The 115,343-nt window shown below is 64.9% G+C and carries 98 protein-coding genes, 1 tRNA gene and 2 pseudogenes (1 of these 101 running past the window's edge); 53 read left to right on the top strand and 48 right to left on the bottom strand.

The genetic code is table 11. From position 1 onward, the window contains the following. Window positions 1-103 carry the 5' end (the start) of a uracil-DNA glycosylase gene (gene ung / locus DMX06_RS12540; protein ID WP_110737486.1) on the bottom strand. Its footprint begins 590 nt before the window's first position, so only the first 103 of its 693 coding nucleotides appear in the window; it begins with the start codon at window positions 101-103; the stop codon falls past the left edge of the window. Window positions 104-231: 128 nt separating this feature from the next. Here ung and DMX06_RS12535 point away from each other — a divergent pair, with 128 nt between their 5' ends. Then, window positions 232-1,338, top strand: coding sequence for an enoyl-CoA hydratase/isomerase family protein (locus DMX06_RS12535; RefSeq protein WP_110737483.1), 1,107 nt, complete (start codon window positions 232-234; stop codon window positions 1,336-1,338). A gap of 13 nt (window positions 1,339-1,351) precedes the next feature. Here DMX06_RS12535 and DMX06_RS12530 read toward each other — a convergent pair whose 3' ends face one another. Continuing rightward, window positions 1,352-1,789 (bottom strand): hypothetical protein, encoded by a 438-nt coding sequence (locus tag DMX06_RS12530; RefSeq protein ID WP_110737481.1) that lies wholly within the window; start codon window positions 1,787-1,789, stop codon window positions 1,352-1,354. Between the two features lie 212 nt (window positions 1,790-2,001). Between DMX06_RS12530 and DMX06_RS12525 the strand changes: the two genes are divergently transcribed. From DMX06_RS12525 to DMX06_RS12495, 7 genes and pseudogenes are all read left to right on the top strand, one after another. After that, complete coding sequence (locus DMX06_RS12525; RefSeq protein WP_110737479.1) at window positions 2,002-3,492, top strand: sensor domain-containing diguanylate cyclase; 1,491 nt, start codon at window positions 2,002-2,004, stop codon at window positions 3,490-3,492. Further along, window positions 3,485-3,706: a cysteine-rich CWC family protein gene (locus DMX06_RS12520; RefSeq protein WP_110737478.1), complete on the top strand. Its 222-nt coding sequence runs from the start codon at window positions 3,485-3,487 to the stop codon at window positions 3,704-3,706. The genes DMX06_RS12525 and DMX06_RS12520 overlap by 8 nt, the downstream gene beginning before the upstream one ends. A gap of 34 nt (window positions 3,707-3,740) precedes the next feature. Continuing rightward, complete coding sequence (locus DMX06_RS12515; RefSeq protein ID WP_110737476.1) at window positions 3,741-4,433, top strand: pseudouridine synthase; 693 nt, start codon at window positions 3,741-3,743, stop codon at window positions 4,431-4,433. A gap of 379 nt (window positions 4,434-4,812) precedes the next feature. Beyond that, the gene (locus DMX06_RS12510) at window positions 4,813-5,697 is read left to right on the top strand and encodes an alpha/beta fold hydrolase (protein WP_110737474.1); all 885 of its coding nucleotides are present in this window, start codon (window positions 4,813-4,815) and stop codon (window positions 5,695-5,697) included. A 115-nt stretch (window positions 5,698-5,812) separates the two neighbouring features. Then, a tRNA-Gly gene (locus tag DMX06_RS12505) sits at window positions 5,813-5,886 on the top strand. Between the two features lie 188 nt (window positions 5,887-6,074). Beyond that, complete coding sequence (locus DMX06_RS12500; protein WP_110737473.1) at window positions 6,075-7,775, top strand: SulP family inorganic anion transporter; 1,701 nt, start codon at window positions 6,075-6,077, stop codon at window positions 7,773-7,775. 108 nt (window positions 7,776-7,883) lie between these two features. Continuing rightward, a pseudogene (locus tag DMX06_RS12495) lies at window positions 7,884-8,081 on the top strand (helix-turn-helix domain-containing protein); the annotation flags it as partial. A 355-nt stretch (window positions 8,082-8,436) separates the two neighbouring features. On the opposite strand, the gene DMX06_RS12490 reads toward DMX06_RS12495, so the two are convergent. The 5 genes from DMX06_RS12490 to DMX06_RS12470 all read right to left on the bottom strand — a co-directional run bounded on the left by DMX06_RS12490 (window position 8,437) and on the right by DMX06_RS12470 (window position 15,294). Continuing rightward, the gene (locus DMX06_RS12490; protein WP_110737472.1) at window positions 8,437-10,032 is read right to left on the bottom strand and encodes an alpha/beta hydrolase; all 1,596 of its coding nucleotides are present in this window, start codon (window positions 10,030-10,032) and stop codon (window positions 8,437-8,439) included. 7 nt (window positions 10,033-10,039) lie between these two features. Further along, window positions 10,040-12,403: a TonB-dependent receptor gene (locus DMX06_RS12485; RefSeq protein WP_110737470.1), complete on the bottom strand. Its 2,364-nt coding sequence runs from the start codon at window positions 12,401-12,403 to the stop codon at window positions 10,040-10,042. An 80-nt stretch (window positions 12,404-12,483) separates the two neighbouring features. Further along, window positions 12,484-13,446, bottom strand: a complete 963-nt coding sequence (locus DMX06_RS12480; protein WP_110737468.1) for a FecR family protein — start codon at window positions 13,444-13,446, stop codon at window positions 12,484-12,486. Next, complete coding sequence (locus tag DMX06_RS12475; protein WP_110737466.1) at window positions 13,439-13,975, bottom strand: RNA polymerase sigma factor; 537 nt, start codon at window positions 13,973-13,975, stop codon at window positions 13,439-13,441. Before DMX06_RS12475 ends, DMX06_RS12480 begins: the two co-directional genes overlap by 8 nt. A 245-nt stretch (window positions 13,976-14,220) precedes the next feature. Further along, complete coding sequence (locus DMX06_RS12470; protein ID WP_110737464.1) at window positions 14,221-15,294, bottom strand: glycerophosphodiester phosphodiesterase family protein; 1,074 nt, start codon at window positions 15,292-15,294, stop codon at window positions 14,221-14,223. Window positions 15,295-15,433: 139 nt separating this feature from the next. Between DMX06_RS12470 and DMX06_RS12465 the strand changes: the two genes are divergently transcribed. From DMX06_RS12465 to DMX06_RS12450, 4 genes are all read left to right on the top strand, one after another. Beyond that, window positions 15,434-16,450, top strand: a complete 1,017-nt coding sequence (locus DMX06_RS12465; RefSeq protein ID WP_110737462.1) for a DUF4917 family protein — start codon at window positions 15,434-15,436, stop codon at window positions 16,448-16,450. A 76-nt stretch (window positions 16,451-16,526) separates the two neighbouring features. Beyond that, window positions 16,527-17,048, top strand: a complete 522-nt coding sequence (locus DMX06_RS12460) for an RNA polymerase sigma factor (RefSeq protein ID WP_110737460.1) — start codon at window positions 16,527-16,529, stop codon at window positions 17,046-17,048. Beyond that, window positions 17,045-17,992, top strand: a complete 948-nt coding sequence (locus tag DMX06_RS12455) for a FecR family protein (protein ID WP_110737458.1) — start codon at window positions 17,045-17,047, stop codon at window positions 17,990-17,992. The genes DMX06_RS12460 and DMX06_RS12455 overlap by 4 nt, the downstream gene beginning before the upstream one ends. 120 nt (window positions 17,993-18,112) lie before the next feature. Next, window positions 18,113-20,665 (top strand): TonB-dependent receptor, encoded by a 2,553-nt coding sequence (locus DMX06_RS12450; RefSeq protein WP_110737455.1) that lies wholly within the window; start codon window positions 18,113-18,115, stop codon window positions 20,663-20,665. A gap of 33 nt (window positions 20,666-20,698) precedes the next feature. Here DMX06_RS12450 and DMX06_RS12445 read toward each other — a convergent pair whose 3' ends face one another. The 4 genes from DMX06_RS12445 to DMX06_RS12430 all read right to left on the bottom strand — a co-directional run bounded on the left by DMX06_RS12445 (window position 20,699) and on the right by DMX06_RS12430 (window position 23,608). Next, a complete protein-coding gene (locus DMX06_RS12445; protein ID WP_110737453.1) occupies window positions 20,699-21,193 on the bottom strand; it encodes a helix-turn-helix transcriptional regulator in 495 nt (164 codons plus the stop codon). After that, window positions 21,193-21,465, bottom strand: a complete 273-nt coding sequence (locus tag DMX06_RS26565; RefSeq protein ID WP_110737450.1) for a hypothetical protein — start codon at window positions 21,463-21,465, stop codon at window positions 21,193-21,195. Before DMX06_RS26565 ends, DMX06_RS12445 begins: the two co-directional genes overlap by 1 nt. Window positions 21,466-21,642: 177 nt before the next feature. After that, on the bottom strand, window positions 21,643-22,863 hold the full coding sequence (locus tag DMX06_RS12435; protein WP_110737448.1) for a class I SAM-dependent methyltransferase: 1,221 nt from the start codon (window positions 22,861-22,863) through the stop codon (window positions 21,643-21,645). Window positions 22,864-22,999: 136 nt separating this feature from the next. Then, a complete protein-coding gene (locus DMX06_RS12430) occupies window positions 23,000-23,608 on the bottom strand; it encodes a TPM domain-containing protein (protein ID WP_110737446.1) in 609 nt (202 codons plus the stop codon). 203 nt (window positions 23,609-23,811) lie between these two features. Here DMX06_RS12430 and bglX point away from each other — a divergent pair, with 203 nt between their 5' ends. From bglX to DMX06_RS12395, 7 genes are all read left to right on the top strand, one after another. Beyond that, window positions 23,812-26,103, top strand: a complete 2,292-nt coding sequence (gene bglX, locus DMX06_RS12425; RefSeq protein ID WP_110737443.1) for a beta-glucosidase BglX — start codon at window positions 23,812-23,814, stop codon at window positions 26,101-26,103. 118 nt (window positions 26,104-26,221) lie between these two features. Beyond that, window positions 26,222-27,979: an ATP-binding protein gene (locus tag DMX06_RS12420; protein WP_110737441.1), complete on the top strand. Its 1,758-nt coding sequence runs from the start codon at window positions 26,222-26,224 to the stop codon at window positions 27,977-27,979. After that, window positions 27,973-29,307, top strand: a complete 1,335-nt coding sequence (locus tag DMX06_RS12415) for a sigma-54-dependent transcriptional regulator (protein WP_110737438.1) — start codon at window positions 27,973-27,975, stop codon at window positions 29,305-29,307. The genes DMX06_RS12420 and DMX06_RS12415 overlap by 7 nt, the downstream gene beginning before the upstream one ends. Window positions 29,308-29,586: 279 nt before the next feature. Continuing rightward, entirely contained in the window at window positions 29,587-30,906 is a 1,320-nt protein-coding gene (locus tag DMX06_RS12410) for an MFS transporter (protein ID WP_110737436.1), read from the top strand. A gap of 125 nt (window positions 30,907-31,031) precedes the next feature. Beyond that, window positions 31,032-32,183 (top strand): Fic family protein, encoded by a 1,152-nt coding sequence (locus DMX06_RS12405; RefSeq protein WP_110737434.1) that lies wholly within the window; start codon window positions 31,032-31,034, stop codon window positions 32,181-32,183. Window positions 32,184-32,531: 348 nt separating this feature from the next. Then, window positions 32,532-32,858 (top strand): hypothetical protein, encoded by a 327-nt coding sequence (locus DMX06_RS12400; RefSeq protein ID WP_110737431.1) that lies wholly within the window; start codon window positions 32,532-32,534, stop codon window positions 32,856-32,858. Between the two features lie 118 nt (window positions 32,859-32,976). Further along, window positions 32,977-33,582 carry a flavin reductase family protein gene (locus tag DMX06_RS12395; RefSeq protein ID WP_110737429.1) on the top strand — a complete coding sequence of 202 codons (606 nt, stop codon included), beginning with the start codon at window positions 32,977-32,979 and terminating at the stop codon, window positions 33,580-33,582. Here the strand turns inward: DMX06_RS12395 and DMX06_RS12390 are convergent, their stop codons facing one another. Both DMX06_RS12390 and DMX06_RS12385 read right to left on the bottom strand, forming a co-directional pair. Further along, a complete protein-coding gene (locus DMX06_RS12390; protein ID WP_110737426.1) occupies window positions 33,583-33,816 on the bottom strand; it encodes a hypothetical protein in 234 nt (77 codons plus the stop codon). It abuts the gene before it with no gap. Window positions 33,817-33,858: 42 nt separating this feature from the next. Then, window positions 33,859-34,152: a putative quinol monooxygenase gene (locus DMX06_RS12385; protein WP_050703928.1), complete on the bottom strand. Its 294-nt coding sequence runs from the start codon at window positions 34,150-34,152 to the stop codon at window positions 33,859-33,861. A 202-nt stretch (window positions 34,153-34,354) separates the two neighbouring features. Here DMX06_RS12385 and DMX06_RS12380 point away from each other — a divergent pair, with 202 nt between their 5' ends. Next, the gene (locus DMX06_RS12380; protein WP_110737424.1) at window positions 34,355-35,275 is read left to right on the top strand and encodes an AraC family transcriptional regulator; all 921 of its coding nucleotides are present in this window, start codon (window positions 34,355-34,357) and stop codon (window positions 35,273-35,275) included. 72 nt (window positions 35,276-35,347) lie between these two features. Here DMX06_RS12380 and DMX06_RS12375 read toward each other — a convergent pair whose 3' ends face one another. Continuing rightward, entirely contained in the window at window positions 35,348-36,985 is a 1,638-nt protein-coding gene (locus tag DMX06_RS12375) for a 5-guanidino-2-oxopentanoate decarboxylase (protein WP_110737544.1), read from the bottom strand. Window positions 36,986-37,097: 112 nt separating this feature from the next. Here DMX06_RS12375 and DMX06_RS12370 point away from each other — a divergent pair, with 112 nt between their 5' ends. Next, the gene (locus DMX06_RS12370) at window positions 37,098-37,979 is read left to right on the top strand and encodes a LysR substrate-binding domain-containing protein (RefSeq protein WP_110737422.1); all 882 of its coding nucleotides are present in this window, start codon (window positions 37,098-37,100) and stop codon (window positions 37,977-37,979) included. 223 nt (window positions 37,980-38,202) lie between these two features. On the opposite strand, the gene DMX06_RS12365 is transcribed toward DMX06_RS12370, so the two are convergent. Next, the gene (locus DMX06_RS12365; protein ID WP_110737419.1) at window positions 38,203-38,817 is read right to left on the bottom strand and encodes an NAD(P)-dependent oxidoreductase; all 615 of its coding nucleotides are present in this window, start codon (window positions 38,815-38,817) and stop codon (window positions 38,203-38,205) included. Between the two features lie 28 nt (window positions 38,818-38,845). Further along, a complete protein-coding gene (locus DMX06_RS12360; RefSeq protein WP_110737417.1) occupies window positions 38,846-39,721 on the bottom strand; it encodes an MBL fold metallo-hydrolase in 876 nt (291 codons plus the stop codon). A gap of 103 nt (window positions 39,722-39,824) precedes the next feature. Between DMX06_RS12360 and DMX06_RS12355 the strand changes: the two genes are divergently transcribed. Both DMX06_RS12355 and DMX06_RS26310 read left to right on the top strand, forming a co-directional pair. Then, window positions 39,825-40,733, top strand: coding sequence for a LysR family transcriptional regulator (locus DMX06_RS12355; protein WP_110737414.1), 909 nt, complete (start codon window positions 39,825-39,827; stop codon window positions 40,731-40,733). A gap of 76 nt (window positions 40,734-40,809) precedes the next feature. After that, window positions 40,810-40,983 carry a hypothetical protein gene (locus tag DMX06_RS26310; protein WP_177330819.1) on the top strand — a complete coding sequence of 58 codons (174 nt, stop codon included), beginning with the start codon at window positions 40,810-40,812 and terminating at the stop codon, window positions 40,981-40,983. A gap of 6 nt (window positions 40,984-40,989) precedes the next feature. On the opposite strand, the gene DMX06_RS12350 is transcribed toward DMX06_RS26310, so the two are convergent. Further along, window positions 40,990-41,859 carry an isocitrate lyase/PEP mutase family protein gene (locus DMX06_RS12350; RefSeq protein ID WP_110737412.1) on the bottom strand — a complete coding sequence of 290 codons (870 nt, stop codon included), beginning with the start codon at window positions 41,857-41,859 and terminating at the stop codon, window positions 40,990-40,992. Window positions 41,860-42,260: 401 nt separating this feature from the next. Here DMX06_RS12350 and DMX06_RS12345 point away from each other — a divergent pair, with 401 nt between their 5' ends. Beyond that, window positions 42,261-43,712, top strand: a complete 1,452-nt coding sequence (locus DMX06_RS12345) for an MDR family MFS transporter (protein WP_110737542.1) — start codon at window positions 42,261-42,263, stop codon at window positions 43,710-43,712. A gap of 78 nt (window positions 43,713-43,790) precedes the next feature. Here the strand turns inward: DMX06_RS12345 and ttgR are convergent, their stop codons facing one another. Then, window positions 43,791-44,423 carry an efflux transport transcriptional regulator TtgR gene (ttgR, locus tag DMX06_RS12340; RefSeq protein ID WP_028690203.1) on the bottom strand — a complete coding sequence of 211 codons (633 nt, stop codon included), beginning with the start codon at window positions 44,421-44,423 and terminating at the stop codon, window positions 43,791-43,793. Between the two features lie 247 nt (window positions 44,424-44,670). Between ttgR and ttgA the strand changes: the two genes are divergently transcribed. The 5 genes from ttgA to DMX06_RS12315 all read left to right on the top strand — a co-directional run bounded on the left by ttgA (window position 44,671) and on the right by DMX06_RS12315 (window position 53,216). Continuing rightward, window positions 44,671-45,825 (top strand): toluene efflux RND transporter periplasmic adaptor subunit TtgA, encoded by a 1,155-nt coding sequence (gene ttgA / locus DMX06_RS12335; RefSeq protein WP_110737409.1) that lies wholly within the window; start codon window positions 44,671-44,673, stop codon window positions 45,823-45,825. A 3-nt stretch (window positions 45,826-45,828) separates the two neighbouring features. Continuing rightward, complete coding sequence (gene ttgB, locus DMX06_RS12330) at window positions 45,829-48,981, top strand: multidrug efflux RND transporter permease subunit TtgB (RefSeq protein ID WP_110737407.1); 3,153 nt, start codon at window positions 45,829-45,831, stop codon at window positions 48,979-48,981. Then, a complete protein-coding gene (locus tag DMX06_RS12325) occupies window positions 48,978-50,423 on the top strand; it encodes an AdeC/AdeK/OprM family multidrug efflux complex outer membrane factor (RefSeq protein ID WP_110737405.1) in 1,446 nt (481 codons plus the stop codon). The genes ttgB and DMX06_RS12325 overlap by 4 nt, the downstream gene beginning before the upstream one ends. Before the next feature lie 343 nt (window positions 50,424-50,766). After that, the gene (locus tag DMX06_RS12320; RefSeq protein WP_110737402.1) at window positions 50,767-52,020 is read left to right on the top strand and encodes an OprD family porin; all 1,254 of its coding nucleotides are present in this window, start codon (window positions 50,767-50,769) and stop codon (window positions 52,018-52,020) included. A gap of 212 nt (window positions 52,021-52,232) precedes the next feature. Next, on the top strand, window positions 52,233-53,216 hold the full coding sequence (locus tag DMX06_RS12315; protein WP_110737400.1) for a LysR family transcriptional regulator: 984 nt from the start codon (window positions 52,233-52,235) through the stop codon (window positions 53,214-53,216). Here DMX06_RS12315 and DMX06_RS12310 read toward each other — a convergent pair. Continuing rightward, window positions 53,116-53,802: a Crp/Fnr family transcriptional regulator gene (locus DMX06_RS12310; RefSeq protein ID WP_110737397.1), complete on the bottom strand. Its 687-nt coding sequence runs from the start codon at window positions 53,800-53,802 to the stop codon at window positions 53,116-53,118. The two genes, DMX06_RS12315 and DMX06_RS12310, sit on opposite strands and share 101 nt — an antisense overlap. 92 nt (window positions 53,803-53,894) lie before the next feature. Between DMX06_RS12310 and DMX06_RS12305 the strand changes: the two genes are divergently transcribed. Next, window positions 53,895-54,419: an Mpo1 family 2-hydroxy fatty acid dioxygenase gene (locus DMX06_RS12305; protein ID WP_110737395.1), complete on the top strand. Its 525-nt coding sequence runs from the start codon at window positions 53,895-53,897 to the stop codon at window positions 54,417-54,419. A 196-nt stretch (window positions 54,420-54,615) separates the two neighbouring features. On the opposite strand, the gene pcaC is transcribed toward DMX06_RS12305, so the two are convergent. The 9 genes from pcaC to pcaR all read right to left on the bottom strand — a co-directional run bounded on the left by pcaC (window position 54,616) and on the right by pcaR (window position 64,302). After that, entirely contained in the window at window positions 54,616-55,017 is a 402-nt protein-coding gene (pcaC, locus tag DMX06_RS12300) for a 4-carboxymuconolactone decarboxylase (protein ID WP_062572960.1), read from the bottom strand. A 10-nt stretch (window positions 55,018-55,027) separates the two neighbouring features. Then, the gene (gene pcaD / locus DMX06_RS12295) at window positions 55,028-55,819 is read right to left on the bottom strand and encodes a 3-oxoadipate enol-lactonase (RefSeq protein ID WP_110737392.1); all 792 of its coding nucleotides are present in this window, start codon (window positions 55,817-55,819) and stop codon (window positions 55,028-55,030) included. Window positions 55,820-55,831: 12 nt separating this feature from the next. Further along, window positions 55,832-57,184 carry a 3-carboxy-cis,cis-muconate cycloisomerase gene (locus tag DMX06_RS12290; RefSeq protein WP_110737390.1) on the bottom strand — a complete coding sequence of 451 codons (1,353 nt, stop codon included), beginning with the start codon at window positions 57,182-57,184 and terminating at the stop codon, window positions 55,832-55,834. A gap of 9 nt (window positions 57,185-57,193) precedes the next feature. After that, window positions 57,194-58,483 (bottom strand): MFS family transporter, encoded by a 1,290-nt coding sequence (locus DMX06_RS12285; protein ID WP_110737388.1) that lies wholly within the window; start codon window positions 58,481-58,483, stop codon window positions 57,194-57,196. A gap of 186 nt (window positions 58,484-58,669) precedes the next feature. Next, window positions 58,670-59,875, bottom strand: a complete 1,206-nt coding sequence (pcaF, locus tag DMX06_RS12280) for a 3-oxoadipyl-CoA thiolase (RefSeq protein WP_181427817.1) — start codon at window positions 59,873-59,875, stop codon at window positions 58,670-58,672. Further along, entirely contained in the window at window positions 59,872-60,651 is a 780-nt protein-coding gene (locus tag DMX06_RS12275; protein ID WP_110737384.1) for a CoA-transferase subunit beta, read from the bottom strand. Before DMX06_RS12275 ends, pcaF begins: the two co-directional genes overlap by 4 nt. After that, window positions 60,648-61,508, bottom strand: coding sequence for a CoA transferase subunit A (locus DMX06_RS12270; RefSeq protein WP_110737382.1), 861 nt, complete (start codon window positions 61,506-61,508; stop codon window positions 60,648-60,650). The genes DMX06_RS12275 and DMX06_RS12270 overlap by 4 nt, the downstream gene beginning before the upstream one ends. A 168-nt stretch (window positions 61,509-61,676) precedes the next feature. After that, on the bottom strand, window positions 61,677-63,023 hold the full coding sequence (locus DMX06_RS12265) for an MFS transporter (RefSeq protein WP_110737379.1): 1,347 nt from the start codon (window positions 63,021-63,023) through the stop codon (window positions 61,677-61,679). A gap of 409 nt (window positions 63,024-63,432) precedes the next feature. Continuing rightward, window positions 63,433-64,302, bottom strand: a complete 870-nt coding sequence (gene pcaR / locus DMX06_RS12260) for a pca regulon transcriptional regulator PcaR (RefSeq protein WP_110737377.1) — start codon at window positions 64,300-64,302, stop codon at window positions 63,433-63,435. Between the two features lie 565 nt (window positions 64,303-64,867). On the opposite strand from pcaR, the gene DMX06_RS12255 reads away from it, so the two are divergent. Together DMX06_RS12255 and DMX06_RS12250 are read left to right on the top strand one after the other, a co-directional pair. After that, entirely contained in the window at window positions 64,868-65,068 is a 201-nt protein-coding gene (locus DMX06_RS12255) for a hypothetical protein (RefSeq protein ID WP_050703906.1), read from the top strand. A 312-nt stretch (window positions 65,069-65,380) separates the two neighbouring features. Further along, a complete protein-coding gene (locus DMX06_RS12250) occupies window positions 65,381-66,853 on the top strand; it encodes an inorganic phosphate transporter (protein WP_028690222.1) in 1,473 nt (490 codons plus the stop codon). Window positions 66,854-66,938: 85 nt separating this feature from the next. Here DMX06_RS12250 and DMX06_RS12245 read toward each other — a convergent pair whose 3' ends face one another. Continuing rightward, on the bottom strand, window positions 66,939-68,414 hold the full coding sequence (locus DMX06_RS12245; protein WP_110737375.1) for a helicase HerA-like domain-containing protein: 1,476 nt from the start codon (window positions 68,412-68,414) through the stop codon (window positions 66,939-66,941). A gap of 172 nt (window positions 68,415-68,586) precedes the next feature. Between DMX06_RS12245 and DMX06_RS26820 the strand changes: the two are divergent. The 5 genes and pseudogenes from DMX06_RS26820 to DMX06_RS12225 form a co-directional block, all read left to right on the top strand. After that, window positions 68,587-69,603, top strand: a pseudogene (locus DMX06_RS26820) (HAMP domain-containing protein); the annotation flags it as partial. Window positions 69,604-69,696: 93 nt separating this feature from the next. Further along, a complete protein-coding gene (locus tag DMX06_RS26815; protein ID WP_371263123.1) occupies window positions 69,697-70,461 on the top strand; it encodes a methyl-accepting chemotaxis protein in 765 nt (254 codons plus the stop codon). A gap of 158 nt (window positions 70,462-70,619) precedes the next feature. After that, a complete protein-coding gene (locus DMX06_RS12235) occupies window positions 70,620-71,741 on the top strand; it encodes a glycosyltransferase family 4 protein (protein WP_110737370.1) in 1,122 nt (373 codons plus the stop codon). Beyond that, on the top strand, window positions 71,734-72,498 hold the full coding sequence (locus DMX06_RS12230) for a DUF2334 domain-containing protein (RefSeq protein WP_110737367.1): 765 nt from the start codon (window positions 71,734-71,736) through the stop codon (window positions 72,496-72,498). The genes DMX06_RS12235 and DMX06_RS12230 overlap by 8 nt, the downstream gene beginning before the upstream one ends. Beyond that, on the top strand, window positions 72,495-73,484 hold the full coding sequence (locus tag DMX06_RS12225) for a lysylphosphatidylglycerol synthase transmembrane domain-containing protein (RefSeq protein WP_110737364.1): 990 nt from the start codon (window positions 72,495-72,497) through the stop codon (window positions 73,482-73,484). Before DMX06_RS12230 ends, DMX06_RS12225 begins: the two co-directional genes overlap by 4 nt. Before the next feature lie 154 nt (window positions 73,485-73,638). Here DMX06_RS12225 and purU read toward each other — a convergent pair whose 3' ends face one another. Next, the gene (gene purU, locus DMX06_RS12215; RefSeq protein ID WP_028690228.1) at window positions 73,639-74,490 is read right to left on the bottom strand and encodes a formyltetrahydrofolate deformylase; all 852 of its coding nucleotides are present in this window, start codon (window positions 74,488-74,490) and stop codon (window positions 73,639-73,641) included. Between the two features lie 301 nt (window positions 74,491-74,791). Between purU and mvaT the strand changes: the two genes are divergently transcribed. After that, entirely contained in the window at window positions 74,792-75,169 is a 378-nt protein-coding gene (gene mvaT, locus DMX06_RS12210) for a histone-like nucleoid-structuring protein MvaT (protein WP_028690229.1), read from the top strand. Window positions 75,170-75,244: 75 nt separating this feature from the next. On the opposite strand, the gene sbcB is transcribed toward mvaT, so the two are convergent. The 3 genes from sbcB to DMX06_RS12195 form a co-directional block, all read right to left on the bottom strand. Next, complete coding sequence (gene sbcB / locus DMX06_RS12205; RefSeq protein ID WP_110737359.1) at window positions 75,245-76,675, bottom strand: exodeoxyribonuclease I; 1,431 nt, start codon at window positions 76,673-76,675, stop codon at window positions 75,245-75,247. Between the two features lie 61 nt (window positions 76,676-76,736). Continuing rightward, window positions 76,737-77,096 (bottom strand): PilZ domain-containing protein, encoded by a 360-nt coding sequence (locus tag DMX06_RS12200; RefSeq protein WP_023631126.1) that lies wholly within the window; start codon window positions 77,094-77,096, stop codon window positions 76,737-76,739. A 123-nt stretch (window positions 77,097-77,219) separates the two neighbouring features. Beyond that, a complete protein-coding gene (locus DMX06_RS12195; protein ID WP_110737356.1) occupies window positions 77,220-77,606 on the bottom strand; it encodes a tetratricopeptide repeat protein in 387 nt (128 codons plus the stop codon). Window positions 77,607-77,787: 181 nt separating this feature from the next. Here DMX06_RS12195 and pyk point away from each other — a divergent pair, with 181 nt between their 5' ends. Continuing rightward, window positions 77,788-79,242, top strand: a complete 1,455-nt coding sequence (gene pyk / locus DMX06_RS12190) for a pyruvate kinase (protein ID WP_050703896.1) — start codon at window positions 77,788-77,790, stop codon at window positions 79,240-79,242. Window positions 79,243-79,382: 140 nt separating this feature from the next. On the opposite strand, the gene DMX06_RS12185 is transcribed toward pyk, so the two are convergent. Next, complete coding sequence (locus DMX06_RS12185; protein WP_110737354.1) at window positions 79,383-80,300, bottom strand: iron-sulfur-binding ferredoxin reductase; 918 nt, start codon at window positions 80,298-80,300, stop codon at window positions 79,383-79,385. 273 nt (window positions 80,301-80,573) lie between these two features. Between DMX06_RS12185 and DMX06_RS12180 the strand changes: the two genes are divergently transcribed. After that, window positions 80,574-82,097: a fumarate hydratase gene (locus DMX06_RS12180; protein WP_110737351.1), complete on the top strand. Its 1,524-nt coding sequence runs from the start codon at window positions 80,574-80,576 to the stop codon at window positions 82,095-82,097. A gap of 63 nt (window positions 82,098-82,160) precedes the next feature. Here DMX06_RS12180 and DMX06_RS12175 read toward each other — a convergent pair whose 3' ends face one another. From DMX06_RS12175 to DMX06_RS12145, 7 genes are all read right to left on the bottom strand, one after another. Further along, window positions 82,161-82,751 carry a GNAT family acetyltransferase gene (locus tag DMX06_RS12175; protein WP_110737348.1) on the bottom strand — a complete coding sequence of 197 codons (591 nt, stop codon included), beginning with the start codon at window positions 82,749-82,751 and terminating at the stop codon, window positions 82,161-82,163. A gap of 248 nt (window positions 82,752-82,999) precedes the next feature. Next, window positions 83,000-83,578 carry a DJ-1/PfpI family protein gene (locus tag DMX06_RS12170; RefSeq protein ID WP_062572944.1) on the bottom strand — a complete coding sequence of 193 codons (579 nt, stop codon included), beginning with the start codon at window positions 83,576-83,578 and terminating at the stop codon, window positions 83,000-83,002. Between the two features lie 74 nt (window positions 83,579-83,652). Then, window positions 83,653-84,810, bottom strand: coding sequence for a phospholipase D-like domain-containing protein (locus tag DMX06_RS12165; protein ID WP_110737345.1), 1,158 nt, complete (start codon window positions 84,808-84,810; stop codon window positions 83,653-83,655). Window position 84,811: 1 nt separating this feature from the next. After that, complete coding sequence (locus DMX06_RS12160; protein WP_050703892.1) at window positions 84,812-85,393, bottom strand: YceI family protein; 582 nt, start codon at window positions 85,391-85,393, stop codon at window positions 84,812-84,814. Between the two features lie 44 nt (window positions 85,394-85,437). Beyond that, window positions 85,438-85,734 (bottom strand): amidase, encoded by a 297-nt coding sequence (locus tag DMX06_RS12155; protein ID WP_110737343.1) that lies wholly within the window; start codon window positions 85,732-85,734, stop codon window positions 85,438-85,440. Continuing rightward, complete coding sequence (locus DMX06_RS12150) at window positions 85,731-86,807, bottom strand: serine hydrolase domain-containing protein (protein WP_110737341.1); 1,077 nt, start codon at window positions 86,805-86,807, stop codon at window positions 85,731-85,733. The genes DMX06_RS12155 and DMX06_RS12150 overlap by 4 nt, the downstream gene beginning before the upstream one ends. Window positions 86,808-86,847: 40 nt before the next feature. Beyond that, a complete protein-coding gene (locus DMX06_RS12145) occupies window positions 86,848-87,735 on the bottom strand; it encodes an acyl-CoA dehydrogenase (RefSeq protein WP_110737338.1) in 888 nt (295 codons plus the stop codon). A 133-nt stretch (window positions 87,736-87,868) separates the two neighbouring features. Between DMX06_RS12145 and olsB the strand changes: the two genes are divergently transcribed. Next, entirely contained in the window at window positions 87,869-88,624 is a 756-nt protein-coding gene (gene olsB, locus DMX06_RS12140) for an L-ornithine N(alpha)-acyltransferase (RefSeq protein ID WP_110737336.1), read from the top strand. Then, window positions 88,624-89,406 carry a lysophospholipid acyltransferase family protein gene (locus DMX06_RS12135; protein ID WP_110737335.1) on the top strand — a complete coding sequence of 261 codons (783 nt, stop codon included), beginning with the start codon at window positions 88,624-88,626 and terminating at the stop codon, window positions 89,404-89,406. Before olsB ends, DMX06_RS12135 begins: the two co-directional genes overlap by 1 nt. Window positions 89,407-89,416: 10 nt before the next feature. Here DMX06_RS12135 and DMX06_RS12130 read toward each other — a convergent pair whose 3' ends face one another. After that, on the bottom strand, window positions 89,417-90,001 hold the full coding sequence (locus tag DMX06_RS12130) for an acyl carrier protein phosphodiesterase (RefSeq protein ID WP_110737333.1): 585 nt from the start codon (window positions 89,999-90,001) through the stop codon (window positions 89,417-89,419). Between the two features lie 151 nt (window positions 90,002-90,152). On the opposite strand from DMX06_RS12130, the gene DMX06_RS12125 reads away from it, so the two are divergent. Both DMX06_RS12125 and DMX06_RS12120 read left to right on the top strand, forming a co-directional pair. Beyond that, window positions 90,153-90,455 (top strand): ArsR/SmtB family transcription factor, encoded by a 303-nt coding sequence (locus tag DMX06_RS12125; RefSeq protein WP_110737331.1) that lies wholly within the window; start codon window positions 90,153-90,155, stop codon window positions 90,453-90,455. A 19-nt stretch (window positions 90,456-90,474) separates the two neighbouring features. Continuing rightward, window positions 90,475-91,524: an alkene reductase gene (locus tag DMX06_RS12120; protein ID WP_110737329.1), complete on the top strand. Its 1,050-nt coding sequence runs from the start codon at window positions 90,475-90,477 to the stop codon at window positions 91,522-91,524. Window positions 91,525-91,553: 29 nt separating this feature from the next. On the opposite strand, the gene DMX06_RS12115 is transcribed toward DMX06_RS12120, so the two are convergent. From DMX06_RS12115 to DMX06_RS12090, 6 genes are all read right to left on the bottom strand, one after another. Further along, entirely contained in the window at window positions 91,554-93,758 is a 2,205-nt protein-coding gene (locus tag DMX06_RS12115) for an autotransporter outer membrane beta-barrel domain-containing protein (protein WP_110737328.1), read from the bottom strand. Between the two features lie 189 nt (window positions 93,759-93,947). Continuing rightward, a complete protein-coding gene (locus tag DMX06_RS12110; RefSeq protein ID WP_110737326.1) occupies window positions 93,948-96,026 on the bottom strand; it encodes a hypothetical protein in 2,079 nt (692 codons plus the stop codon). Window positions 96,027-96,114: 88 nt separating this feature from the next. Further along, window positions 96,115-98,136 (bottom strand): hypothetical protein, encoded by a 2,022-nt coding sequence (locus DMX06_RS12105; protein ID WP_110737324.1) that lies wholly within the window; start codon window positions 98,134-98,136, stop codon window positions 96,115-96,117. Between the two features lie 345 nt (window positions 98,137-98,481). Next, window positions 98,482-99,306, bottom strand: a complete 825-nt coding sequence (locus DMX06_RS12100; RefSeq protein WP_110737323.1) for an ATPase — start codon at window positions 99,304-99,306, stop codon at window positions 98,482-98,484. An 87-nt stretch (window positions 99,307-99,393) separates the two neighbouring features. After that, entirely contained in the window at window positions 99,394-100,389 is a 996-nt protein-coding gene (locus DMX06_RS12095) for an NAD-dependent epimerase/dehydratase family protein (protein ID WP_110737321.1), read from the bottom strand. A 49-nt stretch (window positions 100,390-100,438) separates the two neighbouring features. Further along, entirely contained in the window at window positions 100,439-101,329 is an 891-nt protein-coding gene (locus DMX06_RS12090; RefSeq protein ID WP_110737318.1) for a LysR family transcriptional regulator ArgP, read from the bottom strand. Between the two features lie 125 nt (window positions 101,330-101,454). Between DMX06_RS12090 and DMX06_RS12085 the strand changes: the two genes are divergently transcribed. The 9 genes from DMX06_RS12085 (at window position 101,455) to DMX06_RS12040 (ending at window position 115,132) form a co-directional block, all read left to right on the top strand. Beyond that, the gene (locus DMX06_RS12085; RefSeq protein ID WP_110737317.1) at window positions 101,455-102,054 is read left to right on the top strand and encodes a LysE/ArgO family amino acid transporter; all 600 of its coding nucleotides are present in this window, start codon (window positions 101,455-101,457) and stop codon (window positions 102,052-102,054) included. Between the two features lie 261 nt (window positions 102,055-102,315). Continuing rightward, window positions 102,316-102,912, top strand: coding sequence for a superoxide dismutase (locus DMX06_RS12080; RefSeq protein WP_102682810.1), 597 nt, complete (start codon window positions 102,316-102,318; stop codon window positions 102,910-102,912). A gap of 333 nt (window positions 102,913-103,245) precedes the next feature. Further along, entirely contained in the window at window positions 103,246-105,297 is a 2,052-nt protein-coding gene (locus tag DMX06_RS12075; RefSeq protein WP_110737315.1) for a putative bifunctional diguanylate cyclase/phosphodiesterase, read from the top strand. A gap of 159 nt (window positions 105,298-105,456) precedes the next feature. After that, entirely contained in the window at window positions 105,457-106,794 is a 1,338-nt protein-coding gene (locus DMX06_RS12070) for an imelysin family protein (protein WP_110737314.1), read from the top strand. Between the two features lie 311 nt (window positions 106,795-107,105). Further along, window positions 107,106-108,527: a di-heme oxidoreductase family protein gene (locus DMX06_RS12060; protein ID WP_110737310.1), complete on the top strand. Its 1,422-nt coding sequence runs from the start codon at window positions 107,106-107,108 to the stop codon at window positions 108,525-108,527. Between the two features lie 19 nt (window positions 108,528-108,546). Then, the gene (locus DMX06_RS12055; protein ID WP_110737308.1) at window positions 108,547-109,611 is read left to right on the top strand and encodes an imelysin family protein; all 1,065 of its coding nucleotides are present in this window, start codon (window positions 108,547-108,549) and stop codon (window positions 109,609-109,611) included. Between the two features lie 2 nt (window positions 109,612-109,613). Next, complete coding sequence (locus tag DMX06_RS12050; RefSeq protein ID WP_110737306.1) at window positions 109,614-110,711, top strand: DUF1513 domain-containing protein; 1,098 nt, start codon at window positions 109,614-109,616, stop codon at window positions 110,709-110,711. A 226-nt stretch (window positions 110,712-110,937) separates the two neighbouring features. Continuing rightward, entirely contained in the window at window positions 110,938-112,080 is a 1,143-nt protein-coding gene (locus DMX06_RS12045; protein WP_110737304.1) for an efflux RND transporter periplasmic adaptor subunit, read from the top strand. 13 nt (window positions 112,081-112,093) lie between these two features. Next, the gene (locus DMX06_RS12040) at window positions 112,094-115,132 is read left to right on the top strand and encodes a multidrug efflux RND transporter permease subunit (RefSeq protein ID WP_110737302.1); all 3,039 of its coding nucleotides are present in this window, start codon (window positions 112,094-112,096) and stop codon (window positions 115,130-115,132) included. Window positions 115,133-115,343: the final 211 nt, after the last annotated feature.

The following is a 115,343-nucleotide window of genomic DNA, read 5'->3' as shown; positions in this document are numbered from 1 at the left end:
TACGCAGGAACTCGCGCAACTGATGCATGTAAGGCTGGTCGAACTCGGCGCGCAGCGCGGCCTTCCAGCTGGGTTCGAGTTTGATGCGATCGTCGTCGGTCATGGGGGCATCCAAAAGCAAAGTGCCGCGACACTAGGAAAGCCGGGCCGGCTTGTCAATCGATCCGACCGACGACCGGCAGCTTCGCCGCGGCAGGCCATACTGAGGGGATGACCTGCGCGAGGTAGTCCATGTCCATTCAATGCGAGGTACTGACCGGCGTCGACGGCGCCCGTATCGGCATCGCCACCCTGGATGCGCCCAAGGCGCTCAACGCCCTGACGCTGCCCATGATCGAAATGCTCGACGAACGGCTGCGCGCCTGGGCCAGCGACCCCGGGATCGTCTGCGTGCTGCTGCGCGGCAACGGGCCGAAAGCCTTCTGCGCCGGTGGCGATGTCCGTGCCCTGGTCGAGGCCTGCCGCGAACACCCCGGTAGCGTACCGCCGCTGGCCGCTACCTTCTTCGCCAGCGAATATCGCCTCGACCATCGCCTGCACACCTACCCCAAACCCTTGTTGTGCTGGGGCCATGGCCATGTGCTGGGCGGCGGCATGGGCCTGCTGCAAGGTGCCGCGGTACGCATCGTCACCCCCAGCAGCCGGTTGGCCATGCCGGAAATCAGCATCGGCCTGTATCCGGATGTGGGCGCCAGCTGGTTCCTCGCCCGCCTGCCGGGCAAGCTCGGCCTGTTCCTGGGGCTCACCGGCGCCACGATCAATGCCCGCGACGCACTCGACCTGGGCCTGGCCGACCGTTTCTTCGGCGAACATCAACAGGAGGCGCTGGTCGAGGAACTGCTGCAATTGAACTGGCAAGAACAGACCGCGCTGCAACTCAACAGCCTGCTGAAGGCCGAGCAGCACCGCGCGTGCGCCGAGCTGCCACAAGGCCAGTGGCTGGCACGCCGCGCCGTGATCGACGAAGTGCTCGACGTGGCCGATCCGGTGGCGGCCTGGCGTGCCCTGGCCGGCCTGGCCCGGCATGCCGACCCCTTGCTGGCGGCGGCCGGCCAGCGCCTGCACGAAGGCTGTCCGCTGACCGCGCACCTGGTCTGGGAGCAGATCCGTCGGGCACGCCACCTGTCACTGGCCCAGGTGTTCCAGATGGAATACACCCTGAGCCTGAACTGCTGCCGTCACCCGGAGTTCAGTGAAGGGGTCCGGGCCAGGTTGCTGGACAAGGACAACACCCCGCGCTGGCACTGGCCGGATGTGGCGCAGGTACCGGTGGCGGTGGTGGAGGCGCATTTCAGCAAGGCCTGGGAGGGGCGCCATCCGTTGGCGGAACTGGGATGACGTCAGTGCCCTGTCACCGCGACCAGCCCCGCTCGCCACCCCGGCCCCCATCGGGTCGACGGTCACGGTTGCCCTGCCCGTTGGAGTGCCAGCGATCGCCCCGGCGGTCGTCATTGCGGTAGTCGTGGCGGTCGCGATCGCGCCCGTAGTCGTAGCGCTGGCGGTTGCCGTAGTCGTAACGCGGATTCCCCTGCCAGCGCGGCTGCATGCCGGGCGCCGGATAAGGGCGGTACTGCGGCACCGGCGCCGGCCTGTAGTAACGCGGTGCGGGCTGATAGTAGTAGCGGGTCTGCGGCACCACGTAATAGCGGTCCTGGCGGTAGTAGCCTGGGTAAACGTAGCGATCGCTGGTGTAGTAGTCGCTGCGGTAATAGCCGCCGCTCCCGTAATAAGGCGCGCAGCCGGAAATCAGCAGTCCAAGCAGGACGACGAGCAGGATTCGTGGGTACATGGCGGCCTCCTGGACCGCAGGGGTGCCCGGCACAGCGGCGCTGGCGAGCGTCGACGACAAGCTGTTGGTCGACACTGGATAAGACCATCGCGACAGGGTTCAGTGCCATTTGCGCAACAAATTGAAACAGGTCCTATACCCCTGAAAAACATGCAGTCATTTTTCAGTCATCTCACTAGAATGTGGCCACCGGCACACTTCACGGGAAGATCATGCCCTCGCCTTCCGCCCTGTTCTCGCAACGCTCTCTGATCTTCGCCCTGCTGCTGTTGCTGGCCGGCGGCTTCCTGGCCACCTCGCTGCTCGGCTACTATGCCTCGCGGGGGGCGATCCGCGACGGCATCGTCAATACCGAGCTGCCACTGACCTCCGACAGCGTCTACTCGGAGATCCAGAAGGACCTGATCCGCCCGGTGCTGATCGCCTCGATGATGGCCCAGGACACCTTCCTGCGCGACTGGGTGCTGGCCGGCGAGCAGGACACCGGGCGCATCACCCGCTACCTGGGCGAGGTGATGGGCAGCCAGGCCACTTGCACCAGTTTCTTCGTCTCCGACCGCAGCCTCACCTACTACCAGGCCAAGGGCGTGCTCAAGCAGGTCCAGGCCGACGCCTGGCGCGACGCCTGGTACTTTCGCCTGCGCCAATCGAGCAAGCCCTACGAGATCAACGTCGATCTGGACATGGCCAACCAGGACAAGCCGACCGTGTTCATCAACCACCGCGTGCTCGACTACCAGCAACGCTTCATCGGAGCCGCCGGCGTGGGCCTGAGCGTGGAGTCAGTGGTCCGCCTGATCGACGACTACCAGCGGCGCTACCAACGCGCCGTTCTGTTCTCCGATGCCCAGGGCAAGGTGCTGCTGACCAGCTCCGACGGCGGCCCCCATGGCCTGCGCGCCGGACAGCAACTGGCCGACAGCAGCCAGTGGCAGGACCTGCTGGCACGCATGCCGACGCCCGCCACCGGCAGCCACGAATACACCGACAACGACGGCCACAGCCACTTCCTCAATGTGCGCCTGCTGCCGGAACTGGGCTGGTACCTGCTGGTGGACAAACGCGAGACCGGCGCCCTGGACCGCATCCGCCAGTCGCTGTACCTGAACCTGGCGATCTGCGCCATGATCACCCTGGTGGTCCTGTCGCTGCTCAACGCCATGGTCAAGCGTCACCAGGACAACGCCGAGGCGCTGGCCACCCTCGACAGCCTCACCGGCCTGCCCAATCGCCGCAGCTTCGACCTGCTGGCCGGCCAGGCGCTGGTCGAGGCCCAGCGCGACAGCGCGCCGCTGGTCGCCCTGCTGATCGACCTCGACCACTTCAAGACCCTCAACGACACCCATGGCCACCTGGCCGGCGACGAAGTGCTGCGCCAGTTCGCCAATGTGCTGCAGGGCAGCCTGCGCCAGTCCGATATACTCTGCCGCTGGGGCGGCGAGGAGTTCGTCGTGCTGCTGCGCGAAGCCGAAGGCCGCCAGGCCATCGAAGTTGCGGAAAAGATCCGCCGGCGCACCGAGCAACTGACCTTCAGCCATGCCGACCAGCCAATACGCCTGACCGTGAGCATCGGCCTGTCCGCCCTGCAGCGCGACGACAGCCTGCACAGCCTGCTGACCCGCGCCGACCACGCGCTCTATCGTGCCAAACAAGGCGGACGCAACCGTGTCTGCAGCGAAATGCCCGGAACCGACCATGCCTGATCCTCGACACTGTCCCGCCTGCGGCGCCCTCAACCGGTGCGGCCTGGCCGACCCGCGCAACGCCACGCAAGGCTGCTGGTGCTTCGAAGTGGCCATCGACCCAACGGTGATCGAGGCATTGCCCGCCGAGCTGCGTGACAAGGCCTGCCTGTGCCCGCGCTGCGCACAGGTGGACGAGCAGCTCAAGGCAGCACCAGCACGCACGATCCGCTAGACTGCGCGCCGATTTCCCGCAAGCGACCCGCCCCATGCGCCTCGACCGATTCCTCGGCAACCTGCCCTGTTACAACCGCCAGCAAGTACGCTTGCTGCTGGCGCAGCGGCGCGTGCGCGTGGATGGCCTGCCGACCGCCGACCCGTTGCTGGAGGTGCGTGAATTCAGCCGCGTCGAGGTCGATGAGCAGGTGCTCCAGGCCGGTCGTCCGGCGCGCTACCTGATGCTGCACAAGCCCACCGGTTGCGTCAGCGCCACCCAGGACCCGCAGCACCGTACCGTGCTAGACCTGCTGCCGGCAGAGCTGCGCGATGACCTGCACATCGCAGGACGCCTGGACTACAACACCACCGGGCTGATGATCCTGACCAACGATGGCCAGTGGTCGCGGCGCCTGACCCAACCACGGACCAAGCAACCCAAGACCTACCTGGTGCACACCGAGGACGAAATCGGTGCACATTACATCGAACGGTTCCGCGAAGGGTTCTACTTCGCCTTCGAAGACCTCACCACCCTGCCCGCGCAGCTGGACATCCTCGGACCGCGCAGCGCGCGCCTGGTCATCGTCGAGGGCCGCTATCACCAGGTGAAACGGATGTTCGGACACTTCCAGAACAAGGTGGTGGGGCTGCATCGGGAAAGCATGGGGGCGATCACACTGGACCCGATATTGCATCCGGGAGCGTTCAGGGCGCTGACCGCCGAGGAAATCGCCTCGGTCTGAGCGGACTCGCCATTCGGCGGTTTCCCACGAAAGATTGCTCCAACGACACTTGCGCGATCCCGCCCGCGCTGCTTGACTGCTAACTCGTCGGTCTGCATGTGACTCAACGGTCACAACCGCAGTCCAAGACGCCCTTTACCGGCCACCCGGGGTCTCGATGCCCTGGGGCACGGTAATCGCCCGCACAACAATACCGTCGACTACACGCGTCAAGGATCGACACAAGGGCCCACCGGTTTCAGTTCCAGGCGAATGCCTACCTGTCATAAAGCACGTGCACCCTGATGGCCTGTCCGGTCGATTCGGCGCCCAGCCCGCCTGCCGATCGCACACGCCACAAGGTGACGCGAATACCCTTTTTGCGCCAGGAGTCGATGACATGAGGCCAGAAATCGCTGTACTTGATATCCAAGGGCAGTACCGGGTTTACACGGAGTTCCATCGCGCGCAAGGCGCCGAAAAGACGATCATCCTGATCAATGGCTCGTTGGCGACCACGGCGTCCTTTGCACAGACAGTGCGCAACCTGCACCCGCAGTTCAACGTGGTGCTGTACGACCAGCCGTATGCCGGCAAGTCCAAACCGCACAACCGCCATGAACGGCTGCTGACCAAGGAGACCGAGGCGCACATCCTGCTCGAACTGATCGAGCATTTCCGTGCCGACCATGTCCTGTCGTTCTCCTGGGGCGGTGCCTGCACCCTGCTGGCGCTGGCGCACCAGCCGCGGCTGGTGAAGAAGGCCATCGTCAGTTCGTTCTCGCCGGTGATCAACGAACCGATGCGCGACTACCTGGACCGCGGTTGCCAGTACCTGGCCGCCTGCGACCGCTACCAGGTGGGCAACCTGGTCAACGACACCATCGGCAAGTACCTGCCGTCGCTGTTCAAGCGTTTCAACTATCGCCACGTCAGCAGCCTGGACAGCCATGAATACGCGCAGATGCACTTCCACATCAACCAGGTGCTCGACCACGACCTGGAACGGGCGCTGAAGGCTGCGCGCAACATCGACATTCCGGTGCTGTTCATCAACGGCGACCGCGACGAGTACACCACCGTCGAGGATGCCCGCCAGTTCAGCCGGCATGTGGGGCGTAGCCAGTTCAGCGTGATCCAGGGCGCCGGCCACTTCCTGGACATGGAGCACAAGACCGCTTGCGAGGATACTCGCAGCGCGATGCTCGGTTTCCTCAAGCCGGCGCTGCGCGAATCCCGCCCCCGCTTCACACAGGAAACCGGGCAGCATGCACTGGCCATCTGAGCGCATCGGCGTCCTGTAGCCCTCGATACCCGCAGGCTACGGGCCGCCGACAGGCTTTTTTACAGCCGTGGGCTTCTCATTCGGGGAGGGTTCTGGTAAAAAGTCGTGCTTCGAAGCGGGTATAGTTTATTGGTAAAACTATAGCTTCCCAAGCTATTGAGGAGGGTTCGATTCCCTCTACCCGCTCCAACTCGCATTCCCCGCACGACGTTCCGGTAACGTCGTCGCTGTCAAAAGGAGCCTCGGCTCCTTTTTTCGTTTCCAGCGTTCCTTTCTTGATCTGGCCCATGGCCAGCGCCGCGCCGATTGGCTTGAATGCCCAGTGATTCGCGGCGCATAACCGCTAAGCTTTCTGAAACATTTCCAAAGGATTGCGCATGTTTCTCTCCCGCTGGCTACCGGGCCTGGCCAACCTGTTGCACTACCGCCGCGAGTGGTTCCACGCTGACCTGCAGGCCGGCCTGTCGGTGGCCGCCATTCAGATACCCATTGCCATCGCCTATGCGCAGATCGTCGGCCTGCCACCGCAGTACGGCTTGTACGCCTGCGTGCTGCCGATGATGGTCTATGCCCTGATCGGCAGTTCACGGCAACTGATGGTCGGCCCGGATGCCGCCACCTGCGCCATGATCGGCGGGGCCGTGGCACCGCTGGCCATGGGCGATGCGCACCGCATCGCCGAGCTGTCGGTGATCGTCACCGTGCTGGTGGGCGTGATGCTGATCGCCGCCGGGGTGGCGCGGGCCGGTTTCATCGCCAGCTTCTTCTCGCGGCCGATCCTCATCGGCTACCTCAACGGCATCGGCCTGAGCCTGCTCGCCGGGCAGTTGTCGAAGGTGGTGGGTTTCAAGATCGAAGGCGATGGGTTCATCCTCAGCCTGATCAACTTCCTCCAGCGCCTGGGCGAGATCCACTGGTTGACCCTGGCCATCGGCCTGGCCGGGCTGGGCCTGCTGATCTGGCTGCCGCGACGCTACCCGCGACTGCCGGCGGCACTGGTGACCGTGGTAGTGTTCACCGCCCTGGCCGGGCTGTTCGGCCTTGACCGTTATGGGGTAGCGATCCTAGGCCCGGTGCCGGCGGGCATCCCGGAACTGGCCTGGCCGCAGAGCAGCCTGGCGGAAACCAAGAGCCTGCTGCGCGACGCCCTGGGTATCGCCACCATCAGTTTCTGCAGCGCCATGCTCACTGCCCGCAGCTTTGCCGCCCGCCACGGCTACGCGATCAACGCCAACCACGAGTTCCTCGCCCTGGGCGTGAGCAACCTGGCCGCCGGCATATCCCAGGGCTTCGCCATCAGCGGCGCCGATTCGCGCACCGCGGTCAACGACATGGTCGGTGGCAAGAGCCAGCTGGTGGGCATCATCGCCGCGCTGGTGATCGCCCTGATCCTGCTGTTCTTCACCGCGCCCATGGCCTGGATTCCCCAGGCTGCGCTGGGCGCAGTGCTGCTGATGGCCGGCTGGGGGCTGATCGACGTGAAGTCGCTCAAGACCATCCGCAAGCTCAGCCGCTTCGAGTTCTGGCTGTGCCTGCTGACCACGGTCGGCGTGCTCGGCCTGGGCGTGTTGCCGGGCATCGTGTTCGCCGTGACCCTGGCCATCCTGCGCCTGCTCTACAGCATCTACCAGCCCACCGACGCCGTGCTGGGCTGGGTGCCGGGCATCGAGGGCCAGGTGGACGTGCGCCAGCACAAGGACGCCCGCACCGTACCGGGCCTGGTGGTGTACCGCTTCGACGATGCGATCCTGTTCTTCAATGCCGACTACTTCAAGATGCGCCTGCTCGAAGCCGTGCAGGGCGTGGAAAAGCCGCAGGTGGTGCTGTTCGACGCCGAAGCTGTGACCAGTATCGACGTCAGCGGCGTGGCGGCCCTGCGCGAGGTACGCGACACCCTCGCCGCCCAGGGCATCCACTTCGCCATCGCCCGCGCCCGCGGCACCTTCCTGCGCATGCTGGTGCGTTCCGGGATGGCGCGGGAAATGGAAGAGAAGCTGCTGTTCGGCTCGGTACGGGCGGGGATTCGGGCGTATCGGGTTTGGCGCAACAGGGCTCGGCGAGAGGGAGAGGCGGATTGAGGGAGAGGGACTACATCACTAACTGAAGGGAATGACATAACCGCGCTCGTAATGATCAGTACGCTTCGAGGATCACCATCAATCTCAGAAAAGGAGCACGGTAGCCATATGAGCCACCACTTCGAAGAGCTTATGGAAAGCGTTGAACAGATGGATGAGATCATCCATGGCAAACGCCTCCCCTCCCGCCAGTTCGAAATCGACGCCCTTCAGTTCAGGAACATCCGCAAGGCGACCGGGCTATCCTTGGTACGCTTTGCCAAGATGATCGACGTGCAGGTGGCCACCCTGCGCAAATGGGAACAATGACCCCTGGGTAGGAACTTTTGACCTCATGTAGGCGACCAGGTGCCAGACGATAGCCTTGCAGCGCCTATAAGACCGAGCGCCGCCCGCGCGGCGCATCGCGACGCAAGGCCGCTCCTACATCTGTTTCGGGCCAGTCAATCCTGTGCTATTACCGGGTCCGCCTTGTGGGTACGACGCGGTTTCAGCGTGAGCACTACTGGCGCTTCACCTGTCTCAAGACAGGCACCAAGGCGGGCAACCATGGCCTGACAGGTTCGGCACGTTGCAACAAATGTAGGAGCGGCCTTGCGTCGCGATGCGCCGCGCGGGCGGCGCTCGATCTCATAGGCGCAGAGGATCTATCGCCGAACGCTTACGGCACACAAGCCCGCGCCACAGCCTGCGTCCCCTGCCCAAGCAAGCTGATCAACCCACAGGGCAGGCTCCCGCGCCACTGCAGGTAGTCATGGCCGGCAGGAAACTCCACCTGTTCCACCCGGTACCCCTTGGCCAGCAGCACGTCGCGCAGATGACGGTTGGTATCGAGGATCCTCGGGCCTTCGAACAGCCCCGCCTGCAGGTAGAACCGCAGCGGCTGGCGCGGCGCCTTGATGTACTCGCGGGTCAACCAGCCAGGCTCGTCACCGGCCATCGGCCACCAGTAGGAACCGGACATGCTCAGCACATTGCCGAACAATTCCGGGTGCGTGAGGCCCATGTAGGCCGACGCCAGGCCGCCATAACTGGACCCGGCGACCACGGTGCGCGAAGCCGGCGCCGCCAGTCCCTGGCGGCTGGCCCAGGGCATCAGCTCTTCGGCCATGAACCGGGCGAACAGTGGGTTGGGCGGCAACTCCCGCTCACGGCTTTCACTGCTGGGGTTGGCGATGATCAGCGCCACGGTGGGTGGGATCAGGCCGTCGGCCATCAGGTTGTCGAGTATCGTCGGGGTCGGCACCTGGCGGGTGTAGGCATGGGCATCGAACAGCACCAGCAAGGCCTGGTCAGCCTTGCCCGGGCGCCAGCCCGCCGGGCGGTAGAGGTAGATATCGCGCTCGTTGCCCAGCACCTCGCTGGCCAGGCGCTTGCGCTCCAGGCTGCCACGGGCCACCCCGGCACGCTCGGCCACCCACGGCTGGGGCGCCGCATCCGCAAGCTCCAGGCGTGAGCGCGATAACCAGGCATCGCCGCTGGCGTCGGCAAAGGTGTTGGGGTTGAGCGGGTCGCGCCGGGTGCTGGCGAGGATCACCCGACGGTCGTCGGATACCGGCACATCCGGCGCCATCTGGTAACTCAGGCGGGTGGCCGCTGGCACCTCGAAGCTGTGGAACCAGACATCGCTCGCACCCAGCCGGGACAGAGGTTCGTGATTGCCAGAAGGCGCACCGAACATCCGCACATTGTCCCGTGCGCCACGCCAGAGGAAAGTGACCAGCCGCTTGTCCGGCTGCCCTGGAATTACTTCGACCAGCGGCGTCCCTTCGCCCGCACGTGCCTTCCAGAACGCATCGGTGCCTCCACCAGACGCCAGTTGCTGCTGCAGAGCACGCATTGTCGGGCTGAGCAGGGGCGCAGCAGTTCGACGTTGCTCGCTGGCCGGCTGCACCTGCTCCAGGCTCAGGCTGAAGCGTTCCGCCGGGCGGATCGCCAAGGGTTCGGCGCGCACACCGTAGCGGCCATCCTGCGGCGCGACGAACAGGAACTCGCGGGGTTGATCCAGGCCGTCGATCAGCAGGCGCAACGGCCGCCCCTCGGTATCCAGCAGGCGCAGGCTGACATCACCATCGACCCGACCACGCACCAGGTCCCCCGCCTTGAGAGCCAACTGCCAGAGTGGCGGATGCGCTGTGTCGACCTGGCCGGCGACCGGTTTTCCAACCTCGAGATCGGCGTGCGCGGCCGCCAGGGCCGCATTCGAGCAGACTGCAGTCAGCAGCCATGCACCACTCAAGCGCTTGAATTGCTGCATGCCCACCTCAGAAGTCGACACTGGCGGAAAGCTTGAGCGTGCGGGGTTCACTGACGGTGGCATAGCCATCGTTGAACACGCCGGCCCAATAGGCGCGGTTCTCGACGTTCTCCAGGCTGGCGCGCAGGGTCACCTCCTTGCTCAGCACCTTGGTCGCGTAGCGCGCGCCGAGGTCGTAGCGGGTCCACTGCGGGATCTTCAGCTGGTTGGCGGAATCGAGGTACTGGGAACTGCTGTGGATACCCAGGGCGGTCAAGGTCAGGCCCTCGACCCCGGGCAGGTCCCACTCGGCACCAAGATTGGCCGACCAGGCCGGCACGCCGCGGGCGGTGTTGCCGTCCATGGCGCCATTGGCGGTCTTGCTCAGCACCGCACGGGTGTAGGTCACGCCACCGAGCAGGCGCACGCTGGGGACGACTTCGCCGAACATCGTCCACTCCACGCCACGGTTACGCTGCTCGCCGTCATCGTTGTAGCGATTGCTGGGCTTGTCGTAGATCATGCTGGGCTTGTCGATCTGGAACACCGCCAGCGTGTGGGTGAAGTCGCCCAGGTCCCACTTCACCCCGGCCTCCATCTGCTTGGCGACATAGGGCGCGAACTGCTCGCCGTAGTTGGCGGCCTTCTGGTCAGTGACCATGCCGCCCTGGGTCAGGCCCTCGATGTAGTTGGCATACAACGACACCGGCGCTTCCCAGGGCTTGAGCACGATGCCCACGGCCGGAGTCAGCTTGCGCTCGTCGTACGAAGGATTGCTCATCTTCTGCCGCACGCGCTGGGAGCGAACCCCCAGGGTGAGCAGCACACGCTCGTCCAGGAAGCCCAGGGTATCGGCCACGGCAAAGCTCGACAGGGTGTTGTCACCGGTCTTGGTGCTGCTGCCGTGGTCGCCGGCGATGATCGCCTTGCCCGGGTGGTAGATGTTGGTGGGGTACTTGGCTCCGGTGACGGTTGGCGCACGGCCGATATCCTGGTGCAGCAAGGTAGTGCTGAGCACCATCTGGTGGCTGACCGGGCCGGTCATGAAGTTGCCGCGCAGACCAGCCTCGGTGGACAGGCTGTGGGTGTAGCCGGCCTGGTTGTAGGTTTCGCCCGTGGCCGTGCCGTCGGCCTTGTTCACCACCACACGCGTACCGTTGAGGAAACCATCGTAGCGGGTTCGCGCGCCACCGACGCTGGCGTAGGCGGTCCAGCTGTCATCGAGCTGGTACTCGCCACGCACTACCACGGCCTTGCTGATCTGCCGGGCGTGGATACCTTCGAGGATGTTGGTGTCTGGCTTAGGTGCGCGGGTCACGTGCTTGAGGCCGCTGAAGCCGGCCATCATCGGGCTGCCGTTTTCGAGCCTCTCGTGGTTTTCGTAGGCATCCAGTTCAAGCTTGAAGTCGTCGCCACGGTAATCCAGGGCCAGCGCCGCCAGGGTACGGTCCTTGGACTGTTCGTCGACACCCGTGTCGCCGCTGCCGTAGACGCCATTGAAACGAATGCCGAAGCGGCCATCGGCAAAACGTCGGCCGACATCGATGTGCTCGGCGACATAACCATCGGACACGTAGCTGGTGGTCAGGCGGGTCAGCGGCGCATCGCCGGCGCGTTTGGGCACCAGGTTGACCACCCCGCCCACGCCACCGTTGGGCGCCATGCCATTGAGCAGCGCACCCGGCCCCTTGAGCACCTCGACACGCTCGAGGAATTCGGTCGGCACATGGCCGTCGGGCGCCAAGCCGTAGAGGCCACCCAGCGCCAGCTCGGTGGAGTCCAGCGCATAGCCACGGATCATGAAGTTTTCGTAGGCATGCCCTTCACCGGTGCTGAAGCGGATCGACGGATCATTGCGCAACACCGCGCCGACCGTGCCGCTCTGCTGGTTCTCGATGGTCTTGGCGGTGTAGGCGGTGACGCTGAAGGGGGTGTCCATCAGGTCGCGGTTGCCCAGCATGCCGATGCGCGCGCCACGGGCCACCTGACCACCGCTGTAGCTTTCCGGCAGGTCGCTGTTGAAACCCGAGGCATTGACCGTGGTCGCCCCCAGGGTCAGGGCACCCTGGTCGCTCGGGCCGCGCAGGATGATCACGCCGTTTTCTTCCACCGCCACCAGGTCGCTACCGACCAGCAGCTGGCGCAGGGCCTGCAGCACTGTGTAGCGGCCCTGCAAGGCAGGCGCGCTACGCCCGGCCAGTACACGGCTGTCGGCGGCGATCGCCACCCCCGATGCATGGGCCAGGGCATGCACCGTGGCCTCCAGCGACTGACCCGGCAGGTCGAGGTTCAGCGGCTGGCTATCAGCCAGGGCGAAGCCGCTGCCGCCGAGGGCGCAGGCCAGGGCCAGGCGCCGCAGGGTGCCGGGGAAGCGGGAGGAGAAAAACGACATGATCGGTCCTTGCAGGAGGTGGGTTCACTGCTGATGACGCGGCAGCGGCGGTTTACCCCTCAAAACAATTCCGCAGGCTTTCAGCGCGGCGCGACCAGGCGCTGCGCACCCTGCTCCAGCAGCCTGACCGGCAGGATCCCCGGCAACGCCTCGAGCAACACTTCGGGACGGTCGCTCGGGAAACTGCCCGTCAAGCGCAGGTTGGCCACCCCCGGATCGACCCGGACGGTCCGCCCGACATAGGCATTGAGCTCGCCGATCACCTCGACCAGCGGCTGGTCGGTGAACGACCACCAACCCCGCTGCCAGTGCGTCAGGTCCGGGCCGAACCGGCCACCGGCACGCAAGCTGCCCAACCGCCCCTGGCCATCCAGGCAGATGCGTTCGCCGGCCTGCAGCACCTGCTCGCCACCTTGCAGATCGCGCACCTGGACCCGCCCCCTGGCCACCGCCACCTGGACACGGTCACCACGGTCGCTGACCGTGAAGGCGGTGCCCAGCACCTGCACCACGCCCAGGCGCGTGCTGATCAGAAACGGTCGCCACAGCTCATGGGCGACATCGAAGAACACGTTGCCGTGCAGCAGCAGGACCTGACGCTGGCCATGATCGAAACGCACGCGCAGGTTGCTTTCGGCCGCCACCAGCAACTGGCTGCCATCCGGCAGTGACAGGGCCTGCGGCGCTTGCGCGTGGGCCGTCTGCAGGTCCTGGCGCAACGGCACGGTGCGCTTGTACATCCAGCCCAGCCAGCCCCCCGCGGCCAGCAGCACGGCTAGCGCGCCGCCCTGGCGCAGCACCCGCCGACGACCGGTATCGCAGGCGTGCGGCTGCAACGCGCCACGCAGTTGCGGCGCGAGGCGGTGAACCAGCTGCCAGCGTTGCTCGGCTTCCAGCCAGGCGCGCTCATGCTCGGCGCTGCGCCCGCGCCAGCGCTGCGCCAGGCCGTGAGTCTTGCGCACGCGTTCGGGATCGTCCCCTTGCAGCGCCGCCAGGTAGACCAGCGCCTGCTGCACCTTGCGCGGAGCGGACGGCTCAGTCATGACGGCTCGCCAGGCGCAACTCGGACAGGTCGAAGACCGCCCGGGCGATATGCAGCTCGACCGACTTGGCCGACAGCTCCAGGGCCTCGCACACCTCTCGATGACTGTGGCCGTGCAGGCGCACGCGGACGAACACCTCACGACGCAGCCTGGGCATGCGTTCGATGCGGGCGATCAAGTGCTGCAACTGTTCGCGCGCGATAATGATCTCTTCCACGCTGGGGCTGAGCCAATCGGCCCGTGCCAACCAATCTTCCAGCGCCGCCAGTTCAGTGCTGCGCCGGCGGTACTGGTCGATGCACAGGTTACGCGCCGCCTGGAACAGCAAGGCCCGGGCATTGATCACCGGTGCGTTGAGCGCATGGGCATAGGCCTGGGCGAAGCTGGACTGGGCGATGTCGGCGGCGTCGTCAGGATTGCGCAGCCGCCCGCAGAGATAGCGGCGCAGATCGCTGTAATGGGCGAGCAGATCGTCGACGGCCGCCTTGAGGGCCGGCCGGGCGTGCCAAACGCTGGAAAGGGAGGTCATTGCGGATGTGGCGAGGGCCGTTAATAGGAATCCCTATCATTCTCACACATGCCAATCGGCCATCGCTAGTGTCCTGTCTCGGAAATACGTTCTCTTTTGGCGAGTGGCTTGGGTGTTCGGCCAAGGCGCCGCGACGAGTCATAGCAGGGCTATGGCGAGGAGTGGCAACGCCGGCCGGGCGCCCAAGACGCCGCCAAAAGTGAACAGCTTATTTCCGAGACAGGACACTAGCATCATCTTGTCGATCAGTAACCCAGCTTGCGCAGCAACTGACCCTCGTTCTGCGGCAACGGCCGGCCGTAGAAACGCATCAGCTCAGCGGCGCGGTTGGTGAAGATGCCATCGACGCCGGCTTTCATCGCCTTGTCGAAATCCACCGCCTCGTCGAGGGTGTACACGTGCACCAGCAGGCCCTTGGCATGGCTGGCCTGGTTCATCCACGGCTGGATCAGGTCGGAATAACTCTGCTCTCCCAGGTGGGTACGGATCGCCGAAGGGCCGGTGCCGATCGCGCCGCCGGCCTTGGCGTAGTCGAGCCAGCGCTCGAACTCGGCACGATCCTTGGGCTGCTGGCGAGCGTAGAAGGCCGACTTGTCCTGCTCGCCGGACTCGGCGAAGTCCTGCCCGGAGGCCGGTTCGATGCTGCCCTTGGCCACCCACAGCAAGAGGATCTTCGGTACCTGCGGCATGGCTTCGTGCAACAGCTTGAGGCTGTTGCGGTCGAAGGTCTGCAACACCACCCGGCCCGGTTTGTCGAGCCAGCCGCGGGCTTCGAGGCGCTTCTTCAGGTCCTGTTCGATGCCGGGGAACTGGGCCGGTTCCTTGGTCTCGATATACAGGCCGGGGTGACGCTCGGGGTTGCCTTCGGCGATGTCGATCACCTCGTCCAGGGTCAGGATGCGCTGGCCCTTGAACGCATCCCGGGCACGCTCGGGATAGGCCTTGTTGAACCAACTGCCGGCATCCAACGCCTTGAGCTCGGCCAGGGTGAAAGCGCTGACCGGGCTGGCCTTGCGCGCCGGGTAACGTTCGGCGACGTCGCTGGTGCGCGCCAGCACATCGTCGTGGACCACCACCAGTACGCCATCGCGGGTGCGCTGCAGGTCCATTTCAAGGTAATCGGCGCCCAACTCACGGGCCAGCAGATAAGCTGGCGTGGTGGACTCAGGGGCATCGTACGACGCACCACGGTGGGCGATCACGGCTGGGTGCGGGATGCCCTGCACCTTGGCCAACACCGGGCCATCAGCGGCACAAGCCACGGCGGTGGTCAGCAGCGTGCTCAGGCCGATACTCAATATGAGGGAGTTACTGTTCATTCGACTGTTCCTTGTACAAGTAGGTAGGCTCTAACCGAGCCTTTGCCGTCCACGATGGATCGCGCAGGATGGCAAGCCTCGCATACTCGGCATGGCATGCTAAAGTCGCCCGCGTTTCCCCGCTGCCCACGGATTCCCAATGCCCACACTTGACGCCCTCCTGCCCGCATGGGCCGACCTCAACCAGCGCCATCCCAGCACCGCCCTGCTGCTGGGCAACGGCGCCAGTCGCGCGCTGTGGAAGCCGTTTGGCTACTTTTCGCTGTTCGAGCAAGCCCAGCGGGTCCGACACAAGGCGCTGGGGGTGAGCGACCAGGCGCTGTTCAAGGCCCTGGGCAGCGAGCTGTTCGAGCCGGTGCTCAGCACCCTGAACACCACGGTACGGGCCAATGCCGCGCTGGCGATCAACTCCACCGCGCCGCTGAACCGCTACTACTCAATCAAGGAAGCGTTGATCCATGCGGTGCGCGCCGTGCACCTGCCCTGGCCGCTGTTCCCCGACGCGACACGCACGGCCATCAACCAGGCGCTGCGCCAGTACCGCAACGTCTACACCAGCAACTACGACCTGATCCTGCCCTGGGCCATGGCCCAGGATGCGCAAGGTTTCGCCAGCCTGTTCGACGAGCAGGGTTTCTTCGATGTGCGCCGCAGCCAGGTCGAAGGCACTCGCGTGCTGCACCTGCATGGCGGCATGCACCTACTTAAATTACCCGATGGCAGCACCCGCCAGCGCGGCGCGGAACAGGCCGAGCTGCTCGAAGGCTTCGCCGTCAACATCCCCGGCGAAGTGCCGCTGTTCGTCAACGAGAGCCGCAGCGACGACAAGCTGCGCGCCATCCGCCAGTCGGATTACTTGTCGTGGAGCCTGGGACAGCTGGCCCGTGAACAGGGTGGCCTATGCCTGTTCGGCCAGCATCTGGACGCCAGCGACCAGCACCTGCTCGAGGCCATCCGCCAGGCTCGTCCCCAGCACCTGGCAATCGCTATCCGGCCATTGAGCGAGGCGTCGATCATCAACCAGAAGCAGCACTTTATCGACCGTTTCGCCGATCTTGACCAGGTTCCCCTGCATTTCTTCGATTCAGCCAGTCATCCCTTGGGGCTGGCCGAACTGGCGATTGCGGTACCAGCCAGCCACGCCCGTCGGCATTGAATCGGCAACTTTGCAAATGTAAATAATTCTCGATAAGATCCGCACCCTTTCCTCCACGCCAGCCCGGAAAGCGTGCATGCAGCGCCCCAAGCCCGACCCTGTCGCCCACGGTTTCTATGCCGACATCCTGCATTTCCTGCGCAAGCGCATGGACAATGCCAGCGATGCCGCGGACATGACCCAGGATGTGTTCGCCCAGTGGCTGGGCTACCGGGACCGAGCCAAGGTGGAGCAGCCGCGCGCGTTCCTGTTCCAGGTGGCCCGCAACCTGCTGAGCGACCATTGGCGACGGCAGAAAGTCCGCCACGCGGTGCTGGCCGACGACACCCTGCCCGAGGCGCAGAGTCCGCCAGCCAATGACCCGTTGGACCATGCACAGCAGCAACAACGGCTGAATCAATTGCGCCAGGTGCTCAGCGAACTCTCGCCGCGACGCCGCGAAGCCCTTATGCTCCACCGTTTCGAAGGCCTGACCCAGGCCCAGATTGCCGAACGCATGAACATTTCCGTCAGCATGGTCGAGAAGCACATCGCCGCCGCCCTGCTGCAATGCAAGCAACGCCTGGACAGTGACAACGGCACGGAGCAGTTCCCATGACCACCACCGACGAGCTCGACCCGCGCCCGATCGACGCCCAGGCGGCGAGCTGGTTCAGCCGCAACCGCAACCAGCCCTCGCGCCAAGAGCGCAAGGCGTTCGCCCTGTGGATGCAGACGCCCGAGCACACCCGCGCCTACCGCCAGTTCGAACAGCTCTGGGATGACCTGGCCGCGCTCAAGCAGGCCAACCGCCCCGTGCCCATGCCGGTGCGCCGCGCGCCACGCTGGCGCCCGGCCCTGGCGACCGCGGCGGCCCTGCTCTGCGCGGTGCTGGCGGGCAACCTGGGGGCGGGCAGCACCGCCTTCAGCCAGCGCATCGCCGCCGGCCAGACCCTGCAGACCCTGCATCTGCCCGACGGCAGCCAGCTCTACGTCAACGCCCAGACCCGCCTGCGCCTGGACTTCAGCGCCGAACGGCGGCTGATTCACCTCGACCGCGGCCAGTTGTACATCGAGGTGGCGCCCGACAAGGAACGCCCATTGTTCGTCGACGCCGGCAGCGGCCGAGTGCGCGTGGTCGGTACCGGCTTCGACCTGCGCCGTGGCGAGCGTGAACTGGTGGTGGCGGTCGCCCACGGCCAGGTGGCGTTCGATACGCCGGGCGAACGACAACCGCCCGTGCTGCTCGGTGCCCGTCAGGGCGCCACCTACGACCTGGCACGCGGCAGCCTGACCCGCCACGAACTCGGTGAGCAGCAGGTCGCCGACTGGCGCGAAGGCCATGTGAGCTTCCGCAACCGCGAGCTGGCCAGCCTGGTCGACGAGCTCGGCCTGTATCGCCAGCACCCGGTGGTGCTGGCCGATCCGGCGCTCGGCCGCTACAAGGTGTCCGGCAACCTCGACGTGCACGACCCGGACGCCCTGCTCAATGCCCTGCCCGCACTGTTGCCGGTCAAGACCACCTTGCTTGCCGACGGGCGCCTGCGCATCGAACGACGCTAAAAAATAATTTGAGAATTTTTATCATTCGCAGGTGAGGTTTTGTCGCAACGCCGCGTCTTCCTCCCCGCCTGCCGCGTGATGGCGGGCTTTTTTCCGGCCTTTTGCCGTTTGGGGGAATCCATGTTGTCCGCGTTGCGTCCTTTGCACTGCCTGCCTGCCCGACCCACCCTGCTCGCCCTGTGCCTGGCCATGAGCCTGGCCGCCGAAGCCGCGCCGGTACCCTTCGACCTGCCGGCGCAACCGCTGGCCCGTTCGCTGAGCCAGCTGGCCCAGCAGGCCAAGGTCCAACTGCTGTTCGACGAGGCCCTGCTCGGCAGCGCCCAGGCACCGGCACTCAAGGGTGACTTCGAGGCCGAGGCGGCCATCGGTCGCCTGCTGGTGGGCAGCCGCTTCAGTGTCGTGCGCATGGGCAACACCTACGTGGTGCGCCTGCGCGAGGACGCCCCGAGTGCCGACAACAGCATCCAGCTCGGCGCCTTGAGCATCGTCGGCGACGGCAAGCAGGTGGAACCCGGCAACGTCGGACGTTCGACCCTCGACCAGGAACAGATCGACCGCTACCAGCCGAACAACATCCCCAGCGTACTGGCCACCTTGCCAGGCGTGAACATGGGCGGCTCGGCCAAACCCGGCGGCCAGACCATCAACATCTGGGGCCTGGGCGACGCCGAGGACGTGCCGATGACCCTCGATGGCGCGCCCAAGAGCGGCTTCGAGCGTTACCAGCAAGGCACGATCTTCATCGAGCCGGAACTGATCAAGCACATCGAAGTGGAGAAAGGCCCACATTCGGTGAAGACCGGCAACGGCGGTTTCGGCGGCAGCGTCAACATGGAGACCAAGGACGCCGGCGACCTGCTGCAGGAAGACCGCAACAGTGGCGCCATGCTCAAGTATGGCTATGCCAGCAACGACCATCAGCAGATCTACAGCTCGGCGCTTTTCGGCCGTAGCGATGACAGGCGCTTCGACGGGCTGGTCTATTACACCAAGCGCGACGGCGGCAACCTGAAAATGGCCGACAACCTGCCGGACCCGAACAACCAGTGGCCGGTCAACCCCAAGCGCGTGCCCTACAGCGCCCTGGACCTGGACGGCATGCTGCTCAAGGGCAACGTCCACTTCACCGACGAGCACAGCCTGGGCCTTTCCTACTCGCGCTCCGAAACCGACCGCTGGACCACTTTCGCCGCCACCGCCTACCCGGCGCCACCCTCGGCGGCGGACATCAGGAAGTACGGCTACGAGGGCTCTCTCAAACGCTTCCTGGCCTATCGCACTACCATCGACACCACCTGGTCGGCCACCTACAAGTACCAGCCTATCGAGAATCCCTGGGTCGATTTGCAGGTGAAATACTCCGAGTCCGACACCAAGCAGACCGACGAGCGTGAAGCCACGGCGTTCTTCCAGCCATCCACCGGTGGTCGCAAGATGGACACCGAGTACAAGGACCGCATGCTCGACGTGAAGAACACCAGCACCTTCCTCACCGGCCCGCTGGAACACGCGCTCACCGCCGGCGTGCAGGTTCGTCGCCATGACCGCGACACACAGATGTGGATGCCCGGCAAGACCTATGAAGTGCCCAAGTACAACTATGGCCACTACCAGCCGTACTTCATGCCCAGCGGCCAAGTCGACAGCCAGGGTTACTACCTGCAGGACGCCGTCACCCTGGGCAGCGTGACCATCACGCCTTCGTTGCGCTATGACCACGTCACCAACGAGGGCAAGCCCAACCAGGCGCCCTACTACAACAACCCGGCGGCCGGCCACGACTACAGCGACAAGACCTACAGCGGCTGGTCGCCACGCCTGTCGCTGTTCTGGAAGGCCACCGAACAGACCGTGCTGTTCGCCGACTACAGCAAGACCTGGCGCGCCCCCGTACTGGATGAGCAGTACGAGGTGCAAGGCGTGGGAAGCCGCACATCCACCAGCCGCAACCTCGACCCGGAACGCATCACCGGCGTGCGCGTGGGCAGCATCAGCGATTTCTCCAACGTGTTCGTTCAGGGCGACAGCGCCCAGGTACGCACGACTTTGTTCCGCAACAAGATCACCGATGAGATCTTCAAGGCCACCGGCGTCGGCTGCCAGGAGCAACTGGTCACTGGCGGCAGCATCGCCAACACCTGCGGCGGCGGCCTGATGGGCAATTACCGCAACATCGGCGACGTGGAGTACAAGGGCTTCGAGATCGAGACGTTCTACGACTCCACCTACCTGTTCGGCGCGGTGTCCTACGCCTGGATGGAAGGTCGCCATGAGGGCGCCTACACCAACCCTTGGGGCCCCGACGTGTGGGCCAAGGATGTGCCGGCGCCGAAATGGATCACCACCCTGGGAGTCAAGATTCCGTCCTGGGACGCCCGCGTCGGCTGGACCGCGCAGTTCGTCGGCGCCACCCACCACCTGCCCAGTGACAAGTACTTCGAGGGTCCGGCCAGTGCCCTCGGCGACCGCTACTACGACAACTTCGGCAACGAGAAGTACGAGATTCACGGCCTGTTCGCCAACTGGAAGCCCCAGCAGCCCTACCTCAAGGGCACCGAAGTCAACCTGACCGTGGACAACCTGTTCAACAAGGCCATCCGGCCGGAGCTGTCGGGCGAGAACGCCTATACCCAGGGGCGCAATGCCAAGATCAGCGTGACCCGGTTCTTCTGAGCCTGCGCAAGGGCGATGATGCAACGGACTGCATCACCTGCCGCTTGCCACCCGTTCCTGGGCCCTGGCGACATTTACGTGCATCGCCACGACGGCCAGTTCGTGAAGCGCCTGGGCAACGGCGTGGGTACCCCGTGCCTGCATCCAGGCCAGGATGTCGGCGAGATGCCAGAGCGAAAGACTGCCGTCATGCACCGGGGCCGGGAAAGTGCGGTGATGAGTAAGCATGAGCTTGCGCATGTTCTGTCGGGACACCCCCACCAGCGCCGCCACATCGGTCAGGCCAACCAGGTCCGGACTGGCTTCGATCAGGCGGGCCTCCGGCAAGACCTGCCGGACATTCTCCAGGGCGCTGTGCATCGCTTCCCGCGCAGTCTTGCCCTCGCGGGCGAAGGACAGGGCCAGGCGACCGGGCTGACCGCTACCGACCACCGCGTCATCGCAACCCGCCTCTCCCAGTCGCTCGATCAGTGCATCGACATCCACGCCGTCGTGCAATTGGTACTTGAGGGTGAATTCGTACTCCATCACTTTCGCTCCACTGGCTGATTGACGACCCCACGCATCGACGTGCAGTTGTCCACGACCCGGCGCAACTGGCGAGCGAAAGTGCCCGGATTTCTGGGCGTGCTCCACACGCTGGTGATGCAGAACTCGCCACAGCGACATGCGCGGTCGTTGTTGGGGCAATAAATCCGCCCCCAGCAATGGCCACCCCGCACCGTGACTTTCCAGCCCTGCGCCTCAGCGTGTGTCAGGGACTGCTCGACTTCCGTGACTGGATGGAGGGGACGGGCCATCGATTGATCTCCAGTATGGGCATGGGAAAATGGTTGTCAAGTGACAACCACTCGACGCCGACGGGCGTCACCACAAGCCAGACTAGGTATCAGGAACGCTGCAACAGGCTCGGAAAGGCCCTTCCGGAAACGGCCTAACCGAAACTGGGAAGGTGCTGTAGGTTCAGGCGAGCCAAATCACCCAGCAATCAGGCCATCCGCCTGCAGCAGGGTTTCCAGGCAATGCTCGCGTACCCCATAGAACGCCTTGAGCTCGGCGATCTTCTCCAGCAGCGCCGCATTGTCCTGGGGCTGTCGGCGCTTGACCGCAAGAATCATCTTGTTCTTGTTGGTGTGTTCGAGCGAAATGAATTCGAACACCTTGGTCTCGTAGCCGCAGGCTTCCAGGTAGAGCGCCCGCAGGCTGTCGGTGAGCATTTCGGCCTGCTGGCCCAGGTGCAGCCCGTACTGCAGCATGGGCTGCAACAGGCCGGGGCTGCGCAGTTGCGGACGAACCTGCTTGTGACAGCACGGCGAACACATGATGATCGCGGCGTTGCAGCGAATGCCGGTATGGATGGCATAGTCGGTGGCGATGTCGCAGGCATGCAGGGCGATCATCACGTCGATGGCTTCAGGCACCACGCTGCGCACATCGCCGCATTCGAACACCAGGCCCGGATGCTCCAGCCGCGCGGCGGCGGCGTTGCACAGCTCGACCATGTCCGCACGCAACTCGACCCCGGTGACCTGCGCCTCACGCCCAAGGGTATTGCGCAGGTAGTCGTGAATGGCAAACGTCAGGTAGCCCTTGCCCGAACCGAAATCGGCGACTTTCAGCACCTTTTCCGTACTCACCGGCGCGCCGCTCAAGGCATGGTCGAAGACTTCAATGAACTTGTTGATCTGCTTCCACTTGCGCGACATCGACGGGATCAGCGCGCCCTGCCCATCGGTCACCCCCAGGTCGCGCAGGAACGGCCGCGACAGTTCCAGGTAGCGCTTCTTCTCGCGGTCGTGCCCACCCGCCGCGGTCTCGGGTGGCGCCGACTGGGCCAGGTGGCGGCGCAGCATCGGCTTGCCCTTCTTGCTGAACTCCAGTTGCACCTCGCCGGCGGCGGTGAACAGGTGTGCGTTGCGAAAGCTCTCCGGCAGCAGTTCGGCCACCAGCGTCTGCGCCGGGTCCAGCCCCAGGTTGCGAGTGATGTCGCGGGTCTGGTGACGGTAGACCAGCGACAGGCAAGCCTGGCCCTTGATCTGCACCGGCTTGGCGATGATCCGTTGCAGGGTCTGGTCGGCGCCGACATGACGGGCCAGCACCAGTTTGCTCAGGCTGCCATCGGCCAGGGCGTCGGCGAGCAGGTTCAGGAACTGGGCACGCGCGTCCGGCGCGGTGGGGGCGGAAGAAGGGGACGACATGGGAACGGGTGCCTCGGAATGCGGGGAGCGCGATGCGCAATGCCGGGCATTCTACGTCGATGTCAGCCCATCGCGAACCCCTGTGGGAGCGGCTGGCCCGCCCCCCACGACAGCAGGTATCGGTTCAGGCCACGAATCAGTCGAGAATCACCAGGCGGTTGGGCAGCTCGTTACGCGCATGGGTGGGCGGCACATGTTCGCTGAGCAGCTCGCCGCAGGCCTCGATGCACTCGACGAAGCCCTGCAGGGTATGGCCCTGGCGCACCTGGTCGGTGAAGCGGGCGACGATCGCCTCGCGCGCCTGCTCCGGCAGGTGCCGCGCGATGCCTTCGTCAACCAGGATCTCGACATGACGCTCGGCTTCACTGACGAAGATCAGCACCCCCGTGGCACCGGCGGTACGCTGCAGGTTGAGCTCGAGAAACTGCTGGCGGGCCAGGCCCGACGCACGCCTGCGCCGCAGCAGCGACGGCACCACCCAGGCCGCCACGCGCGGGTGGCGCAGCAGCAGGCACAGGCTGATGAAAGTCATCATCTGCGCCAGCAGCAGGCCATTGACGCCGATACCACCCAGCCACAGGTGCAACGCGCCCGGGATCAGCAAGGCCAGCAGGGCGGCCCAGAGCAACGGCAGGTAGGGGAAGTCATCGCCGCGGCGGGCCAGCACGGTCACCAGCTCCGCATCGGTACGCCGCTCGGCGCGGGCGATCGCTTCGGCGATCTGGCGCTGTTCGTATTCGGTCATGCCATCGTCTCTCGAGCGTTCTTATCGTTGTTATCCCGGCAATCGGGTGGGCGAGAGTGTATCTCAACAAACGCCTCATATAAGGCATAATCCGCGACTGCGCCGGATCATGGATGAATGATCCGCAGAACCGCCAGCGGACGCGACAACAACAGGCGTACGAAACGTCTCGGCCAGCCGCATATCACTCGACAACGGAATTGATGATGAAACTGTCTTTGCTGGGCCTGGCCATGGGCCTTGCCAGTCAGGCGGCCCTTGCCGCCCCCTCCGCCGCGCCCCTGCAAGACAAGCAGGCGTTCATCGACCATCTGGTCGGCCAGATGACCGAAGCCGAGAAGATCGGCCAACTGCGCCTGATCAGCATCGGCCCCGAGATGCCCCACGAGAAGATCCGCGAGGAAATCGCCGCCGGACGCATCGGTGGCACCTTCAACTCGCGTACCGCCCCCGAGAACCGGCCGATGCAGGACGCGGCCATGCGCAGCCGCCTGAAGATCCCGATGTTCTTTGCCTACGACACCATCCACGGCGAACGCACCATCTTCCCGATCGGCCTGGGCCTGGCCTCGTCCTGGGACATGGACGCCATCGCCAAGGTCGGCCGCACCTCGGCCATCGAGGCCGCCGCCGACTCGCTGGACATGACCTTCGCGCCGATGGTCGACATCGCCCGTGACCCGCGCTGGGGCCGTACCAGCGAAGGCTTCGGCGAAGACACCTACCTGACCTCGAAGATCGGCCAGGTGATGGTCAAGTCGTTCCAGGGTTCGAGCCCGGCCAACCCCGACAGCATCATGGCCATCGTCAAGCACTTCGCCCTGTACGGCGCGGTGGAGGGCGGGCGCGACTACAACACGGTCGATATGAGCCTGCCGAAGATGTACAACGACTACCTGCCGCCCTACCGCGCCGCGCTCGACGCCGGTGCCGGCGGGGTAATGGTGGCGCTGAACTCGATCAACGGCGTGCCGGCCACCTCCAACACCTGGCTGATGAACGACCTGCTGCGCAAGGAGTGGGGCTTCAAGGGCGTGACCATCAGCGATCACGGTGCCATACAGGAGCTGATCCGCCATGGCGTGGCCCGCGACGGCCGTGAAGCGGCCAAGCTGGCGATCAAGGCCGGCATCGACATGAGCATGAACGACACGCTTTACGGCGAGGAGCTGCCGGGGCTGCTGAAGTCCGGCGAAGTCAGCCAGGCCGAACTGAACCAGGCGGTGCGTGAAGTGCTGGGCGCCAAGTACGACATGGGGCTGTTCAAAGACCCCTATGTGCGCATTCCCAAAGCCGAAACCGACCTGAAGGACTACTACGCCGAGGACCGCCTGCACCGTGACACCGCTCGTGACGTGGCACGCCGTGGCCTGGTGCTGCTGGAAAACCGCGAGCAGACCCTGCCGCTGAAAAAGTCCGGCACCATCGCCCTGGTAGGCCCGCTGGCCGATGCGCCGATCGACATGATGGGCAGCTGGGCCGCTGACGGTAAACCCCAACACTCGGTCACCGTGCGCGAGGGCCTGCGTCGCGCCGTCGAAGGCAAGGCCAAGCTGGTCTACGCCAAGGGTTCGAACGTGACCGGCGACAAGGCCATGTTCGACTACCTGAACTTCCTCAACTTCGACGCCCCGGAAATCGTCGACGACCCACGCCCTGCCGCCGTGCTGATCGACGAAGCGGTCAAGGCCGCCAGGCAGTCGGATGTGGTGGTGGCCGTGGTCGGCGAGTCCCGTGGCATGTCCCACGAGTCGTCGAGCCGTACCACCCTGGAGATCCCGGCGGTGCAACGCGACCTGATCAAGGCGCTGAAAGCCACCGGCAAGCCCCTGGTGCTGGTGCTGATGAACGGCCGTCCGCTGTCGATTGCCTGGGAGCGCGAGCAGGCCGATGCCATCCTCGAGACCTGGTTCAGTGGCACCGAGGGCGGCAACGCTATCGCCGATGTGCTGTTCGGCGACTACAACCCGTCCGGTCGCCTGGCCATCACCTTCCCGCGCTCGGTCGGGCAGATCCCGATGTACTACAACCACATGCGCATTGGCCGGCCGTTCACCCCGGGCAAGCCGGGCAACTACACCTCGCAGTACTTCGAGGAGCCGAACGGCCCGCTGTACCCGTTCGGCTACGGCCTGAGCTACACCAGCTTCGAGCTGTCGGGGCTGGCACTGTCGCAGAAGGAACTCAAGCGTGGCGGCACCCTGCAGGCCAAGGTGACGGTGAAAAACACCGGCAAGCGTGACGGAGAGACCGTGGTGCAGCTTTATATCCAGGACCAGAGCGCGTCGATGAGCCGCCCGGTCAAGGAACTGAAGAACTTCCAGAAAGTCATGCTCAAGGCCGGCGAAGCGCGAACCTTGACCTTCGACATCAGTGAGCAGGACCTGAAGTTCTACAATGGCCAGCTGCAGCACGTTGCCGAGGCTGGCCAGTTCAATGTGCAGATCGGCCTCGACTCGCAGGCGGTACAGCAGCAGAGCTTCGAGCTGCGTTAAGCAGGTTCGGCCTCATCGCGGGGCGAGCCCGCTCCCACGGGAATGTTCGAGACCCTGTGGGAGCGGGCTTGCCCCACGATGAGGCCGGCACAGACAACCGAGATCCCGGATCCGCCCCATGCCCTCATCCTTCCGCGCCCTGCGCCTGGGCTTGATCATCCTGCTGATCCTGGTCGGCACCACCCTCAGCGCCGGCTGGGCCATGCACCAGGCCAAGCGCCAGGCCATGGAAACCGACGCCCGCCGGGCCAGCGAGCAGTTGGGCCTGTACGCCAACGCCCTGCACACCCTGATCGAGCGCTACCGCGCCCTGCCAGCAGTGCTGGCGCTCGACCCGGAACTGATCGCGGCCCTGCGCGGCCCGGTCACCGAGCCGGTGCAGGACGCCCTGAACCGCAAGCTCGAACGCATCAACGGCGCCGCCAACTCCTCCACCCTGGAGCTGCTCGACCGCACGGGCCTGGCCATCGCCGCCAGCAACTGGCGCCTGCCGACCACCTATGTCGGCTCCAACTACGGCTTTCGCCCCTATTTCAAGCAGACCCGCAGCCAGGGCAGCGGCCGGTTCTATGCCGTCGGCGTGACCAGCGGCGTACCGGGCTACTTCCTGTCCAGCGCGGTAAACGACGAACACGGCCGCTTCCTTGGCGCCATGGTGGTCAAGCTTGAGTTCCCGGAGCTCGAGCGCGAGTGGCGCCAGGGCAGCGATATCCTGCTGGTCAGCGATGCCCGAGGCATCACTTTCATCGCCAACCAGGACGGCTGGCGCTACCGCGAGCTGCAACCGCTGTCCGGCGCCGACCGCGCCGAACTGGCCGAAACCCGCCAATACGACAAGCAACCGCTGGTGCCCCTGCAGCACCAGGCCCTGACCCGCTTCACCGACACCAGCCACCTGACCCGCGTGCAAGGCCCGGATGGCACCGCCGAGTACCTGTGGGAGCGCCTGCCGCTGGAAGCCGAAGGCTGGACCCTGCACCTGCTGCGCAAGCCGCAGGTCGCCGAGGACGGGCGCAACGCCGCCCTCGCCGCCGCGGCGATCTGGCTGAGCCTGGTGTTCGCCGCACTGTTCGTCAGCCAGCGCCTGCGCCTGGCCCGCCTGCGCCAACGCAGCCGCGAAGAGCTCAAGCGCCTGGTCGAGGAGCGCACCCGCGAGCTGCATACCGCCCAGGAAGGCCTGGTGCAATCGGCCAAGCTGGCGGCACTGGGGCAGATGTCGGCGGCACTGGCCCACGAAATCAACCAGCCGCTGACCACCCAGCGCATGCAGCTGGAAACCCTGCGCCTGCTGCTCGACCATGGTCGCCATGACGAAGCCCGCCAGGCCCTGGAGCCGCTGGAGCAGATGCTGACCCGCATGGCCGCGCTCACCGGTCACCTGAAGACCTTCGCCCGCAACAGCCCCGGCGGCCTGCGCGAACGCCTGGACCTGGCCACGGTGGTCGACCAGGCGTTGCACCTGCTGGACACCCGCATCCGCGCCGAAGGCGTCGAAGTGGCGCTGTACCTGGCACGCCCGGCCTGGGTCCGCGGCGACGCGATCCGCCTGGAGCAAGTGCTGATCAACCTGCTGCGCAACGCCATCGACGCCATGGCCGACAAGCGCTACAAACGCCTGGAGATCCGCATCGAGGCCGACGATGGGCAATGGCGCCTGAGCGTGCTCGATTCCGGCGGCGGCATCCTCGACTGCGACCTGGACCGGGTCTTCGATCCGTTCTTCACCACCAAGCCGGTAGGTGAAGGGCTGGGCCTGGGCCTGGCCATCTCCTATGGCATCGTCATCGACGCCGGTGGCCGCCTGCAGGTCGAGAACCTGCCGGGCGGTGCCCGCTTCAGCCTCACCCTGCCCCGCGACCTGGAGCCTGTATGTTGAATTCGGTGATCGTCGTCGACGATGAAGCGAGCATCCGCACCGCGGTGGAACAGTGGCTGAGCCTGTCGGGCTTCGACGTGCGGCTGTTCGCCCGTGCCGAGGACTGCCTGGACAAACTCGAGCCGCACTTCCCCGGGGTGATCCTCAGCGACGTACGCATGCCCGGCATGTCCGGCCTGCAGTTGCTCGAACGGTTGCAGGCGAGCGACCCTGACCTGCCGGTGATCCTGCTCACCGGCCATGGCGACGTGCCCATGGCCGTGGAAGCGATGCGCAATGGCGCCTATGACTTTCTGGAAAAACCCTTCACCCCGCAGCACCTGATGGGCAGCCTGCACCGGGCCCTGGAAAAGCGCCAACTGGTCCTGGAGAACCGCCGCCTGCATGAACAGGCCGACCTCAAGGCGCAGCTGGAAAACACCCTGCTGGGCATGTCCCAGGGGTTGCAGCAACTGCGCCGCCAGGTGCTGGAGCTGGCCGGCCTGCCGGTCAACGTGCTGATCCGCGGTGAAACCGGCAGCGGCAAGGAGCGCGTGGCGCGCTGCCTGCACGACTTCGGCCCGCGCGCCGACAAACCCTTCGTCGCCCTCAACTGCGCGGCCATTCCCGAAACATTGTTCGAGGCCGAGCTGTTCGGCCATGAAAGTGGCGCGTTCACCGGTGCCCAGGGCAAGCGAATCGGCAAACTGGAGTACGCCAATGGCGGTACCGTGTTCCTCGACGAAATCGAGAGCATGCCCCTGGCCCAGCAGGCCAAGCTGCTGCGGGTGATCCAGGAGCAGAAGCTTGAGCGGCTGGGCGCCAACCAGAGCATCAGTGTCGACCTGCGCATCATCGCCGCGACCAAGCCGGATCTGCTCGAGGAAGCCCGCGCCGGGCGGTTCCGCGAGGATTTGGCCTACCGCCTGAACGTCGCCGAGCTGCGCCTGGCGCCCCTGCGCGAACGGCGCGAGGACATCCCGCTGCTGTTCGAGCATTTCGCCCGCGCAGCCGCCGAACGCCTGGGGCGCAGCGCTCCACCGTTGAGCGGCGTGCAGCTGGCACGCCTGCTGGCTCACGATTGGCCGGGCAATGTACGCGAGCTGGCCAATGCCGCCGAACGGCATGCCTTGGGGCTGGGCTCGCCGGCCTTGGAGATCGAGTCCGGCGGGCAATCCCTGGTCGGGCAGATGGAAGCGTTCGAGGCCCAGTGCCTGCGCGCCGCATTGCGTCAGCACAAAGGTGAGATCAAGGGCGTGATGGAGGCGTTGCAACTGCCGAGGCGCACACTCAATGAAAAGATGCAGCGGCATGGGTTGGTGAGAGAGGACTTTCTCGGCAGCGAGTGAGCGGATTTCCGCCTATCAACCTGCATCAATGAGCGGGAAACCGCCCATCCATCTCTGCATCAAAGGCGTTGCTTTGCAGCCCATCGCTGGCAAGCCAGCTCCCACAGGTTACCGTGCACACCAGGCAAGACGCGGTCTGTGTGGGAGCTGGCTTGCCAGCGATGGGCGCAAGGCTCCCCCAAATGGATCACCACGCACTCATCTGGCACACCTCCTGCAAAACCCTTCTCAAGCTGCGCCTCGAGCGCGCTCCACAAAAACAACGAGAAGGTATCCCTGATGGATAACGCCAGCACTCTGCCCACCGGGGCGGCCGTTGCGCCCGCCGCGCAAAAGTCCACCGCCAGCCGCCTCAAATCGATCTTCAGTGGTTCCATCGGCAACATGGTCGAATGGTACGACTGGTACGTCTACGCCGCATTCTCGCTGTACTTCGCCAAGGCCTTCTTCCCCGCCGGCGACACCACCGCCCAACTGCTCAACACAGCCGCGATCTTCGCCGTGGGCTTCCTCATGCGCCCGATCGGCGGCTGGCTGATGGGCCTGTACGCCGACCGCAAGGGCCGCAAGGCGGCACTGATGGCTTCGGTGCTGCTGATGTGCGCGGGTTCCCTGGTCATCGCCCTGACGCCGGGTTACGAGACCATCGGTGTCGCCGCGCCGATCCTGCTGGTCATCGCCCGCCTGATGCAGGGCCTGTCGGTTGGTGGTGAGTACGGCACCTCGGCCACCTACCTCAGCGAGATGGCCAGCAAGGAACGCCGTGGGTTCTTCTCAAGCTTCCAGTACGTCACCTTGATCTCGGGTCAGCTCATCGCCCTGGCGGTGCTGATCGTCCTGCAGAACACGCTGACCACCGAAGAGCTGTATGCCTGGGGCTGGCGCGTGCCGTTCGTGATCGGCGCGCTGTGCGCGGTGGTCGCCCTGTACCTGCGTCGCGGCATGGAAGAGACCGCGTCCTTCACCAAGAAGGAAAAATCCAAGGAAAACCTGATGCGCACCCTGCTGCGCCATCCCAAGGAACTGATGACCGTGGTCGGCCTGACCATGGGCGGTACCCTGGCCTTCTACACCTACACCACCTACATGCAGAAGTACCTGGTCAACACCGTGGGCATGAGCATCAGCGACTCGACCACCATCTCGGCGGCCACGCTGTTCCTGTTCATGTGCCTGCAGCCGGTGATCGGCGGCCTGTCCGACAAGATCGGCCGGCGCCCGATCCTGATCGCCTTCGGCGTGCTCGGCACCTTGTTCACCGTGCCGATCCTCAGCACCCTGCACACCATCCAGACTTGGTGGGGCGCGTTCTTCCTGATCATGGCCGCGCTGATCATCGTCAGCGGCTACACCTCGATCAACGCCGTGGTGAAGGCCGAGCTGTTCCCTACCGAAATCCGCGCCCTGGGCGTCGGCCTGCCGTACGCACTGACCGTGTCGATCTTCGGCGGCACCGCCGAGTACGTGGCCTTGTGGTTCAAGAGCATCGGCATGGAAACCGGCTTCTACTGGTACGTCACCGCTTGCATCGCCTGCTCGCTGCTGGTGTACGCGACCATGAAGGACACCAAGCAGCATTCGCGGATCACCACCGACTGATCCCTGCTCGCCGAACGTGAAAAGGGGCGCCCCGGATGACGGGGCGCCCTTTTTAATGGATTGTGAGCCGAATAACAGCACTATTCGGCTCACACCATGAGCCGAATGGCGCTATTATTTGGCTCATGACCCCAAAAGCGCACACGGCTGCAGACACCTTCTGGGTCTGGCAGCAGGCCGACTGGCCCGACTTTCGTTGGGATGCGTCGCAACTGGCAACCTTGCTTAGGGACTGCGTCCAGGCGCAGGGCTGCCTGCTGGGCAGAGCGGGAGCGGTAACCGAGGCCAATGCCAACCTCGATACGCTCGATACCCTGCTGCAGAACATTGTCACGTCCTCGGCCATCGAGGGTGAGCAGCTCAATGTGGAATCCGTTCGCTCTTCCCTGGCCCGCCGGCTCGGGATTGCCGAACCAGGAACGACCACGACACGCAGCGAGGGCCTGGCCGAATTGATGGTGGATGCGGCCATGGGCTATGTTCGGCCACTGGATCAGCAACGCCTGTTCCTGTGGCACTGCTGGCTGTTCCCCGAACATGACGATTCACTCGCATTGCCCCTGCCAGTCGGTGAATGGCGCGACGATGCCCCGATGCAAGTGGTATCGGGGCGTATCGACAAACCCAGGGTGCATTTCGAAGCACCGCCGCGTGCCGGCCTGGAGCAGCGGGTGCGGCAGTTCCTCGACTGGTTCGAAAACAGCCGCAGCGATCGGCAACTCGACCCCCTGCTACGTGCGGGGCTCGCCCATTTCTGGTTTGTCACCCTGCACCCCTTCGCCGATGGCAATGGCCGCCTGGCCCGCGCCATCACAGACCTGGCATTGGCCCAGGGCGAGCAGCGGGCGGTCCGTTTCTACGCCATGTCCAGCAGCATCCTGGAAGACCGGGCCGGCTACTACGCAGTCCTTGAAAGCAGTCAGCGCGGCGGTCTGGACGTCACACAATGGCTGGCCTGGTTCCTTGCCACCTTGCTACGCAGCCTCCAGCAAGCGCTGGTGCGCATCGACCGGGTGCTGGCCAAGGCACGCTTCTGGCTGATCCATCGTGGCGACGGCTTGTTGCCCGAACAGGTCAAGGTGCTCAACCGCCTGCTCGATGGAGGGCCTCGCGGGTTCGAGGCCGGTATCAGCGCCAGCCAGTACCAGGCGGTGGCCAAGGTCTCCAAGGCCACGGCCACCCGGCACCTTGCCGACCTGCTGGACAAACACTGCCTGGTTCGTCTGCCCGGCGGCGGGCGCAGCACTCGCTACACGGTGAATACCCAGGAGACTTGAGCGAGGTTGATCAATGAGCGCCCTGCACAGCTCGCTCCCCGCTGCACCTCACGTCACTGGTAACAGGTAGCCATCTCATGGAAAGCCGCTTCTTCCCTTAATTCCCAATTAACTGCCTGGGCCCATTCTGAAATGGCCCTGCCACTGACCTGCCCTTGCGAAACCGAGGGGAACGGCGCTGGGCGGTGGCTGGGGCGCCAATGGCAGCTTCCTGAAATTACCCGCGCCACAATCAATCGATATAATCGATTTTAATTCGCTATTTTTTGCGCTTTTTAATCAATTTAATAGGCGTAGCATTGAATCCATAGAAACAACACCCCCAAGCACCCCACCGGAGCAACGACCATGAAAAACCAACTGATCCTCACCCTCGCCCTCTCTGTTCTGGCCACTGGCGCCTTCGCCGAAGACGGTTTCGACCGTACCGGCGCCCACACCTTCGCTGCCGTGCAGAGTCAGTCGGCTACCTACGCAGAAGATGGCTTCGACCGCACCAACGGCCAGCGCTTTGCTGAAGATGGCTTTGATCGCACCGGCGGCCAGCGCTTCGCCGAAGACGGCTTCGACCGCACCGGCGGCCAGCGCTTCGCCGAAGACGGCTTCGACCGCACCGGCGGCCAGCGCTTCGCCGAAGACGGCTTCGACCGCACCAACGGCCACCGCATCAGCTGATCGCTGATGCGCGCAACCAGCCCGGCCTTGGCCGGGCTTGATCATTTGCAGCCGGGCCAAGCCTTGGCACACTAGGCGCCTTGTCCCCCACCAGGAAGGGCCTCTCGGCCTTGCGCAGATGTACTACTACGAACCCGCCAAAGGCCACGGCCTGCCCCACGACCCGTTCAACGCCATCGTCGGCCCACGGCCCATCGGCTGGATCTCCAGCCACGACCGCGAAGGCCGCCTGAACCTGGCGCCCTACAGCTTCTTCAACGCCTTCAACTACATCCCCCCGATCATCGGTTTCTGCAGCGTCGGGCGCAAAGACAGCCTGAACAACATCGAGCAGACCGGTGAGTTCGTCTGGAACCTGGCCACCCGCCCGCTCGCGCAGCAGATGAACCAGAGCTGCGCCGCCGTGGCGGCGGATGTCGACGAATTCTCGCTCAGTGGCCTCACCCCGGCGGCCTCGAATGTGGTCAAGGTGCCACGTGTGGGCGAAAGCCCGGTGAGCTTCGAATGCAAGGTGAGCCAGATCGTCCAGCTCACGCGCGCCGACCAGCAGCTGGTGCCCAGTTGGCTGATCCTCGGTGAGGTGGTCGCGGTACACATTGCCGAGCACCTGTTGAAGGACGGCATCTACGACACCGCCGCCGCCGAGCCGATCCTGCGTGGCGGCGGCCCGGCCGACTATTTCGCGCTGGGCGAGCTGTTCAAGATGGCTCGGCCTCAGGTCTGATCAGAAGATCAGTTCACCTTCCTCGCCCAAGCCCTGCAGGCGTTCGAGTTCGGCACAAGCGGCCTCGTCGGCCGCGATCGCCGACTGGAACACCTGCCCGTCCAGCACTTTGTGAAAGCGCGGCGCGCCGCCCATGACCAGGGCCTTCACGGCGATCGCCGCGTGGTAGCCGCCGCCTTGCACCGGGACCATTGCCGAAACCGCTTCGAAGTGGGGGAATTCTCTACGTGCCATGTCACTCTGCGCCTGTGTGATCGAGGGGCGGCATTCTACACGTTAGGCAAACGTATGCAGGTCCAGGCTGCTGACCACCTGCTCCTGCACCAGCTCACCAAATACGTCGAGGGTGGGCGAGGCGAAATAGCCACTCATCGCCTGCTGGTCGCACCAGCTGCCGCTGAGCAGCCACAGGTCGGCATCGACCTGCGAGCGCTGCACGCTGAAGCTCAGGCAGCCCGGCGCACGTCGCGACGGCTCGAGCAAGTCGCGCAGGCGCACGCCGAGTTCCGCGGAACGACCGTTGCTGGCGCGGATGAAAGCCAGGTGTGTGACCGGTTGCTGCTGGGTCATGAACGATCTCCTTGAAGCGCTACGGACGGGAAAACCAGGCTGCCAAGGTTAGAGGCTCGCCCGCGCGGGACGTTAGGCCATTACTGTCGGCCGATTGCCTGATCCTGCAACGCGGCAGGATCAGGCAATCGATCTGCAGCTTTCGACTAGCGCCTGCCATTGCCCAAACCTATGCTGCGTCGGTCAGTAGAGGAATCCCGCCATGAGTTCATCCACGCCCCTCGATCCGCTTCTGGAACAGCAACGCCAGGAGCTGGCCGGGCTGATCCGACGTCACGCCAATGGCCCCTATGGCGCGGTCTCAGCCATCGAAGACCTGTACCTGACCCGCTATGAAGAAGATGTGCGCGGCATGCCGGCCCTGGCGCAACCGGCTTTGTGCATCCTGGCCCAGGGCAGCAAGACATTGTTCCTGGGCGACGAGCGCTATACCTACGACCCGCTGCACTACATGGTGGTCTCGGTAACGCTGCCCATCACCGGCGCCCTGCTCGAAGCCAGCCCCGAGAACCCCTGCCTGGGCTTGCGCCTGGACATCGACCCGGCGCAGATCAGCCAGCTGATCGCCGAGAGCGGGCCGATACTGGTACCCGGTCAGTCTTCCGGACGCGGATTGTTCGTGGAGAAAAGCGATCCGCAGTTGCTCGACACGCTGCTGCGCCTGGTCCGCCTGCTCGACAGCCCACGAGATATTGCCGTGCTCGCCCCACTGGTGCGCCGCGAACTGATGTATCGCGTGCTGCGTGGCCCCCAGGGCTGGCGCCTGTGCGAGATCGCCCTGTCCAGCAGCCAGACCCACCGGGTATGCCAGGCCATCGCCTGGCTCAACCGGCATTACCAGGAGCCCCTGCGCATCGAGGACCTGGCGCGAGAGGTCAACCTCAGCACCTCGACCTTGCACCACCGCTTCAAGGCGGTGACCTCGATGAGCCCGTTGCAGTACCAGAAGCAGTTGCGCCTGCAGGAGGCGCGGCGACTGATGCTCAACGACGGGCTGGAGGCCGCGGTGGCTGGCTACCGGGTAGGCTATGAAAGCCCGTCGCAGTTCAGCCGCGAGTACAGCCGCCTGTACGGCGCGCCGCCGATTCGCGACGTGGCGCGCCTGCGCGCCAGCGCCAGCTGAAAAGAGACAAACATCGGGCGACTGTAGGAGCGGGCTTGCCCCGCGATCGAGGGCAAAGCCCTCGCTGCAGCTTCAGCCCTGAACCGCCCGCTGCCACTGACCTTGATCCACCTGGATCAAGGTCGGTCCCCTGCGCTCCACCGCCCTGCCCAACGCTGCCTGCAGTTGCGCCACATCACCCACGTCCTCGGCCTCGGCCCCCAACGCCCGCGCCACACCAATGAAGTCCGGGGTATGGATGTCCACGCCGACCGGCTCGATCGCCCGGTTGACCATGTACTTCTTGATTTCCTCGTACCCCTGGTTGTTCCACAGCAGCACGATCAGCGGCACCTGCGCCTCGACAGCGCTGGCAAGCTCAGGCAGGGTGAACTGCAGCCCGCCGTCACCGATCAGACACACCGCCGGTGCGCGTACGGCGGGCGACTCGGCGCTGCCCAGCCAGGCGCCCATGGCGGCCGGCAGCGCGTAGCCCAGCGTGCCGTAACCGGTCGAGGCATTGAACCAGCGACGCGGCCTGGCCATGTCCAGGGTCAGGTTGCCGGTATACACCGGCTGGGTCGAGTCGCCCACCAGGATGGCGTCCGGCAGGGTTTGCAGGATGCTGGTCAACAGGCGGGTCTGGCTCAGGGTCGGCTGGTCCCAGCTGGCCGCGTTGTCCTGGCGCAGGCGGGCGGCCCGCGCCGCTCCCCAATCGCTTTCGCGCGGCGGTTGCGCCTGCAGGTTCAGGGCCACCAACAGCGCTTCAATAGCCTGCGCGGCATCGGCCACCAGGGCCAGCTCGGGCAGGTAGTTGCGCACCGTCTGGTCCGGGTCGATGTCGATCCGCAGCAGGCTGCCAGGGATCTCGAAACCGCCCTTGAAGGTCACGTCGTAGTCGGTTTCGGCCAGTTCGGTGCCGATGGCCAGCACCACGTCGGCCTCGGCCACCAGCGCACGGGTGGCCGGCAGGGTCTGGGTCGAGCCGATCTGCAGCGGATGGTTCGCGGGCAACAACCCCTTGGCGTTGATGGTCAGCGCCACCGGCGCCTGCAGGTGCTCGGCCAGCCGCGCCAGCCCGGCGCCAGCTTCCAGGGCACCGCCACCAGCCAGGATCAACGGGCGCCGCGCCTTGGCCAGGCGCACGGCCATGCGCTGCACGGTCAGTGGCGCGGCGCCGGCACGGGTGGTACGCACCACGCGGCCCGGCAACAGGTGATCGGCGGCTTCCACCAGCACATCCAGCGGGATCTCGATATGCACCGGGCGTGGGCGGCCACCATCGAACACGGCGAAGGCGCGGGCCAGCACCTCGGGCAGGTCATCGGCGCTCATCAGCGTGTGCGAGAACGCCGCAACGCCTGCGACCAATCCGGCCTGGTTGGGCAATTCATGCAGCTTTCCACGCCCGCCGCCGAGCTGGCTGCGCGATTGCACGCTGGAAATCACCAGCATCGGGATCGAGTCGGCATAGGCCTGGCCCATGGCGGTGGTGATGTTGGTCATGCCCGGGCCGGTGATGATGAAGCACACCCCAGGCTTGCCCCGGGTACGCGAGTAGCCATCGGCCATGAACCCGGCACCCTGCTCGTGGCGCGGGGTGATGTGACGGATCGAGGAGGCGGCCAGGCCGCGGTAGAGTTCCACGGTATGCACGCCGGGAATGCCGAAGACATGATCGACGCCATAGCCTTCGAGGAGTTTGACCAGCACTTCACCACAGGTTGCCATCATCGAGTACCCGATTCTTGTTGAGACCTGTGCTCATGGAACCAAGCGCCGACTACCGCCACAATGCAAAAAAACACATACTAGCCATGACCGCACATCATGGCTTATCACAATGAAACGCCTGCCCCCTCTCCCCGCCTTGCACACCTTCCTGGTGACCGCCCGGCACTGCAACTTCACCCGCGCCGCGCAACAGCTGCATATCACCCAGGGCGCGGTCAGCCGGCAGATCGCCGGGCTCGAGGAGCATCTGGGCTACGCGTTGTTCCAACGCCAGGCCAGGGGCCTGGCCCTGACCCGCGAAGGGCAGGACTGGCTGCCCCGGGTGCAGCAGGTCTTCGCCCTGATCGAGCAAGGCGTGCGCGAGGTCGGCGGACGCAGCACGACACTGCAGCTCAAGGCGCCAACCTGCGTGATGCGCTGGCTGCTGCCACGCTTGCTGGAATGGCAGGCACTGCGCCCGGACGTGCCGGTGGAGTTGACCACCACGGTGCAGCACGGCGTGGATTTTCGCCGCGAGGGCTTCGATGCGGCCGTGGTCTATGGCGCGGCGCCGAACCATGGGCTGCAGGTACGCAAGCTGTTCGATGAACAGCTGACGCCGGTCTGCGCGCCATCGGTATCAAGCGACCTCTTGCAGTTGCAGGACCTGGCGCGGCAGATGCTGCTGCACCCCTCGCGGGACGAACACGACTGGCGGCTATGGTTGCAGGCGGCCAACGCCGGGTTCGAGCCCCAGGGGCCGAAGCAGCATTTCGAGACGCTGGACATGGCGATGGCCATGGCTTCCCAGGGGACAGGGATCGCCATCGGCGATTTCTCGCTGATCGGCGACGACCTGCGCGCGGGTCGGTTGTGCATGCCATTCGAGCTCAAGGTGACGACCGGGAAAGGCTATTACCTGGTGAGCCCGTCGAAGACCATGCCCGCAGGGCTGGTCGAGTTGATGGAGTGGCTGCAAGCGCGTGCCTCAAGCCTTGCGTACCCCATGTAGGAGCAACTGTCTTGCTCAACTGCTAAAGCTAGCGCGATCCCTGTGGGAGCGGCCTTGTGTCGCGAAAGGGCCGCATAGCGGCCCCGGCAATATCAGCTTGATGCGCAGATCTGGGGGGCGCTTCGCACCCCTTTCGCGACGCAAGGCCGCTCCCACAGGGGACGGTTCCCTACGCGACAGCGCAGCCCAAGGGCTGGGCGATCTCCTACAGGTACCGCGCGACTCAGTAGCCGACCGTGAACCGTGCCCGCGAATGCGCCGGTTTCTCCAGCTCGTCGAGCATGGCGATCGCGTAGTCGGCAAAGGTGATCCAGCTCTTGCCATCGGCGCCGATCAGCAGGTGGTCCTTGCCCAGGGCGTAGTGCCCGCTGCGCTCACCTTCGACGAACTCCGCCGACGGCGACAGGAAGGTCCAGTCCAGGGTCTGCTCGCGGCGCAGCGTCTCGAGAAAGCGCACCCCGGCACTGGCCTCGGCCTTGTAGGCCTCCGGGAAGTCAGGGCTGTCGATCACCCGGTGCCCGGACGGCAGCAGTAGGCTGCCGGCCCCGCCCACCACCAGCAGGCGCTTGACCCCGGCCCGCTTGACCGGTTCGATGATCGCGCCCGGCTCGATGGTGGAAAAATGCGCCGCGCTCAGCACCGCGTCGCAGCCCGCCACGGCCGCCTGCAGGGCGGCACTGTCCTTGGCATCCAGGGCCTTGACCGTCACGCCGTCACGGCCTTGCAGCTTGCCCGGATCCCGGGCGATGGCCACCACGCCGTGGCCGCGACGCAGGGCCTCTTCCAGCAACTGGCTGCCGGCGCGCCCGGTGGCGCCGATGATTGCGATCTTGCTCATGGGAAACACTCCAACAGGTTGAAAGGGATTACCACTTCATCTCGCCCTTGGCAACCTTGGCCCCCAATTCCAGGGAGCTCTCGTCGGCAAGGTTCGGGTAGCGTTGCTTCATCGCCGCGATCAGCGCGGCGGAGTCGGCGGCCTTGGCGGCTTCGGTATCGAAATCACGAATGTAGCCGGCGGTGAAGCGCACCGCATCCAGCGAACGGCTGCTGTCGCCCAGGTAATGCCCGGGGATCACCGTGCGCGGGGCGAGCTGCTCGATCTTCGTCAGGGTGCTCAGCCAGTCGGCGTGGGATTTCGCGGTCTGGGTGTCGGCCATCCACACGTGGATGTGCTCGGAAACCACCACACCACCGACCACTGCCTTGATCGAGGGAATCCAGACGAAACTGCGGTCCGGCTGTGGACCGTCCAGGCCGACAACCTCCAGTGCCTGGCCTTCCAGCTCCAGGCGATTGCCCTCGAGGACCTGCGGCACCACCAGGCGTGCCGGTTTGTCCGCGCCCATCTGCGGGCCCCAGTAGGCCAGCTTGGCGTCCATGGTCTTGCGGATGTGCTCGACCGTGGCGGCCGAGGCGACCACCCGGGCCTTGGGAAACGCCTGGGTGAGGGTGTCCAGACCGAAGTAGTAGTCGGGGTCGCCATGGCTGACATAGATGGTGGTCAGCTGCTTGCCGCTGGCACGCAGGCGTTCGACCACCTGCTCGGCCTGGCCTTTGCCGAACTGGGCGTCGACCAGGATGGCGTCGTGGGCGCCGCTGACGATCACCGAGCTGACCGGGAAGATCGCCGCGTGGCCAGGGTTGTAGGCTTCAAGCTTGAGCGGTTCGCCGGCCATGGCCTGGCCGCCGAGGGTTATACAGGCCAGCAGCAGGCCGCGCAGGGGGGTGAGAAGAGACATCGCAAGATCCTGTGAGTGGGACGATGCAGGCAAGCTTAGTTGCCCGAACCAATACAAAAAATGCGATGCTTCAACATAGTTTGTTTCTGAAATCGGACAGATCATGGACCGCCTCAACGCCATGCGCGTATTCGTCACCGTCGTCGACCTGGGCAGCCAGTCCGCCGCGGCGGATCATCTGGAGCTTTCCAGGCCCGTGGTATCACGCTACCTGGCAGAGCTGGAGGACTGGGTCGGCGCCCGCCTGATGCAGCGCACCACGCGCAAGCTCAGCCTGACGGCCGCCGGCCTCGAGACCCTGCCCCGCTGCCGCCAGCTGCTGGAGCTGGCCGGCGACCTGCAGAACGCCGTGCGCCAGCCGGACGACGCCCCCCGCGGTGAACTGCGCATCAGCGTCAGCACTTCGTTCGGCCAGGCCCAGCTGGTGGATGCGCTGGCCGCCTATGTCAAACGCTACCCCGGGGTGAAGGTGGAGCTGCAGATGCTCGACCGCACCGTCAACCTGGTGGACGAGCGCATCGACCTGGCCATCCGCACCAGCAACGACGTCGATCCCAACCTCATCGCCCGACGCCTGAGCGTGTGCCGCTCGGTGGTCTGCGCCAGCCCCGCCTACCTGCGCGAGCACGGCACGCCGCGCCAGGTCGAGGAACTGAGCCGGCACAACTGCCTGACCCATGCTTACTTCGGTCACAGCCTGTGGCATTTCGAGGTGGACGGGCAGAACGTCGCCGTGCCGGTGCAGGGCAATATCAGCGCCAACGAGGCCATGACCCTGCAGAAAGCCGCCCTGGCCCACGCCGGCATCGCCATGCTGCCCACCTACCAGGCGGCGGCCGCGTTGCGCAATGGCGACCTGGTGCGGTTGCTGCCGTACGCCAAACCACGAGAGTTGACGCTCAACGCTGTGTACACCTCGCGCAAGCACATGCCGGCGACACTGCGCAGCATGCTGGACTTCCTGGCGCAGCGGTTCGGCGACGAGCCGGAGTGGGACAAGGGATTGAGCTGAGTCCAGACCATGCAGATCTGCGCACAAGGCCTATGCTTGAAGGTATCACCTGTTGCACCAACAGGAGGTCCGCACCATGAGCATCAAATCCAGGCGTTGCGCCCTCGTCTTCGCCCTGGTCGCGGTGGCCGGGCTCTACGGCTCGGCCTGCTGGCGGGTCGAGCTGCTGCGCAGCCAACCCAACGCGGCCGCCAGCTGCGTCCACGAGCACTGCGTTCCCCACAGCGCCACCCTGAGCGCCGTCAGGTAGAGAGGATCATTCCTCGACGCTCATGTACTCTTTCGCCCAGCGGATGTAGTCCTCGGGCTGGGTGTAGATGTGCGAAAGCTCGGTGGCGCCGAGGTTGTCCGACTTGTGCTGCTGGCCACGCTGCTGGCGCAGGCAGTCGTAGGTGGCCTTGATCGCGGCGAAGTAGGCGGCATGGCCATCGACCACGATGCGCACGCCCAGGCGCGCCAGGCGCTCGTCGTCGCGCAGGTTCGGGTTGGCGTAGGTGACCAGCATCAGCGGCACGCTCAGGTGCTCGGCGATCTGCTCCAACTGCTCGAAGTCCTTCACCCCCACCATGCAGATGCCGTCGGCGCCGGCCTTCTGGTAGCTCTGGGTGCGGACGATGATTTCCTCGGTGGTAAGCACGCCGGCATTGGTCCGGGCGATGATCGCCAGCGCCGAGTCGACACGCGCCTCCAGCGCCGCGCGAATCTTGCCCACGCCCTCCTCCACCGGGATCAGGTCGGTGGACTTGCGGCCAAACTGGGCCGGCAGCAAGGTGTCCTCGATGGTCAGCGCGGCCACGCCGGCGCGCTCCAGCTCGATGACCGTGCGCATCACGTTGAGCGCATTGCCGTAGCCGTGGTCGGCATCGGCCAGTACCGGCAACTGGGCAACGCGGCCGATGCGGGTGGCCTGCTCGACGAACTCGCTGAGGGTGATCAGGGCGAAGTCCGGCGCGGCCAGGACCTGCAACGAGGCGACCGAGCCGCCAAGGATGCCGACTTCGAAGCCCAGGTCCGCGGCGATACGGGCGGACATCGGGTCGAAGACCGAAGCGGTGTGATAGCACGAACCTGAAGCAAGCAGTTCGCGGAAGGCAAAACGCAGATCGTGGTGGGAAGCCTTGGGCATGATCACTCCGCTTGTAATGAAATTTGTGAACGGCTGACAACCGACCCCTGAATCGGGTCTACCTGACTGTTCCAACCGTCGCCATCAGGGCGGTCATGCTCGACATGCAGGCAGAGGAAGAGAAGGTGTGGACATACAGCGACGCGAAACCCTGCGGCAAATGGTTGCACCATGCTGGTGCAGCCCCCGGATTTCAGCCTCTGCGGCCCAGCCACGATATCACGCGGCCATGCAGCGCTGGATGAATGCGCCAATGCCGATCTTGCATAGGGGATGCATGGAGTACATAGGTAGCTATGTAACTCAGGGTACAATGCACCACCATGAATGAGACCATCGCGGAGCAAGCCCCTCCCACGATGCCTCGCGATCGCGCCAGCTCTGACCACAAGGTATCCACCGTGACCGCCGCCCTGCCCCCCACCGTCCTGCGCAGCGTCCTGACCGCCCTGATGCTGGCGATCTTCCTCGGCGCCCTCGACCAGACCATCGTCGCCGTGTCCATGCCGGCGATCTCCGCGCAGTTCAATGATGTCGGGCTGCTGGCCTGGGTCATCTCCGGCTATATGGTGGCCATGACCATCGCGGTGCCGATCTACGGCAAGCTCGGCGACCTGTATGGCCGGCGGCGCATGATCCTCACCGGCACCGCCCTGTTCACCCTGGCCTCGGTGGCCTGCGGCCTGGCCCAGGACATGCCGCAACTGGTGCTGGCGCGGGTGCTCCAGGGCATCGGCGCCGGCGGCATGGTGTCGGTGAGCCAAGCGATCATCGGCGACTTCGTGCCGCCCCGCGAGCGCGGACGCTACCAGGGCTATTTCAGCAGCATGTATGCCCTGGCCAGTGTCGCCGGGCCGGTGCTCGGCGGCTGGCTGACCGAGTACCTGTCATGGCGCTGGGTGTTCTGGATCAACCTGCCGCTGGGGCTGGTGGCCCTGTGGGTGATCCATCGGGCGCTGGAGGGGTTGTCGGTCAGGCGCCGCGAGGCCCGGGTGGACTACCTCGGCGCACTGCTGATGATCCTCGGCCTGGGCAGCCTGCTGCTGGGCATCACCCTGGTCGGCCAGGGGCATGCCTGGCTGTCGCCGCAGGTAATGGCGCTGCTGGGCTGCGCGCTGCTCGGGCTGCTGGCATTCATCGCCCACGAGCGCCGTTGCCGCGAGCCGCTGCTGCCGCTGGGCCTGTTCGGCAACCGGGTCGCGGTGCTGTGCTGGTGCGTGATCTTCTTCGCCAGTTTCCAGTCAATCTCGCTGACCATGCTCATGCCCCTGCGCTTCCAGGGCATTACCGGTGCCGGCGCCGACAGCGCGGCGCTGCACCTGCTGCCGCTGGCCATGGGTCTGCCCATCGGCGCCTTCACCGGCGGGCGCATGACCAGCCGCACCGGCCGCTTCAAGCCGCAAATCCTCACCGGTGCGCTGCTGATGCCGCTGGCCATCGCCGCCATGGCGCTGGCCCCGCCGCAGTCGGGGTTGCCCAGCGCGCTGTTCATGCTGCTGACCGGAATCGCCTGCGGCCTGCAGTTCCCCACGTCGCTGGTGGGCACGCAAAGTGCGGTGGACAGCCGGGACATTGGCGTCGCAACCAGCACCACCAACCTGTTCCGCTCGCTCGGCGGGGCGATGGGGGTGGCATGCATGTCCAGCCTGCTGCTGGCGCTGCTGCATCAGGGCGGCTTGGAGATGGTGGGCAACCCGTTGCTGGGCAGCCTCAAGGCGGGCGAGGCGGATCCGCAAACGCAGGCGCGTTTGCTGGAGACCTTCCGCGACCTGTTGCTGGTCAGTGCCGGGGCTTCGCTGATCGGACTGCTGGCGGCGCTGGCATTGCCGGACAGGCAGTTGCGTGGGCGCTGAGGGTCTGCGCCCACAGAGGTCATTAACGCCCCCTTAATCGCAAAGGAGTAACACTTCCTCACAATCCTTAACAAAGTGTCATTTGCGCAAGCCCGGGCTCAAGCGCAGCATATCCAGCCCGGTATCGACCCATTTTTCGACATCGGCCAACAGATCGAAGCTGTCCGGCAACAGCAGCCAGCGGCCGATCAGGCCATCCACATAGGCAAACATGGCCACGGCAGCCCTATCGATATCGAGCTCCCCGGGCAACTGGCCACGACGTACCGCATTGCCCAGGGCCAGGGCGATACTCTGATGGCAGTCCAGCACCGCGCCCTGGCGTTGCTGGCGAATCTCACACATGTCGTCGGTGAACTCGCACTTGTGATGCAGGATTTCATTGATACGCCGGGTACGGGCATCGAGCACCAGCTCGTTGAACACTTGCAGCAACAGCTTGCGCATGCAGCCGAGCGGGTCGAGCTCGTCCTCGCTTTCACTGGCCCGGGCCAGGTGATCGTGGGTTTCGTGCAGGCTGTCGAGCAGCGCCTGCACCAGCTCCGCCTTGTTGCTGAAATGCCAGTAGATCGCCCCACGGGTCACCCCCGCGAGTTCGGCGATGTCGGCCAGGGTGGTGCGCGCGACCCCGCGCTTGTAGAAGGCCTTCTCCGCCGCCTCGATGATCTGGGCGCGGGTTTCCTGGGCTTCTTCTTTGGTTCGACGGACCATGGCAGTACAACCTCATCAGGCCCCGCCTGCGCATCCGGCGGGCGGGAATCAGGCCGGGGCAGGCGCTTCATGGGCCGCTCCCGGGTGCATGTGGACGATCCGCGGCGACTCACCGACGGTATTTACAAACAACCATGAATGTAAGTATATTCCTTAGCAAGCTATTTATCCACCGGATAGCGTTTTTCTCATAAGACACTTCCACTATATTCTTGAGCTCCCTTGCTCCTGCGACCCGAGGATCCTCATGCAATTCAAGCCAGCCGTAACCGCCCTGGTTTCCGCCGTGGCCCTGGCAACCCTGCTCAGTGGCTGTAAGAAAGAGGAAGCAGCGCCTGCGCCGCAGGCTCCTCAGGTCGGCGTCGTGACCGTGCAACCGCAAGCCTTCACCCTGACCTCGGAACTGCCGGGGCGCACCAGCGCCTACCGTGTGGCCGAGGTTCGCCCGCAGGTGAACGGCATCATTCTCAAGCGCCTGTTCAAGGAAGGCACCGACGTCAAGGAAGGGCAGCAGCTCTACCAGATCGACCCGGCCGTCTACGAGGCGACCCTGGCCAACGCCCAGGCCAACCTGCAGGCTACCCGCTCGCTGGCCGAGCGCTACAAGCAACTGATCGACGAGCAGGCCGTCTCCAAGCAAGAGTACGACGACGCCAATGCCAAACGATTGCAGGCCGAGGCCTCGCTCAAGAGCGCCCAGATCGACCTGCGCTACACCAAGGTGCTGGCTCCGATCAGTGGCCGTATCGGCCGCTCCTCGGTCACCGAAGGCGCCCTGGTGAACAACGGCCAGACCAACGCCATGGCCACCATCCAGCAGCTCGACCCGATCTACGTCGACGTCACCCAGTCCACCGCCGAGCTGCTCAAGCTGCGCCGTGACCTGGAAGGCGGCCAACTGCAGAAGGCCGGCGACAACGCCGCCCAGGTGCAGCTGGTGCTGGAAGACGGCAGCCTGTTCAAGCAACAGGGTCGCCTGGAGTTCTCCGAAGTCGCGGTCGACGAGACCACCGGCTCCGTCACCCTGCGCGCGATCTTCCCCAACCCCGACCACACCCTGCTGCCCGGCATGTTCGTGCATGCGCGGCTCAAGGCCGGGGTCAACGCCAACGCCATCCTGGCCCCGCAACAGGGCGTGACCCGCGACCTCAAGGGCGCGCCGACCGCATTGGTGGTCAATCAGGAGAACAAGGTCGAACTGCGCCAGCTCAAGGCCAGCCGCACCCTGGGCAGCGACTGGCTGATCGAGGAAGGCCTGAACCCGGGCGACCGCCTGATCACCGAAGGGCTGCAGTTCGTGCGACCGGGCGTCGAGGTCAAGGTCAGCGAAGCCACCAACGTCAAGAAGCCGGCCAGCCCGGCTCAGGCCAACGCGGCCAAAGCAGACGCCAAAGCGGAGTAAACCATGTCGAAGTTCTTTATCGATCGCCCGATCTTCGCCTGGGTGATCGCCCTGGTGATCATGCTGGTCGGCGCCCTGTCGATCCTGAAGCTGCCGATCAACCAGTACCCGAGCATCGCCCCGCCGGCCATCGCCATCTCCGTGACCTACCCGGGCGCCTCGGCGCAGACGGTGCAGGACACCGTGGTGCAGGTGATCGAGCAGCAGCTCAACGGTATCGACAACCTGCGTTATGTGTCGTCGGAAAGTAACTCCGACGGCAGCATGACCATCACCGCCACCTTCGAGCAGGGCACCAACTCCGACACCGCGCAGGTCCAGGTCCAGAACAAGCTGAACCTGGCCACCCCGCTGTTGCCGCAGGAAGTGCAGCAGCAAGGTATCCGCGTCACCAAGGCCGTGAAGAACTTCCTGCTGGTGATCGGCCTGGTGTCCGAAGACGGCAGCATGAGCAAGGACGACCTGGCCAACTACATCGTCTCCAACATGCAGGACCCGATCTCGCGGACCGCAGGCGTGGGTGACTTCCAGGTGTTCGGTGCGCAGTACGCCATGCGCATCTGGCTGGATCCGGCCAAGCTGAACAAGTTCCAGCTGACCCCGGTCGACGTGCGCACCGCCGTGGCCGCGCAGAACGTCCAGGTCTCGTCCGGCCAGCTCGGCGGCCTGCCAGCGCTGCCAGGTACCCAGCTCAACGCCACCATCATCGGCAAGACTCGCCTGCAGACCGCCGAGCAGTTCGAGAAGATCCTGCTCAAGGTCAACAACGACGGCTCCCAGGTACGCCTGGGCGATGTCGCCACGGTCGGCCTGGGCGGCGAGAACTACGCCATCAGCGCCCAGTACAACGGCAAGCCGGCCTCGGGCCTGGCGGTCAAGCTGGCCACCGGCGCCAACGCCCTGGACACCGCCAAGGCGCTGCGCACGACCATCAGCGACCTGGAGCCGTTCTTCCCGCCGGGCGTGAAGGCCGTGTTCCCGTATGACACCACGCCGGTGGTCACCGAATCGATCAGCGGGGTGATCCACACCCTGATCGAGGCCGTGGTCCTGGTGTTCCTGGTGATGTACCTGTTCCTGCAGAACTTCCGCGCCACCATCATCACCACCATGACCGTGCCGGTGGTGTTGCTGGGTACCTTCGGCATCCTTGCCGCCGCCGGCTTCAGCATCAACACCCTGACCATGTTCGCCATGGTCCTGGCCATCGGCCTGCTGGTGGACGATGCCATCGTCGTGGTGGAGAACGTCGAGCGGGTGATGTCCGAGGAAGGGTTGCCGCCCAAGGAGGCGACCAAGCGCTCCATGGAGCAGATCCAGGGCGCCCTGGTGGGTATCGCCCTGGTGCTGTCGGCGGTACTGCTGCCGATGGCCTTCTTCGGCGGTTCCACCGGTGTGATCTATCGCCAGTTCTCCATCACCATCGTCTCGGCCATGGGCCTGTCGGTGCTGGTGGCGCTGATCTTCACCCCGGCCCTGTGCGCCACCATGCTCAAGCCGCTGAAGAAGGGTGAGCACCATGTGGCCAAGCGCGGCTTCTTCGGCTGGTTCAACCGCAACTTCGACCGCAGCGTCGTCGGCTACGAGCGTAGCGTCGGCACCATCCTGCGCAACAAGATCCCGTTCCTGCTGGCCTACGCCCTGATCGTGGTCGGCATGATCTGGCTGTTCGCCCGTATCCCCACCGCGTTCCTGCCCGAGGAAGACCAAGGCGTGCTGTTCGCCCAGGTGCAGACCCCGGCCGGCTCCAGTGCCGAGCGCACCCAGGTGGTGGTCGACCAGATGCGCGAGTACCTGCTCGACAAGGAAGCCGACACCGTGGCATCGGTGTTCACCGTCAACGGCTTCAACTTCGCCGGTCGTGGCCAGAGTTCGGGCATGGCGTTCATCATGCTCAAGCCATGGGGCGAGCGCTCGAAGGAGAACAGCGTGTTCGCCCTCGCCCAGCGCGCGCAGATGCACTTCTTCAGCTTCCGCGATGCGATGGTGTTCGCCTTCGCCCCGCCGGCAGTGCTCGAACTGGGTAACGCCACTGGCTTCGACGTGTTCCTCCAGGACCGCGCCGGCGTCGGCCATGCAAAACTGATGGAAGCGCGCAACCAGTTCCTGGCCAAGGCCGCGCAGAGCAAGATCCTCAGCGCCGTGCGTCCGAACGGCCTGAACGACGAGCCGCAGTACCAGTTGACCATCGACGACGAACGCGCCAGTGCCCTGGGCGTGACCATCGCCGACATCAACAACACCCTGTCGATCGCCCTGGGCGGTAGCTACGTCAACGACTTCATCGACCGTGGTCGGGTCAAGAAGGTCTACATCCAGGGCGAGCCGAACTCGCGGATGAGCCCGGAAGACCTGCAGAAGTGGTACGTGCGCAACGGCAAGGGCGAGATGGTGCCGTTCTCCTCCTTCGCCAAGGGCGAGTGGAGCTACGGTTCGCCCAAGCTGTCACGCTACAACGGCGTGGAAGCGGTCGAGATCCTCGGTACCCCGGCCCCGGGCTACAGTACCGGTGAGGCCATGGCCGAAGTCGAACGCATCGCCGGCGAACTGCCAACCGGCATCGGCTACTCCTGGACCGGCATGTCCTACGAGGAAAAACTCTCCGGTTCGCAGATGCCGGCGCTGTTCGCCCTCTCTGTGCTGTTCGTGTTCCTGTGCCTGGCGGCGCTGTACGAAAGCTGGTCGATCCCGATCGCGGTCGTGCTCGTGGTACCGCTGGGCATGATCGGTGCCCTGCTCGCCACCAGCCTGCGCGGGTTGTCCAACGACGTGTACTTCCTGGTCGGCCTGCTGACCACGATCGGCCTGGCGGCGAAGAACGCCATCCTGATCGTCGAGTTCGCCAAGGAGCTGCACGAGCAAGGCCGCAGCCTGTACGACGCGGCGATCGAGGCGTGCCGCATGCGTCTGCGCCCGATCATCATGACCTCGCTGGCGTTCATCCTCGGCGTGGTACCGTTGACCATCGCCAGCGGCGCCGGCGCGGGCAGCCAGCACGCCATCGGTACCGGTGTGATCGGCGGCATGATCAGTGCGACCGTGCTGGCGATCTTCTGGGTACCGCTATTCTTCGTCGCAGTGTCGTCGCTGTTCGGCAGCAAAGAGCCGAAAGAACACGCCACCCCTGAAACTCCACGTTATGAGGCTGGGCAATGACCAAGTCTTTGTTGTCCCTGGCGGTAACCGCTTTCATCCTCGGCGGCTGCTCGCTGATTCCCGACTACCAGACGCCGGAAGCGCCGGTGGCTGCGCAGTGGCCGCAAGGCCCTGCGTACTCGCCGACCGAGTCGGCCAACGTCGCCGCGGCCGAGCAAGGCTGGCGCCAGTTCTTCCACGATCCGGCGCTGCAGCAGCTGATCCAGACTTCGCTGGAGAACAACCGCGACCTGCGCGTCGCGGCGTTGAACATCGACGCCTACCGCGCCCAGTACCGTATCCAGCGCGCCGACCTGCTGCCGGCGGTATCGGCCAATGGCAGCGGCAGCCGCCAGCGGATGCCGGCCAACATGTCGCAGACCGGCGAATCCACCATCAGCAGCCAGTACTCGGCCACCCTCGGTGTCAGCGCCTATGAGCTGGACCTGTTCGGCCGTGTGCGCAGCCTGACCCAGCAGGCCCTGGAAACCTACCTGTCCAGCGAGCAGGCGCGTCGCTCCACGCAGATCAGCCTGGTGGCCAGCGTGGCCAACGCCTACTACACCTGGCAGGCCGACCAGGCGCTGCTGAAGCTGACCGAAGAAACACTCAAGACGTACGAAGAGAGCTACAACCTGACCCGCCGCAGCAATGAGGTGGGCGTGGCGTCGGCGCTGGACCTGAGCCAGGCCCGCACCGCCGTCGAAGGCGCGCGGGTCAAGCTGTCGCAGTACCAGCGCCTGGTCGCCCAGGACCTTAACAGCCTCACCGTGCTGGTAGGCACCGGCGTGCCGGCCACCCTGCCCAAGCCGCTGGAGCTCAATGCCGACCAACTGGCCGAAGTGCCGGCGGGCCTGCCGTCCGACATCCTGCAACGCCGTCCGGACATCCAGGAGGCCGAGCACCTGCTCAAGGCCGCCAACGCCAATATCGGCGCCGCCCGCGCGGCGTTCTTCCCGAGCATCAGCCTGACCGCCAACGCCGGCACCCTGAGCCCGGACATGGGCGGGCTGTTCAAGGGCGGTTCGGGCACCTGGCTGTTCCAGCCGCAGATCAACCTGCCGATCTTCAACGCCGGCAGCCTCAAGGCCAGCCTGGACTACTCGAAGATCCAGAAGGACATCAACGTCGCCAAGTACGAGAAGACCATCCAGACCGCCTTCCAGGAAGTCGCCGATGGCCTGGCCGCACGCAAGACGTTCGAAGAGCAACTGCAGGCGCAACGCGACCTGGTGGCGGCGAACCAGGACTACTACCGCCTGGCCGAGCGTCGCTACCGCATCGGTATCGACAGCAACCTGACCTTCCTCGACGCCCAGCGCAACCTGTTCAGCGCCCAGCAGTCGCTGATCGGCGATCGCCTGTCGCAGCTGGTCAGCGAGGTCAACCTGTACAAGGCCCTCGGTGGCGGCTGGTACGAGCAGACCCAGCAGCAGGCCTCGATCCAGACGCCGAAAGGCTGATTGGACCGGTAACGCATCAAGCCCACCCTTGCGGTGGGCTTTTTGTTTTTTGGCTGACTGCCAGGGCCCTTTCGCGGGTAAACCCGCTCCCACAGGGGGAATACAGCGTCCTGTGGGAGCGGGTTTACCCGCGAAAGGGCCAGCACAGCCTGCACCGGCTACCAGCGCCAACATATGGTTCGATAATCGCCCCATTCCGCGTTCCACGAATTGCCTCGCCCCCACCCTCCCCCGCACCATCGCCCACGCAACGTTGCACAAGCTCTCTCAAAAGACGCCCGACCCTGCGGCCCGCACCCGCAGCGCACCGGCTCGCCCAATAAAAACAAGAGATCCACGACAGATGAGCACTTTGCAACCCGCACGCCAGCTGCTGCCGGGCCTGTTGGCCCTGTCCTGCGCCTTGCCCGCCATCGCCGCCGAAAGCGGTTTTCTGGAAGACGCCAAGGCCAGCCTCAACCTGCGCAACTTCTACATCAACCGCAACTTCGTCGACCCGGCCAATCCCCAGGGCAAGGCCGAGGAATGGACCCAGAGCTTCATCCTCGACGCCCGTTCCGGCTTCACCCAGGGCACCGTCGGCTTCGGTGTCGACGTGCTGGGCCTGTACTCGGTCAAGCTTGATGGCGGCAAGGGCACGGCCGGCACTCACCTGCTGCCGGTGCATGACGATGGTCGCCCGGCTGATGATTTCGGCCGCCTGGGCGTGGCATTGAAGACGCGCCTGTCGCAGACCGAACTCAAGGTCGGCGAGTGGATGCCGGTGCTGCCGATCCTGCGTTCGGACGATGGCCGCTCGTTGCCGCAGACCTTCCGCGGCGGCCAGCTCACCTCCAAGGAGCTCGACGGCCTGACCCTCTATGCCGGCCAGTTCCGCGGCAACAGCCCGCGCAACGACGCGAGCATGGAAGACATGTTCATGCAGGGACGCGCCGGCATCACCTCCGACCGCTTCGACTTCGCCGGTGGCGAATACAGTTTCAACGACAAGCGCACCATGGTCGGCCTGTGGGACGCCCGCCTCAAGGACATCTACCGCCAGCAGTACCTGAACCTGGTGCACAGCCAACCCTTGGGCGACTGGACCCTGGGCGCCAACCTGGGCTACTTCCTCGGCAAGGAAGACGGCAGCGCCCGCGCCGGCGACCTCGACAACCGCACCGCCTCGGCCATGCTCTCGGCGCGGTACCAGGGCCACACCTTCTACGTCGGCCTGCAGAAGGTCAGTGGCGACGACGCCTGGATGCGGGTCAACGGCACCAGCGGCGGCACCCTGGCCAACGATAGCTACAACGCCAGCTTCGACAACACCAAGGAGCGCTCCTGGCAGGTGCGCCATGACTTCAACTTCGTCACCGTGGGCATCCCCGGGCTGACCCTGATGAACCGCTATATCAAGGGTGACAACGTGCATACCGGCGGGGTGGACGATGGCAAGGAGTGGGCCCGCGAGACCGAGCTGGCCTATGTGGTGCAGGCCGGGACGTTCAAGGACCTGTCGGTGAAATGGCGAAACTCGACCATGCGCAGGGACTTTAGCAGCAATGCGTTCGACGAGAACCGGTTGATCGTCAGTTATCCGCTGAACCTGCTTTAGCAGGTCTGGCCTCTTCGCGGGTAAACCCGCTCCCACAGGGACAGCACAGCCTTGGAGTCCAGTGTTATACCTGTGGGAGCGGGTTTACCCGCGAAGAGGCCGGTGGCCACAATAAAGAATCTAAAGGAATATATAAATCAAATAACATTCTTTGACGTTATATATGGCAACCCGCTAAAAACGAGCCCTGATCCCCGCACCAGAGCCCGAGCATGGACCTCCGCCAACTGCGCTATTTCATCGCCCTCACCGAATACCGCAGTTTCGTCCGCGCCGCCGAAGCCATGGGCATCACCCAACCCGCCTTCAGCCGCGCCATCCAGAACCTCGAGCAGACCTTCGGCTGCGCCTTGGTCGATCGCGCCAACAAGTCACTGCCCCCTACCCCCGAGGGGCAGGTGGTACTGCAACACGCCCGCCGCCTGGTACAAGGCGCCGCGCAGTTGAACAACGAAGTACTGCAGATGACCAAGCTCGACGCCGGCGAACTGCATTTCGGCAGTGGCCCGGCCCTGGCCGTGCGCCTGGTGCCCCAGGCCCTGCAACAGTTCATCGATCGCCACCCAGGCATCCGCACCGCGCTGCTGGTGGACAACGCCGAACGCCTGGGCCAGGCGCTGCGGCGAGAGCAGATCGAGTTCTTCGTCGATGACGTGCGCCCCTTCGAGGCCGATCCGAACTTCCACACCGAAGCGCTGACCCCGCGCCCCGGCCTGTTCTTCTGCCGCCCGGGTCACCCATTGCTGGCCAAGGACAGCCTGTCGACCAACGACCTGTTCGCTTACCCCCTGGCCAGCGCGCTGCTCACGCCGGGCGTACGCAAGCGCCTGGCCAACCTCAGTGGACGCAGCGACTTCACTCCACACCTGCAGACCGAGCACCTGGCGGTGCTGCGCAGCGTGGTACTGGCCAGCGACGCCATCGGCACGGCCAGCGAGGAGGCGGTGGCCGAAGACCTGGCCGCCGGCCACCTGGTGCGCCTGCACTGGCGCAACCTGCCGCCGGGCCTGGAGGTGCTCAGCGTGCGCTGCGGGGTGATCAGCCGCAGCGGCTATCGCCTGTCGCCGGCGGCGCGGGCGATGATCGATACCCTGGTCAGCCTGGATGCTGCCCCATCGCCCGCAGGCGCCGGGCATCGACAATCTCCACCTCGCCATAACCCAGGCGCACCACGCCGGACTGCTCGAGGCTCTTGAGGATTTGGTTGATGGTCTGGCGCGACAGCGACAACATCAGGGCCAGCTGTTCCTGGGACACCTGCAGCCGCCACTGGGCGACATCACGCTCGCCGTAACCTTCGGCCATCTGCAGCAGACGCTGGGCCACCCGCGGCGCGGCGGCCAGCAGGCTCTGCTGCTCCAGGGCAACGAACACCCAGCGCAACTTGTGGCTCATCAGCAAGGCCAGGTCGCGCCAATGCACAGGCTCGCGCGCCAGCCACTCGAGCAGCGGCGCCTGGGGGATCCACAGCAGGCGCGTCGGCCCTTCGGCATAGGCGTCGTGGGTACGCGGCTGGCCATCGAACAAGCTGATCTCGCCAAACCAGTGGGGCGACTCGACCAACGTCAATAACGCCTCCTTGCCCTCGCTGCTGACCGCGCCGACCCGCATCGCCCCCTCCAGCACCGCATACAGGCCACAGGGCGCATCGCCGCGCTGGAACAGGCATTGCCCCGGCGCCAGCTCACGCGCACGGCCCAGGGCCAGCAGGCTATCCTGAACGGTAGCGGGCAATTGCCGGAACCACTGGCCATGCAGCAGCTGGGTACGCGGGTCGTGCATGGCGCCTCGCAAAACGAACTCTGTCGGCCAGGCGACAGACGACGGTGACTGAACAGGGGCAAGCTGCGCTCACCCCTGATGGAGGAACAACAATGAAAAACCTCGTCGAGCACCTGAGTCAATACGCGGCCTACCACCGCGATCCACGCAACATCGCCACCCACTTCATCGGCATTCCGCTGATCGTGCTGGCTGTGACCATCCTGCTGTCGCGCCCCGGCTGGGACCTGGCCGGCGTCTGGCTGTCGCCAGCCCTGCTGCTGGCGGGCTGGTCGGTATGGTTCTACCTGCGCCTGGACCTGCGCTTCGGGCTGGTGATGGGCCTGCTGCTGGGGCTGTGCCTGTGGGCCGGCCAGGCGCTGGCCGTGCAGAGCACCGGGCTGTGGCTGAGCGCCGGGCTGGGGGCGTTCGTGGTGGGCTGGATCATCCAGTTCGTCGGCCATTGGTATGAAGGACGCAAGCCGGCGTTCGTCGATGACCTGAGCGGGCTGATCATCGGGCCGCTGTTCGTGGTGGCGGAGCTGGCGTTCATGGCCGGCCTGTGCCCTGAGCTGAAAAAGGCCGTGGAGGCCAATGCCGGGCCGGTGGCCATCCGCCACAAGAAAGCAGCGATCTGACCAGGAGATTCTGGGGCCGCTGCGCGCCCCATCGCGACACAAGGCCGCTCCCACAGGCCTGTGCAAACCCTGTGGGAGCAACTGTCTTCTTTGTAGAGCTGGCGCCTGCAGGTTTGGAGTGAAGCTCAGGCTTAGCACGGTCCATGTGGGAGCGGCCTTGTGTCGCGATGGGCTGCGCAGCAGCCCCGGCAATCTCTCAAGTCACCTGGGTGCGCGACTCCACCCCCAACTCATCCCACACCGACTCGGCCAAGTGGAACGTGGCATTGGCCGCAGGGATCCCACAGTAGATCGCGCTCTGCATGATCACTTCCTTGATCTCCTCGCGCGTCACGCCATTGTTGGCGGCGGCACGCAGGTGCAGCTTGAGCTCTTCATTGCGGTTCATGCCGATCAGCATGGCGATGGTGATCAGGCTGCGGGTATGGCGCGCCAGGCCGGGGCGCGTCCAGATATCGCCCCAGGCATGCCGGGTGATCATCTCCTGGAACTCGCCGTTGAAGTCGTTGAGCTTCTCCAGGCTGCGGTCGACATGGGCGTCGCCCAGCACCGCACGGCGTACCTGCATGCCCGCCTCGTAGCGTTGTTTCTCGTCCACGGTGTTCTCCTCAACGGCTCGACAGGAAGTCGAGCACACGGCGGCTGAACGGCGCGCCGATCTCGACATTGGACAGGTGCGCCGCCGCGAACTCGACGTACTCGGCGCCGAGGATGCCGGCCTGCATGAAGCGACCGTGCTCGGGGGTGGTCACCGCATCGGCGCTACCGGCGACAATCAGGGTCGGCACCTGGATATGGTTGAGCTGGTCACGGAAATCGGCATCGCGCACCGCGGCGCAATTGGCCGCGTAGCCCTCCGGCGAGGTCTGCGCCAGCATCTGGCAGATGCGCAGGGTACGCTCCGGTTCGGCGGCGGCGAACGCCGGGGTGAACCAGCGGGCGATGGAGGCATCGCGCAAATCGGCCATGGCCTGCCGGCCCCCCGCGAGCACGGTGTCGATGCGGGTGTTCCAGACTTCGTCACTGGCGATCTTCGCCGCCGTGTTGCACAGCGCCAGGCTGAGCAGGCGGCTGCCTGCGTTGATGCCCAGCCACTGACCGATCAGGCCGCCCATGGACAGGCCGATGAAGTGGGCCTTTTCGATATCCAGGGCATCAAGCAGGGCCAGCACATCGCCACCCAACTGCTCGATGCTGTAGGGGCCTTCGGTGACCAGCGAACCGCCATGCCCCCGGGTGTCGTAGCGCAGCACACGAAAATGTTCGGCCCAGGCCGGGATCTGCGCATCCCACATGTGCAGGTCGGTACCCAGCGAGTTGGACAGGACCAGCACCGGCGCATCGTCCGGACCGTCGAGTTGGTAATGCAATGCGCCATCGGCCAGTTGCAGGTGCGCCACAGCGGTCTCCCTTCAGGCAGTGAATCGTTGATGTTCGGCCACGGCGCGCGCCACCCAGACGCGGGCCTGGCCGAGGTAATGGGCCGGGTCGAGCAGGCGGTCGAGTTCGTCGGCGGACAGTTCGCCGCTGACCTGCGGCTCGTCGCCCAGCACGGCACGCAAATGACGCCCCTCGGCCACGGCGCGCTGGCAGCATTGCTCCAGCAGGTGATGGGCACGCTCGCGCCCCAGGCGCTGGGCGAGCACGATACTGACCGCCTCGGCCAGCACCAGGCCCTGGGTCAGGTCCAGGTTGCGGCGCATGCGTGCGGCGTCCACCTCCATGCCCTCGGCTATCAGCTGGGCCTGGCGCAGGGCGCCGGAGACCAGGCAGCAGATTTCCGGCAGTGTTTCCCATTCGGCATGCCACAGGCCGAGGCTGCGCTCGTGCTCCTGGGGCATCGCGGTGAACAAGGTCGAGACCAGCCCCGGCACGCGGGTGGCGGCACCGATCAGCACCGCCGCGCCCACCGGGTTGCGCTTGTGCGGCATGGTCGAGGATCCGCCCTTGCCCGGCGCGCCGGGTTCGAACAACTCGCCCGCTTCGGTCTGCATCAGCAGGCTGACATCCCGGCCGAACTTGCCCAGGCTGCCGGCGACCAGGCCCAGTACCGAGGCGAACTCCACCAGGCGGTCCCGCTGGGTGTGCCACGGCTGTTCGGGCAAGGACAGCTTCAACTGCGCGGCCAGGGCCTCGGCCACCGGCAAGGCCTTGCTGCCCAGCGCCGCCAGGCTGCCGGAGGCGCCGCCGAACTGCAGCACCAGCAGGCGCGGGCGCAGTTCCTTGAGGCGCTGGCGATGACGGGTCAGGGCGCCAAGTACACCGGCCAGCTTCATCCCCAGCGTCACTGGCGTCGCATGCTGCAGCCAGGTACGCCCCACCAGCGGCGTGTCGGCATGCTGCAGCGCCTGGCGGGCCAGGGTGTCGGCCAGCTTGCCGAGGTCGCGGTCGATCAGCGCCAGGGCTTCACGCAGTTGCAGCACCAGGCCGCTGTCCATCGCATCCTGACTGGTTGCGCCCAGGTGCACGTAGCGCTCGGCCTCGGGCACGCCGCTGGCGACCACCTTGCCCAGGGCCTTGACCAGCGGAATCGCCGAGTTGCCGGCAATGGCGATGGCATCGGCCAAGGCACGCACGTCATAGCGCTCGGCCTTGCAGGCCGCCTCGATGGCGCTCACCGCGGTGTGCGGCACCAACCCTGCGCCTGCCTCGGCGCGGGCCAGGGCGGCCTCGAAATCGAGCATACCCTGCAGCCGGCCACGGTCGGAGAAGATCTCGCGCATGGCCGGCGCGGTGAAGTAGGCATCGAACAGTTGGTTGCTCATGCAACGTCCTTAATGATCATGGTGCAGGTAGGCCGCCTGCTTGGGCAGGCGCAAGCTGAACAGGAAGGCCACTGCCATCATGGCGGTCACGTACCAGTAGAAGGTGTTCTCCATCCCCAAGGTTTTCAAGCCCAGTGCCACGTATTCGGCGGAACCTCCGAACACCGCGTTGGCCACCGCGTAGGCCAGGCCCACCCCCAACGCACGGACCTGCGGGGGGAACATCTCGGCCTTCACCAGGCCGCTGATGGAGGTGTAGAAGCTGACGATGCACAGCGCCAGGCTCACCAGCACGAAGGCCATGAACGGGCTGCTCACGGTCTTCAGCGCCATCAGCAGCGGCACGGTGAAGAGCGTCCCAAGGGCGCCAAACAGCAACATCGAATTGCGCCGGCCAATGCGGTCGGAGAGCATGCCGAACACCGGCTGCAGGATCATGAACAGGAACAGCGCGCCGGTCATCACGAAACTGGCGCTCTTTGCGTTCATGCCGGCGGTGTTGACCAGATACTTCTGCATGTAGGTGGTGAAGGTGTAGAAGATCAGCGAGCCACCGGCGGTGTAGCCCAATACCGTGACAAAGGCGGCGGCATGGTTGCGGAACAGGCCGCGGATGGTGCCGGCCTCCTTGTCCTGGCGGGTCTCGGCGCTGCTGGTCTCCTTCAGCGAGCGACGCAGCATCAGCGAGATCAGCGCAGCGATGGCGCCGACCACGAACGGGATGCGCCAGCCATACGCGCGCAGCTCATCCTCGCTCAGCAATTGCTGCAGGATCACCACCACCAGCACCGCCAACAACTGCCCGCCGATCAGGGTGACGTACTGGAACGAGGCGAAGAAGCCGCGCTGGCCGCGCAAGGCCACTTCGCTCATGTAAGTGGCGGTGGTGCCGTACTCGCCGCCCACCGACAGGCCCTGGATCAGCCGCGCCAGGAGCAGCAGCGCCGGCGCCCAGGCGCCGATGCTGGCGTAGGTGGGCAGGCAGGCGATGATCAGCGAACCGCCGCACATCATCAGCACCGAGATCATCAGCGAATTCTTGCGCCCGTGGCGGTCGGCCAGGCGGCCGAAGATCCAGCCACCGATGGGGCGCATCAGGAAGCCTGCGGCGAACACACCGGCGGTGTTGAGCAACTGCACCGTGGGGTCGTCGGAGGGGAAGAAGGCCGGGGCGAAGTAGATCGCGCAGAAGGCATAGACATAGAAGTCGAACCATTCGACCAGGTTGCCCGACGAGGCGCCGACGATGGCGAAGATCCGCTTGCTGCGTTCTTCGCCGGTGTAATAGCTGGAAGTCATGGTGTTTTTACTCCTGGGAGGTCACTGCAAAGTCTAGACATACCCAGTAACAATCTCGTTCCGCCACAGCATTGACCATTAGCCTCGTGTCTTACCGATCCGGCCTCTTCGCGGGTAAACCCGCTCCCACAGGAGGTACGTGGTTCCCTGTGGGAGCGGGTTTACCCGCGAAGAGGCCGGCACCGATCAGACCCGCTCGATGGCCAGCGCCAACCCTTGCCCGACGCCCACACACATGGTCGCCAGCCCCTTGCGCCCGCCACTCTTCTCCAGCTGATGCAGCGCCGTCAGCACCAGGCGCGCCCCGCTCATGCCCAGCGGGTGCCCCAGGGCGATCGCACCGCCGTTGGGATTGACCTGCGGCGCATCGTCCGCCAAGCCCAGCTCGCGCAGCACCGCCAGCCCCTGGCTGGCAAACGCCTCGTTGAGCTCGATGACATCGAAATCCGCCACCGCCACACCCAGCCGCTCGGTCAGCTTGCGCACCGCCGGCACCGGGCCGATGCCCATCACCCGCGGCGCCACGCCGGCACTGGCCATGCCCAGCACCCGGGCGCGTGGCGTCAGGCCATGCTTTTTCACCGCCTCGGCCGAGGCCAGGATCAATGCAGCGGCGCCATCGTTGACGCCCGAGGCATTGCCTGCGGTAACCGTCTTGTCAGGGCCATTGACCGGTTTGAGCCTGTTCAGCGCCTCCAGCGTGGTGTCCGGGCGCAGATGCTCATCCTGCTCGACCACCGTCTCGCCTTTCTTGTGGGCGATACGCACCGGCACGATCTCTTCGGCGAAGTAACCGGCAGCCTGCGCGGCGGCGGCCTTCTGCTGGCTGCGCAGGGCGAAGGCATCCTGGTCGGCGCGCGACACCTGGTAGTCCTCAGCGACGTTGTCGGCGGTCTCGGGCATCGAGTCCACGCCATGCTGCGCCTCCATCAACGGGTTGACGAAGCGCCAGCCGATGGTGGTGTCCTCGAGCTTCATGTTGCGCGAGTAACCGCTCTCGGCCTTGCCCATCACGAACGGCGCGCGGGACATCGACTCGACGCCACCGGCGATGGCCAGCTCCATCTCGCCACTGGCGATGGCGCGGAAAGCACTGCCAATGGCGTCCATGCCCGAGGCGCACAGGCGGTTGAGGGTCACACCGGGAATGCTCTGCGGCAGGCCGGCCAACAGCAGCGCCATGCGCGCCACGTTGCGGTTGTCCTCGCCGGCCTGGTTGGCGCAGCCGAGGAACACTTCGTCGAGCAGTTCCCACTGCACCTGCCGATTGCGCTCGACCAGCGCCTTGAGCGGCACCGCCGCCAGGTCGTCGGCGCGCACACTGGCCAAGGCGCCGCCGAAGCGGCCAATGGGGGTGCGGATGGCGTCGCAGATAAAGACGTCACGCATCAGGCTTCTCCTGCCGTCTGGCCATGGGCGGCGGCGGTGCGCGCTTCGAGGTCGCGCAGGGCGGACAGCTCGACATCGCTGGGTGCCGCGGTCTGCTGCACGTCGTCGGCGAAGCGGATCGCCCACCCGGTGGCGGCAACGATCTGCTCGCGAGTCACGCCCGGGTGGATCGATGTGACCACGAATTCATGGGTGCCCGCTTCCGGCTCCAGGATGCACAGGTCGGTGATGATGCCGACCGGCCCCTCGCCGGGCAGGCCAAGGCGCTTGCGCGAGTCGCCGCCTTCGCCGTGGCCGACCGAGGTGATGAAGTCGAGCTTGTCGACGAAGGCGCGCGGCGACTGCTTGAGGATGATCAACACCTGCTTGGCGGAACCGGCGATCTCCGGTGCACCGCCGGCGCCCGGCAAGCGAGTCTTCGGCGCGTGGTAGTCGCCGACCACCGTGGTGTTGATGTTACCGAAGCGGTCGACCTGGGCCGCGCCGAGGAAACCGACGTCGATGCGCCCGCCCTGCAGCCAGTAGCGGAAGATCTCGCCGGTCGGCACCACGGTGTCGGCGGTCTCGGCCAGCTCGCCGTCACCGATGGACAGCGGCAACACACTCGGCTTGGCGCCGATCGGGCCGGACTCGTAGATCAACACGACATCGGGCGACGAGGTCAGGCGTGCCAGGTTGGCGGCCTTGGACGGCAGGCCGATGCCGACGAAGCACACGGCACCGTTGCGCAGGCGACGGGCCGCCGCGACGGTCATCATTTCGGAAGTGGAGTAGCTCATTGCGCGGCCTCCGCGGTGCTGGCCAGCTTGGCCTGGAATTCGGGGAAGTCCCGGGTGCCACGGATGAAGGTGTCGACCCAGGCGGTGAACGACTCACGGTTGCGGGCGATCGGGTCCCAGGCCTGGTAGAAGCGGTTGTCGCGCTCGTAGTAGCCGTGGGCGTAGGACGGGTGGGCGCCGCCGGGCACCAGGCACACCGCGCTGAGCGCCCAGGCCGGCAGGACGCAGGCGTTCATCGGCGCATTCAGCTCATCGACGATCTCCTCGACGGTGACGATGCAGCGCTTGGCCGCCAGGGCCGCCTCCTTCTGCACGCCGAGGATGCCCCACAGCAGCACGTTGCCCTTGCGGTCGGCCTTCTGCGCATGGATCACGGTGACGTCCGGGCGCACCGACGGCACGGCGGCAAGCACTTCGCCGGTGAACGGGCAGGTGACGCTCTTGATCAGCGGATTGACCTTGGGCAGGTCGGAGCCGGCGTAAGCACGCAGCACCGCGAACGGCAGGCCGGAGGCGCCGGCGACATAGGCGTTGGCCAGGTCGGCGTGGCTGTGTTCCTCGATCTCGATGGCGTGCGGCCACTGCTTCTCCACCGCGTCGCGCAGCCGATGCAGCGAACCGACGCCGGGGTTGCCGCCCCAGGAGAAGATCAGCTTGCGCGCGCAACCGGCACCGATCAGCTGGTCGTAGATCAGGTCCGGGGTCATGCGCACCAAGGTCAGGTCGCGCTTGCCCTGGCGGATGATCTCGTGACCGGCCGCCGTCGGGATCAGATGGGTGAAGCCTTCGAGGGCGACGCTGTCGCCATCCTGGATGAACTGCTTCACGGCCTCGTGAAGCGAGAGGATTGCTGCCATTGGAGACTCCTGGTCAGGTCGAGTCGAGTCAGTGAGCAGCGGGCCATGGCGTCGCTGCGATGGACCCAGATTACGGAGGCTGCCGGGGTTGTTACAATCCGATAATCGCACTTTTGTGCGATTATCGAACCATTTGTTACCCTGCTATTTATGCGCGCCCCCCCATCGTCAGGTCGCGTCGGCATGGCTCACCAGCCCCTTGACCACCACGCCTACGGTGGCTAGCGCCGCCGGCACCAGCAGCGCGGTCAGCACCTGCTCGAAGGTCCACCCCAACCCCAGCAGCGTCGCCCCGCTCCAGGCACCGAGAATTGCGCCGAAGCGACCGATTCCGAGCATCCACGACACCCCGGTGGCGCGCCCCTGGGTCGGGTAGAACCGCGCCGCCAGCGACGGCATGGCCGATTGCGCGCCGTTCACGCACATACCCGCGACCAGCACCAGCGTGGCCAGCACGGTGATGTTGCCCAGGCTCTGCCCCACGGCATAGGCAAACACACCCGCCAGCAAGTAGCAGATACCGATCACCTTGTGCGGGTTGAAGCGGTCCATCGCCCAGCCCACGGCCACCGCGCTGAGCACGCCGCCGAACTGGAACAACGCGCCAATGAATGCGGCCTGCTCCATGCTCGCGCCGCTGTCACGCATCAGGGTCGGCAGCCAGCTGGTCAGCAGGTAGACGATCACCAGGCCCATGAAGTAAGTCAGCCACAGCAGCACGGTGCCCAGGCCATAGGTGCCCGAGAAGATCACCGCGAACACGTTGCGCGCCGCCACCGCCTTCTGCTCCGGCACACTGAAGCTCGCGGCCTGGGCCACCAGCGCCGGGGCGATCGGCGCCAGGGTCCGGCGCACCTTCTCGGTGCCGCGGTTGCGCACCACCAGGAACCGCGCCGACTCCGGCAGCCAGACCAGCAGCACCAGCGCCAGCAGCAACGGCAGCACCCCGCCGATCACCAGCAGGCTGTGCCAGCCGTAGGCCGGGATCAGCTTGGCCGAGATGAACCCGCCCCCGGCCATGCCCAGGTTGAAGCCACAGAACATGCTGGTCACCAGCAGCGACTTGAGCCGCTCCGGGGTGTACTCGGAGAGCAAGGTGGTGGCATTGGGCATGCCCGCCCCCAGGCCCAGGCCAGTCAGAAAGCGCAGTACCAGCAACTGGTCGACATTGCTGGCATAGGCCGAGGCCAGGCTGAAACCGCCGAACACCAGCACCGCCCCCACCAGCACGCCCTTGCGCCCGAAGCGGTCGGCCAGCGGCCCGGAGCCGAGGGCGCCGAACACCATGCCGATCAACGCGGCGCTCATCACCGGGCCGAGGCTGGCGCGGTCGATGCCCCATTCCTGCGACAGCGCCGGGGCGATGAAGCCCATGGCGGCAGTGTCCAGGCCATCAAGGAAGACGATCAGGAAGCACAGGATCACCACCCGCCATTGATAGCGCGACAGCGGTTGGTCATTGATGAGGGATTGGACATCGAGGCAGTTGCCGACAGCGGATTGTGGCTTGTTCATTGTTGTTATCCGGGAGTTGGGCACAGGCAGGCTACCGCGCATCACTGATGCGCAGGAACAGGAAACGGCGGATACGACGAGCTGGGTCAGCCGGCGTGCAGCAGCACTGCGCGCGGGCACGGCCGCGACAGCAAAGAGACGGTTTTCATGGGGGATGCCCTCGGGCCTGTTGTTATTGTCCGGTCGGCGAAGCCGACTCGTGCGACAGACATTAATCAGCAGGCGTGGGCGGCGCAATTCGTCGGGAACGACACTGTGCGTTTATCGAACAGGAAACGGCAGCGCATGTTCGACGCCAAGGTGTGTGAGCCACGGTCTGTGTTGCATGCACCGGCCTCATCGCTGGCAAGCCAGCTCCCACAGGGATCGAGTATGTCTGGCGATGGGGCGCAGCGCGCCCCGGCGTTGTTCAGCCAAACAACTGATGGCAAAGGTCCCGGCTGGCCTCCAGCAGTATCGGCAGGAAACGCTGCTCGAGTTCCCCTCGGCTGACCCGACCGACATGGGTACTCACGTTCAACGCCGCCAGCACCTGCCCGGAGGCGTCATAGATCGGCACGGCAATCGAACGCAGGCCCTGCTCCAGTTCCTGATCAACCACGCACCAGCCCTGTTCGCGCACCTGCTGGATGCAGGCGAACAGCGATGCCGGGTCGTGCAGTGTACGGCTGGTCCGCGCCTTGAGATCCGCCCGCTCCAGATACTCGTGCAGGCTGGCGTCGTCCAGCGCCGCCAACAGGATGCGGCCCATCGACGTGCAATAGGCCGGCAGCCGCCCGCCGACAGACAGGTCGACCGAGATCAACCGCTCGACCGTGGCCGAGCGCGCTATATAAAGGATGTCGTCGCCTTCCAGCGTGGCCATGTTGGCCGCTTCGTGGAGCTGGTCGCTGATCCGGTCGAGGTAGGGCTGGGCCGATACCGCCAACGGCGTGGACGACAGGTAGGCATGACCGAGGGTCAGCACCTTGGGCAACAACGAATAGGTACGCCCGTCGGTGGTCGCGTAACCCAGTTTCATCAAGGTATGCAGGCAACGCCGCACCGCCGCCCTGGGTATTTCCGTGCGGTGGCTGATCTGCGCGATGGTCAGGTGCCGTTTGCGCTCCTGGAACGCCTGGATCACCGCCAGGCCGCGGGCCAGGGAGGTCATGAAGTCCGGGTCGCCAGTGAAGGCCTGGATGCGCTTGGCCGCGGACGCCACGATCGGCGGTGCCAGGGTGGGGCTGGTGTGGCGCGCGGGCTCGTTCGCTGGCGGGCCGCTGGTTTCTTCGCTCATGGACATGCCTCAAAAAAATCGCTACCTCGTGCGATTATCGAACGAACGACCGATAATCGCAATTGACCGCTGACACTTTTGCTTATACCTTTCCCCTGCCACATGTGGCTTCTTTGGAGAGACTGGTCAGGTACCCACCGTAGAAGTCCCAGGCAACGGCCTCGCCTCCCAGCGAGGCCGTTTTCATTTCTGACGGCGAACGAAAAACTTGTCTACCATGGCAAATTGAACTTCCAGTCCGCCGGTCAGACGAACCTTTTGTCTGGTCGCCACAAGTTCCGATCTATTGTCAATGACCGGTAAATAACGATAACCTTCGAATTGGCGATTGCTATAATCGTCATGTTGGTTGCCAGCGCTGTATAACGGATCCAATCGACAAACTATCGTTGCCTTCCTGACGCCTGCCTGCTGCTCGAACAGTGGATTGTCGTGTGGTGCGCCACAGGTCGCCCTCCCACACCCAGTCATTGCAGTGCAACGATGTGTACGCGTTGCCTGTATTTACACATCCTGCGTGTGTATTTAACGGCTGACGCCCAACTTAACCTATTCAGGTATTACTGTGACGAAAGAAGAACTGCGCGCGGAACTCGAGCGCCAGGCTGAACGTTACAAGGATGTTTACGGTGGTGAAGTCACCACCTATGCCGCACAACCCGACCCGGAACGCAAACCCTGGCGCAAACGCGCCAGCATTCTCGACCAGGCCTTCGCTCAGGAGATCGAGAAGATCGAAAAGGAACTGCGTAGCGACGGCGAGTGAAGCTTCACGATGCTATAGCGCCATCACCCAACGGTGGTTGCGGCGAGGCATCCTGGGCAAATTTGCTCGATATGAAATGGAATCACACAAATTTCATACAGTCGTTTTAATTGTGAGCAACCTGCTTAAATCGTCTCAAATCGCTGATTTTTCTGAAATTTATCGATTTTTTACGGCGTTTTTTCGCAAAAACTCACGGGTACGGTGCGCGGGCAGGGTCGACATTCCCCTGCCATCGGTCAGTGGCGGGTGCATCGATTGCCATGGTTTTCTGGCATAATCCGCCCCCCCTAAGACCGCCAGACAACCTTCATGATCGATTTATTCAGCGGACTGGATGCCTGGGTTATCGTGAGCCTGACGCTCGCTCTGACCTTCGTGCTCGCATTCGAGTTCATCAATGGCTTTCATGACACCGCCAACGCGGTAGCCACTGTCATCTATACCAAGGCCATGCCACCGCACCTCGCCGTGTTCTTCTCCGGTGTGTTCAACTTCCTCGGCGTTCTGCTCGGCGGTGTCGGGGTGGCCTACGCCATCGTCCACCTGCTGCCGGTCGAACTGCTGATCAATGTGAACACCGGTCACGGCCTGGCCATGGTCTTCTCGCTGCTGGCCGCGGCCATCACCTGGAACCTGGGCACCTGGTACTTCGGTATCCCGGCCTCCAGTTCGCACACCCTGATCGGATCGATCCTCGGCGTCGGCCTGGCCAACGCCCTGCTCAGCGACATTCCGCTGGGCGACGGCGTCAACTGGCAGAAGGCGATCGACATCGGCATGTCCCTGGTGCTTTCGCCCATGGCCGGCTTCGCTGTCGCCGCCCTGCTGCTGATCGGTCTGAAATGGTGGCGTCCGCTGTCGAAGATGCACAAGACCCCGGACCAGCGCCGCAAGCTCGACGACAAGAAGCACCCGCCGTTCTGGAACCGCCTGGTGCTGGTGATCTCGGCCATGGGCGTGAGCTTCGTGCACGGCTCCAACGATGGCCAGAAAGGCATTGGCCTGATCATGCTGGTGCTGATCGGCATCGTCCCGGCCAAGTTCGTCCTCGACCTGAACAGCACCACCTACCAGATCGAGCGCACCCGCGACGCCACCCTGCACCTGAGCCAGTTCTACCAGCGCAACGCCGCGACCCTGGGCGAGTTCCTGGCGCTGGGCAAGGCGCAGGCGAGCGACCTGCCGGAGCAGTTCAGCTGCAACCCGCAACAGACCGAGCCAACTATCGCCGCGCTGCAATCGTCGCTGGCCGGCGTGACCGACTACCGCGCCCTGAGCGCCGAGAAGCGCGTCGAAGTACGTCGCTACCTGCTGTGCCTGGACGACACGGCGAAGAAGGTCGGCAAGCTGCCGGGCCTGCAGGCCCGTGAAAAGGCCGACCTGGAGAAACTGCGCAAGGACCTGACCGCCACCACCGAGTACGCACCGTTCTGGGTGATCGTCGCCGTCGCCCTGGCCCTGGGCCTGGGCACCATGGTCGGCTGGAAGCGCGTGGTGCTGACCGTCGGCGAGAAGATCGGCAAGCAGGGCATGACTTACGCCCAGGGCATGTCGGCACAGATCACCGCGGCCTGCGCCATCGGCATGGCCAACGTGTTCAGCCTGCCGGTATCCACCACCCACGTGCTGTCGTCGGGTGTAGCCGGTACCATGGTCGCCAACAAGAGCGGCCTGCAGGGCGGCACCGTGAAGACCATCCTGCTGGCCTGGGTGCTCACCCTGCCGGCAACGATGGGCCTGGCGGCCGGCCTGTTCTGGCTGGCAACCAAGGCCATTGGCTGAGTGCTGATGCAGTACTGAAAAAAGGCGCCTTTGCAGGGCGCCTTTTTCATATCCGTCATTCGAGTCCTATCGCGGGGCAACGGGTTTAACGTTTCTTACCGCCCAACAACGACCCCATCAACCCACGCACCAATTGCCGCCCCAACTGATTGGCCGCCTGGCGCACCGCCGACTTGATGGCCTGCCCGGCCGCGCTTTGCAGGAACTCACCGGCCTTGTCGGCGAAGCTGTCCTCGTCGGCCTTGGCCTGGGGCACCGGCTCCACCGGCTCGCCCTTGCGCTGGGTAAGCATTTCATAGGCCGACTCACGGTCGATCGGCTTGTCATAGCGCCCGGCCAGGGGCGATGCCGCGATCAGCGCCTGCCGCTCGGCCGCGCTCAACGGCCCGATCCGCGACTGCGGTGGCGCGACCAGCACCCGCTGGACCATCGCCGGCGTGCCCTTCTCCTCCAAAGTCCCGACCAGCGCCTCACCAATGCCCAGTTCGGTCAACACCGCCAGGCTATCAAACGCCGGGTTGGGGCGGAAACCATCGGCCACCGCGCGCAGCGACTTCTGCTCTTTGGCGGTGAATGCCCGCAGGCCATGCTGGATGCGCAGCCCGAGCTGGGCCAGCACCGCATCCGGCAGGTCGCCCGGCGACTGGGTGACGAAATACACCCCAACGCCCTTGGAGCGGATCAGCCGCACCACCTGCTCCAGACGATCCTGCAGTGCCTTGGGCGTACCGTTGAACAGCAGGTGCGCTTCGTCGAAGAACAGTGCCAGCACCGGCTTGTCGGCATCGCCGCGCTCCGGCAACTGCTCGAACAGCTCGGCCAGCAGCCACAGCAGGAAGGTCGCGTAGACCTTGGGCGCCTCATGCACCAGGCGGCTGGCATCGAGCAGGTGGATACGCCCGCGACCGTCGCCTTCCGGACGCAACAGATCCTCCAGTTGCAGCGCCGGCTCGCCGAACAGCGCCTCGGCGCCCTGCTGTTCCAAGGTCGCCAGTCGGCGCAGCAAAGCCTGCGTGGAAGCGCCGGTCATCAAGGCACTGTCCTCGCCCAGCAATTGGGGGTTGTCCTTCAGGTGCGCGAGCAGGGCCTTGAGGTCCTTCAGGTCGAGCAGCAGCAGGCCTTCGCGGTCGGCCACCTTGAATGCCGCATACAAGGCGGCCTGCTGGCTGTCGGTGAGCTCCAGCAGGTTGCCCAGCAGCAACGGCCCCATCTCGCTCAGGGTGGTGCGCAGCGGGTGACCCGATTGCCCCGCGATATCCCACAGGCTCACCGGATAGGCCTGAGGCTTGTGGTTCAGCCAGGGCATGCCGGCGATCCGCTCGGCCACCTTGCCCTGGGGCGCCCCGACCGCGCCTAGGCCACACAGGTCGCCTTTCACATCCGCGGCGAATACCGCGACCCCGGCGTCGCTGAACAGCTCGGCCAGATGCTGCAGGGTGACCGTCTTGCCGGTGCCTGTGGCCCCGGCCACCAAGCCGTGGCGGTTGGCCAGGCGCATGGACTGGGATACCGGCTGACCATCAGGACCTGCTCCTACTACCATTCGTAAGGAATCCGACATCTTCTTTCATCCCCTGCTCAAGTTCTGGCGCGTGACAGCCGATATTTCAAAATGATTCTACCTAGAAAGACAGTAACAACCCGAAAAGGACCCACGGGAATTGTTGCACTGTTTTCCAGCCGTGCTTTGTGCGAACGACCCGATAAAAAACCTTAGCGGACGCGATCACGTTATGAATAAAAGCCTTCGTTTCAGCCACAAGATTCTTCTGGCGGCATCACTGATCGTGATACTCGCCTTCAGCCTCTTCACCCTTTACAACGACTACCTCCAGCGTAACGCCATTCGCGAAGACCTGGAGAACTACCTTGCTGAGATGGGCGAGTCCACCTCCACCAATATCCGCAACTTGTTCGAAGGGCGCATCAAACTGGTCGAGAACGTCGCCCAGAACATTGCCCAGTACCCACAGAACACCGGTACCCTGCTGGGCCAGAACGCGCTCACCTCGAGCTTTCAGACCATCTACCTGGGCCAGCCCGACGGCACCTTCACCGTGCGTCCGGACACCAGGATGCCCGACGGCTACGACCCACGCGTACGCCCTTGGTACAAGGACGGCCTGAACGCCAACGGCCCGATCCTCACCGAACCCTACATCGACATGGCCACCAACGAGCTGGTCATCTCGATCATCAGCACCGCCTCACGTTCGGTCGGCGTGGTTGGCGGCGACCTGGCCCTCGACGGCCTGGTACAGATCATCAACTCGCTGAACTTCGGCGGCATGGGCTACGCCTTCCTGGTCAACGACCAGGGCAAGATCCTGGTGCACCCGGACAAGAACCTGGTGATGAAGTCGCTGTCGGACCTGTTCCCGCAGAACACGCCGAAGCTGTCCAGCAACCTGACCGAAGTAACGCTCAACGGCGAAACCCGCCTGCTCACCTTCACCCCGGTCAAAGGCCTGCCGTCTGCCAACTGGTACATCGGCCTGTCGGTGGACAAGGACAAGGCCTTCTCGATGCTCAGCACCTTCCGCACTTCGGCGGTAATCGCCACGCTGGTGGCGGTGGTGATCATCATCGCCCTGCTCGGCCTGCTGATCCGCGTGCTGATGCAGCCACTGCACACCATGACGCGCGCCATGTCGAACATCGCCGAGGGTGAAGGCGACCTGACCCGCCGCCTGGAAATCCACAACCACGACGAGTTCGGCATCCTCGGGACCGCCTTCAACCGCTTCGTCGAGCGCATCCACGGGTCAATCCGCGAGGTGTCCTCGGCCACCGAGCAGGTCAACGAAGTGGCACTGCGGGTGATCAGCGCCTCCAACTCGTCGATGAGCAACTCCGACGAGCAGTCCAACCGCACCAACAGTGTCGCCGCCGCCATCAACCAGCTCGGAGCCGCCGCCCAGGAGATTGCCGGCAACGCCGCCCAGGCCTCGCAACATGCCAGCTCAGCGCGGCTGTTGGCCGAGGAAGGCCAGCAAGTGGTGCAACGCAACATCGATGCGATGAACCGCCTGTCGGACCTTATCGTCACCTCCAGCGAGCATATCGAGACGCTGAACAACAAGACCGTCAACATCGGCCAGATCCTCGAGGTGATCACCAGCATTTCCCAGCAGACCAACCTGCTCGCCCTCAACGCCGCCATCGAGGCCGCCCGCGCCGGTGAGGCCGGCCGGGGCTTCGCCGTGGTCGCCGACGAGGTGCGCAACCTGGCGCACCGCACCCAGGAATCAGCACAGCAAGTGCAGACCATGATCGAGGAGCTGCAGGTCGGCGCCCGCGAGTCGGTCGACACCATGGGCCAGAGCCAGCGCCACAGCCAGGACAGCATGGACATCGCCAACCAGGCCGGCGAACGCCTGGGCAGCGTCACCCAGCGCATCGGCGAGATCGACGGCATGAACCAGTCGGTGGCCACCGCCACCGAAGAGCAGACCGCCGTGGTCGACTCGATCAACATGGACATCAACGAGATCAACATGCTCAACCAGGAAGGCGTCGAGAACCTGCAGGCGACCCTGCGCGCCTGCTCGGACCTCGAGCAGCAGGCCGGCCGCCTCAAACAGCTGGTCGGCAGCTTCCGCATCTGACCTGCCGCCCGCTCCCTCGTGGGAGCGGGCGCTTCCCACGACAGCGCATCCCGTCAAACCCCGATCGAACAAACTATCCTTCAGGTAGGTCAACCCTCAGGCGCGTCATCGCCGGTTCATTACCGCCAGATGACACACCCGAGGACGATCCCGGAGGGATGCTGATCGTGCACATCGCCGACATCACCATGTTCTACGCCCCGGCCAGCGGCGGCGTGCGAACCTATCTTGATGCCAAACACCGCCGCCTCGACGCCATGCCCGGCGTTCGCCACAGCCTGTTGATTCCCGGTGCCAATGCCAGCCAGGTCGATGGTGTCTATCACGTACCCGCCCCACCCCTTCCCTTCGGCAACGGCTACCGCTTCCCGGTGCGCCTGGCGCCCTGGTGCAAGGAACTGCGCCGCCTGCAGCCCGACCTGATCGAAGTCGGCGACCCCTACCTCACCGCCTGGGCGGCCCTGGAGGCGCGGCGCAAGCTCGATGTGCCGGTGATCGGCTTCTATCACTCCGACCTGCCCTTGCTGGTAAGCAATCGCATGGGCAACTGGTTCACCCCCAATGTCGAGGCCTATGTCAGCAAGCTCTACGGAAATTTCGACCGGGTCCTGGCACCCAGCCAGGTGATGGCCGACAAGCTGCGCCGGTTGGGCGTCGCAGACGTGCACGTGCAACGCCTGGGCGTGGACCTGGCGCTGTTCAACCCCGACCGGCACGACCCCGGCCTGCGCGCCGAGCTGGGCATCGCCGATACCAGCCGGCTGCTGGTGTTCGCCGGCCGCGGCTCGCGGGAAAAGAACCTGCCGGTGCTGCTCGATTGCATGCACGCGCTCGGCCAGCCCTACCACCTGCTGCTGGTGGGTTCGAACATGCCGGCCAGCGTGCCGGACAACGTCAGCGTGATCGACCACTTCTGCCCGCCCCAGGAGGTTGCCCGGCTGCTGGCCAGTGCCGACCTGCTGGTGCACGCCGGCGACCAGGAAACCTTCGGCCTGGTGATCCTCGAGGCCATGGCCAGCGCCACGCCCGTGGTGGCCGTGCGCGCCGGCGCATTCAGCGAGATCGTCGATGAACGTTGTGGCCGGCTGTGTCCGCCCAACAATGGTCAAGCCATGGCCGAAGCCGTGCGCGAAGCGTTCGACAACGGTGTCGACCAGCTGGGCCGTCAGGCACGCCAACATGTGGAGCGCCATTACAGCTGGGACACCGTGGTCAACGGCCTGCTCCAGCATTACCAGGCGGTGCTCGGCCACACGCAGCGGGTACGCGCCCATGGCTGAGGGCCAGGCCGCCAGGCGCAGCCTGATGCTGGTGCTGCACGATATCGCGCCGGAAACCTGGCCGGATTACCAGCCCTTCGTCCAGGCCATCGACGCACTGGGCGGGGTGCCCATGACCTGGCTGGTGGTGCCGGACTTCCACCACCGTAACCCGCTGACCCGTTCACCCACCTTCTGCCGCCTGCTCGAGCGACGCCTGGCCCAGGGCGACGAGCTCGCCCTGCATGGCTACTATCACGCCGACGATGGCCCGCCACCGCGCGGGCCGGGTGAATATTTCATGCGCCGGATCTATACCCACGAGGGCGAGTTCCATGGACTGGACCAGGCAGACGCCCTGCAGCGCCTGCAGGCCGGGCTGGCACTGTTCGAGAAACAGGGCTGGCCGGTGGCGGGCTTCGTCGCCCCCGCCTGGCTGATGAGCGAGGGCACGCGCCAGGCATTGCGGCAGTTGCCGCTGCGCTATACCAGTTCCCCGCGCCACCTTTACCGGCTGCCGGACTTCACCGCCTTCGATGCCCCAGGGCTGGTGTGGAGCGCTCGCAGCGCCTGGCGCCGTGGCCTGTCGCGGGTGGTCAGTGACTGGCAGTACCGCCGCTGGCGCGAAGCCGACACCCTACGCCTGGGCCTGCACCCGGTCGACATGCGCCACGCCAGCGCACGCAATTACTGGCTCGATACCCTGCACCGGTTGCTGGACCAAGGCCGTGAGCCACTGACCAAGTCCGCCTGGCTGGAGCGCCAGGCCGCCCCATGAAACGCCTGGGCTGGCTGGCCCTGGCACTGCTGCTGGCGGTGCTGGTACCCGCCCTGCTCGGCGGCAGCGACCTGCTCCCGCGCCTGCGGTCGTTCGATTCCGGGCTGATGCTGCTGTTGCTGGCCATGATCCTGCTGTGCTGGACCATCAATGCCGCCCGCCTGCGCCTGTTGCTGGGTGAACAGGGCGCGCAAGTGGGCCGGATGCACAGCCTGGGCGTGGTGATGGCCACCGAATTCGCCATCTGCACCACACCCGGCGGCAGCGGTGGCCCGTTGACCCTGATGACACTGCTGGCGCGCAAGCGCATCGCGCCATCGCGCAGCGGCGCGGTGTTCGCCATGGACCAGTTGAACGACCTGCTGTTCTTCTTCTGCGCGATGCTGGCGATTGCCGCCTATGCCCTGTTCCACCACCTCGGCCACAGCCAGGCGCAGATGCTGCTGGGCAGCGCCCTGCTGCTGTGTGCCGCACTTGCGGGGATCTTCCTGCTGCTGCGCTATCGACGCGGTGTGATGCGTGGCAACGGCCGGTTGTTGCGTCGCCTGGGCATGGCACCGGCACGCCGAAGGCGCTGGGCGCGCAAGCTGCTGCGCTTTGTCCATGCCCTGGCCGAGACCTGGCGCATGCCCCGGCGTACGCTGGCGCTGGTGTTCATCCTCACCTGCGCGCACTGGTGCCTGCGGTACAGCGTGCTGTATCTGGCGTTGCGGGGGTTGGGAGTGGATCTGGCGTGGATTGCCAGCTTCCTGGTGCAGATGCTCGCGCTCAGTGCCGGGCAGTTCAGCCTGTTGCCAGGCGGTGCCGGCGCTGCGGAGTTGACCTCGGCGACCCTGCTGTCACCACTGGTGGGCAGTTCGACGGCAGCCGCGGCGATCCTGATCTGGCGCGCGGTTACCTATTACTTCTATCTGCTGGCGGGTGGACCGGTGTTTCTGTACCTGCTGGCGCGTCCTCGACTGGAGCGTCGTCGCCAGACGGGTTGAGTCGACCCCAGAGCTCGGCGGCACCGGGAAACTCGGTGCCGTCGTCGTCGCTCAACGCCTCGGGATCAAAGCGGGCCAGGCAGCCTTCGCCCAAGGTTGGTGGCGCCGAGGCGCCGGCCTTGTCACGCGGGTCTGCCATGCCAGGGCCCTCGACTCAGTTGAACACCACGGTCTTGTTGCCGTGCACCAGCACGCGATCTTCCAGGTGATAGCGCAGGCCACGGGCCAGGACCATCTTCTCCACGTCACGACCGAAGCGCACCATGTCCTCGATGCTGTCGGCGTGGCTGACACGCACCACGTCCTGCTCGATGATCGGGCCGGCGTCCAGCTCTTCGGTCACGTAGTGGCAGGTCGCGCCGATCAGCTTGACGCCGCGCAGCGCCGCCTGGTGGTAAGGCTTGGCCCCCACGAACGACGGCAGGAAGCTGTGGTGGATGTTGATGACCTTTTCCGCGTATTCCTGGCACAACTGCGGCGGCAAGATCTGCATGTAGCGGGCCAGCACCACGGCGTCGGCGCCATATTCGGCGACCAGGCGCGAGACCTCGGCGAACGCCGGCTGCTTGTCCTTCGGATCGACCGGCACATGGTGGAACGGAATACCGTGCCATTCGACCATGCTGCGCAGGTCGTTGTGGTTGGAGATCACGCAGGGGATCTCGCAGTCCAGTTCGTCGGTGTGCCAGCGGTGCAGCAGGTCGGCCAGGCAGTGCGACTCGCGGCTGGCCATCAGCACCACGCGCTTCTTCTGCGCCGAGTCGGTGATCCGCCAGGTCATGGAGAACTCTTCGGCGATCGGGGCGAATGCCTCGCGGAAGGCCTCGATACCGAACGGCAGGGACTCGGCGCGGATCTCATGGCGCATGAAGAACCAACCGCTCTGCTCGTCAGAGTGGTGGCTGGCTTCGTTGATCCAGCCATTGTAGAGGGCCAGGAAATTACTGACTTTTGCCACGATGCCGACGCGGTCGGGGCAGGCAATCACCAGTCGATAGGTGCGCATGAGGGAGACTCCAGAACTTCGCAAAGGCGCATATTCTAACGACCTGCCGAAAAAAACGCAGTAAGCATCTACACCCCAGCGCCACCTGCCTCAAGGACGCAGTCGTACAGGCCTATTCCCTTCTTCCCAAGGGGAAATAGCCTGCGTCCCAGACAAATTGTAAATTTTTCTTAACCTGATGACTGCGCAGTCAGTGCCTACTATTAAATGAGAGGTCAATATTAAATTGTTTACTTGAGAGTTTCGCCTGTCTATTATTGCCCCCACTGTCTCTCTCTGAACATGCATTAAGGAACACACCATGTCCCTGATCAACGAATACCGCGCCACCGAAGAAGCCATCAAGGAACTTCAAGCCCGCCTGGCCAACCTGTCGCAAGACGGCAAGCTGCAAAAAGAGCTGGAGTTCGAAAAGAAACTGCGCGAGCTGATGGCCGAAAACGGCAAATCGCTGCGTGACGTGATCGCCCTGCTCGATCCGGAAAGCAAACTGAGCAAAGCCCCGCGCGGCGCAGTCAAGACCACCGGCACCAAGCGTGCACGCAAGGTCAAGCAATACAAGAACCCGCACAACGGCGAGGTTATTGAAACCAAGGGTGGCAACCACAAGACCCTGAAAGAGTGGAAAGCCAAGTGGGGCGGCGACGTCGTCGAAAGCTGGGCTACCCTGCTGGACTGATTCGCCTGACTGGCGCATTGGTTTCAACATGAAAAACGCCGGCACTTGCCGGCGTTTTTTGTTTATCTGCACATTTCAAATCTGGTACTGCACTTTCAGTTGCCGGACATGGGCTTGCCAAGCCTCCAGCACCTGCCGTCCCGTTTCGCTGGCATCGGCCCAACTGCTCTGGCATGCCTGCTCGAAGTCCGCCAGGGTATTAGGCGCGCCGTAAGTAGGATCAGTAAGCCGCTGCTGACAGAACCCATGCCAACGGACGCGCTCTTGTTCATCAAGGGTGTCGGAAAAGTTTCTCGCGCGATAGCGGAACAGCAGTTCCGGCAGCCGCGGGTCATCGAACATCCATTGTCCATGTGCCAATTGCGCCGGATCCACACGCCGCACTTGTTCACTCAGGCGCTTGTCGCGGTCACCGAGAAAACCGTCATACAACTGTTGCTCCGGATCTTCGCTGGGGGCAAAGCCTTCTTCCTGATAAATAATGTCCAGCTTGTCTCGCCAGGTGGCCTGCTGGTTGGCCAAGTGCTCCGCCTGAGCCTGCATTGCCGACAACTCGAGCCCCAGACGTTGTTGGTCGGCCGGGCGCAGTACCGACAGTGGCGCCAATACCGGGCAGCGGTTGATATGCACCAACTTCAGCGGAACCGGTAGTTCGCCTTGGGCCATGTCTTCGTGCCGCGTATACAGGCGCTGACGCAATGCCTCTGCACTTTCCTGGAGCAGCGGCGAGGCATCTTGTTGCAAGTCGTAGACAATCAGCGCGTTGCGATTGCGCGGATGCCAGGCCAAAGGCAGTACCACGCCGATATAGTTGCGCTGGGCCGAGAAACGCCCGGATACATGTACCAGTGGCTGTAACAGCCGAACCTGTTCCATGACCTTGTGCTTGCTGCGCAATTGGAACAACCAGTCATACAACCGCGGCTGTTTCTCGCGGATCAAGCGAGCCAGGGCAATGGTTGCCCGCACGTCGGAAAGCGCCTCGTGGGCGTGGCCGTGGTCGATGCCATTGGCCTTGCTCAGCAGCTCCAGGCGCAGGCTGGTGCGCCCGTCCTGCTGTGGCCATACGATCCCCTCGGGGCGTAGCGCATAAGCGGTGCGGACCACGTCGATCAGGTCCCAGCGGCTGTTGCCACCCTGCCATTCCCGGGCGTAGGGGTCGAAGAAGTTGCGGTAGAGGCTGTAGCGGGTGACCTCATCGTCGAAACGCAAGGTGTTGTAGCCCGCGCCGCAGGTGCCAGGACGGGCCAGCTGATCGTGCACCCGGGTCATGAACTCGGCTTCGCACAGGCCCTGGTCGGCCAGTTGCCGGGGAGTGATGCCGGTCACCAGGCAGGCCGCGGGGTGCGGCAGGATATCGTCTGAGGGGCGGCAGTAGAGGCTGATCGGTGCCTCGATCTCGTTGAGGTCGAGGTCGGTGCGCACACCGGCCACCTGCAGCGGGCGGTCGCTGCGCGGATTGATGCCGGTGGTTTCGTAGTCGTGCCAGAAAATGCTGGAGCTCACGGGGTCTTCCTGTATCGAGGTCGACCAGAGTCTAACGGCACGCGGGAGGGCTGGGCCAGCCTCAGGCGGAGGCGTTCATGGGCCTGAAGCTGAAGAAGTCGCGCAGGGAGCGGACGAACTCATCGTACTCCTGCGGTGCCTGCAGCAGCATGAAGCCGGCATCGAAATGCCCCGGCGTCTCGTCCTCGCGGCACCACAGGCAACTGGCGGTCAGGTTGATGAACTGCAGGCCACCGCCGGCGAGGGGCACCCTTAGCTGCAGCTCGAAATCCGGCCCCACCAGCACCGGCAACTGGCTGATCAGCATCAAGCCGTCTTCCGAGGCGTTGCCCAGATAGCCGATCTGCTGGTCGGTGCAGCGGTTGAACACCTTGAGCACGCAAGGCAGCTGATGACGTTGTATGTGTCGCTCGATAAACATGATCGCAGTGAAATCCTGTACCCGGGGCCAGGAAGACAAGGTACTGGCGATGAACGTTACAACTCTCTAACAGATTAGCCCGGTCCGACGGACGGACTACATGAAATCATCGACACCTTGGGATTAACGCCAAGGTGTAGTGTTCACCGGATTGGCCACCGCCGCCTCGCTGCCGCGCAGGTACCCGAGCTTATCCAGCGTCTGCAGACGGGCCTGGGCACGGTAGGCGTACTCGTTGCGCGGGTACTGCTGGATCAGGTACTGGTAGGTCTGCGCCGCGTCGACGTAGAGCTTCTGTCGCTCCAGGCACTGGCCGCGCAACAGCGACACTTCCGGGTGGATGAACGGACGGGCGCGGCTGGTGCGGTCGACTTGCGAGAGCTCCAGCATCACTTTTGCGCAATCGCCACGATCGTAGGCGCGATAGGCATTGTTCAAGTGGTGGTCCATGGACCAGCGGGTGCAGCCGACGACACTGGCCGCCATGGTCAAAACGATCAGGGTGCGCATGGGAATTCTCCTTTGATGGGCAGTGTATCGGCCTTTCACGACAAATCTTCACCGTCTTTTGCAAGCATACCCGCGCCGTTCAAACGCAACCCTCCTTCGTGTGCGGGTAGTGCAACGGAACAATGACTACAGCGCAATTGAGGAGTAGCCTTTCGCTGCGCTTCACTATAGGAGTCTGTGCATGACCATCCGCCGTACCAAAATCGTCGCCACCCTTGGCCCCGCCAGCAATTCGCCGGAAGTGATCGAACAGCTGATCCTCGCCGGCCTGGACGTGGCACGCCTGAACTTCTCCCACGGCACCCCGGACGAGCACAAGGCCCGCGCCCGCCTGATCCGTGACATCGCCGCCAAGAACGGCCGCCATGTCGCCCTGCTGGGCGACCTGCAGGGTCCGAAGATCCGCATCGCCAAGTTCGCCAACAAGCGCATCGAACTGAAAGTCGGTGACAAGTTCACCTTCTCCACCGCTCACCCGCTGACCGAAGGCAACCAGGACATCGTCGGCATCGACTACCCCGACCTGGTCAAGGACTGCGGGGTCGGTGACGAACTGCTGCTCGACGACGGCCGCGTGGTCATGCGCGTCGAAACCGCCACTGCCGATGCCCTGCACTGCGTGGTGATCATCGGTGGCCCGCTGTCCGACCACAAAGGCATCAACCGCAAGGGTGGCGGCCTGACCGCACCGGCCCTGACCGAAAAAGACAAGGCCGACATCAAGCTGGCCGCGGAAATGGACCTGGACTACCTGGCCGTGTCGTTCCCGCGTGATGCCAGCGACATGGAATACGCGCGCAAGCTGCGTGACGAAGCCGGCGGCAGCGCCTGGCTGGTGGCCAAGATCGAACGCGCCGAAGCGGTCGCCGACGACGAGACCCTCGATCAGCTGATCCTCGCTTCCGACGCAGTCATGGTTGCCCGTGGCGACCTGGGCGTGGAAATCGGCGACGCCGAGCTGATCGCCATCCAGAAGAAGATCATCCAGCACGCCCGCCGCAACAACAAGGCGGTGATCGTGGCGACCCAGATGATGGAGTCGATGATCCAGAACCCGATGCCGACCCGCGCCGAAGTGTCCGACGTGGCCAACGCCGTGCTCGACAACACCGACGCGGTGATGTTGTCGGCCGAAAGCGCCGCCGGTGCCTACCCGATCGAGGCCGTGCAGGCCATGGCCCGTATCTGCTCGGGCGCCGAGAAGCACCCGACCAGCCAGAAGTCCAGCCACCGCCTGCACACCACCTTCGAGCGCTGCGACGAGTCCATCGCCCTGGCGGCGATGTACACCGCCAACCACTTCCCGGGCGTCAAGGCGATCATCGCCCTCACCGAAAGTGGCTACACACCGCTGATCATGTCGCGCCTGCGTTCGCACGTGCCGATCTTCGCCCTGTCGCCGCACCGCGCCACCCAGGCCCGTGCCAACATGTTCCGCGGCGTCTACCCGATCGCCTTCGACCCGGCCTCGCTGCCGGCCGACAAGGTGAGCCAGGCGGCGGTCGACGAGCTGCTCAAGCGCGGCCTGGTCGAGCAAGGTGACTGGGTGATCCTGACCAAGGGCGACAGCTACCACACCATCGGTGGCACCAATGGCATGAAGATCCTGCATGTCGGTGATCCGCTGGTCGGCTGACCCTGCTCCCGTTGGGGCCGCTTTGCGGCCCTATCGCGATACAAGGCCGCTCCCACAACTACCGCGCAACTCCAAGGTTGCGGGGAACCTGTGGGAGCGGCCTTGTGTCGCGAAAGGAGGGCAAAGCCCTCCCTGCTCTCTCAAGCATGCTCACTGAACACATCAGCAAACACCTGCCCCCTGGGCACACCCGCTATAAATAGCCGCCGAGCAAACTGCTCCACCCGCCCCGGCGCCCCGCACACCAACGCTACCGTCTGACGCGACGCCAAGCGCAACCCCGCCAACGCCGCCTCGAAATCTTCGCTCGCCACCAGTTCCACACTCACCTGTTCCCCAGCCAGCGCCCGTAACGCCTCGGCCAGGTAATGCTCACGTGCCACATGCAGCACCTTGACCGGTCCTAGGTGCCCCTGTCGCAACGCCTCGCGCAGGATGCCCCACAACGGCGCCAGCCCGGTACCCGCCGCCAGCAGCCAGAGCGGCCGCGCCTGCCAGTCCGGATCGTAGTGCAACGCACCGCCCCGGAGTTCGCCGAGCCTCAGCACATCCCCCAGCCGAAGTTGCCTTGCCTGGTCGCAGAACGCGCCGCGACGGTGGCAATCCAGGTGAAATTCGAGAAAATCGTCTTCGCCCGGCAGGCTCGCCAACGAGTAGGGTCGCGCAACGCCGTCGTTCCACAACACCAGGTGCTGCCCGGCCTGGTAGCGCAATGGCCGCTCCGCTCGCAACCTCAGACGCAGCACATCGGCGAACCAGTCCAGCCCGATCACCGTGGCCGGCAGGCCATCGTTTCGGGGGTCGAACAGCGCCACCCGCAGGTCACTGGTGACCGAGCACTGGCAGGCCAGGCGCCAGCCCTGCTCGCGTTTTTCCGCCGCCAGCGCCTCGGGTTTCGCGTCGATGGGCATACCTCCCAGGCAACGCACCAGGCAGGCGTGGCAGCTGCCGGCGCGGCAGCTGTAGGGCACGTTCAGGCCTGCCTCGTTGAGGGCATCCAGTAGATTGCTGCCGCCTGGTACTGCCCAATGGCGCTCGCCCACGCAGAGTTCGGGCATGGTCAGGTTTCTCGTCCGATTAAAAGTATTACTGGCGCCACTTTGCGCTCCCGATGCCACAGCATCGCATGTCATCAGCAAAAAGGATGCCCTTTCCCTGCCGACCTTGGTCCAGACCACGTGCAGGTGTTTCCGAAGGCGTGGCACGGTATACTGCCGCGCCTTTTTGTGCCGGCCCGACCAGCCGGCGCCTTGCCAGGCGTTCCTGACATACAGGTGTGCACTGTCGGAATGCCTTTTCGAATGTTCCCGTCTTTAAGAGGAGCGCGCTGCATGACCGTGATCAAGCAAGACGACCTGATTCAGAGCGTCGCCGACGCCCTGCAATTCATCTCGTACTACCACCCCGTCGACTTCATCCAGGCGATGCACGAAGCCTACCTGCGTGAAGAGTCGCCAGCCGCGCGTGACTCGATCGCCCAGATCCTGATCAACTCGCGCATGTGCGCCACCGGCCACCGCCCGATCTGCCAGGACACCGGTATCGTCACCGTGTTCATCCGCGTCGGCATGGACGTACGCTGGGACGGCGCCACCCTGAGCGTCGACGACATGATCAACGAAGGTGTGCGCCGCGCCTACAACCTGCCCGAGAACGTCCTGCGCGCCTCGATCCTGGCCGACCCGGCCGGTGCCCGCAAGAACACCAAGGACAACACCCCGGCCGTCATCCACTACTCCATCGTCCCCGGCGACAAGGTCGAGGTCGATGTCGCGGCCAAGGGTGGTGGCTCGGAAAACAAGTCGAAGATGGCCATGCTCAACCCGTCCGACTCGATCGTCGACTGGGTTCTGAAGACCGTCCCGACCATGGGCGCCGGCTGGTGCCCGCCTGGCATGCTCGGCATCGGCATCGGCGGCACCGCCGAGAAGGCCGCGGTCATGGCCAAGGAAGTGCTGATGGAGTCCATCGACATCCATGAACTGAAGGCCCGTGGCCCGCAGAACCGCCTCGAGGAAATCCGCCTGGAGCTGTTCGAGAAGGTCAACCAGCTGGGCATCGGCGCCCAGGGCCTGGGCGGCCTGACCACCGTGCTCGACGTCAAGATCATGGACTACCCGACCCACGCCGCCTCGCTGCCGGTGTGCATGATCCCCAACTGCGCCGCCACCCGCCACGCCCATTTCGTGCTGGACGGTTCCGGCCCTGCCGAGCTGGAAGCGCCGTCGCTGGACGCCTACCCGGAAATCGTCTGGGAAGCCGGCCCGAGCGCCCGTCGCGTCAACCTCGACGACATCACCCCGGAAGAAGTCGCCAGCTGGAAGCCGGGCGAGACCATCCTGCTCAACGGCAAGATGCTCACCGGGCGCGACGCCGCGCACAAGCGCATGGTCGAGATGCTCAACCGTGGCGAAGAGCTGCCGGTCGACCTCAAGGGCCGCTTCATCTACTACGTAGGCCCGGTCGACCCGGTCGGTGACGAAGTGGTAGGCCCGGCCGGCCCGACCACCGCTACCCGCATGGACAAGTTCACCCGCCAGATCCTCGAGCAGACCGGTCTGCTGGGCATGATCGGCAAGTCCGAGCGCGGCCCGACCGCCATCGAGGCGATCAAGGACAACAAGGCCGTGTACCTGATGGCCGTCGGCGGCGCCGCCTACCTGGTAGCCCAGGCCATCCGCAAGTCGAAGGTCCTGGCCTTCGCCGAGCTGGGCATGGAAGCGATCTACGAGTTCGAAGTGAAGGACATGCCGGTCACCGTCGCGGTGGACAGCAAGGGCGAGTCGGTGCACATCACTGGTCCCGCGCTGTGGCAAAGCAAGATCGCCGAGAGCCTGGCAGTTGAAGTGAAGTAAGCCTCCCGCTGTAGCAGCGACGGCCCCCTCGTGGGGCCGTCGTCGTTTCAAGGCCGTGGATTTCTAGACAGGCAGCGCCTTGAGCCAGAACGACATGATCTTCGCCGACTGCGCCTGCTCGTCGAGGTCCCGCCAATGGTAGGTGGTACGCAGCGACGGCTCATGCAGAAAGCCGCGGTTGCGCCAGAAGCCCTGCAATGGCTTGTAGTCCGCCGGACGCCGTGGGTGTCCGGAGGGGCGCTCCACCGCACAGAACGCGCAGCAGTCGAACTCGGCCAGCTTGTGCGCATAGGACTCGCGTTCGATGAAAAAGCGTACGCCGAGCCCCTGCCCACGGTAAGCCGGCAGCAGCACCGACTCGCCGAAGTAATAGACCGAAGCCGGGTCACGCCCCTGGGCGAGAAACGGTTGCTGCAGCTCGGGATCGACATCCACCAACGGCAGACCGGTGGCGGCGCCCACCACCCGGCTGCCGTCCAGCGCCAGCACCACCAGACTGCGCCCGGACTCGGCGTAATTGGCCAGGTAATCGGCCTGGTGGCTCAGGGAGCTGTCCAGGAGATAGGGAAACTCGCGAAAAAGCGTCAGACGCAGGCGCGCGAGGTCATCGATGTAAGGCGCGATGGCGGCGCCATGGAGCAAGCGGATTTCCATGCGGGGCGGTCGTCCTGTCGATGGCTATGACTGAGGTCCACCCTAGCACCCACCCTGCCCTGCGGCCTTTCCCCTGCGCGACAGGTATTTCTCCATGACCGCTACAAGTGCTCGATCCCTGTAGGAGCGGCCTCGTGCCGCAAAAGGGCCGTAAAGCGGCCCCGGCGATCGTTGCATGAACGCTGATCCTGGGGCTGCGTCGCAGCCCTTTCGCGGCACGAGGCCGCTCCTACAGTCCAGCGTGTCTGTCAGGAGATACGGGTGCCCAGCACTTTCAGGAACGCCGCCAGCCACGCCGGATGCGCAGGCCAGGCCGGCGCGGTCACCAGGTTGCCGTCCACATGGGCCTGGTCCACCGCGATATCGATGAAGCGCCCACCCGCCAGCCGTACCTCGGGCGCACAGGCGGGATAGGCACTGCACTCACGCCCTTCGAGCACACCTGCCGCCGCCAGCAACTGGGCCCCATGGCACACCGCCGCGATAGGCTTGCCAGCCTGATCGAAGGCCTTGACCAGCTCAAGCACCCTGTCGTTCAGGCGCAGGTATTCCGGGGCACGGCCACCGGGAATCAGCAACGCGTCGTAGCTTTCGGCGCGCACCTGGACGAAGTCGTAGTTCAGGGCGAAGTTGTGCCCCGGCTTCTCGCTGTAGGTCTGCTCGCCCTCGAAATCGTGGATCGCCGTGCGCACCGTCTGCCCGGCAATCTTCTCCGGGCACACGGCATGGACGGTATGGCCGACCATGGCCAGGGCCTGGAACGGCACCATCACCTCGTAGTCCTCCACATAGTCGCCCACCAGCATGAGAATCTTCTTCGCCGTCATCGCATCCACTCCTTCGGTTGTCTGGGAACAATCCCTGCACGATAGTCCGCTTTGCCCGAGCGCGATATACGATGCTAGTTTCGCCGGTCCAACAGGTTGGCCACCACCCGGTCGAGCCAGCCCCACAGGCGCTGCTGCACCCGCCGCCACAACGGCCGCGCATGCCAGCGCGCCAGGTCGACTTCCAGGCTCTGGGCGAAGTCGCGCTCGAAGCTGGCGGCCACCGCAGCAGTCAGCGGTGGATCGAGGGCCTCGACGTTGGCTTCGAGGTTGAAGCGCAGGTTCCAGTGATCGAAGTTGCACGACCCCACGCTGACCCAGTCATCCACCAGCACCATCTTCAGGTGCAGGAAGCACGGCTGGTACTCGAAGATCCGCACCCCGGCGCGCAGCAGGCGCGGATAGTAGCGATGCCCGGCATAGCGCACCGCCGGGTGGTCGGTGCGCGGACCGGTGAGCAGCAGGCGCACATCGATGCCCTTCTGCGCGGCGCGGCGCAGAGAGCGGCGCACGCTGAAGGTCGGCAGGAAATAGGGCGTGGCCAGCCAGATACGGCGCTGGCCGCTGTTCAGCGCGCGGACCAGCGCATGCAGGATGTCCTTGTGCTGGCGGGCGTCGGCGTAGGCCACCCGGCCCATGCCCTGCCCCTGGACCGGCACCTGGGGCAGGCGCGGCAGACCAAAGCCCTCGGGCGGACGCCAGGCGGTACGACGCTGGTTGGCATGCCACTGGCGATCGAACAGCAGTTGCCAGTCGGTGACGATCGGCCCCTGCATGCGCACCATCACCTCGTGCCATTCGCTGGCCTCCTCGCCCGGTGTCCAGAATTCATCGGTCACCCCGGTGCCGCCGACCACCGCCAACCGTTCATCCACCAACAGCAGCTTGCGATGATCGCGATAGAGGTTGCGCAGGCCCCGGCGCCAGCGCAGGCGGTTGTACCAGCGCAGGTAGACGCCCGCCGCCAGCAGGCGCTCGCGCAGGGCCGTGGGGAAGGCCAGCGAGCCGTAGTCGTCGAACAGGCAGCGCACCCGTACGCCGCGACGCGCCGCCTGCTCCAGGGCCTCGACCACCGCCTCGGCGCAGGCGCCACCCTCGACCAGATACAGCTCCAAGTCGACCTGGAATTCGGCGCGCACGATCGCCAGCAACATGCGCGGAAAGAACTCAGGGCCGTCGATCAGCAGTTCGAACTGGTTGCCATCCCGCCAGGGGAAGACCGGCCCCGGCATGTCAGCGGGCGGTAAAGATCAGCACCGCGCTCACCGGCACTGAGGGATTGATCGACTTGAGCCCGGCCAACTTGCGCAGGTTTTCCAGACCCGGCAGCAAGCCGAAGTCAGAGGCGCGCAGGATCAGCGGCTCGAGGGTCACCACCTGGAATCGTCGCTCGTCCAGGCGCGTGGCCAGCAGCAGGGTGTTGTAGCTGCGGGTCTGGCCATGCAGGGTGACGCTGACCGGCAGGCGCAGCTCCAGCTGCGCGCCATTGGCCAGGTCGTTGATCGGACGCAGGTCGATCTGCGCCTGTACCGTGGCCTCGGGGAACTGCTCGAAGGCGAACAGGTTGTCGCGCATGCGCTCGTCGCGCAGCGGGATACCGCTGCTGATCGAGTCCATCTCGATGCTCACTTCGGCCGCGCCCTTGCGGTCGACCTTGCCGTGCAGCACCAGGAATCGGTTGACCTCGGCGATATTGCCGTTCTTGCCGGTGACGAAGGACAGGCGCGAGGACTCGCCATCCAGGTGCCAGTTGGCGTGAGCGGGCAGGCACAGGGCGAGCAGGAGGGCGGGCAGCAGGCGGGACGGCTTGAACATGTGAAATCCTGTAAATCAAGGCCGTCAACCTTACCCGCACGGCCTCACGGCAGCAAGCGGCAGCCCTCGCGCATGCCCTGCCAGGCGGCCTGGTTGCGCCGCCCCAGGCCCTCGGCGGTGACCAGGCGCCCGGCGCCGTCCTCCTCCAGCAGGCTCAAGGGCAGGTACTGCTGCACATAGCCTCGGCAGTAGGTTTCAGCAAAGCCCATGACGAAGCGGCACGAACAATACTCCTTCGCCGAATAGGCCGAGAGAATGCCCGGGAAGTCCGCCAGTGCCTGGCGCTCATGCCAGGCCCAGGCCAGTCCGGCCAGCACCAGCAGGAACACGACCCGTTTCATGTGCCCTCCCCGGCCGCGGCGGCCAGCACCCGCTTGAGCAGTTCGTTGTGGCTGAAGCTGGTATCGCGGTCATCGGCATAGCGTACGATCACCAGCTTGCGCGAGGGCACCACGTAGAGCGCCTGGCCCCAGTGGCCGAGCGCGGCGAAGGTGTCCGTCGGCGCGTCCGGCCAGGGTGTCGGCTGGCCTGGCAGCGGCTGGTTGAGCCACCAGTGACCGCCGGGGTTGGCTTCGCCCGGCACAGGCTCGGCGGCGCTGAACAGGGTGCGGTTGAACGCCACCCACTCGGCCGGCAGCAACCGCCCCTCGCGCCAGCGCCCGTCGCGCTGCATCAGCAGGCCGATGCGCGCCAGGTCGCGGGCATTGAGATAGAGGTAGGAGGAGCCGACATAGGTACCCGCGCCATCCTGTTCCCAAACTGCGCTATCGATCCCCAGCGGGGTGAACAGGGCCTGCCAGGGGTAGTCGGTAAAACGTGCGGGTTCGAGCATGCCGCGCAGGCTGGCGGCGAGCAGGTTGCTGTCGCCGCTGGAGTAGGCGAAGTGCGTGCCGGGCGCGCTGACGGCGGGCATTGCTGCCGTGTAGGCCGCCATGTCGGTGCGGCCACGGGTATAGAGCATGGCCACCACCGACGACTTCAAGGGTGCATACTCGTAGTCCTCCTGCCAGGCCAGGCCACTGGCCCAGTGCAACAGGTCGACCAGGCGCAGCCCGGGGTGCTGCTGCAGTGCCGGGTAGTAGCGACCGGCCGGGTCGTCGAGTTTGAAGCGCCCCTCACCGTAGGCCACGCCCATTACCGTGGCCAGCACGCTCTTGCTCACCGACCAGGTCAGGTGCGGTGTGTCGGCACGGGTTGGCTCGACGTAGCGCTCGTGGAGAATACGACCATCGCGAATGATCAGCAGCGCGTCGGTACGAATGCCGCCGCGTTCGGCAGCGCGTGGCGCGAAGGCATAGGTGTCGACGGCCTGCCAGTCGATGACCGCATCATCGACCAGCCATTGCGCTGCGGGCCAGTCTTCGGCCCAGGCCGGGCCGGTGGTCATGGCCAGGACAAGCAACAGTACCTTCATAGGGTAGCCTGATTCAAAGACTCCTCAGCCTCTCAGGCTTTCATGACAATCCGGCGGCACTCCAGGCCTTGGCCAGGCGTTTGTCACGGGCCACGGCGGCCAGCGCCAGCAGGCCCTGGTCGCGCTGCCACAATTGCGCCCAGTGTTCGGGCCCTGCGGCCAGCGCCTGGTCGATCTCGCCCCGCAAGCCCTGGAACTGGGCAAACAGGCCACCCAGCAGCAAGTGACAGGCCACGCTGTCCGGGCATTGCCGGCTACCCTCGGCACAACCGGCGAGCAACCCGATCAGCCGCAGCCGCAAATCCTGCGGCCAGGCGCATTCCTGGGCGATGCCATGCAGCCAGGCCACCAGCGCGGCGAGCACATAAAGGTCCTCAAGGGAGCGGAAGGGTTTGACGTAGGCGTCCCAGCCATCGCCGGCAAGCAACTCGCACGCCGCCTCCTTTAGCTGCAGCCGGCCATGGCCGACTTCGGGCATCAACGGCAGGGTCGGCAAGGCCTCGAGGCTGACACCGGGCTCCCCCGGATAGACCACCGCCAGTTGCAACCGCGGCGCCTCGCCCGGCCCTTCATGGCGCGCCGCCACCAACAGCCATTCAGCGTCCAGCCCAGCGGTGACAAAGTCCTTGCTGCCGGTCAGGCGCAGACCATCGAGGCGGGTGCGCATGTCCACCGGGCGCACGCTGCGCCGCTCGGTGGCGCACAACGCCCCCAGGCTGGCGGGCGCGCTGGGCCAGAGCACGCGCAGCGCCGCCTGGTAACCGAGCAGGAAGGCCAGGCCCGGCGTGGCCATGGCACGCCCGCCAAGCACCGCCAGCTCGAACGGCGCAACGCTACCCAGGCGCTCGAGCACCGCCGCGTAGGTTTCACCCAGGGTCGCCGCCAGCGGGTGGCGCAAAGGGTCGTTGAGTCGTTGCAACCAGGCCATCGCAAGCTCCTTGTAGGGGTGTCACGCAAGCATCACCAAAGATTCACGGGGGTGACACCGGGCGTACCTAGGCTGACTTTGCACAACAAAGCCGACCGGCCGCAACCCTTTGGCTGGCTTATGGAGACTCGCAATGACTCGGATCGCTCGCTCTGGCGACAACAGCACTGAACGCCGTCTGCAAGCCGAGCGCCTGGTCGGCGCCGCGGCCCTGCAGGAAGCACAGGCCCTGCGCTTCAAGGTGTTCAGCGCCGAATTCAAGGCCAAGCTCAAGGGCGCCGAACACGGCCTGGACATGGACGACTACGACATCCACTGCCGCCACATCGGCGTGCGCGACCTGGCCACCGGCCAGCTGGTCGCCACCACCCGCCTGCTCGACCACCAGGCCGCCAGCAGCCTGGGCCGCTTCTACAGTGAAGAAGAATTCAGCCTGCACGGCCTGCTGCAGCTGCAGGGCCCGATCCTCGAACTGGGCCGTACCTGCGTCGATCCGGCCTATCGCAACGGCGGCACCATCGCCGTGCTCTGGAGCGAACTGGCCGAAGTGCTCAACGAAGGCCGCTACAGCTACCTGATGGGCTGCGCCAGCATCCCCATGCAGGACGGCGGCGTGCAGGCCCACGCGATCATGCAGCGCCTGCGCGAACGCTACCTGTGCACCGAACACCTGCGCGCCGAACCGAAGAACCCGCTGCCCAGCCTGTCGCTGCCGAACAACGTCATCGCCGAGATGCCGCCGCTGCTCAAGGCCTACATGCGCCTGGGCGCGAAGATCTGCGGGGAGCCTTGCTGGGACGAGGACTTCCAGGTCGCCGACGTGTTCATCCTGCTCAAGCGCGACGACCTCTGCCCGCGCTATGCCCGTCACTTCAAGGCGGCGGTCTGATGCCGCGCCTGCGGGCCGCTGCCCGCCTGCTGCGGCTGTTCCTGGTGCTGGCCCTGGGACTGGCGATGGCCAGTGTCATCGCCCTGGGCGAGCGCCTGGGCCTGAAGGCCTCCATCGAACGCCGCCAGCGCTGGACACGGCTGTTCATGGGCCGCCTGGTCACCGCCCTGCCCTTCGACGTCAAGATCAAGGGTGAGCTGCCGCAACGGCCGATGCTCTGGGTCTGCAACCATGTGTCGTGGACCGATATTCCGCTGCTCGGCATGCTCACGCCGCTGTCGTTCCTGTCCAAGGCCGAGGTCCGCCACTGGCCGGTGGCCGGCTGGCTGGCCGAAAAAGCCGGTACGTTGTTCATCCGCCGTGGCGGTGGCGATGCCCAGCGCCTACGCCAGCAGATCAGCGAACAATTGGGCGAGCAACGTCCCCTGCTGATCTTCCCGGAAGGCACCACCACCGACGGTCGCACCCTGCGCACCTTCCATGGACGTCTGCTGGCCGGGGCCATCGACCAGGGTACGCCGCTGCAGCCGGTGGCGATCCAGTATCTGCGCGCGGGCGAACCCGATACGATTGCGCCGTTCATTGGCGAGGACGACCTGGTGTCCCATCTGATGCGGATATTTGGCCACGACCGGGGCGAGGTGGTGATCCACCTGTTGCCTCCGATTGGCAGCGAAGGCCAGGAACGCGCGGCGCTGGCGTTTCAGGCCCAGCAGGCGGTGCGCCAGGCGTTGTTCGGCATCGAGGAAGTCGAGCCGCGCCGCCAGGCCAAGGCAGCCTGAACAGTTAAGGTCAGCTGGACTGGCGTCTTCGCGCTGCCGCAAACGCCTGCAACTGCGGATAGAACTCGCGAAAATCCGCCAGCAGCGGCTCGTACAGACGCTCCAGCTCCCCCATTACCCCGTCCATCCCCTCGGGCCGCGACAAGCGTCGGGCAATGCCGCCAAACACCTGCTCCAGGGTGGCGAAGTCGCCATAGGCCCCCAGCCAGTCATCCGCCGCCATGTACGGCGCGATCCGCGCCAGCCGGCCCGGCAATTGCGGTTCGGCCAGCAGCACCTTGTAGAAGTCGCCGGTGAACTGCGCCAGCGGCTGTTCTGCGTACTCCCCCCAGTGCCTGGCCAGGCAATGATCGAAGAACACATCCAGCACGATCCCGGCGAAGCGTCGCCGCTCGCGCGGGAAACGCGCCAGCGCCGCCAGCACCAGCGGGTGGCTGTCGGTGTAGCTGTCGATATGCCGGTGCAGCCGGATCGAAGCCTCCAGCGCCGGCGGAAAACGCCCTTCCAGCGTGCCCTTGACGAAGTCGCCATACAGGCTGCCAAGCAGTTGTTGCGGCTCGGGGCCGCCCAGGTGAAGGTGCGCGAGGTAGTTCATGGCGCCAGTCTAGCACCGCCGGCGCCCATATCGTCATGAACCGATATAGCCAATGACGCTTGCCTCAGAACCCTTTCATATTTGTCTATCGCGATGCAACGATTTATATTTCGCTCCATCGCGATATACCGCTACACACCACGAGCCAAGCATGCCCCTCGATCTCGACGAAATCATAAAAGCCCTGGCCCACCCGGTCCGGCGAGACATCCTCAACTGGCTGAAAGACCCAGCCGCGCAGTTTCCCGAGCAGTACCACAGCACCGAGCACGGTGTGTGTGCCGGGCAGATCGACCAGCGCTGCGGCCTGTCGCAGTCGACCGTCTCCGCCCACCTGGCCACCCTGCAACGCGCCGGCCTGATCAGCAGCCAGAAGATCGGCCAGTGGCATTTCTTCAAACGCAACGAGGCGACCATCAAGGCGTTCCTCGAGCAAATGAGCCAAGAGCTCTGATCCAAGCGAGGCTTTGCACATGACTACGCTGTTCGACCCGATCACCCTGGGCGACCTGGAACTGCCCAACCGCATCATCATGGCCCCGCTGACCCGCTGCCGCGCCGACGAAGGCCGCGTGCCCAACGCGCTGATGGCCGAATACTACGTGCAGCGCGCCAGCGCCGGCCTGATTCTCAGCGAAGCGACCTCGGTCACGCCGATGGGCGTCGGCTATCCGGATACCCCCGGGATCTGGAATGACCAGCAGGTGCGCGGCTGGCTCAACGTGACCAAGGCCATCCACGGCGCGGGCGGGCGGATATTCCTGCAGCTGTGGCATGTCGGGCGCATCTCCCACCCGTCGTACCTGAACGGCGAGCTGCCGGTTGCCCCCAGCGCGATCCAGCCCAAGGGCCATGTCAGCCTGGTCCGCCCACAGAGCGACTACCCGACCCCACGGGCCCTGGAAACCGAGGAGATCGCCGACATCGTCGAGGCCTACCGCAGCGGCGCCGAGAACGCCAAGGCCGCCGGCTTCGACGGCGTGGAGATCCACGGCGCCAACGGCTACCTGCTCGACCAGTTCCTGCAGAGCAGCACCAACCAGCGCACAGACCGCTATGGCGGCTCATTGGAGAACCGCGCACGGTTGCTGCTGGAAGTCACTGACGCCGCCATCGAGGTGTGGGGTCCGGGCCGCGTGGGTGTGCACCTGGCGCCAAGGGCCGACACCCACGACATGGCCGACGCCGACCGTGCCGAGACCTTCACCTACGTGGCACGGGAGCTGGGCAAGCGTGGCATCGCCTTCATCTGCTCGCGGGAGAAGGAAGCCGACGACAGTATCGGCCCGCTGATCAAGGCGGCGTTCGGCGGTCCCTACATCGTCAACGAACGCTTCGACAAGGCCAGCGCCAACGCGGCCCTGGCCAGCGGCAAGGCCGATGCGGTGGCCTTCGGCATCCCGTTCATCGCCAACCCCGACCTGCCCGCGCGCCTGGCCACCGATGCGCCGCTCAATGCGCCGCGTCCGGAAACCTTCTACGCCAGGGGGCCGGTGGGGTATATCGATTATCCACGGATGTAGTCTGTTGCAGGAGCGGGCTTGCCAAGCGGTCAGAAGTTGTAGCGCAGGCCCAGGTTGACCCCATAAGGCTGTTCGATGTGCTTGCCGTTGCTGTACTGGAACTCGCCATGCAACTGCAGCACTTCGGACACCTGTGCGGCCAACCCCACGGCAAACTCGCCCCGCGTGCCGGACAGGTCGTTGGTGAAGTGGTTGTCGTTGACCTTCACCTTGTTGCTCTTGATGAACTCGTGAGCCGCCGCGACTTTCAAGTAAGGCTGCAGGATACTGCCGTTGTCCAGCGCCAGGCTGCGCCCGACCTGGGCACCGACCTTGCCGAGCACCGAGTTGGCGCCATCGCTCTGGGCGCGCATGCCGTTGTCCAGCGTGTAGCTGTCATCATCGACCCAGAGCGTGGACACCTGGGTGAACGGCTCGACATACCAACCATTGTCCAGCTTGAAGTGCCGGCCAACCTCCACAGAGGCCCCCAGGCCATCATTGTGGTATTCGCCCTTGGTACGACGGCCATCGCTCATCACCACATCGTTGCTGTTACGCAAGCGGTTGTACTTGAGCACCGCGTCGACGTAGTAACCGCTGTCGGCCATCCAGGTGCTGTAGGCACCGACGTAGTAGCTCTTGACCTTGCCGGATGAACCGAGGCTGAAGTCCAGGTCGGACTCGCTGTAACCGCCCATGACCCCAAGCAGCCAGCGCCCGTCGTGGCCCGGCACCGCGCCGTCGGCGCCGAAGCTCACGCCGTTCTGATCCTGCTGGTAGGCCACGGCGCTGCCCGCCGAGAGGTTGTAGCGGTTACCGTAGCTGCGCATCCAGATGCCCTGGCCATGCCCCAGGCGCAATTCACCCATACGGCTGCGCAACGAGGATAGCTCGCCATACCAAACGGTGGGCGCGGCGCTGAACATCCCCAGCACCGCACGGGCGCCCGGCGTCACGATCGGGTTGCCGCTGTCGTCGAACTTCTGCACCAGGTACCAGTTGTCCTCGCCCTCGCCTTTTTCCAGGGTGTAGGTGTAGGTACCGAAATCGATATCGTGCAGCAGGCCGAAGGTCGCGTCGCCGCCACCGGTTTCGACGATACGGTGCCCAGCCTGCCCTTCGACCGGGTCGGCACCGGTACTGGCGATGCTCAACTGGTGGCTGCCCTCAGCGGCCCCGGTGACTTTCAGCAGATCGCCGGTGCCGCTGGCCAGGTCGATGTCCATCACGAAGATGCCCGACCCCTTGAGGCTTTCTACCGTCAGGGTCTTGAAGCCCGCTGTTGTGTCCCGGTCGGTGAAATCGACCGTGCCATTGTCGAGCGTCAGCTCGCCAACCTCGCCATTCTGGGTCAGGATCCAGCGGCTACCGCTGTCCAGATCCAGGCTCTGCACATTGACCAGGTTTCCCCGCAGCGAGGCATTGTTCTGCAGCAGCAGGTTCGCGGTGCTACCGGCCTCCACCACCACATCGCCGCTCAACTGGCTGTTGTCCGCGGTGAAGTCGGCGGTCATGCCGCCGATGACCTCGAGGATATTGCCATTGCCTCCGATAAGCTGGCTGCCGTTGGCCACCAGAATATGTGCAGTACCGGTGGACCTCCCGGTACCAGCCCTGACAATAATGGCACTCTCGGTATCGCCCCTGACCGTCGATCCGTCCAGGATCACCCGGGAGTCGCCACCACCGTTGGCTGCCGACTCCTGGCGCACATCCAGACCATAGGTCTTGCCACTGACGAGACTGCCACCCGTGGCTTGCAGACTGGAACCGACGACAAAGGCGCCGACACGTTCCAGCCCGGTGAGCGTGCTACCCTCCAGAACAAGGCTGCTGCCTTGCACAAGGGAGGCACCGCTGCCACCTGCAATAGTGCTGCCCTGGGCCCGGATGCTGGAGGCCAGAAGCGCCGAAACGCCGAACGAGGCAGGCGTCGCCCCACCCGTCACGGTTGCGCCATTGAGCAGTGCCTGGGTGCCATCGCGCAGGTTGACGCCGGCTTGCGCACCGTTGGCAGATACCTGTCCGCCATTGACAGTGACGGTCGACCCCGTAGAGACGGTTATACCCTGGGTGCTGCCGGTGGCGGTGATCTCCAAGGTCGATCCGTTTCTCAGTTCATAGGTATCCGCGACCGGGCCAGTGACCGTTTCACTCTGGTTGTCGAGTACCTTGGCCTCGGCCAGGCCCGCGCCTGACAGGGCGGTAACCAGGCCTACCGCGACACTCAAGGGCATGCTGGAACTTCTCATAGCAATCTCCCACTAGACATCATCAACCGAACGGCCAGTCGTCGTAGCACCTCGGCACCGTTGAAACAGCGAATAGTCTCTACAGAAAGACAAGAATCTTCTGTAGGATTTTTCTGTTAACGCACCGTAAGAACACTGCTTTCCGCCTCGACATGGCGGATGGCGTGTTGGGTTGGCAGGGGCCGAACGTTACTGCGGCTTGAATGCATGAACAGGCGAAAACTGCCGTTTATCACCCACCTTCGGAACAACGGAATAGTTGGCGTAAACCATCTTTCCTTTATCCGCGGCAACCCAGCCCGGTTCGATGGGCACAAGCCAGTAGCTGGCGTCCTGATACACCGCTGCCGTTGCATTCCTGGACGGCTCCCCTTCAACCTGCCAGTGAATGTCGAGCTGATCGCCGTTCTTGACCTCGGGATAGCGCACGATGAACTTCGGCTCCAGGCCGGCAAAGGACATGTATCTGGGAGCCTGCATATCCAACTGCTGTTCCAGTACTTTCAACTCCAGTACATCCGAGGTTTCCTCCTGATCACCGCGCCGGATCTTGTAGCTGATCGGCACCGTATGCCCGATGCCGTGCATCACCACGCCAGCGGGGACCTCAAACACCAGATCCGCTGGCCCGACGACGTCCCTCCAGGGTGACTGGTAGACAATGTCCGGCACCTCCAGCACTACCGCGACCTGGTCACCGGCCATGCCGGCGTACTGGCGCACGGTGACCTTCACATGGCTGGCCCCGACGAAGTCGCGGTTGAAGTCCAATTGGTCCTTGCCATCACCAAACGCCTTTTCCACTTCAGGGCGTGGAAATGCAACACGCCCGACCCGCAGATCGCGGTCCGCGGAACCGGAGAGGGCGCCGCCCACCGCAGTCAGCGTATAGAACAAGGTGATCCGTCCCCCGACGAGGACCTCGACGTCGTCCTTCTCGACCACTTGCTCAAGGTCACCCACTTGATGAACGTCGAGGGTCCAGGAAAGATCATGACGATCTCCAGCAGCGGAAACGCCATTCCACTCCAGCAGGATCTGATCGCCCTTGGCCATATGGGGGTAGGCCTTGATCCGTATCGTCGCGCCCTGCGGCGGAACATTCTCAGGATCGAGCGCACCGTCCGCTGCCTCGTCCACCTCGGGAGCGTCCAGTTCGAGGGAGCCGATGATGGAGATCCCCCGTGGATCGGAACCGAGTCCACTTTCATCAATGCGGTAGACAAGGCGTGCATCCCCCTGCAACACCGCTGCCGCATGGGCGTTCTCCAGAAGGATTTCAACGCCACTCGCCTTCAACTGGCCATGCTTGATCACAGGTGTCAGAAGGCTGCCATTGGCGGTCATGCCCACCCAGACCAGCGTCACGGCCTGCCCGGCGACCCAACGGTCGTCGGGGTCCAGCAAGATGCGGACGTCGGCATCTCCCAGCAGGTTGAAATCAAGGTTGCCCGCGTCGTCGGCATCCAGCACTCGCGGCGCAGGCAGCGGCTGTGCGACCTGGAGCACCAGGCTGTCGTGAACCAGCGACTGGGCGGACTCGTTACCAGCCCGGTCCAGTATCTGGTAGGTGAAAGCGATCGGAATCCCGCCAACCAATGTCTGCAACGTGGCCTGGGGCAACGCGATGGGGGTAGCCTCGCGCTCGCTGCACACGGTGAACGGCCCCGCGCTGACTCGTTCAATGCCATCGGTCATACTGACCGTGATCGTGTCACCCAGCGCCTGATGCAAGTAACCGCTGATCGTGCCCCAGAGCACGCCCTGCTCGAAATCGGACTCAAGGATGACGCCCTTGTCCTCCAGTGCCTTGGGGAACACCATCTTTCCCAGGGCCCCGTCTTCACCACCGGGGGCCTGCCTGTCGATGCGAACAGTGCGGCTTGGGCCGTACGTCCAGACTTCGCTCAGATACGGGCGAACAGCATAACCAAGACGGAACCGTTGATCCTCACCCTCACCTACCGAACGCCAGTAGGCAGCGGGTATGGCGAGCCTGAATTCATGGTCTTCATCGTCGACCTCGGACTGTTCAACATAGTGATAGCCACCCTCCTCGTCCTCAAGAAGATGGTCGTCCCAGGTCAGCGCGATGTGGTGGTCGACATCGATCTCTGGCCACCATGGAACAATCACCTGAAGGTCGTCGTCCAGCTTGCCGCTGGGCAACAGTTCGGGGACCTCGTCGTAACCGTCATCCAATAGCGCATCGACTTTGAGTACGTTGAACTCAAGCGTGCCCTTTACCCCTTCATTGAAGGTGCTCATTCGTCATCCTCGGCCAGTCAAGGTGCCCAAAGGCGATCATGGAATGTGAAGAAACAGTGCCCTGGCGAATCGCCAGGGCACTTTCACTTCAAGGCAACGGGCATGTTGGCTGACTGGGTTCTCTTACCGCGACCGGCACGCGGTGGTGACCGGCCTTCGTCGGCCCATAGACATTTGTCGCCGTGTATTCGACGGTGGCCGAGCCGGTGCAGACGATGAAGGCCCATCTGCGTGCGATCTCGTACGTGAGTTCGCCGGCATCTTTGTGGTGCTGTTCGATTCTGATGAGATCGAGATCTTGTTCGGCATCCGCGATCGGGTCTCCGGGGGTCGGCCGCTGACTGTCGTCTGCCCTGAGATGGATCACGATGGTGTCGCCCACCTCCACGTTGTCATAAAGCTCGATTCTCACCGGTAAAGGTCGTTGCGCCTTCTCGATATCGATTGCGCCAAACCGATTGAGGTCGGTGAACTCGAGCTCCTTGAGCGCAGTGCCCTCTCCCGGCAGATCTTCCCCGCGCAGGAGGGCTACAGGCTTGGATGGCGAACGCGCGGTGTTTTCCTCGCCATTCGCACCGAACTCCCGGGTCACGGTATAGACCATCTGTACCGTGCCGCTGGGCTCACTGGCCAGCACGGTCGGGAGAACCGGGCGAGTGATGTCGACCTTGGCAGCTGCCTCAGCAGCGCTCACGGGAGCAAGAGCATGGGGGGGCTGTGTGCCCCAGACCAGTTGGAGTTTATCGCCCTCCTCCAGCAGTTCACTGCCATCAAGGGCGAGCCAGGGAATGGTCAGTTGCGCACCTTTTGCGACATCCTCGGGCGTCAGGTCATCCGCCTGCCCGGAGTCATTGCCGACAATGGTGCCCAATTCCAGATTGCCATGCGCTGGCAGCTCCGGATCCGGATCTGGCCCACCCGGCAGTCGCAGGTCGACATTGACGCTCGCCGGGGACGTCGCGTCGCCGATCTTGAAGCCGCCGCGCCACAATTCATAGCTGACGGCCACGGCCCCTGCCTGCGGGCCCGCACTGGTAAGCGGATACAGCAGATCCAGTTCCAACAATGGGGCTGGCGATGGCGACACCACGGTGACTTCGTGTTCATCCGAACGTTGGGCTCCCCAAAGCACGACGACCTTGTCGCCGATACGGGCCCCGGTGACCTCGGGAACCACCAGCCTGATGCCCGCACGGGCATCCTTGTCGAGAATCAGCGGGTCGCCCGGTTCGTCAAAACCTGGCACTTCAGGCGTAGGGAGAACGACGGGGATATCCTGCAACAGCAACTGCAGGGTGTCATGAGGCACGGAAACGATCGAGAGATTCCCTGCCCGATCCTGCGACGTGTAGGTGAATGTGATCGGGGTATTGTCCTTGAGCTTTTGCAGCTCGGTCAGCGGCAGCTCCACAAGCGTGGCGTCAGTGCTGCTGATAACGACGATCGGGCCGATCGACACTGGGGTGGTGCCGTCGGTCATGGTCACCATGATCTGGTCACCCTGCTTCTGCGCTAGATAGCCTCTGACATGAACCCTGAGCACGCCAGCGACAAAGTCTTCCATCAGGATGCGCCCCCTGGCCTCGATCTCCGAAGCAAACGACAGCCTCGCGAGCGTGCCCGGGTTGCCACCTGGTGCCACCTTGTCGATGCGAATGACCCGGCGGGGCCCTCTTTCGTATACAGGTGAGAATGCTGGTCGCACCGAGTAACCTACCTGGAAGGTGCGATCCTCCCCCTTTGCAATAAAGTCCCAATACGTACTGGGCAACTCCAGTGGAAACTCGTGATTCGGATCAGCCGCTTCCATCGCCGTGATCTCATGCCAGGCCCCGTCCACGTCTTCGAGTTCCTCGCCACCGTTTACATACAACGCGATGACCAGACCTTCCTCGACCTCCTCCCAGTTCGGTACCCTCACTTTCAAGGGTTTGTCATGGTCCGCCACCGGCAAGAGTTCAGCAGGATCGTCCACGCCGTCATCGACAAGACCCTCGACAATCAGGTCCTTGAATGCAAACACCCCACCCTGCGGAGACAACACTTTGGAACGTTTACCCGCGGGCCGCAGCAACTGACCGCTGAGTGGTTTGGGTACAGGCTTGTTCATGGCCATTTTCCTAATCGGTTCTACAGGTGCGCGGCCCTGCACCCTTGCGGATACGGGGGCAACGAGTTCGTCACGACACAAGGCAATTGCCAACGAGTGATGGACACAGGATCGAAGGAGGAAACCGCTGCCGTCGTCGTGCTGTAGATGTAACAAACTCCCGCCAGTCCAACACCTGACAAAAATGCCAGGTACGGACGGGGTTGGGGTCTGTCGAAGGGAAGGATGCCTGTACGGGAGTAGGCAAGATCAGAAGCAATGGCACCCGATCGAAGTATCAGGCGCCACAACCCTGCCCCGCAGTCAAAATCAAGTTCCGACCTGCCTGCAATGCAATGGGCCGATTCAAGGCCGGGCGTTGATCTGCTGCTGCAGGTTCTGGATCTGGCTCTGCAGGGTGCTGATGTTGCGGGTCATCTGCCCGCGGAAGGCATCGAATTCCTGCACCGACGCTCCGCCAGCCGAGGCGGCCGAGCGGTTGTCGACCTGGCTCTTGAGCACCAGCACATCCTGCTCAAGGCGCTCGATGGCCGCGCTCGGATTGCCCTGCTTCTTCAGCGCCGCCACCTCATTGCTCAGGGTCTTGAGTTGACCATCCAGCTTGCCGCCATCCACCTGACCCGACTTGAGCGCCGCCAGCTCGGCATTGACTGCCTTGAGCTGCGCCTGCAACTGGCCCTGCAATTCGGTCACCGCCTTCTGCTGCTCGCGGGTGTCGGCCAGCACCTGTTCCAGGCGCTTGCCCAGGTCCCCCGCCTGCCCGGCGACGCCCAGCTGCTGCTTGCCCTGCTCGGCCAGCGAGGCCTGCAACTGGCGGATCTGCAGCTTCAACGCCTCGCTGCCAGTACTGTTGCTGGACTCGCTGGCATCGACCTTGCCGCTGATCGCCTGCAGGCGCCCGGCCGCTTCCTCGCTGATGCGGGCGAAGCTCTCCTGGGTCGCGACCAGTTGCTGCTCCATCAGCGTGATCTGCTGAAAGCTCCACCAGCCCAGCCCGCCCAGGGCGATGAACGAGGCGCCCAGCAGGGCCCACAGCGGGCCATTGCTGCGCGGGCGCACCGCCTTCTGGCGGCTGCGGGCCACATGGGCGGGCAGCAGTTCGTCATCATCGGGGGTGCCGGCACGCAGGGTGGGCACGTCGTCAAAATCGTCGTGGGCGTCGTTACGCATGGGTGCATTCAACCGCGGTAGTAGCAAAGAGGCATGAGTATAAACCGCCTGGGCGGCGCACTGATGACCATCATCCCGCCCACAGGTTCAGCGTTGCCCCGTCTGCGCCTGCCACCAGGCACAGAATTCATCCAGCGCGGACCACACATCGGCCTGGGGTCGGTAGTCCAGGTACTGACGGGCGCGGCTAATATCGAGGGTGAAATCGGTGCTCATCACCTGCACTGCCGTGCGGCTCAAGGTCGGCTGCGGGCGCCCGGGCCAAAGCATGCAAGCGGCCTCGTTGAGCGCCGCCAGGCCATAGGCCAGGCTTGGGGAGCGGTAGCGGGTGACCTGCGGCAGTTGCATGCGGCGCATCACGTAGTTGACCACGTCCCATAGCGGCAACGGGTGGCCGTTGCTGATGTTGTAGGCCTGGCCAAGGGCTTGTTCCTCGGCGAAAAGGGCACTGAGCAATGCCTCGTTGAGGTTGTGCACACTGGTGAAGTCGACTTTGTTCAGGCCATTGCCGACGATCGCCACGCGCCCCTTGGCCTGCATGCGCATCAACCGAGGGAAAATGCTCGCATCGCCGGCACCGGTGACGAAACGCGGGCGCAGCGCCAGCACTTCCAGGCCGAACTCCTGGGCGCCGAACACTTTCTGCTCGGCCAGGTGCTTGGTCAGCGCGTAATGGTCATGGAAGCGGCGCGGTACCTGGTCCTCGCGGATGTCCAGGCGTGAACGGCCGGTGAAGTAGATCGACGGCGACGACAGGTGCACCAGGCGCCGCACATGCTCCTTGATGCAACCCTCGACCACATTCTCGGTCAGCACCACGTTGCCCTGATGGAAGTCCTGGTAGCGGCCCCAGGTGCCCACGGCGCCGGCGCAGTGCACCACCGCGTCCACGCCCTGGCACAGGCGCCGGGCCAGCTCGGCGTCGCCCAGGTCGCCCGGGATGAACTGCGCCCCGCGCTTGACCAGGTGTTCCACGCCCTCCGCCCGCCGGCCATTGACCCGCACCTCCAGGCCCTGCTCCAGGGCGAATCGCGCAAAGCGCCCGCCGATGAAGCCGCTCGCGCCGGTGACCAGAATTCGCATGTAAGACTCCGCATTGCCAGATTTCGGATGCAGCTGACGCCCGATGTGCCTACAAGGGCACCAGCCAGTGCCGTGCCGAATGGCGCAGGTGGTCGGTCAGCTGGGCGAGCAGTTGCCCGCCGTTGCGCCAATGATGCCAGTACAGAGGCACATCGATGGGGGTATCGGCGCAGATTTCCACCAGCTCGCCACGGGCCAGCTGTTCGGCCACCTGCCGCTCCGGCACCAGCCCCCAGCCAAGACCAGCCTCGGTCATGCGTAGGAAACCTTCGGACGAGGGACACAGGTGATGCAGGAAACCTTCCTGCACCCCCAACGACGCCAGGTAGCGATGCTGGAGAAAGTCATCCGGTCCAAACACAATCGCCGGAGCACGGGCCAACCGCTCGATCGCGAAGCCCTGGGGGAAGTAGCGCGCCATGAACGCGGGGCTGGCCAGCGCACGATAACGCATCGACCCCAGCGGCAGACTGCGCGCTCCGGCCACCGGCCGTTCGCTGCCACACAGGCACGCCGCCACTTCGCCGGCGCGCATGCGCTTGAGGCCAACCTCCTGATCCTCGACCACCAGGTCGAGCAGGACCTGCTGCTGCGCGCAGAAAGCGCCCACCGCACCGGCCCACCAGGTCGCCAGGCTGTCGGCGTTGAGGGCGATGCGCAGGCGCTCGGGCATGCCTTCCTCGTCCAGCGCCGGCACCTGGCGCTGCAGGTCGCGTTCGAGCAGGCGTACCTGCTGCACATGGTTGAGCAACTGCCGGCCGACCTCGGTCGGGCTCGGTGGCGTGGCGCGCACCAGGACCGGCTGGCCGACCCGCGCCTCGAGCAGCTTGATGCGTTGCGAGATGGCCGATTGCGACAGCCCCAGCACCTGGGCGGCGCGCTCGAAACCGCCTTGTTCGATCACCGCGGCGAGGGCGGCGAGCAGCTTGTAGTCGAACATCGATTTCTCTAATGACTGATCAGCTCTATTGGTTTTTCTTATACCGTTGCAGCCGCCACAATAGCCACATCTTTCTTGTTGATCCGCGCCGATGCCCACATCGGTGCCCGTGGAGTGTTCCCGCTATGTGGCAAAGCTATCTCAACGGCATGCTGGTGGCCTTCGGCCTGATCATGGCCATCGGCGCGCAGAACGCCTTCGTCCTGGCGCAGAGCCTGCGCCGTGAACATCACCTGCCGGTGGCGGCGCTGTGCGTGGTCTGCGACGCGCTGCTGGTCGCCGCCGGGGTGTTCGGCCTGGCCACGGTGCTGGCGCACAACCCCACGCTGCTGGCGGTGGCGCGCTGGGGCGGCGCAGTGTTTCTGGTCTGGTACGGCGCCAAGGCGCTGCGCAGCGCGTTTTCCAAGCAAAGCCTGCAGCATCGGGAAGGCCAGGGCATGCGCTCGCGCCGCGCGGTGCTGCTGAGCGCGCTGGCGGTGACCCTGCTCAATCCCCATGTGTACCTGGACACCGTGCTGCTGATCGGCTCCCTCGGCGCCCAGCAGACCGTGCCCGGCGCCTATGTGGCCGGCGCAGCCAGTGCCTCGCTGGTGTGGTTCTCGACCCTGGCGATCGGCGCCGCCTGGCTGGCGCCGTGGCTGGCACGCCCGGCGACCTGGCGCATGCTCGACCTGATGGTGGCGGTGATGATGTTTGCGGTGGCGGCGCAGTTGATCTTCAACTGAACCGCGCCCCTGTAGGAGCGGCCCTTTCGCGGCACTAGGCCGCTCCTACAGGGATTGCACATCGCCTGGAAGCGTCCGCCTGTCGGTACCCGCCAACCGCTCTGGAACCTCTATTCCCCACAGATGTTGCGTGGTTAAGCGCCCGGGCCGGTGCTATGATCCAGCCCTCGCGTCGCAAAGAGTACAGACTCGCCGACGCTCATCAGGCCACCCGTGAGGCCTGGCGCAAACCGCAAACAGACCTGAATCAGGAGATCCACCATGGCTTTTGAATTGCCGCCGCTGCCGTACGCCCACGATGCCCTGCAGCCGCACATCTCCAAGGAAACCCTGGAGTTTCACCACGACAAGCACCACAACACCTATGTCGTGAACCTGAACAACCTGGTCCCGGGCACCGAATTCGAAGGCAAGACCCTGGAAGAGATCGTCAAGAGCTCTTCGGGCGGCATCTTCAACAACGCAGCCCAGGTCTGGAACCACACCTTCTACTGGAACTGCCTGTCGCCAAACGGCGGCGGCCAGCCGACTGGCGCCCTGGCTGATGCCATCACCGCCGCGTTCGGTTCGTTCGACAAGTTCAAGGAAGAGTTCACCAAGACTTCGGTCGGCACCTTCGGCTCCGGCTGGGGCTGGCTGGTGAAGAAGGCCGACGGCTCCCTGGCCCTGGCCAGCACCATCGGCGCCGGCTGCCCGCTGACCAGCGGCGACACCCCGCTGCTGACCTGCGACGTCTGGGAACACGCCTACTACATCGACTACCGCAACCTGCGTCCGAAGTACGTCGAGGCGTTCTGGAACCTGGTCAACTGGAAGTTCGTTGCCGAGCAGTTCGAAGGCAAGACCTTCAAGGCCTGATTGTTCGCCTTGAATCCAGAAAACCCGGCCTGAGTGCCGGGTTTTTTGTTGCCTTTCATGATGCTATCGCGAGGCAAGCCCGCTCATGCCCAGGCAGACCTGACAGAATTGTCCGCAACCCATCCGCGCGCTCTTGCTCAGCCCGCATAGCGCGCTAACATCAAGCTTCTGGAAAGTTGACGCAGCGCACTCAAGTCGCATGACCGTTCGACCGATAAAGAACCAAGGGCAATTTCGTCGACGGGCGGGTTGCCTGCCGGGGTATCGGATCGATAGTCTGTCGCCATGGTTGATGGCAAAATAATGGCATGCGCATGGATTAAGGAAACCCCATTGAAGCTGGAATTTCGGAACAGCTTATCGGTCAAGCTGCTGAGGGTCGTACTGCTCTCGGCGCTGGCTGTCGGCGTCGTACTCAGCTGTGCGCAGATCGTCTATGACGCCTACAAGACCCGCCAGTCGGTAAACAACGATGCCCAGCGCATCCTCGACATGTTCCGCGATCCCTCGACCCAGGCGGTGTACAGCCTCGACCGGGAAATGGGCATGCAGGTGATGGAAGGCCTGTTCCAGGACGAGTCGGTGCGCATGGCCTCCATCGGCCACCCCAACGAAACCATGCTGGCAGAAAAATCCCGGCCGCTGCAGGACATGTCCATGCGCTGGCTGACCGACCTGATCCTCGGCCAGGAGCGCACCTACACCACGCAGTTGGTCGGCCGTGGCCCGTACAGCGAGTACTACGGCGACCTGAGCATCACCCTCGACACCTCCTCCTACGGCGAAGACTTCCTGATCAACGCCGTGATCATCTTCATCTCCGGCGTGCTGCGCGCCCTGGCCATGGGCCTGGTGCTGTACCTGGTGTACCACTGGCTGCTGACCAAGCCGCTGTCGAAGATCATCGACCACCTGACCCAGATAAACCCCGACCGCCCCAGCCAGCACCAGATCCCGCAGCTCAAGGGCCACGAGCGCAACGAGTTGGGCCTCTGGGTCAACACCGCCAACCAGCTGCTGGCCTCCATCGAGCGCAACACCCACCTGCGCCACGAGGCCGAGAACAGCCTGCAGCGCATGGCCCAGTACGACTTCCTCACCGGCCTGCCCAACCGCCAGCAGTTGCAACAGCAGCTGGACAAGATCCTGGACGACGGTGGCCGCCTGCAACGCCGCGTCGCCGTGCTTTGCGTGGGCCTGGACGACTTCAAGGGCATCAACGAGCAGTTCAGCTACCAGGTCGGCGACCAGCTGCTGCTGGCCCTGGCCGACCGCCTGCGCGCCCACAGCGGCCGCCTTGGCGCCCTGGCCCGGCTGGGGGGCGACCAGTTCGCCCTGGTCCAGGCCAACATCGAGCAGCCCTATGAAGCCGCCGAACTGGCCCAGAGCATCCTCGACGACCTCGAGGCGCCCTTCGACCTTGACCATCAACAGATCCGCCTGCGCGCCACCATCGGCATCACCCTGTTCCCCGAGGACGGCGACAGCACCGAGAAGCTGCTGCAGAAAGCCGAGCAGACCATGACCCTGGCCAAGGCCCGCTCGCGCAACCGCTACCAGTTCTACATCGCCAGCGTCGACAGCGAGATGCGCCGCCGTCGCGAGCTGGAAAAGGACCTGCGCGAAGCCCTGTCGCGCAACCAGCTGTACCTGGTGTACCAGCCGCAGATCAGCTACCGCGACCACCGCGTGGTCGGCGTCGAGGCGCTGCTGCGCTGGCAGCACCCGGAGCTGGGCATGGTCCCGCCCGACCAGTTCATCCCCCTGGCCGAGCAGAATGGCAGCATCATCAGCATCGGCGAATGGGTACTCGACCAGGCGTGCCGACAACTGCGCGAATGGCACGACCAGGGTTTCAGCGAGCTGCGCATGGCGGTCAACCTGTCCACCGTGCAACTGCACCACAACGAGCTGCCGCGGGTGGTCAACAACCTGCTGCAGGCCTACCGCCTGCCGCCGCGCAGCCTGGAGCTGGAAGTCACCGAGACCGGCCTGATGGAAGACATCAGCACCGCCGCCCAGCACCTGCTGAGCCTGCGCCGGTCCGGCGCACTGATCGCCATCGACGACTTCGGTACCGGCTATTCCTCGCTCAGCTACCTGAAATCGCTGCCGCTGGACAAGATCAAGATCGACAAGAGCTTCGTCCAGGACCTGCTCGACGATGACGACGACGCCACCATCGTTCGCGCCATCATCCAGCTGGGCAAGAGCCTGGGGATGCAGGTGATCGCCGAAGGCGTGGAAACCGCCGAGCAGGAGAGCTACATCATCGCCCAGGGCTGCCACGAGGGTCAGGGCTACCACTACAGCAAGCCGTTGTCCGCGCGCGAACTGACCAGTTTCCTCAAGCAGGCGCAGCGCAACCAGGTTTCCGCCCTCTAGCCCCCGCCAGCCTTGGCGGTGCAGCGCGAACGGGCGTTTGCATGAAATGCGCGCCCGGCTCTTTACAGCAAATGCAAATCTTTCGCATGATGTGGCGGTTTCGCGTGCCACGGCGCACGGTCCACCCTTGGTCCAACCACACGACGCAGGAAACCAACAATGATTCGAATGCCTCTGGCCTCCGCCAGTCTGCTGGCCATCGCCATCGCCCTCGCCGGTTGCGGCGAAGGCAAGGACGACAAGGCCGCCGCACCGCAAGCCCAGGCACCTGCCGCCGCCAGCACCACCGCCGCGGCGCCGGGGGCTGTCGATGAAGCGGCCGCCAAGGCCGTGGTCAAGCACTACGCAGAAATGGTCCATGCCGTGTACAGCGACTCGCTGAGCACCGCCAAGCAACTGCAGACCGCCGTCGACGCGTTCCTGGCCAAGCCCAACGACCAGACCCTGAAGGCCGCCCGTGACGCCTGGGTCGCCTCGCGCGTGCCGTACCTGCAGAGCGAAGTGTTCCGCTTCGGCAACACCATCATCGATGACTGGGAAGGCCAGGTGAACGCCTGGCCCCTGGACGAAGGCCTGATCGACTACGTCGACAAGAGCTACGAGCACGCCCTGGGCAACCCGGCGGCCAACGCCAACATCATCGCCAACACCGAGATCCAGGTCGGCGAAGACAAGATCGACGTCAAGGACATCACCCCCGAGAAGCTCGCCACCCTCAACGAGCTGGGCGGCTCCGAAGCCAACGTTGCCACCGGCTACCACGCTATCGAGTTCCTGCTCTGGGGCCAGGACCTCAATGGCACCGGCCCTGGCGCGGGCAACCGTCCGGCGTCCGACTACCTGGAAGGCAAGGGCGCCACGGGCGGCCACAACGACCGTCGCCGCGCCTACCTGAAAGCGGTCACCGACCTGCTGGTCAAGGACCTCGAGGAGATGGTCGGCAACTGGGCGCCGAACGTCGCCGACAACTACCGCGCCACCCTCGAAGGCGAGCCGGCCAACGACGGCCTGCGCAAGATGCTGTTCGGCATGGGCAGCCTGTCGCTGGGCGAACTGGCCGGCGAGCGCATGAAGGTCTCGCTGGAAGCCAACTCGCCGGAAGACGAGCACGATTGCTTCAGCGACAACACCCACTACTCGCACTTCTACGACGCCAAGGGCATCCGCAACGTCTACCTGGGCGAGTACACCCGTGTCGACGGCACCAAGCTGAGCGGCCCGAGCCTGTCGTCGCTGGTGGCCAAGGCCGATCCGGCCACCGACGCCACCCTCAAGGCCGATCTGGAAGCCACCGAGGCCAAGATCCAGGTGATCGTCGACCACGCCCTCAAGGGCGAGCACTACGACCAGCTGATCGCCGCCGACAACGCCGCCGGCAACCAGATCGTGCGTGACGCCATCGCCTCGCTGGTCAAGCAGACCGGCGCGATCGAGCAGGCCGCGGGCAAGCTGGGGATCGACAACCTGAACCCGGATACCGCCGATCACGAGTTCTGATCAGCGTCGCGGTTCAACAGAGGCGGCCTTCGGGCCGCCTTTTTTGTTTCTTGGGCTACATCGCCCCCTGTAGGAGCGGCCTTGTGTCGCGAAAGGGCTGCGAAGCGGCCCCAGGATTTCGGCGTTGACGCAAAGATCGCCGGGGCCGCTTCGCGGCCCTTTCGCGACACAAGGCCGCTCCTACAGGTACCGCGCTCGCCGATAGGCCAACTGACACCGATTTCATCCAGCAATTGCAAATTGCTCTTATTCAAACACCCCCGGCCTGATAAGCTTGCTCGCCGGTTTTTCGCCCATGCCCAGGATCCTCGATGTCCTTGCTCCGCCTAAGCCCCCTGCTGCTGGCCTTCGCCCTCGCCGCCTGTGACGACGCTCCGCGTTTCACCCAGGCCGAGCCCGGCGAAGCCCTCTCCGGCGGCAAGGCAACGGTAAAGCGCAGCGATCGCAACGCCTATTCGCTGCCCTCGGCCAACCTCACCCCCGAGCGGCGCCTGGATTTCGCCGTGGGCAACAGCTTCTTTCGCAACCCCTGGGTGATCGCTCCGTCCACCACCACTGCACGCGATGGCCTCGGCCCGTTGTTCAACACCAACGCCTGCCAGAACTGCCATGTGCGCGACGGCCGCGGCCATCCGCCGGAGCCGGGCGACAGCAACGCGGTGTCGATGCTGGTGCGCCTGTCGATCCCCGACCAGCCCTATTACGCCCGCGAGATCGAGCGCCTGGGCGTGGTCCCCGAGCCGGTCTACGGCACCCAGCTGCAGGACATGGCCATCCCTGGCGTGGCCCCGGAAGGCAAGGTGCGGGTGAGCTACGACAATCACAGCGTCACCTTCAAGGACGGCCACCAGGTCGAACTGCGCCGCCCGACCCTGCAGATCACCCAGCTCGGCTACGGCCCGTTGCACCCGGACACCCGCTTCTCGGCCCGGGTAGCCCCGCCGATGATCGGCCTGGGCCTGCTCGAAGCCATCCCCGAAGCCGACCTGCTGGCCAACGAGGACCCGGACGACCTCAACCGCGACGGTATCCGCGGCCGCGCCAATCGGGTCTGGGACGACGCCCAGGGCAAGACCGTGGTCGGACGCTTCGGCTGGAAGGCCGGGCAGCCCAACGTCAACCAGCAGAACGTGCACGCCTTCGCCGGCGACATGGGCCTGACCACCACCCTGCTGCCAAAGGACGACTGTACCGCGGCGCAGGTCGATTGCCTGGCCGCGCCCAACGGCGACGGCCAGGGCGGCGAGAAGGAAGTCAGCGACAACATCCTGCGCCTGGTCACCTTCTACACCCGCAACCTCGCCGTGCCGGGCCGGCGCAATGTCGATGCGCCGCAGGTGCTGGCGGGCAAGAACCTGTTCTACCAGGCCGGCTGCCAGGGCTGCCACACCCCGCAGTTCACCACCGCCGCCGATGCGTCAGAGCCGGAACTGGCCGGCCAGGTGATCCGCCCCTACAGCGACCTGCTGCTGCACGACATGGGCCCGGGCCTGAGCGACGAGCGCACCGAGTTCGCCGCCAACGGCCAGGACTGGCGCACCCCGCCCTTGTGGGGCATCGGCCTGAGCGAAACCGTCAGCGGCCACAGCCAGTTCCTCCACGACGGCCGCGCCCGCAACCTGCTCGAAGCCGTGCTCTGGCACGGTGGCGAGGCCCAGGCGGCGCGCGACCAGGTACTGACCTTCAATGCCGAGCAGCGCGCCGCGCTGCTGGCGTTCCTGAATTCACTTTAAACCGCACAAGGAGCCGGGCATGTTCCGACCCAAACTGTTGTTCACCAGCCTCGCCGCACTCGCCCTCGGCGCCTGTTCGCCGCAAGACCCGCAGGCGGTGACCTCCGCGGCCATCGCCAAGCAGGTGATCCTGCCGACCTACAGCCGCTGGGTCGAGGCCGACCGGCAGCTGGCCGCCAGCGCCCTGGCCTACTGCGAAGGCAAACAGTCCCTGGAGACCGCCCGCGCAGACTTCCTCAACGCGCAGAAGGCCTGGGCCGAGCTGCAGCCATTGCTGGTCGGCCCGCTGGCCGAGGGCAACCGCCCCTGGCAAGTGCAGTTCTGGCCAGACAAGAAGAACCTGGTCGGTCGCCAGGTCGAGCAACTGGTCAGCGGCGAGCAGCCTGTCACCACCGAGTCGCTGGGCAAGGCCAGCGTCGTGGTGCGTGGCCTGTCGGCCTACGAATACATCCTGTTCGACAGCAAGCCGGACATCGCCAGCGCCGAGCAGAAGGCCCGCTACTGCCCGCTGCTGGTGGCCATCGGCGAACACCAGAAGGCCCTCGCCGAGGAGATCCTCAAGGGCTGGAACAGCACCGACGGCATGCTGTCGCAGATGACCAAGTTCCCCAACCAGCGCTACGCCGATTCCCACGAGGCGATCGCCGACCTGCTGCGTGCCCAGGTCACCGCCCTGGATACCCTGAAGAAGAAACTCGGCGCGCCGATGGGCCGGCAGAGCAAGGGCATCGCCCAGCCGCTGCAGGCCGAAGCCTGGCGTAGCCACTCGTCGATCAAGAGCCTGGAAGCCTCGCTCAAGGCCGCCCAGACCGTCTGGGTCGGGGTCGACAACCAGGGCCTGCGCGGCCTGCTGGGCAAGGACCAGGCGGCACTGGCGCAAAAGATCGACGACGCCTACGCTGCGGCGATCAAACTGCTGGCCGACAACCAGAAGACCCTGGGCGAGCTGCTTGCCGACGACGCCGGCAAGCAGACCCTCAACCAGATCTACGACGCGCTCAACGTCGTCCACCGCCTGCACGAGGGCGAGCTGGCCAAGGCGTTGAACATCCAGCTGGGCTTCAATGCCAACGACGGTGACTGATCATGCTGCGACGCCAGGCCCTGAAACTCGGTAGCGTGTTGCTCAGCGCCCTGACCCTCGGCGGCTGGAGCCTGTTCCGCGGCAAAGGCAGCGAACCCTTGCTGCTGTCGGCGCGCGACGACGGCGACGGCAAGCACTACGCCGTGGGCTTTCGCCTGGACGGCACCCAGGTGTTCAGCACCCAGGTGGCCCAGCGTTGCCATGCGATCATCAATCACCCGACGCTGCCGATCGCCTTGTTCGTCGCACGCCGGCCCGGTACCGAGAGCTACCTGGTCGACCTGCGCGACGGCCGGCTGCTGCAGACCCTCGCCTCACAGCCCAACCGCCATTTCTACGGCCATGCGGTGATCCACAAGGATGGCGAGTGGCTGTACACCACCGAGAACGACACCAGCGACCCCGGTCGCGGCGTACTAGGCGTCTACCGTTTCGAAGGCGAGCGCCTGGTACACAGCGGCGAGCTCTCCACCCACGGCATAGGCCCCCACGAAGTGGCCTGGCTGCCCGATGACGAGACCCTGGTGGTGGCCAACGGCGGTATCCGCACCGAGGCCGAGAGCCGGGTGGAGATGAACCTTGACGCCATGGAGCCGAGCCTGGTGCTGATGCAGCGCGACGGCACCTTGCTGAGCAAGGAGACGCTGGCCCAGCAGATGAACAGCGTGCGCCACCTGGCGGTGGGCGACGATGGCACCATTGCCGCCTGCCAGCAGTTCATGGGCGGCTCGGAGGAAACCGCCGAGCTGCTGGCGATCAAGCGTCCGGGCGAGCCGTTCAAGGCCTTCCCGGTGCCCGAGCGCCAATTGCAGTCGATGGCCCAGTACACCGCCAGCGTCGCCATCCACAGCGACCTGCGCCTGGTGGCACTGACCGCGCCACGGGCCAATCGCCTGTTCATCTGGGACCTGGACAGCGGCGCGGTGAAGCTCGACGCGCCGATGCCCGATTGCGCCGGGGTCGGGGCGGTGAAGGATGGCTTCGTCGTCACCTCCGGGCAGGGGCGTTGCCGGTTCTACGATTGCCGCAAGGCAGAGCTGATCGGCCAACCGATGAACCTGCCTTCGGGCTTCTGGGATAACCACCTGCACTTGGTCTGATTAGCTGTAGAGACTATCGCGGGGCAAGCCCGCTCCCACGCAGGCCCGACCTGAGTTAGCGTGGGAGCGGCGGTGCGCCGATGCGACTTGCCCCGCGATTTGGCCGGCACAAGTTTGCCCCTCCCCTTTTCCAGAAAACCGACAATACTTTCCTCCAGCGCACGTGGGCCGGATCGCCCGTGGTCGTGCCCGATGAATAACAAACCCACATCCAGGGAACCGGACCATGTTGCGCCGCCGCATGCTGATCATGTTGGCCGTCGTCCTGCTGATCGTGTTGATCCTGGGGGGCATCAAGGCCTTTTCCATCTACCAGCAGGTGCAGATGTTCTCGCAGCCCCGGCCGCCAGTGAGCGTGGCCGCGGCCCAGGCCGAGCTGCGCCAGTGGCAGGAGCGCCTGCCGGCGGTCGGCAGCCTCAAGGCCTATCAAGGCGTGGAACTGAGCCTGGAAGTCGCCGGCACGGTGAAGTCGCTGCACTTCGAATCCGGACAACAGGTAAAGGCCGGCCAGCTCCTGCTGCAACTGGACAGCGACCAGGAAACCGCCCTGCTCGGCACCGCCCAGGCCGACCTGGGTCTGGCCAAGGTCGACTTCGGCCGGGGCAGCCAGCTGGTCGGCGACTCGGCCATCTCCCGCGGCGAGTTCGACCGCCTGACCGCCCAGTACCGGCGCAACCAGGCAGTGGTCGAACAGCTCAAGGCCTCGCTGGCGAAAAAGAGCATCAGCGCCCCGTTCAGCGGCACCATCGGCATCCGCCAGGTGGATGTCGGCGCCTACCTGGCCAGCGGCACGGTGATCGCCACCCTGCAGGATCTCTCCAGCCTGTACGTCGACTTCAATGTGCCCGAGCAGGCGCTGCCGCACCTGAGCCTCGGTCAGCGGGTGCTGGCACAGGTGGCCGCCTACCCTGACCAGACCTTCCCCGCCAGCCTCAGCGCGATCAACCCCAAGGTCGAGGAAAGCACCCGCAACCTGCTGGTCCGTGCCACCCTGGCCAACCCCGAGGGCAAGCTGCTGCCGGGCATGTTCGCCAGCCTGCAAGTGCTGTTGCCCGACCCGCAGCCGCTGGTGGTGGTGCCGGAGAACGCCATCACCTACACCCTCTATGGCAACTCGGTGTACCGGGTCAGCGAGAAAAAGGGCGAGGACGGCCAACCCCTGCGCGACGCTAACGGCCAGCCGCAACTGATCGCCGAGCCGCTCACCGTACAGACCGGCGAGCGTCGCGAGGGCTGGGTCGTGGTGCTCAAGGGCCTGCAGGCCGGCGATCAGGTGGTTACCGCCGGCCAACTCAAGCTGAGCCCCGGCGCGCCGATCCGCATCAGCGCCGACAACGCCCTCAAGCCCGCCGCGCCCGGCGCGAAGTGAACGGGAGGCGGCCATGGCGTTCACCGATCCGTTCATCCGCCGCCCGGTGCTGGCCTGCGTGGTCAGCCTGCTGATCCTGCTGCTCGGCCTGCAGGCCTGGAGCAAGCTGCAGATCCGCCAGTACCCGCAAATGGAAAACGCCCTGATCACCGTGACCACCGCCTACCCCGGGGCCAACGCCGAGACCATCCAGGGCTATATCACCCAGCCCTTGCAGCAGAGCCTGGCAAGCGCCGACGGCATCGACTACATGACCTCGGTGAGTCGGCAAAACTTCTCGGTGATCTCGGTCTACGCGCGGATCGGCGCCGACAGCGACCGCCTGTTCACCCAGTTGCTGGCCAAGGCCAACGAGGTGCGCAACAAGCTGCCCCAGGACTCCGAGGACCCGGTGCTGAGCAAGGAAGCCGCCGATGCCTCGGCGCTGATGTACATCAGCTTCTACAGCAACCAGATGAGCAACCCGCAGATCACCGACTACCTGTCACGGGTCATCCAGCCCAAGCTGGCCACCTTGCCGGGCATGGCCGAGGCCGAGATCCTCGGCAACCAGGTGTTCGCCATGCGCATCTGGATCGACCCGGTGAAGCTGGCCGGCTTCGGCCTGTCGGCGGTGGACGTGACCAACGCCGTGCGCCGCTACAACTTCCTCTCCGCCGCCGGCGAGGTGAAGGGCGAGTACGTGGTCACCAGTATCAACGCCACCACCGAGCTGAAATCCGCCGAGGCCTTCGCCGCCCTGCCAGTCAAGACCAGCGGCGACAGCCGGGTCCTGCTGGGCGACGTGGCCCGGGTGGAAATGGGCGCGGAAAACTACGACACGGTCAGCTCGTTCGACGGCACGCCGTCGGTGTACATCGGTATCAAGGCCACACCGGCAGCCAACCCGCTGGAGGTGATCAAGGAAGTGCGGCGGATCATGCCGCAGCTCGAGGAGGAACTGCCTGCCAGCCTCAAGGTATCCATCGCCTACGACGCCACCCTGTTCATCCAGGCGTCCATCGACGAGGTGATCAAGACCCTCGGCGAAGCGGTGCTGATCGTCATCGTCGTGGTGTTCCTGTTCCTCGGTGCTCTGCGCTCGGTGGTGATCCCGGTGGTGACCATCCCGCTGTCGATGATCGGCGTGCTGTTCTTCATGCAGATGATGGGCTACTCACTGAACCTGCTGACACTCCTGGCCATGGTGCTGGCCATCGGCTTGGTGGTGGACGACGCGATCGTCGTGGTGGAAAACATCCACCGCCATATCGAGGAGGGCAAGACGCCCTTCGACGCGGCCCTGGAAGGTGCCCGCGAGATCGCCTTGCCGGTGGTATCGATGACCATCACCCTGGCTGCGGTGTACGCGCCCATCGGTTTTCTCACCGGGCTGACCGGCGCCCTGTTCAAGGAGTTCGCCCTGACCCTGGCCGGGGCGGTGGTCATCTCCGGCATCGTCGCTCTCACCCTCTCCCCGATGATGTGCGCCCTGCTGCTGCGCCACGAGCAGAACCCCAGCGGCCTGGCCCACCGCCTGGATCTGATCTTCGACGCACTCAAGCTGCGCTACCAGCGCCTGCTGCACGGCACCCTGAACAGCCGCCCGGTGGTGCTGGTGTTCGCCGTGTTGATCCTGTGCCTGATCCCGGTGCTGCTGATGTTCACCCGCAACGAACTGGCGCCGGAGGAGGACCAGGGGGTGATCTTCATGATGAGCAGCTCGCCGCAGACCGCCAACCTGGACTACCTCAACGCCTACACCGACCAGTTCACACCGATCTTCAAGCGCTTCCCCGAGTACTACTCGTCATTCCAGATCAACGGTTTCAACGGCGTGCAGAGCGGGATCGGCGGCTTCCTGCTAAAGCCCTGGAACGAGCGCGAGCGCACGCAGATGCAGTTGTTGCCACTGGTGCAGGCCGAACTTGAGCAGATCGGCGGGCTGCAGATCTTCGGCTTCAACCTGCCGTCGCTGCCCGGCACCGGCGAGGGCCTGCCGTTCCAGCTGGTGATCAACACCGCTGGTGATTACCCGGCCCTGCTGGAGGTCGCCCAGCGGGTCAAGGAGCGCGCCCAGGCGTCGGGCAAGTTCGCCTTCCTCGACATCGACCTGGCCTTCGACAAGCCCGAGGTGGTGATCGACATCGACCGCGCCAAGGCGGCGCAGATGGGGGTCTCGATGGACACCCTGGGCAGTACCCTGGCGACCTTGCTGGGCGAGGCCGAGATCAACCGCTTCACCCTCGAGGGCCGCAGCTACAAGGTCATTGCCCAGGTCGAGCGGCCGTACCGGGCCAACCCTGGCTGGCTGAACAACTACTACGTGAAGAACGAGCAGGGGCAGTTGCTGCCGCTCGCGACCCTGATCACCCTCAGCGACCGCGCCCGGCCGCGCCAGCTCAACCAGTTCCAGCAGTTGAACTCGGCGATCATCCAGGGGGTGCCGCTGGTGAGCATGGGCGAGGCCCTGGAGACCGTGCGCGCCATCGCTCGCGAAGAGGCGCCCGAGGGGTTTTCGCTGGACTACGCCGGGACGGCGCGACAGTTCGTCCAGGAAGGCAGCGCGTTGTGGGTGACCTTCGGCCTGGCGCTGGCGATCATCTTTCTGGTGCTGGCGGCGCAGTTCGAGAGCTTCCGGGATCCGCTGGTGATTCTGGTTACGGTGCCGTTGTCGATCTGCGGGGCGTTGTTGCCGTTGTTCCTGGGGATATCAAGCATGAACATCTATACCCAGGTGGGGTTGGTGACCTTGATCGGGCTGATCACCAAGCATGGGATTCTGATTGTCGAGTTTGCCAATCAGCTACGGGACGAGCGGGGGCTTGGGGTTCGCGAGGCGATTGAGGAAGCTGCCGCGATTCGCCTGCGGCCGGTGCTGATGACCACGGCGGCCATGGTGTTTGGCATGGTGCCCTTGATTTTGGCCTCTGGGGCCGGGGCGGTCAGCCGGTTTGATATCGGGATGGTGATTGCTACCGGGATGTCGGTTGGGACGTTGTTTACGTTGTTTGTTTTGCCTTGTATTTATAGTGTTTTGGCGCATAAGGGTGGGGGGGGTGTTCGTGGGTGATTGTTTTTGGTTTTGTATGCGCATTCGTAGACGATGCCGACATTAAGTCACCTTTTCGCCTTTACGGCGACCTACTTTTCTCTAGGGAAAAGTAGGCAAAACCGTTCCGCTCCGTTCATCCGGCCCCTACGCTGCGCTCCGGGGTTCCCTCGCTCCGTTCTTGCTCCCGGGAGGACCGCGCTGAACGCCCCATCCTGGGGCGCAGCGCTTG

Origin of the sequence: Pseudomonas mosselii (genome assembly GCF_003205295.1) — a bacterium.
GTDB classification, from domain to species: domain Bacteria; phylum Pseudomonadota; class Gammaproteobacteria; order Pseudomonadales; family Pseudomonadaceae; genus Aquipseudomonas; species Aquipseudomonas mosselii_B.
Note: the sequence above shows the minus strand (reverse complement) of the source record. Positions and strands in the feature narration are given on the sequence as shown.

Coding starts and splice junctions, on each gene's coding strand:
- DMX06_RS12055 (WP_110737308.1), top strand. CDS start 108,547: ATGTTCCGACCCAAACTGTTGTTCACCAGCCTCGCCGCACTCGCCCTC.
- DMX06_RS12235 (WP_110737370.1), top strand. CDS start 70,620: ATGCTGATCGTGCACATCGCCGACATCACCATGTTCTACGCCCCGGCC.
- DMX06_RS12135 (WP_110737335.1), top strand. CDS start 88,624: ATGCCGCGCCTGCGGGCCGCTGCCCGCCTGCTGCGGCTGTTCCTGGTG.
- DMX06_RS12195 (WP_110737356.1), bottom strand. CDS start 77,606: ATGCGCACCCTGATCGTTTTGACCATGGCGGCCAGTGTCGTCGGCTGC.
- DMX06_RS12390 (WP_110737426.1), bottom strand. CDS start 33,816: ATGGCACGTAGAGAATTCCCCCACTTCGAAGCGGTTTCGGCAATGGTC.
- DMX06_RS12110 (WP_110737326.1), bottom strand. CDS start 96,026: ATGAGCACCTTCAATGAAGGGGTAAAGGGCACGCTTGAGTTCAACGTA.
- DMX06_RS26310 (WP_177330819.1), top strand. CDS start 40,810: ATGAGCATCAAATCCAGGCGTTGCGCCCTCGTCTTCGCCCTGGTCGCG.
- olsB (WP_110737336.1), top strand. CDS start 87,869: ATGACTCGGATCGCTCGCTCTGGCGACAACAGCACTGAACGCCGTCTG.
- DMX06_RS12115 (WP_110737328.1), bottom strand. CDS start 93,758: ATGAGAAGTTCCAGCATGCCCTTGAGTGTCGCGGTAGGCCTGGTTACC.
- DMX06_RS12160 (WP_050703892.1), bottom strand. CDS start 85,393: ATGTTCAAGCCGTCCCGCCTGCTGCCCGCCCTCCTGCTCGCCCTGTGC.
- DMX06_RS12225 (WP_110737364.1), top strand. CDS start 72,495: ATGAAACGCCTGGGCTGGCTGGCCCTGGCACTGCTGCTGGCGGTGCTG.
- DMX06_RS12265 (WP_110737379.1), bottom strand. CDS start 63,023: ATGAACAAGCCACAATCCGCTGTCGGCAACTGCCTCGATGTCCAATCC.
- DMX06_RS12125 (WP_110737331.1), top strand. CDS start 90,153: ATGCCCCTCGATCTCGACGAAATCATAAAAGCCCTGGCCCACCCGGTC.
- DMX06_RS12520 (WP_110737478.1), top strand. CDS start 3,485: ATGCCTGATCCTCGACACTGTCCCGCCTGCGGCGCCCTCAACCGGTGC.
- DMX06_RS12170 (WP_062572944.1), bottom strand. CDS start 83,578: ATGACGGCGAAGAAGATTCTCATGCTGGTGGGCGACTATGTGGAGGAC.
- DMX06_RS12525 (WP_110737479.1), top strand. CDS start 2,002: ATGCCCTCGCCTTCCGCCCTGTTCTCGCAACGCTCTCTGATCTTCGCC.
- pyk (WP_050703896.1), top strand. CDS start 77,788: ATGACCATCCGCCGTACCAAAATCGTCGCCACCCTTGGCCCCGCCAGC.
- DMX06_RS12180 (WP_110737351.1), top strand. CDS start 80,574: ATGACCGTGATCAAGCAAGACGACCTGATTCAGAGCGTCGCCGACGCC.
- DMX06_RS12420 (WP_110737441.1), top strand. CDS start 26,222: ATGCCCTCATCCTTCCGCGCCCTGCGCCTGGGCTTGATCATCCTGCTG.
- DMX06_RS12285 (WP_110737388.1), bottom strand. CDS start 58,483: ATGACTTCCAGCTATTACACCGGCGAAGAACGCAGCAAGCGGATCTTC.
- DMX06_RS12465 (WP_110737462.1), top strand. CDS start 15,434: ATGCCCACACTTGACGCCCTCCTGCCCGCATGGGCCGACCTCAACCAG.
- DMX06_RS12155 (WP_110737343.1), bottom strand. CDS start 85,734: ATGAAACGGGTCGTGTTCCTGCTGGTGCTGGCCGGACTGGCCTGGGCC.
- DMX06_RS12410 (WP_110737436.1), top strand. CDS start 29,587: ATGGATAACGCCAGCACTCTGCCCACCGGGGCGGCCGTTGCGCCCGCC.
- DMX06_RS12430 (WP_110737446.1), bottom strand. CDS start 23,608: ATGACCGAATACGAACAGCGCCAGATCGCCGAAGCGATCGCCCGCGCC.
- DMX06_RS12100 (WP_110737323.1), bottom strand. CDS start 99,306: ATGCGTAACGACGCCCACGACGATTTTGACGACGTGCCCACCCTGCGT.
- DMX06_RS12445 (WP_110737453.1), bottom strand. CDS start 21,193: ATGGAGTACGAATTCACCCTCAAGTACCAATTGCACGACGGCGTGGAT.
- DMX06_RS12085 (WP_110737317.1), top strand. CDS start 101,455: ATGTGGCAAAGCTATCTCAACGGCATGCTGGTGGCCTTCGGCCTGATC.
- DMX06_RS12060 (WP_110737310.1), top strand. CDS start 107,106: ATGTCCTTGCTCCGCCTAAGCCCCCTGCTGCTGGCCTTCGCCCTCGCC.
- DMX06_RS12230 (WP_110737367.1), top strand. CDS start 71,734: ATGGCTGAGGGCCAGGCCGCCAGGCGCAGCCTGATGCTGGTGCTGCAC.
- mvaT (WP_028690229.1), top strand. CDS start 74,792: ATGTCCCTGATCAACGAATACCGCGCCACCGAAGAAGCCATCAAGGAA.
- DMX06_RS12535 (WP_110737483.1), top strand. CDS start 232: ATGTCCATTCAATGCGAGGTACTGACCGGCGTCGACGGCGCCCGTATC.
- purU (WP_028690228.1), bottom strand. CDS start 74,490: ATGCGCACCTATCGACTGGTGATTGCCTGCCCCGACCGCGTCGGCATC.
- DMX06_RS12460 (WP_110737460.1), top strand. CDS start 16,527: ATGCAGCGCCCCAAGCCCGACCCTGTCGCCCACGGTTTCTATGCCGAC.
- DMX06_RS12450 (WP_110737455.1), top strand. CDS start 18,113: ATGTTGTCCGCGTTGCGTCCTTTGCACTGCCTGCCTGCCCGACCCACC.
- DMX06_RS12510 (WP_110737474.1), top strand. CDS start 4,813: ATGAGGCCAGAAATCGCTGTACTTGATATCCAAGGGCAGTACCGGGTT.
- DMX06_RS12515 (WP_110737476.1), top strand. CDS start 3,741: ATGCGCCTCGACCGATTCCTCGGCAACCTGCCCTGTTACAACCGCCAG.
- DMX06_RS12395 (WP_110737429.1), top strand. CDS start 32,977: ATGTACTACTACGAACCCGCCAAAGGCCACGGCCTGCCCCACGACCCG.
- DMX06_RS12400 (WP_110737431.1), top strand. CDS start 32,532: ATGAAAAACCAACTGATCCTCACCCTCGCCCTCTCTGTTCTGGCCACT.
- DMX06_RS12365 (WP_110737419.1), bottom strand. CDS start 38,817: ATGAGCAAGATCGCAATCATCGGCGCCACCGGGCGCGCCGGCAGCCAG.
- DMX06_RS12435 (WP_110737448.1), bottom strand. CDS start 22,863: ATGTCGTCCCCTTCTTCCGCCCCCACCGCGCCGGACGCGCGTGCCCAG.
- DMX06_RS12500 (WP_110737473.1), top strand. CDS start 6,075: ATGTTTCTCTCCCGCTGGCTACCGGGCCTGGCCAACCTGTTGCACTAC.
- DMX06_RS12040 (WP_110737302.1), top strand. CDS start 112,094: ATGGCGTTCACCGATCCGTTCATCCGCCGCCCGGTGCTGGCCTGCGTG.
- DMX06_RS12275 (WP_110737384.1), bottom strand. CDS start 60,651: ATGAGCTACTCCACTTCCGAAATGATGACCGTCGCGGCGGCCCGTCGC.
- ttgA (WP_110737409.1), top strand. CDS start 44,671: ATGCAATTCAAGCCAGCCGTAACCGCCCTGGTTTCCGCCGTGGCCCTG.
- DMX06_RS26815 (WP_371263123.1), top strand. CDS start 69,697: ATGAGCAACTCCGACGAGCAGTCCAACCGCACCAACAGTGTCGCCGCC.
- DMX06_RS12185 (WP_110737354.1), bottom strand. CDS start 80,300: ATGCCCGAACTCTGCGTGGGCGAGCGCCATTGGGCAGTACCAGGCGGC.
- DMX06_RS12270 (WP_110737382.1), bottom strand. CDS start 61,508: ATGGCAGCAATCCTCTCGCTTCACGAGGCCGTGAAGCAGTTCATCCAG.
- DMX06_RS12045 (WP_110737304.1), top strand. CDS start 110,938: ATGTTGCGCCGCCGCATGCTGATCATGTTGGCCGTCGTCCTGCTGATC.
- DMX06_RS12475 (WP_110737466.1), bottom strand. CDS start 13,975: ATGACCTCCCTTTCCAGCGTTTGGCACGCCCGGCCGGCCCTCAAGGCG.
- DMX06_RS12130 (WP_110737333.1), bottom strand. CDS start 90,001: ATGAACTACCTCGCGCACCTTCACCTGGGCGGCCCCGAGCCGCAACAA.
- DMX06_RS12470 (WP_110737464.1), bottom strand. CDS start 15,294: ATGAACAGTAACTCCCTCATATTGAGTATCGGCCTGAGCACGCTGCTG.
- bglX (WP_110737443.1), top strand. CDS start 23,812: ATGATGAAACTGTCTTTGCTGGGCCTGGCCATGGGCCTTGCCAGTCAG.
- DMX06_RS12200 (WP_023631126.1), bottom strand. CDS start 77,096: ATGTTTATCGAGCGACACATACAACGTCATCAGCTGCCTTGCGTGCTC.
- DMX06_RS12480 (WP_110737468.1), bottom strand. CDS start 13,446: ATGACTGAGCCGTCCGCTCCGCGCAAGGTGCAGCAGGCGCTGGTCTAC.
- DMX06_RS12120 (WP_110737329.1), top strand. CDS start 90,475: ATGACTACGCTGTTCGACCCGATCACCCTGGGCGACCTGGAACTGCCC.
- DMX06_RS12090 (WP_110737318.1), bottom strand. CDS start 101,329: ATGTTCGACTACAAGCTGCTCGCCGCCCTCGCCGCGGTGATCGAACAA.
- DMX06_RS12415 (WP_110737438.1), top strand. CDS start 27,973: ATGTTGAATTCGGTGATCGTCGTCGACGATGAAGCGAGCATCCGCACC.
- DMX06_RS12360 (WP_110737417.1), bottom strand. CDS start 39,721: ATGTCTCTTCTCACCCCCCTGCGCGGCCTGCTGCTGGCCTGTATAACC.
- DMX06_RS12455 (WP_110737458.1), top strand. CDS start 17,045: ATGACCACCACCGACGAGCTCGACCCGCGCCCGATCGACGCCCAGGCG.
- DMX06_RS12485 (WP_110737470.1), bottom strand. CDS start 12,403: ATGTCGTTTTTCTCCTCCCGCTTCCCCGGCACCCTGCGGCGCCTGGCC.
- DMX06_RS12290 (WP_110737390.1), bottom strand. CDS start 57,184: ATGAGCAACCAACTGTTCGATGCCTACTTCACCGCGCCGGCCATGCGC.
- DMX06_RS12310 (WP_110737397.1), bottom strand. CDS start 53,802: ATGCACGACCCGCGTACCCAGCTGCTGCATGGCCAGTGGTTCCGGCAA.
- DMX06_RS12355 (WP_110737414.1), top strand. CDS start 39,825: ATGGACCGCCTCAACGCCATGCGCGTATTCGTCACCGTCGTCGACCTG.
- DMX06_RS12490 (WP_110737472.1), bottom strand. CDS start 10,032: ATGCAGCAATTCAAGCGCTTGAGTGGTGCATGGCTGCTGACTGCAGTC.
- pcaR (WP_110737377.1), bottom strand. CDS start 64,302: ATGAGCGAAGAAACCAGCGGCCCGCCAGCGAACGAGCCCGCGCGCCAC.
- DMX06_RS12375 (WP_110737544.1), bottom strand. CDS start 36,985: ATGGCAACCTGTGGTGAAGTGCTGGTCAAACTCCTCGAAGGCTATGGC.
- DMX06_RS12320 (WP_110737402.1), top strand. CDS start 50,767: ATGAGCACTTTGCAACCCGCACGCCAGCTGCTGCCGGGCCTGTTGGCC.
- DMX06_RS12250 (WP_028690222.1), top strand. CDS start 65,381: ATGATCGATTTATTCAGCGGACTGGATGCCTGGGTTATCGTGAGCCTG.
- DMX06_RS12380 (WP_110737424.1), top strand. CDS start 34,355: ATGAGTTCATCCACGCCCCTCGATCCGCTTCTGGAACAGCAACGCCAG.
- DMX06_RS12095 (WP_110737321.1), bottom strand. CDS start 100,389: ATGCGAATTCTGGTCACCGGCGCGAGCGGCTTCATCGGCGGGCGCTTT.
- DMX06_RS12370 (WP_110737422.1), top strand. CDS start 37,098: ATGAAACGCCTGCCCCCTCTCCCCGCCTTGCACACCTTCCTGGTGACC.
- DMX06_RS12405 (WP_110737434.1), top strand. CDS start 31,032: ATGACCCCAAAAGCGCACACGGCTGCAGACACCTTCTGGGTCTGGCAG.
- DMX06_RS12315 (WP_110737400.1), top strand. CDS start 52,233: ATGGACCTCCGCCAACTGCGCTATTTCATCGCCCTCACCGAATACCGC.
- DMX06_RS12050 (WP_110737306.1), top strand. CDS start 109,614: ATGCTGCGACGCCAGGCCCTGAAACTCGGTAGCGTGTTGCTCAGCGCC.
- DMX06_RS12165 (WP_110737345.1), bottom strand. CDS start 84,810: ATGCCGGGGCCGGTCTTCCCCTGGCGGGATGGCAACCAGTTCGAACTG.
- DMX06_RS12325 (WP_110737405.1), top strand. CDS start 48,978: ATGACCAAGTCTTTGTTGTCCCTGGCGGTAACCGCTTTCATCCTCGGC.
- DMX06_RS12105 (WP_110737324.1), bottom strand. CDS start 98,136: ATGAACAAGCCTGTACCCAAACCACTCAGCGGTCAGTTGCTGCGGCCC.
- ttgB (WP_110737407.1), top strand. CDS start 45,829: ATGTCGAAGTTCTTTATCGATCGCCCGATCTTCGCCTGGGTGATCGCC.
- DMX06_RS12150 (WP_110737341.1), bottom strand. CDS start 86,807: ATGAAGGTACTGTTGCTTGTCCTGGCCATGACCACCGGCCCGGCCTGG.
- DMX06_RS12070 (WP_110737314.1), top strand. CDS start 105,457: ATGATTCGAATGCCTCTGGCCTCCGCCAGTCTGCTGGCCATCGCCATC.
- DMX06_RS12175 (WP_110737348.1), bottom strand. CDS start 82,751: ATGGAAATCCGCTTGCTCCATGGCGCCGCCATCGCGCCTTACATCGAT.
- DMX06_RS12145 (WP_110737338.1), bottom strand. CDS start 87,735: ATGGCCTGGTTGCAACGACTCAACGACCCTTTGCGCCACCCGCTGGCG.
- DMX06_RS12385 (WP_050703928.1), bottom strand. CDS start 34,152: ATGACCCAGCAGCAACCGGTCACACACCTGGCTTTCATCCGCGCCAGC.
- DMX06_RS12245 (WP_110737375.1), bottom strand. CDS start 68,414: ATGTCGGATTCCTTACGAATGGTAGTAGGAGCAGGTCCTGATGGTCAG.
- DMX06_RS12530 (WP_110737481.1), bottom strand. CDS start 1,789: ATGTACCCACGAATCCTGCTCGTCGTCCTGCTTGGACTGCTGATTTCC.
- ttgR (WP_028690203.1), bottom strand. CDS start 44,423: ATGGTCCGTCGAACCAAAGAAGAAGCCCAGGAAACCCGCGCCCAGATC.
- DMX06_RS12080 (WP_102682810.1), top strand. CDS start 102,316: ATGGCTTTTGAATTGCCGCCGCTGCCGTACGCCCACGATGCCCTGCAG.
- DMX06_RS12350 (WP_110737412.1), bottom strand. CDS start 41,859: ATGCCCAAGGCTTCCCACCACGATCTGCGTTTTGCCTTCCGCGAACTG.
- DMX06_RS12305 (WP_110737395.1), top strand. CDS start 53,895: ATGAAAAACCTCGTCGAGCACCTGAGTCAATACGCGGCCTACCACCGC.
- DMX06_RS26565 (WP_110737450.1), bottom strand. CDS start 21,465: ATGGCCCGTCCCCTCCATCCAGTCACGGAAGTCGAGCAGTCCCTGACA.